The organism is Mycobacterium sp. D16R24, assembly GCF_002013385.1.
GTDB lineage: Bacteria > Actinomycetota > Actinomycetes > Mycobacteriales > Mycobacteriaceae > Mycobacterium.
Window position 1 is genome coordinate 57,672 of the sequence record NZ_MAEV01000008.1, and the last position, 88,966, is coordinate 146,637.

The 88,966-nt window shown below is 62.6% G+C and carries 70 protein-coding genes and 6 pseudogenes (1 of these 76 running past the window's edge); 24 read left to right on the forward strand and 52 right to left on the reverse strand.

Annotation, left to right across the window (positions count from 1 at the left end; translation table 11 throughout):
• The 6 genes from B4383_RS06865 to B4383_RS06890 all read right to left on the reverse strand — a co-directional run.
• Positions 1-372 carry the 5' portion of a transglycosylase family protein gene (locus tag B4383_RS06865; protein ID WP_078290331.1) on the reverse strand. It extends 90 nt beyond the left edge of the window, so the window shows 372 of its 462 coding nt (coding positions 1-372); its start codon is at positions 370-372; its stop codon lies beyond the left edge, outside the window.
• 356 nt (positions 373-728) lie between these two features.
• On the reverse strand, positions 729-1,082 hold the full coding sequence (locus B4383_RS06870) for a DUF2599 domain-containing protein (RefSeq protein ID WP_078290385.1): 354 nt from the start codon (positions 1,080-1,082) through the stop codon (positions 729-731).
• Between the two features lie 26 nt (positions 1,083-1,108).
• Entirely contained in the window at positions 1,109-1,387 is a 279-nt protein-coding gene (locus B4383_RS06875) for a DUF2516 family protein (RefSeq protein WP_078290330.1), read from the reverse strand.
• Between the two features lie 48 nt (positions 1,388-1,435).
• The gene (locus tag B4383_RS06880) at positions 1,436-2,083 is read right to left on the reverse strand and encodes a heparin-binding hemagglutinin (protein WP_078290329.1); all 648 of its coding nucleotides are present in this window, start codon (positions 2,081-2,083) and stop codon (positions 1,436-1,438) included.
• Between the two features lie 32 nt (positions 2,084-2,115).
• Entirely contained in the window at positions 2,116-2,532 is a 417-nt protein-coding gene (locus tag B4383_RS06885; RefSeq protein ID WP_078290328.1) for a helix-turn-helix transcriptional regulator, read from the reverse strand.
• Between the two features lie 100 nt (positions 2,533-2,632).
• The gene (locus tag B4383_RS06890) at positions 2,633-3,967 is read right to left on the reverse strand and encodes a DUF445 domain-containing protein (RefSeq protein WP_078290384.1); all 1,335 of its coding nucleotides are present in this window, start codon (positions 3,965-3,967) and stop codon (positions 2,633-2,635) included.
• Between the two features lie 76 nt (positions 3,968-4,043).
• On the opposite strand from B4383_RS06890, the gene B4383_RS06895 reads away from it, so the two are divergent.
• Together B4383_RS06895 and B4383_RS06900 are read left to right on the forward strand one after the other, a co-directional pair.
• A complete protein-coding gene (locus B4383_RS06895) occupies positions 4,044-4,763 on the forward strand; it encodes a TetR/AcrR family transcriptional regulator (RefSeq protein WP_078290327.1) in 720 nt (239 codons plus the stop codon).
• A 25-nt stretch (positions 4,764-4,788) separates the two neighbouring features.
• A complete protein-coding gene (locus B4383_RS06900) occupies positions 4,789-5,628 on the forward strand; it encodes a polyphosphate kinase 2 family protein (protein ID WP_078290326.1) in 840 nt (279 codons plus the stop codon).
• A gap of 25 nt (positions 5,629-5,653) precedes the next feature.
• On the opposite strand, the gene B4383_RS06905 is transcribed toward B4383_RS06900, so the two are convergent.
• Both B4383_RS06905 and B4383_RS06910 read right to left on the reverse strand, forming a co-directional pair.
• Positions 5,654-6,523, reverse strand: a complete 870-nt coding sequence (locus tag B4383_RS06905; protein ID WP_078290325.1) for a cyclopropane mycolic acid synthase family methyltransferase — start codon at positions 6,521-6,523, stop codon at positions 5,654-5,656.
• 74 nt (positions 6,524-6,597) lie between these two features.
• Positions 6,598-7,257 carry a TetR/AcrR family transcriptional regulator gene (locus B4383_RS06910; protein ID WP_078290324.1) on the reverse strand — a complete coding sequence of 220 codons (660 nt, stop codon included), beginning with the start codon at positions 7,255-7,257 and terminating at the stop codon, positions 6,598-6,600.
• A gap of 261 nt (positions 7,258-7,518) precedes the next feature.
• On the opposite strand from B4383_RS06910, the gene B4383_RS06920 reads away from it, so the two are divergent.
• The 4 genes from B4383_RS06920 to B4383_RS06935 are packed head-to-tail and all read left to right on the forward strand — an operon-like array spanning position 7,519 to position 12,495.
• Entirely contained in the window at positions 7,519-9,069 is a 1,551-nt protein-coding gene (locus B4383_RS06920; protein WP_078290322.1) for an amino acid permease, read from the forward strand.
• Positions 9,069-9,902 (forward strand): urea amidolyase associated protein UAAP1, encoded by an 834-nt coding sequence (locus tag B4383_RS06925; protein WP_078290321.1) that lies wholly within the window; start codon positions 9,069-9,071, stop codon positions 9,900-9,902. The genes B4383_RS06920 and B4383_RS06925 overlap by 1 nt, the downstream gene beginning before the upstream one ends.
• Positions 9,899-10,507: an urea amidolyase associated protein UAAP2 gene (locus B4383_RS06930; protein ID WP_078290320.1), complete on the forward strand. Its 609-nt coding sequence runs from the start codon at positions 9,899-9,901 to the stop codon at positions 10,505-10,507. Before B4383_RS06925 ends, B4383_RS06930 begins: the two co-directional genes overlap by 4 nt.
• A complete protein-coding gene (locus tag B4383_RS06935) occupies positions 10,504-12,495 on the forward strand; it encodes a 5-oxoprolinase/urea amidolyase family protein (RefSeq protein WP_078290319.1) in 1,992 nt (663 codons plus the stop codon). The genes B4383_RS06930 and B4383_RS06935 overlap by 4 nt, the downstream gene beginning before the upstream one ends.
• A 181-nt stretch (positions 12,496-12,676) precedes the next feature.
• Here B4383_RS06935 and B4383_RS06940 read toward each other — a convergent pair whose 3' ends face one another.
• Positions 12,677-13,735, reverse strand: a complete 1,059-nt coding sequence (locus B4383_RS06940; RefSeq protein ID WP_286143789.1) for an alpha/beta hydrolase — start codon at positions 13,733-13,735, stop codon at positions 12,677-12,679.
• Positions 13,692-13,862, reverse strand: a complete 171-nt coding sequence (locus B4383_RS27060) for a hypothetical protein (RefSeq protein ID WP_286143788.1) — start codon at positions 13,860-13,862, stop codon at positions 13,692-13,694. Before B4383_RS27060 ends, B4383_RS06940 begins: the two co-directional genes overlap by 44 nt.
• Positions 13,863-14,000: 138 nt before the next feature.
• On the opposite strand from B4383_RS27060, the gene B4383_RS06945 reads away from it, so the two are divergent.
• Entirely contained in the window at positions 14,001-14,603 is a 603-nt protein-coding gene (locus B4383_RS06945) for a TetR/AcrR family transcriptional regulator C-terminal ligand-binding domain-containing protein (RefSeq protein WP_078290318.1), read from the forward strand.
• Positions 14,604-14,683: 80 nt separating this feature from the next.
• Here B4383_RS06945 and B4383_RS06950 read toward each other — a convergent pair whose 3' ends face one another.
• The 7 genes from B4383_RS06950 to B4383_RS06980 form a co-directional block, all read right to left on the reverse strand.
• Positions 14,684-14,917, reverse strand: coding sequence for a hypothetical protein (locus tag B4383_RS06950; RefSeq protein ID WP_078290317.1), 234 nt, complete (start codon positions 14,915-14,917; stop codon positions 14,684-14,686).
• A 174-nt stretch (positions 14,918-15,091) separates the two neighbouring features.
• Positions 15,092-17,011, reverse strand: a complete 1,920-nt coding sequence (locus B4383_RS06955; RefSeq protein WP_078290316.1) for a glycosyltransferase family 39 protein — start codon at positions 17,009-17,011, stop codon at positions 15,092-15,094.
• 337 nt (positions 17,012-17,348) lie between these two features.
• A complete protein-coding gene (locus tag B4383_RS06960) occupies positions 17,349-18,827 on the reverse strand; it encodes an ATP-binding protein (RefSeq protein WP_078290315.1) in 1,479 nt (492 codons plus the stop codon).
• A gap of 1 nt (position 18,828) precedes the next feature.
• Entirely contained in the window at positions 18,829-19,533 is a 705-nt protein-coding gene (locus B4383_RS06965) for a response regulator transcription factor (protein WP_078290314.1), read from the reverse strand.
• A 222-nt stretch (positions 19,534-19,755) separates the two neighbouring features.
• On the reverse strand, positions 19,756-20,625 hold the full coding sequence (locus B4383_RS06970) for a 3-hydroxybutyryl-CoA dehydrogenase (protein WP_078290313.1): 870 nt from the start codon (positions 20,623-20,625) through the stop codon (positions 19,756-19,758).
• Positions 20,626-20,780: 155 nt separating this feature from the next.
• Positions 20,781-22,073, reverse strand: coding sequence for an isocitrate lyase (gene aceA / locus B4383_RS06975; RefSeq protein WP_078290312.1), 1,293 nt, complete (start codon positions 22,071-22,073; stop codon positions 20,781-20,783).
• Between the two features lie 283 nt (positions 22,074-22,356).
• Entirely contained in the window at positions 22,357-23,139 is a 783-nt protein-coding gene (locus B4383_RS06980) for an acyl-[acyl-carrier-protein] thioesterase (protein ID WP_078290383.1), read from the reverse strand.
• A 223-nt stretch (positions 23,140-23,362) separates the two neighbouring features.
• Between B4383_RS06980 and B4383_RS06985 the strand changes: the two genes are divergently transcribed.
• Positions 23,363-24,265: a type II CAAX endopeptidase family protein gene (locus tag B4383_RS06985; protein ID WP_176126559.1), complete on the forward strand. Its 903-nt coding sequence runs from the start codon at positions 23,363-23,365 to the stop codon at positions 24,263-24,265.
• On the opposite strand, the pseudogene B4383_RS06990 reads toward B4383_RS06985, so the two are convergent.
• Positions 24,179-25,058 (reverse strand): annotated as a pseudogene (locus B4383_RS06990) (MFS transporter); the annotation flags it as partial. The gene B4383_RS06985 and the pseudogene B4383_RS06990 sit on opposite strands and share 87 nt — an antisense overlap.
• Before the next feature lie 22 nt (positions 25,059-25,080).
• On the opposite strand from B4383_RS06990, the pseudogene B4383_RS06995 reads away from it, so the two are divergent.
• Positions 25,081-25,912: pseudogene (locus B4383_RS06995) on the forward strand (helix-turn-helix domain-containing protein); the annotation flags it as partial.
• A 4-nt stretch (positions 25,913-25,916) separates the two neighbouring features.
• On the opposite strand, the gene B4383_RS07000 reads toward B4383_RS06995, so the two are convergent.
• From B4383_RS07000 to mtf2, 6 genes are all read right to left on the reverse strand, one after another.
• Positions 25,917-26,720, reverse strand: a complete 804-nt coding sequence (locus B4383_RS07000) for a GAP family protein (protein ID WP_078290310.1) — start codon at positions 26,718-26,720, stop codon at positions 25,917-25,919.
• A 166-nt stretch (positions 26,721-26,886) separates the two neighbouring features.
• Positions 26,887-34,617 carry a non-ribosomal peptide synthetase gene (locus B4383_RS07005; protein ID WP_078290309.1) on the reverse strand — a complete coding sequence of 2,577 codons (7,731 nt, stop codon included), beginning with the start codon at positions 34,615-34,617 and terminating at the stop codon, positions 26,887-26,889.
• Positions 34,614-45,002 (reverse strand): non-ribosomal peptide synthetase, encoded by a 10,389-nt coding sequence (locus B4383_RS07010; protein ID WP_078290308.1) that lies wholly within the window; start codon positions 45,000-45,002, stop codon positions 34,614-34,616. Before B4383_RS07010 ends, B4383_RS07005 begins: the two co-directional genes overlap by 4 nt.
• A gap of 23 nt (positions 45,003-45,025) precedes the next feature.
• Positions 45,026-45,256, reverse strand: a complete 231-nt coding sequence (locus B4383_RS07015; RefSeq protein WP_005062145.1) for an MbtH family protein — start codon at positions 45,254-45,256, stop codon at positions 45,026-45,028.
• Positions 45,257-46,194: 938 nt separating this feature from the next.
• Positions 46,195-46,440 (reverse strand): hypothetical protein, encoded by a 246-nt coding sequence (locus tag B4383_RS07025; protein WP_078290307.1) that lies wholly within the window; start codon positions 46,438-46,440, stop codon positions 46,195-46,197.
• 74 nt (positions 46,441-46,514) lie between these two features.
• Positions 46,515-47,294 carry a fatty-acid O-methyltransferase Mtf2 gene (gene mtf2 / locus B4383_RS07030; protein WP_078290382.1) on the reverse strand — a complete coding sequence of 260 codons (780 nt, stop codon included), beginning with the start codon at positions 47,292-47,294 and terminating at the stop codon, positions 46,515-46,517.
• A gap of 180 nt (positions 47,295-47,474) precedes the next feature.
• Between mtf2 and B4383_RS07035 the strand changes: the two genes are divergently transcribed.
• Positions 47,475-48,728, forward strand: coding sequence for a glycosyltransferase (locus tag B4383_RS07035; protein WP_078290306.1), 1,254 nt, complete (start codon positions 47,475-47,477; stop codon positions 48,726-48,728).
• Between the two features lie 11 nt (positions 48,729-48,739).
• Here B4383_RS07035 and B4383_RS07040 read toward each other — a convergent pair whose 3' ends face one another.
• From B4383_RS07040 to B4383_RS07075, 8 genes are all read right to left on the reverse strand, one after another.
• Complete coding sequence (locus B4383_RS07040; RefSeq protein WP_078290305.1) at positions 48,740-49,528, reverse strand: TylF/MycF/NovP-related O-methyltransferase; 789 nt, start codon at positions 49,526-49,528, stop codon at positions 48,740-48,742.
• A 114-nt stretch (positions 49,529-49,642) separates the two neighbouring features.
• A complete protein-coding gene (locus tag B4383_RS07045) occupies positions 49,643-50,767 on the reverse strand; it encodes an acyltransferase (protein ID WP_078290381.1) in 1,125 nt (374 codons plus the stop codon).
• Complete coding sequence (locus B4383_RS07050; RefSeq protein WP_078290304.1) at positions 50,764-52,032, reverse strand: glycosyltransferase; 1,269 nt, start codon at positions 52,030-52,032, stop codon at positions 50,764-50,766. The genes B4383_RS07045 and B4383_RS07050 overlap by 4 nt, the downstream gene beginning before the upstream one ends.
• Positions 52,033-52,081: 49 nt before the next feature.
• Positions 52,082-52,882 (reverse strand): TylF/MycF/NovP-related O-methyltransferase, encoded by an 801-nt coding sequence (locus B4383_RS07055; RefSeq protein ID WP_078290303.1) that lies wholly within the window; start codon positions 52,880-52,882, stop codon positions 52,082-52,084.
• Between the two features lie 218 nt (positions 52,883-53,100).
• Complete coding sequence (locus B4383_RS07060; RefSeq protein ID WP_078290380.1) at positions 53,101-53,835, reverse strand: class I SAM-dependent methyltransferase; 735 nt, start codon at positions 53,833-53,835, stop codon at positions 53,101-53,103.
• A gap of 190 nt (positions 53,836-54,025) precedes the next feature.
• Entirely contained in the window at positions 54,026-55,153 is a 1,128-nt protein-coding gene (locus B4383_RS07065) for an acyltransferase (protein ID WP_078290302.1), read from the reverse strand.
• Positions 55,154-55,317: 164 nt separating this feature from the next.
• On the reverse strand, positions 55,318-56,391 hold the full coding sequence (locus B4383_RS07070; protein WP_078290379.1) for an NAD-dependent epimerase/dehydratase family protein: 1,074 nt from the start codon (positions 56,389-56,391) through the stop codon (positions 55,318-55,320).
• 140 nt (positions 56,392-56,531) lie between these two features.
• On the reverse strand, positions 56,532-57,791 hold the full coding sequence (locus B4383_RS07075; protein WP_078290301.1) for a glycosyltransferase: 1,260 nt from the start codon (positions 57,789-57,791) through the stop codon (positions 56,532-56,534).
• 465 nt (positions 57,792-58,256) lie between these two features.
• On the opposite strand from B4383_RS07075, the gene rfbA reads away from it, so the two are divergent.
• Both rfbA and B4383_RS07085 read left to right on the forward strand, forming a co-directional pair.
• On the forward strand, positions 58,257-59,123 hold the full coding sequence (gene rfbA, locus B4383_RS07080) for a glucose-1-phosphate thymidylyltransferase RfbA (RefSeq protein ID WP_078290300.1): 867 nt from the start codon (positions 58,257-58,259) through the stop codon (positions 59,121-59,123).
• 136 nt (positions 59,124-59,259) lie between these two features.
• On the forward strand, positions 59,260-59,598 hold the full coding sequence (locus B4383_RS07085; protein WP_078290299.1) for a hemophore-related protein: 339 nt from the start codon (positions 59,260-59,262) through the stop codon (positions 59,596-59,598).
• 98 nt (positions 59,599-59,696) lie between these two features.
• Here the strand turns inward: B4383_RS07085 and B4383_RS07090 are convergent, their stop codons facing one another.
• Genes B4383_RS07090 through B4383_RS07100 form a run of 3 tightly spaced genes read right to left on the reverse strand, consistent with a single transcriptional unit; the run spans position 59,697 to position 65,946 of the window.
• Positions 59,697-62,642: an RND family transporter gene (locus tag B4383_RS07090; RefSeq protein WP_286143786.1), complete on the reverse strand. Its 2,946-nt coding sequence runs from the start codon at positions 62,640-62,642 to the stop codon at positions 59,697-59,699.
• Positions 62,643-62,653: 11 nt separating this feature from the next.
• Positions 62,654-65,533, reverse strand: a complete 2,880-nt coding sequence (locus B4383_RS07095; RefSeq protein ID WP_078290297.1) for an RND family transporter — start codon at positions 65,531-65,533, stop codon at positions 62,654-62,656.
• On the reverse strand, positions 65,530-65,946 hold the full coding sequence (locus tag B4383_RS07100) for an MmpS family protein (RefSeq protein WP_139360596.1): 417 nt from the start codon (positions 65,944-65,946) through the stop codon (positions 65,530-65,532). Before B4383_RS07100 ends, B4383_RS07095 begins: the two co-directional genes overlap by 4 nt.
• Before the next feature lie 537 nt (positions 65,947-66,483).
• On the opposite strand from B4383_RS07100, the gene ramB reads away from it, so the two are divergent.
• Together ramB and B4383_RS07110 are read left to right on the forward strand one after the other, a co-directional pair.
• Positions 66,484-67,914 carry an acetate metabolism transcriptional regulator RamB gene (gene ramB, locus B4383_RS07105; RefSeq protein WP_078290378.1) on the forward strand — a complete coding sequence of 477 codons (1,431 nt, stop codon included), beginning with the start codon at positions 66,484-66,486 and terminating at the stop codon, positions 67,912-67,914.
• Positions 67,911-68,444 carry a carboxymuconolactone decarboxylase family protein gene (locus tag B4383_RS07110; RefSeq protein ID WP_078290295.1) on the forward strand — a complete coding sequence of 178 codons (534 nt, stop codon included), beginning with the start codon at positions 67,911-67,913 and terminating at the stop codon, positions 68,442-68,444. Before ramB ends, B4383_RS07110 begins: the two co-directional genes overlap by 4 nt.
• A gap of 17 nt (positions 68,445-68,461) precedes the next feature.
• Here the strand turns inward: B4383_RS07110 and B4383_RS07115 are convergent, their stop codons facing one another.
• Positions 68,462-69,451, reverse strand: a complete 990-nt coding sequence (locus tag B4383_RS07115) for an aldo/keto reductase (RefSeq protein ID WP_078290294.1) — start codon at positions 69,449-69,451, stop codon at positions 68,462-68,464.
• 1 nt (position 69,452) lies between these two features.
• Positions 69,453-69,872: a MerR family transcriptional regulator gene (locus B4383_RS07120; RefSeq protein WP_078290293.1), complete on the reverse strand. Its 420-nt coding sequence runs from the start codon at positions 69,870-69,872 to the stop codon at positions 69,453-69,455.
• A gap of 179 nt (positions 69,873-70,051) precedes the next feature.
• Here B4383_RS07120 and B4383_RS26200 point away from each other — a divergent pair.
• Together B4383_RS26200 and B4383_RS07130 are read left to right on the forward strand one after the other, a co-directional pair.
• A pseudogene (locus B4383_RS26200) lies at positions 70,052-70,204 on the forward strand (APC family permease); the annotation flags it as partial.
• Positions 70,201-70,975, forward strand: a pseudogene (locus B4383_RS07130) (LLM class flavin-dependent oxidoreductase); the annotation flags it as partial. The pseudogenes B4383_RS26200 and B4383_RS07130, both read left to right, overlap by 4 nt.
• Here the strand turns inward: B4383_RS07130 and B4383_RS07135 are convergent.
• The 6 genes from B4383_RS07135 to B4383_RS07155 are packed head-to-tail and all read right to left on the reverse strand — an operon-like array spanning position 70,972 to position 74,655.
• Positions 70,972-71,472: a carbonic anhydrase gene (locus B4383_RS07135; RefSeq protein WP_078290291.1), complete on the reverse strand. Its 501-nt coding sequence runs from the start codon at positions 71,470-71,472 to the stop codon at positions 70,972-70,974. The pseudogene B4383_RS07130 and the gene B4383_RS07135 sit on opposite strands and share 4 nt — an antisense overlap.
• Positions 71,473-71,503: 31 nt before the next feature.
• On the reverse strand, positions 71,504-71,965 hold the full coding sequence (locus B4383_RS07140) for a hypothetical protein (RefSeq protein WP_078290290.1): 462 nt from the start codon (positions 71,963-71,965) through the stop codon (positions 71,504-71,506).
• Complete coding sequence (locus B4383_RS26205; protein WP_139360597.1) at positions 71,941-72,132, reverse strand: hypothetical protein; 192 nt, start codon at positions 72,130-72,132, stop codon at positions 71,941-71,943. The genes B4383_RS07140 and B4383_RS26205 overlap by 25 nt, the downstream gene beginning before the upstream one ends.
• Before the next feature lie 54 nt (positions 72,133-72,186).
• Positions 72,187-73,584 carry a dihydrolipoyl dehydrogenase gene (gene lpdA / locus B4383_RS07145; protein ID WP_078290289.1) on the reverse strand — a complete coding sequence of 466 codons (1,398 nt, stop codon included), beginning with the start codon at positions 73,582-73,584 and terminating at the stop codon, positions 72,187-72,189.
• A gap of 38 nt (positions 73,585-73,622) precedes the next feature.
• Positions 73,623-74,384 carry a hypothetical protein gene (locus tag B4383_RS07150; RefSeq protein WP_078290288.1) on the reverse strand — a complete coding sequence of 254 codons (762 nt, stop codon included), beginning with the start codon at positions 74,382-74,384 and terminating at the stop codon, positions 73,623-73,625.
• A complete protein-coding gene (locus B4383_RS07155; protein WP_139360598.1) occupies positions 74,377-74,655 on the reverse strand; it encodes a putative holin in 279 nt (92 codons plus the stop codon). Before B4383_RS07155 ends, B4383_RS07150 begins: the two co-directional genes overlap by 8 nt.
• Before the next feature lie 78 nt (positions 74,656-74,733).
• Between B4383_RS07155 and B4383_RS07160 the strand changes: the two genes are divergently transcribed.
• The 3 genes from B4383_RS07160 (at position 74,734) to B4383_RS07170 (ending at position 77,907) form a co-directional block, all read left to right on the forward strand.
• Positions 74,734-76,770 carry a prolyl oligopeptidase family serine peptidase gene (locus B4383_RS07160; protein WP_078290286.1) on the forward strand — a complete coding sequence of 679 codons (2,037 nt, stop codon included), beginning with the start codon at positions 74,734-74,736 and terminating at the stop codon, positions 76,768-76,770.
• Positions 76,771-76,829: 59 nt separating this feature from the next.
• A complete protein-coding gene (locus tag B4383_RS07165) occupies positions 76,830-77,267 on the forward strand; it encodes a hypothetical protein (protein ID WP_078290285.1) in 438 nt (145 codons plus the stop codon).
• Positions 77,268-77,715: 448 nt separating this feature from the next.
• Positions 77,716-77,907, forward strand: coding sequence for a hypothetical protein (locus tag B4383_RS07170; protein WP_046256038.1), 192 nt, complete (start codon positions 77,716-77,718; stop codon positions 77,905-77,907).
• A gap of 8 nt (positions 77,908-77,915) precedes the next feature.
• Here B4383_RS07170 and B4383_RS07175 read toward each other — a convergent pair whose 3' ends face one another.
• Genes B4383_RS07175 through B4383_RS07195 form a run of 5 tightly spaced genes read right to left on the reverse strand, consistent with a single transcriptional unit; the run spans position 77,916 to position 82,976 of the window.
• Positions 77,916-78,752: a hypothetical protein gene (locus B4383_RS07175; RefSeq protein WP_078290284.1), complete on the reverse strand. Its 837-nt coding sequence runs from the start codon at positions 78,750-78,752 to the stop codon at positions 77,916-77,918.
• Between the two features lie 10 nt (positions 78,753-78,762).
• A complete protein-coding gene (gene ppk2 / locus B4383_RS07180; protein WP_078290283.1) occupies positions 78,763-79,629 on the reverse strand; it encodes a polyphosphate kinase 2 in 867 nt (288 codons plus the stop codon).
• Positions 79,630-79,687: 58 nt separating this feature from the next.
• Entirely contained in the window at positions 79,688-81,217 is a 1,530-nt protein-coding gene (locus B4383_RS07185; protein ID WP_078290282.1) for an aldehyde dehydrogenase family protein, read from the reverse strand.
• A gap of 38 nt (positions 81,218-81,255) precedes the next feature.
• Entirely contained in the window at positions 81,256-81,786 is a 531-nt protein-coding gene (locus B4383_RS07190) for a mycothiol transferase (RefSeq protein WP_078290281.1), read from the reverse strand.
• Positions 81,783-82,976, reverse strand: a complete 1,194-nt coding sequence (locus tag B4383_RS07195; RefSeq protein ID WP_078290280.1) for an MFS transporter — start codon at positions 82,974-82,976, stop codon at positions 81,783-81,785. Before B4383_RS07195 ends, B4383_RS07190 begins: the two co-directional genes overlap by 4 nt.
• A gap of 198 nt (positions 82,977-83,174) precedes the next feature.
• Here B4383_RS07195 and B4383_RS07200 point away from each other — a divergent pair, with 198 nt between their 5' ends.
• The 3 genes and pseudogenes from B4383_RS07200 to B4383_RS07210 form a co-directional block, all read left to right on the forward strand.
• Entirely contained in the window at positions 83,175-83,513 is a 339-nt protein-coding gene (locus B4383_RS07200; protein WP_078290279.1) for a metalloregulator ArsR/SmtB family transcription factor, read from the forward strand.
• 29 nt (positions 83,514-83,542) lie between these two features.
• Complete coding sequence (locus B4383_RS07205; RefSeq protein WP_078290278.1) at positions 83,543-84,016, forward strand: SRPBCC domain-containing protein; 474 nt, start codon at positions 83,543-83,545, stop codon at positions 84,014-84,016.
• A gap of 229 nt (positions 84,017-84,245) precedes the next feature.
• Positions 84,246-84,576: pseudogene (locus B4383_RS07210) on the forward strand (PE-PPE domain-containing protein); the annotation flags it as partial.
• 79 nt (positions 84,577-84,655) lie between these two features.
• On the opposite strand, the gene B4383_RS07215 reads toward B4383_RS07210, so the two are convergent.
• Together B4383_RS07215 and B4383_RS07220 are read right to left on the reverse strand one after the other, a co-directional pair.
• On the reverse strand, positions 84,656-85,555 hold the full coding sequence (locus tag B4383_RS07215; RefSeq protein ID WP_078290277.1) for a YHYH protein: 900 nt from the start codon (positions 85,553-85,555) through the stop codon (positions 84,656-84,658).
• A 66-nt stretch (positions 85,556-85,621) separates the two neighbouring features.
• Positions 85,622-85,858: pseudogene (locus B4383_RS07220) on the reverse strand (anti-sigma factor); the annotation flags it as partial.
• A gap of 76 nt (positions 85,859-85,934) precedes the next feature.
• Between B4383_RS07220 and B4383_RS26210 the strand changes: the two are divergent.
• Positions 85,935-86,099: a hypothetical protein gene (locus tag B4383_RS26210; RefSeq protein ID WP_109555886.1), complete on the forward strand. Its 165-nt coding sequence runs from the start codon at positions 85,935-85,937 to the stop codon at positions 86,097-86,099.
• Between the two features lie 29 nt (positions 86,100-86,128).
• Positions 86,129-87,640, forward strand: coding sequence for a trehalose-6-phosphate synthase (locus B4383_RS07225; protein ID WP_078290276.1), 1,512 nt, complete (start codon positions 86,129-86,131; stop codon positions 87,638-87,640).
• Here B4383_RS07225 and B4383_RS07230 read toward each other — a convergent pair.
• Both B4383_RS07230 and B4383_RS07235 read right to left on the reverse strand, forming a co-directional pair.
• The gene (locus tag B4383_RS07230) at positions 87,637-88,140 is read right to left on the reverse strand and encodes a mammalian cell entry protein (RefSeq protein WP_078290275.1); all 504 of its coding nucleotides are present in this window, start codon (positions 88,138-88,140) and stop codon (positions 87,637-87,639) included. The genes B4383_RS07225 and B4383_RS07230 overlap by 4 nt on opposite strands.
• On the reverse strand, positions 88,119-88,835 hold the full coding sequence (locus B4383_RS07235) for a mammalian cell entry protein (RefSeq protein ID WP_078290274.1): 717 nt from the start codon (positions 88,833-88,835) through the stop codon (positions 88,119-88,121). Before B4383_RS07235 ends, B4383_RS07230 begins: the two co-directional genes overlap by 22 nt.
• Positions 88,836-88,966: the final 131 nt, after the last annotated feature.

An 88,966-nucleotide genomic window follows, 5' to 3' on the forward strand; every position in this document is an offset into this window, starting at 1 on the left:
GCACCCCGAGCGCCCGGCCATCGGGCCGGTGCCACCGCCGCCGCATTCCGGCCACGCACCAAGGCCTTGCGTCTGCATAACACTCTCGGCGACGGCGATCTGCTGCTCACGGGAAGCATCGGCGGGATTCCCGACACCACCGTGGGATGCCCAGGTGGACGGCTTGAATTGCAGTCCGCCATAGAATCCGTTTCCGGTATTTGCGGACCAGTTCCCGCCGGATTCACATTCGGCGATCGCGTCCCAATTCACAGAATCGGCGGAGGCGACGCTTGCGGTCATGGACAACGACATCACGAACAGCACGTTGACGATCAGACACACCGCGCGCCTGTCGCGCACCCATCGTGCCCGGTCCATGACGACCTTCATGTCACTGCACCCCGATCCTCTGTCACCGGAGAGATCACGTGATGCGTGAGGTACCACCTGCCACTCCGGTCGTGATCAGATTGTGATCACTGTTGCAATCGTTACTCACGAGGTGTGCGTTACGCAAGCGGAGAATGGTAAGAAAAGTTGCCACTGAGCTGCCTGAGGCTTTAGTGATTTCTTACTTCCACCAATAACGTCGAGATAAACCGGTGGTCTCGGAGGAATTACATGTTTGTCATTTAATCGCGCAATTGATTCATGTCACAGTGCAATTTGCCCACCGATACGGCGCCGATCTCGGACCCACCACTCGGGCCCGAGATTTTGTCGCTGAGAGCCGGGCCGGTCGGGGTCTAGATCTCAGGTCCACCCGGGTTGCACTGGGACACCGTCATCAACGCCTCGTCCACCGGCGGCCGCCACGGTTCCAGGTTCCAGCTCGGCTTGTTCGGGATGAACACCCGCCCGTACCAATGGCAGTCGAACTGCATCCGCATACCGGGCGACTGCGCGTCGGGGGCCAGTGCGAGAACCTCGGTCCAGGCGACGTCTGCGCCGTCGGGTGCCTCATACGCACGTCCCAGCGGCGTCGGGTAGATACGCAGCGTGCGCCCCAAAGATGTTGCACCCCAAGACACGTGATCAATGAGTGCGGGCTCTACGGCGGCTGCGGGCACTGCATTCGCAACCAGCAGAACGGCCGTCAACGCAACCAGCGCCGCAACCGCGCGCACTACCGCGACTTGCCCTGCACCTCAAGCACGCGGGGACGCACATCGACGAAATACACCCCGGCCGCCACGGCGGCGATTCCGGCGGTCAACAGCTCCAACCCCGGAATCAGGGTGAGCACGGCCGCTCCGGCAAGAATGACTATCCAGGTGGTCTTGGTCTGCTTTTCTGCCGCCACAAACGCGTCCGCGGGCTGAAGCGCGGCATGGACCAACCCGACGATCGCCGCGATAAGGGCGACGAGCGAGATCAGCGCGAAGACATGAAAAGTGAAAGCCACCCGATCAGCCTACGTGGCTGATCGGGTGGCTGTCAGAGCTGGAACTGCCTACTTCTGGGTGACGGTGCGGGTCGCCGCCTTCTTGGCCGGAGCCTTCTTGGCGGGCGCGGCCTTCTTGGCAGCAGCCTTGGCCGGGGCGGCCTTCTTGGCGGGTGCAGCCTTCTTGGCAGGAGCCTTCTTGGCGGGGGCCTTGGTGGCCGGAGCGCCGTTGCCCGACAGGTCGATGCCGACCAGCTTGGCGGCGCGCTCGCCGACGGCGCGAGTCTGGCTGGCCACAGTGCCCAGCGCCTGCTCGGTCAGCTCGGCGTAGTTGCCGACCAGACCCTCGGCGCGGGTCACGTTCTCCTCGATACCGGGGGTGCTGCGGATGCGCTCAATGGCCTCTTCACCACGCTCAGCGAGGTTGTTGTAAATGTCGGTGGCCACCTGCAAGTAGGCCTCGGCAACCTTGCGCAGCTCCTCGGGGGTGAACCGGTCGCGCAGCTCGTTGACGTCGGTGGGCAGCTCGGCCGACAGCTCGCGCAGCCGGTCGCGGGTCTCGTCCACGCGGGCACCGGCCTCAGAGGCGGCCTCTTCGGCGCGCTCGCGCAGCTTTACGACGACATCGGCGACCGCGGCCAGCGCCAGGTCACCGGCGCCGACGGCTACGTAGAACGGGGTCTTCAGGTCTTCGAACGAGGTGTTCTTCTTGGTCATGCCAGATTCCTTTCGGGGATGGGGAAAGTTATTCAGTTATCGCCAGTAGATTCGGGGTCGGATTGAGCCAGATCCGAATTGGCTTCGGCGTTTTGCTGAACGAATGAGCCGTAGACGTCCAACAACACCTGCTTCTGCCGCTCGGTGATGACGGTATCGGCAATGATGGCGTCCCGCACCGGGCTGGCATCACTACGATCCAAAATACCCGCACGCACGTACAACACCTCCGCCGAAACCCTTAGCGCCTTTGCGATTTGATTGAGCACCTCCGCCGACGGACGACGCAGTCCGCGTTCGATCTGACTGAGGTACGGGTTGCTTACGCCGGCCTTCTCGGCCAGCTGACGCACGGAGACCTGGGCGGCCTCACGCTGTGCCCGGATGAAGCCTCCGATATCGGAAGCGGCGTTGCTCACAGCGGCGGCGAGGTCTGATTCCTGCGACATAAGAACCACCGTAAGCTAGCAGTGCTAGCTATTGCAAGCACTTCTGTTAGCAATGTGCTCCACGTCACTTTAGTGCGGGAATAGCCGGGTCAGGGCCTTTTTAGAAGAGCACCTGCGCCACGATATAGATGACCAAACCTGCCAGCGAACCCACCACGGTGCCGTTGATACGAATGAACTGCAGGTCACGGCCGACATGCAATTCGATCCGGCGACTGGCCTCCTCGGCGTCCCAACGCTCGATCGTTTCGGTGATGACGGCCGTTATCTCCGCGCCGTACTGATCCACCAGATGCCGGGCCGCACGTTCCACCCAACCGTCGACCTTGTCGCGTACAGAGTCGTCGTCGCGCAGCGTCTCCCCGATCCGCACCACGGTGTCCGCAATCCGTGTGCGTAGCTCGCTCGACGGATCGTCCACGGACTCGGTGATCATCTTCTTGGCGGCGGACCACGCGGTCGCCGCGGCGTTCTGGACTTCCGCGCGCGCCATCAACCGCGACTTGATCGCCTCAGCCTTGGCGATAGTCAGGTCGTCGTGCTGAAGATCGTCGGCGAACTCGTACAACAGCCTGTTCACGGATTGACGCAGGTCATGATCAGGATTGCGGCGCACCTTGTCCGTGAAGTCCACCAACTCGCGATAGATGCGGTCGCCCACGAAATGGTCGACGAATTTGGGTGTCCAGCTGGGCGAGTCACGCACCACCACTCGATCGATGGTGTCGCTGGCACCCAGCGCCCATTCAAAGGCGCGGTCGCACAGCAGCTGGATCACCGGCGCATGCCGGTCCTCCTTGAGCACCGTCGAGAGCACGCGCCCCACCGGCGGACCCCATGTGGGTTCGGCGATCCTACGCACGATCACGCTGTCTATGGCCTGCTGCACGTCCTCGTCGCGCAGCATCTGCGCGCCGACGCGGAGCACCGTGGAGGCCTCGGCCGCGACCCGCTCGGCATGCGACCTGTCACTCATCCACTTGCCCAGCCGGCCCGCGATCTGCGCATCCCGCACCTTGGCAGTGATGACGGCCGGCGACATGAAGTTCTCCCGGACGAAGTTCCCGAGTCCCTCCCCCAGCTGATCCTTCTTGCGCTTGATGATCGCTGTATGCGGGATCTTTAGCCCAAGCGGATGCCGAAACAAGGCGGTTACAGCAAACCAGTCTGCAAGCGCACCGACCATACCCGCCTCTGCGGCCGCTCCGACATAACCTACCCAGCCCGGCGCACCGACCGACTGCCACCAACGGCAAGCCAGAAACAACACGGTGGCCGCGACCAGGAACCCCGTAGCCACGGCTTTCATTCGGCGAAGCTGCTTCTGGCGCTCCTCGTCGACGGCCGAATTGCCCACCGCGAAGACGCCGCCGGATGCATTCCGCGTGCGCGGCTGATCGCTATGCTTGCCTGCCACTCCTCCATCATCCGGTATCGAGCGCGTCACGCATCCCCGAGGGTCCCGTGAAGTAGTATCGGTTACAGATAACTAAGGGAATGTGGCGATAACCGTGGCAAGTAAAACGCAGCCTGCGGCTATCAAGACTGATGGTCGCAAGCGCCGCTGGCATAAGCACAAGGTCGAACGACGAACCGAACTCGTGGACGGCACCCTCGATGCCATCAGGCACCGGGGGCGTGATATCAGCATGGATGAGATCGCCTCCGATATCGGCGTCTCCAAGACGGTGCTCTACCGGTACTTCGTCGACAAGAATGATCTGACGACGGCCGTCATGACACGGTTCGCGCAGACCACCCTCATTCCCAAGATGGCCATGGCCCTGTCTGCCCGGCTGGATGGCTACGACCTCACCCGCACCGCGATCAAGGTGTACGTCGAGACCGTCGCCGCCGAGCCCGAGATTTATCCGTTCGTCATGGCCAACAGCTCCACCAGCCGCAGCAAGGCCATCGCGGATTCCGAACGCATCATCGCCCGCATGCTTGCCCTCTCTTTGCGCCGCCAGATGTCCGAAGCGTCCATGGATACCCGCGGAGTGGAGCCGTGGGCGTACATGATCGTCGGCGGCGTGCAGCTGGCCACCCACTCGTGGATGTCGCACCCGCGGATGAGCTCCGATGAACTGATCGACTACCTGACGATGATCTCCTGGAACGCGGTGCTGGGCATCGTGGGTGTGGGTGGATCCCGGGAGAAGTTCATCGACATGCCACACCCGTCACCGGTTCCTCCTCCACCACAAGCGCGTCAAACCCACTCCGGGTAAGCCGACCTCGCTAGGGTCACTGGGCATGACCCCCAGGATCGACACGTCCGCGCTGCGCTATCGACCCGACCTGCTATTCGCCGATGTCGATACCCGTTCCACACCCGGGTTCGACGGGTCGCGCGAGGACGGCGAAGCCCTGCAGGCCGAACTGTCTGAGCGCCTCGGGTTGCTGCAAGAGATGTTGTACGCCAATGGGCGCAGCGGCGACCACCGCTCGGTGTTGTTGGTCCTGCAGGGCATGGACACCTCCGGCAAGGGAGGCATCGTCAAACATGTTGTGGGACAAGTTGATCCGCAAGGAATTGAACATGCGAGCTTCCGGGTTCCCACGGAGGAAGAACGTAAGCACCACTACCTATGGCGCATTCGCAACGCACTGCCTTCAGGCGGGCAGCTCGGCGTCTTCGACCGTTCGCACTATGAGGACGTCCTGGTGGTGCGGGTGCACGAGCAGGTGCCGCCGGAGGTCTGGGGCGCCCGCTACGATGAGATCAATGCCTTCGAAAAGGAGCTGACCGAGGCCGGGATGACAATCCTCAAGGTGGCCCTGGTGGTATCGCTCGACGAGCAGAAGGAGCGCCTCGCCGAGCGGCTGGACCGTCCGGACAAATACTGGAAGTTCAATCCCAACGACATCGACGAGCGTGCGTTCTGGTCCGCCTACCAGGATGCATATCAAGCGGTGCTGGAGAAGACGAGCACCGAGTACGCCCCCTGGCACGTCATCCCGTGCGACCGCAAGTGGTACAGCAGACTCGCGGTTACCGCACTTCTCGACGAAACACTGGACAGCCTAAATCTCTCGTGGCCACCCGCCGATTTCAATATCGAGGAACAGAAACGCCGCCTCACGCAAGCGTGAGACGGCGTTGACCTGTTAAGTCTCGCTATTTGACGAGGGTGAACTGACCCACGTTGGTGATACCGCGACGGAAGAAGTCCGCGCAACCGGTCAGGTACCGCATGAAGCGGTCGTAAACCTCTTCGGACTGAATCCTGATGGCTTCCTCGCGGCGCTGTTCAAGATTCTGGGCCCAGATGTCCAGGGTCTTCGCGTAGTGCGGCTGCAGCAAATGCGTGCGCTCCAGCATGAACCCGGAACCAGCAGCTAGTTTCTCGATGTCTTCGACCGCCGGCAACTGGCCACCGGGGAAGATCTCCTCACCGATGAACTTCATGAATTTCAGATCACTAATGGTGAGTGGAATTCCGTTTTCTCGGAAGAATTTCTGGGTGTGGGCCAAAATGGTGTGCAAAAGCATTCGACCATCATTGGGAAGAACGTCATATGCGCGTTCAAAAAAGATCGGGTAACGCTCTTGCTTGAATGCCTCGAATGCACCGATCGTGACAATTCGATCGACTTTGTCGTTGAATTCTTCCCAGCCCTGCATGCGAATATCGGCGGTACGGCCAGTTTCCTCGGCAACCTTCGCCAGGCGCGTGCGGCTGTACTCGCTCTGATTCTTACTCAAGGTAATACCGACGACGTTGACGTCGAACTTACGCATGGCGCGCTCCAGGCAGGCACCCCAACCACAGCCGATGTCCAGCAGGGTCATCCCCGGCTCGAGGTTGAGCTTGCCGAGCGCCAGGTCAAACTTCGCCAGCTGCGCCTCGGCAAGGGTCAGGTCGTCACGCTCGAAGTAGGCGCAGGTGTAGCCCATGGTTTCTTCGTCAAGGAAAAGGCCATAAAATTCGTCCGAAATGTCGTATATGGACTGAGATTCCTCGTAGTACGGCTTCAGATCGGACATTTACTGCAGCACCTAATTCCCATCACATTTTGGCTACTTTGTACTGGCCCGCAGACTAGCACGGTCAACTGTGCCTACCTCTTAGGAACAGCCACCGGCCAGTCCAACTGCACCAACAGCGCTCGAGCCGCCCCCTCAACCTGTTCAGCATCTCCCGTAACCCCCAGAACGCGTAAGGTCGCATCGGCCAATGCCTCCGGAGCTATGGAATCACCATCGGCGCGGAGCATGATCACCGACTCGACGAGCCGGAAGGGCAGGCGCTCCACCCCATTGCGGATCATCTCCGCAGGGCACGCCGAGGCGGCCAGATCCTGATAGTGCGCGCGGAGCTGGTCGCGCTTGCGCCGGAACGCCACGAATCGATCGGCACGCAGATCCGGTAGTAGATAGAGAGCACCCAGGTTCCACCGGCTGGCCGCCAGCTGGGCGGCGTCGGCGAGCGCGAGGGCATAGAGACGCACAACCGGGGGCTCCGGGCGATCGGCGATCAGCGCCGCATAATGCAGCGGCTGGTCGATCGTCATCGCCAGCAGTGCATCGAGGATGTCGTCCTTGGTCTTGAAGTGATAGTAGAGCGAGGCCTGCTGCACGCCCACCGACTCGGCGATGCGGCGGGTGGTGGTTGCCGCGAACCCGTCGGTGGTGAACAACTCGGCCGAGGCATCGAGGATTTCGTCGCGAGTGGTGTTCCCCTCGCGAATGGGACTGATACGCCGCGGTCGCCCTGACATTGTGCCGACCCTTCCATGCACCCCTCGGCAACGCCCCGATTCCATCGTCCGGTGAGCGTTTCGTCATCGCTCCGACATCTGCGCAACGGCAATGTTACACCGCGCCCCCGTTCCGAAACGGCACTGTCACCCATGCGTACCGGCCGGCCGTCAGACTTACTTACCTATCGCATGACAGATATTTCTTCCCACATAGACGTGGGTTTTTCCGACCACACAGGGCATAAAACATGTTGCCCGAGGACCGACCAGGGAGTGCCCATGAACGCCTCGACGGCCACCCAATCCGCGGCCCGGTCCGCGGCGAGCATCGCCGGTTCAGACTCCGATGACCTTGCCGCGTTCGGCTATAAACCGCAGCTGCACCGAAGCCTTGGCAAATTCGCGTCCTTCGCGGCAGGATTCTCATTCGTCTCGATCCTGACGACGATCTTCCAGCTGTTCGCCTTCGGGTTCAGCTTCGGCGGCCCGGCCTTCTTCTGGACCTGGCCGATCGTCTTCGCCGGGCAGTACATGGTGGCGCTGAACTTCGCCGAGCTCGCCGCGCGTTATCCGATCTCCGGCGCCATCTATCAATGGTCCCGCCGACTCGGTGGAGCTGTCGTGGGCTGGTTCGCCGGCTGGTTCATGATCATCGCCCAGATCGTTACCGCGTCCGCGGCCGCGATCGCGCTGCAGGTGGTGCTGCCCACGGTCTGGAGCGGATTTCAGCTGGTCGGCACCGACTCCTCGCTGACCAGTGTCAGCGGCGCGTCGAACGCCGTGCTGTTGGGATCGCTGCTGCTGGTCGTGACCACCGCCATCAACGCCGTCGGCGTCAACTGGATGTCCCGGATCAACTCCATCGGTGTCACCTGCGAAATCGTCGGCGTGATCGCCGTGGTCGGCATGCTCTTCGCCAGCGCCGAGCGCGGCCCAAGCGTGGTGCTGCACACCGGTGACGCCGGCAGCGGATATCCGTGGGCGTTCCTGGCAGCAGGGCTTATGGCCGCCTACGTACTCGTCGGATTCGGGTCGGCCAGCGAGCTCGCCGAAGAGACCCGTAATCCGCGCCGGGTTGCCCCGCGCACCATCTTGTCCGCGATCGTGGTGTCGGCGATCGGCGGGGCGCTGATGATCCTGGGAGCGCTGATGGCCGCCCCCAGCCTCACCGACGGTCAGCTCGCCACCGGCGGCCTTCCTTATGTATTGGACAGCAAGCTGGCCTCCCCGTTCGGCACCCTGCTGCTCGTCGACGTCGCGATCGCTGTGTTCGTCTGCACCCTCGCCATCCAGACGGCGGCCTCTCGGCTGATGTTCTCGATGGCTCGCGACGGCAAGCTGCCGTTCTCCAGGGTGCTCTCGCATGTGAACCCGCGCACCGGCACACCGATCGCACCTGCCGTAGTCGTCGGGGTCTGCTGTGTCTTGATCCTGGTGGTCAACTTCGGCAACGCCGCACTGTTTACCAGCCTGTGCAGCGTGTGCATCGCCCTGATCTACCTCGCCTACCTGATGGTCACCACACCGTTGTTGTTGCGCCGCTTAGGGATCGGCGGAAGCAAGTGGGACGCCAACGTGGGGCAGACAGATGCCGACGGGCGCAAGCTCTTCTCGCTCGGGCGATTCGGCCTCCCGATCAACATCCTCGCCGTCGGCTATGGAGCCTTCATGGTCCTCAATCTGTCCTGGCCCCGGTCGGCAGTCTTCGACCCCACCGGAGCACACCCCTATCTGGTGTGGATAGCCCCCATCTGCATCGCCGCGGCGCTCATCGCCGGGATCTTCGCCTATCCCCGGCACACCGACTCCACCACCAAGGAGATCTCCTGATGACGACCGCGACCACCAAGGGAGCGCGAGATCACGCCCGCTCGCAAGCCAGCCAGATCACCGACACCATGCCGGTGCTCCCCGCTTCCAACTGGCCCTGGGCCCCCGATGACGTCGATCCACTGACGCTCACCTGGGCCGAGACCATCCCCGGAGGCCGGTATGCCAGCAAGGTGCTTAGTCGCGGCACCCGGCTGCGACTCACCGACGTCACCGGCTCCGCGTGCGTGAGTGTGGTGCTGCTGCGTGCCGACGCCCCATGGGAACGACTGAACGTCGCCGACACCGTCAAGGTTCCGTGGCAGGCGTATCTCGGCACCGGACATCCGCTGCTTTCGGATCAGGGCCGGGTGCTGGCAACCATCGTCGCCGACAGTTCCGGACATCACGACACCTTCTGCGGAACCACCACGTTGACCGCAAACACCGCCAAATACGGTGCGGGCGAACTCTATTCCGCGAGCCCGGCCGGACGCGAGCTGTTCACGCTGGCCGCGGCCAAGCATGGCCTCGCCTCGCGCGATATCGGTCCGTCGGTGTCGCTCTTCCACGGCATACGCGCCGAGGCGGACGGTACGTTGCACAGCGCCGGCACCGCGGGCCCGGGGGCCGCGGTGGATCTACTGATCCACCTGCCGGTGATCGCCCTGCTGGTGAACACCGCGCATCCCCTCGATCCCTCGGACACCTTTGACACCGGACCCGTCCAGGTGCTGGCCTGGTCCGCGCTCGACGAGCTGGTCGACCTGCCCAACAAAGACCCGGAATATCAGCGCGCCGTACTCAATACAGAAGACGCCTGGGCCGCGGCACAGAATGGAGATTCCCTGTGACAAGCACGGTTCTCGACGAGGTAGTACCCGCACGCGCACCCTGGAGCGCCGTGGTCGCGGCGGGAGATGTGTTGACCATCATCGACCTGAAGGGCAACCAGGCAGTCGACACCCTGCTGTATTCGGCGGCCGATACCTCGGTGCGCTACTCGGCGCAGGCCACCATCGCGGCGCAGGGCAATCTGTTCCTGCGCAACGGAACCGTACTGCGCGCCGAGGACGGCAGCGCGCTGATGACGATCGTCGAGGACGAGGTGGGCAGCCACGACACCATCGGCGGCGCCTGTTCCCAGGAATCGAACACCCTGCGCTACGGACACCACACCAAGCACCAACACGCATGTGTCGAGAACTTCCTGATCGAAGGCGCCAAATGGGGCCTCGGCAAGCGAGACCTGGTGTCTAACATCAACTTCTATATGAATGTCCCGGTAGACGCGGACGGGACCCTCGGTATCGTCGACGGTCTCTCCGCGCCGGGTAAGAAGATCAGGCTCCGGGCCGAGATCGACACCCTGGTGCTGGTGTCGAACTGCCCGCAGATCAACAATCCGTGCAACGGATTCGATCCCACTCCGGTGCGGATGATGGTGGAAAGCGCATGAGCACCGTCTCAGTCACGGCGCCCGGCATGCTGACCACGGTGCAAGACTGGCCGGGGCGCACCGGGTACTGGCAGGTGGGCGTGCCCCCATCCGGACCGATGGACGACCTGTCGTTCCGGCTGGGCAATCGGGCCGTCGGCAACCCCGAGGGCGCCCCGGGGCTGGAGGCGACACTCGCCGGTCCCACACTGCATTTCACCGAAGCGACCCTCGTCTGTGTGACCGGTGCACCCGCACTGGTCACCGTCAACGGGCGGCCGGTCCCGCAGTGGCGGGCCGTCACCGTTCCCGCTGATGGCACGCTCGCCGTGGGCGCCGCCGCAGACACCGGGATGCGGATCTACGTGCTGATCGCCGGCGGCATCGAAGTTCCCCAATTCCTGGGCAGCGCAGCCACCTTCACTCTCGGCGGGTTTGGCGGTCCGGAGGGACGTGCGTTGGCCGCCGGAGACACCCTCATGCTGAGTGATTCCGATGGCACCGAGCCACAATGCATTCCCGGCGCGGCACAACCGGCGATCGGTCACCATTGGGAGCTCGCAGTCACCGAGGGACCGCATGGCGCGCCCGAGTTCTTCACCCGCAGTGATATCGACGAACTGTTATCGACGGACTACGAGGTCCACTTCAATTCCGATCGCACCGGAGTGCGCCTCATCGGACCCAAACCGCAGTGGGCACGCACCGACGGGGGCGAGGCGGGGCTACATCCGTCGAACATCCACGACAACGCGTATTCGATTGGAGCTCTGGATTTTACCGGCGACACTCCGATCTTGCTGGGCCCCGACGGGCCCAGCCTGGGCGGGTTCGTCTGCCCGGTTACGGTGGTCTCGGCCGACCGGTGGAAGCTGGGCCAGCTGCGCGCGGGCGACACTCTGCGATTCATCCGAATCGAAGCCTCTCGCAGCGCCTCGCTGCGCTCGATCGGTATCGATCGCCGCGGGCACTGGCCCTCGGTGTTCTCCACCCACGGCGACGGCGACGACGGCGTGCTCGCATATCGGCAGGCCCGCGACGACGCGCCCGCTATGACTTACCGCCGCAGCGGCGACGACAACATTCTGGTTGAATACGGCGACCTCACATTGGATTTGGCGCTCCGTGCGCGCGTCCACGCGTTACACCAACGACTAGAGGACACCCATACCTCCGGCATCGTCGATCTGACGCCGGGCATCCGGTCGCTACAGGTGCACTTCGATCCCGACAGGCTGCCCATGGGCAAGGTGCTGGGACTACTGGACGATATCGACGAGCACCTTCCCGCTTCCAGCGAGCTCGTCGTGCCCAGCCGCCGGGTGGCCATGCCCCTTTCCTGGGACGATCCCTCTGCCCGCGAGGCCATGGAACGGTATCGCCTGGGTGTGCGCGCCGATGCCCCATGGATGCCCTGGAACATCGAATTCATCAGGCGTATCAATGGCTTGGACACTGTTGACGAGGTGTACCGCACGGTCTACGACGCCTCGTATCTGGTACTCGGTCTGGGTGACGTGTACCTGGGAGCGCCCGTGGCGACCCCGGTCGATCCCCGGCATCGGCTCGTCACCACCAAGTACAACCCCGCACGCACCTGGACGCCGGAGAACGCGGTCGGCATCGGCGGGGCGTACCTGTGCATCTACGGCATGGAGGGTCCCGGGGGATACCAACTGGTCGGACGGACCGTGCAGGTCTGGAACCATCGGCATCCGGAAAACGCCGGCACTTTCGAACCCGGAACACCCTGGCTGCTGCGATTCTTTGACCAAATCAGCTGGTACCCGGTGGGCGCCGAAGAGCTTCTTGAGCTGCGTGATGAGCTTGCCACCGGACGCGGCACCGGCGGTGTCAGGATCACCGAGGGTGAGTTCTCCATGGCGGAGTACTCGGCATTCCTCGCCCACAATGCGACGTCAATAGGTGAGTTCCGTGGCCTCCAACACGCGGCATACGCTGCCGAGCGCGAAGCGTGGAGTACTGCGGGCGAATTCGCCCGGGTCTAGCAAGTGAGCGCCCCGAACCCCTCGCTCGCGAATACCGGGGCGTGTCACTTTGCTGTCTGAATTAACCACCCCTGGCGATCTTGGTCAAGAGAAATGGGCATACTGACATTTCCAGGGGCTAAAAGTAGTGGCTTTCGCTAACAACCCTGGTGTGGGGCGGCGCCCGCGAGCACCATCTCCGCTATGGCGACACCGGCGTGGCCAGCTGCTCCCGGAGGAACCGGACTGCTAGACCGAACCACGCGTCGGCGTTCTTCATGGCGCAGTGGTCATCGTCCGCATAAAGCACCAGTTGCACATTCGGCGCGTAGGTCGCGATGTCAACGGAATCTTCCACCCTCACCAGCGTGTCCTTGGCGCCGTTGATGACCAAAAGGGGAATTGTGATGCGCGGCAGATGATCCCGTAGCGTCAGCTGCTTCAGCTTCCCCATCATGCCCACCAGGCCGTCGGCCCCGATCGTCCGTTGAATGGTGGACACGATGACTTCGGGGACGCCAAGAGAACCCGTGGGCGCAAGGCTTCTGTCGGCTGGAGCGCCATTTGCGATGGCGGCACGCAGCCGCGGCTCGACCGCTGCCATACGCGTTGCCCAGTAGGCACCAAAGCTGACGCCCAGCATCCCAATTCGCTCCCCGTCCACCCGATTGTGGGCAGCGAGATAATCAATCACCGCGGAATAGACCTGCTCGGACTGCGCCGTCAAGGGTTGGCGGTAGTGATACGTGCCCGGCATCTCCATGATGAAGTAGGCCATTCCCTCGTCGCGGTACTTCAGCAGAGGCAAAGTGATTTCGGCCAGTGAGCCTTCCAGTCCATTGGTGATCAGGACGGTCGGCAGGTGGTCCGCGCCCTCCGGCGCAACCAGATAACCACGCACTTCATCGTCGTCACCGCATGGGATTCGCACCGTCTCGATAGCCAGCCCCATCGCCGGAGCGAGCGCGGTAAGGACGATCTCGCATAGGCGGTGGGAGGTTTCGTAGGCCCGGAGTCTGCCTGGGGTCCACCCAGGCCAGGCTGCCGCGAATTCATACACCATGGCCTTGACAAGCGCATCCAAAACAACTGCAGCAGAGTGCGATTCGGGGAACCGAAGAGAGAATTCGGATACGGCGCCCGGCGGCGCGATCGCCCCTCGATCGGCAAGGATTTCTACCGCCGGCGCGAGGAGTTCACTGAGCCTGCCGGTCTGCTCAGCGCTCGTCGTCGAACGACCGGCAGGCAGCCAGTTGCGCACTGAACACCGCAGGTTCGATTCCGCCGAGGTGGGTGAATCTGTCGACGAACAACGCCGGCAGGAACGGCGCGGTTCCGAATCGACGTGCCGCGTACTCTGTGGTGCCGGTGAGCGCCATCGTACTCACGAGTACACGCTTGACCTGGGACTTTAGTGAGTCCATGATCTTTCCCGTCCAGTCGACAGTAATGCAATTAATCTGCGTTAGTTGCACGGTAGGCGCATCATTTCATTAACGCAATAGATCTGCATTACGCTGGCGGGGGTGACTCCCCCCGAAAATGAGATTCCGCACGAGGTGCAGCGCCGCCCTGGCGGCCGTTCCGCGCGCGTTCGCGCCGCGGTTCTGAACGCAGCGCTAGAGGCGATAGCCGAGCTAGGGGCCGGCGGCGTCACGATCAGCGAAATCGCCCGGAGAGCAGATGTTCATGCCACGTCTGTTCAACGACGTTGGGGCACTGCCGAAAACGTCATGCTCGATGCATTGTTGGACCGCAGTCAGCAGAAACTGCCCATTCCCGACACGGGCACACTGCGTGAAGACCTCATCGAATTCGCCCGCTTGCTTGCCGCTTACCTAGCCACTCCCCTCGGTGCCACGCTAGCCCGAACAATGGCCGTGGCCGGAGATGACCCCGAATTATCCGAAGGGCGCCAAAGGTTTTGGCAGATCCGGAACGAAGCGGCGCAAGTCCTGATCGACAGAGCGATCCAGCGCCGCGAGCTGGCTGCGGCTGTCAACCCGTCACTGGTGGTCGAAATATTGGTGGCACCTCTACATTTTCGGGCGTTGCTGACCCGACAACCGGTAGACGAGAACCTCATCGTGCAGATTGTCGAGACAATACTGCGAGGACTAGCCCCTTAAGGTTCCCATCTGGCCGCAACAGACCATTGAAGACGAGCATGTGGCCGACGCAAGTGCCGGCCACATGCTCGCGGGTGTGCCTACGGGATGAACGGGCCACCAGGCGGCGGCGGAACAGCCGGGCCAAGACCGTTGGGCACAGGCAGGCCCGGTCCCCGGTTGCTTGGTGGAGGAGGCACTCCCGGGCCGGGAACACCAGGGCCCGGGATCGGCGGAGGAGGCTCCGCGGAGGCAACGACGACACCAACACCCAAGGCACCCATGCCTATTCCACTCACCACGACGGCGCCGCTGAGCACTTTCTTAAGGTTCACTTTGACTCCTTCTCAATCTGGTGAATCCTCTAGACCCACCGATGACGCACGCTAACGACGAAGTTCATGAACAGCCTTGGTGATAACTATGTGCACGCTGTGCGATCGAAACTAGGAGTTGAGTTCGCGAGAATGACTATTCTCCAGGCGATTTCGCCAGGTGATGCCAGAGGCTCACGTGGTGGCGGTCAAATCATAGAGAGTGACGCCGTCGATGCTGATCTCCTTGAATCTCCCGGTGATCCAGTCGGTGATCTTGTCAGCCTCGGTCGGTTCACCACGCTTGTCCGCTCCCGGCGGGAAGCCCGGGGATCCGTCATGTGTGGGGACAATGAAATAGTGCACCTGACGCTTCGCCACGTACTGCTGGAACTGTTCGAGCGTGGGCGAAGGATCACCGGATCCGAATCCGCCAAGCGGTATCACCGGACGATCACTGGCCAGTTGATAGGGAGCCGCATCCATCGAGCCCTTCGCGGCAGCCGCCCAGGTATAGCTGCCCGCGTTGTCTAACAGCTGCGCAACAATTTTGGCAGTAACAGGTTGCTGCTGAGGCGGACCAGCAGGCATCCCGCTCGGCCCCGGGATCGGCGGGCCTTGCCTACCTCCGCTGGAGGGCCCTGCGGTGACAATGCCGCCAGTATGCGCAGTGACCAACGTCTGCAGCGAGTAGGCGAACGGTCCGGCGCCTCCGGCAATGACGGCACCGATCACCGCGGCATACGTGATGCCCCTCTGAAGTTCGGCTGTCAGAGGCCGCGCCACATGCAGGACCATCGCCAGCGCTGCGAAGATCCCGGCCGCCAGGACAATCCACCGCAATGCCGGAACGAAATCTGGTGTGCGACTCAACAGCACCCACGACCACAATCCGGTGCCTGCAACAGTGGCGGCAAGGACATAGGTAATCCATCGCCTATCCCGGTATTGCCAGAGATGTGCCACTCCGATACCGGTCAGTGCGGCGATCGCCGGGGCAAGTGCCACGGTGTAGTAGTCGTGATAGATCCCGCTCATGAAGCTGAATACGACACCCGTTGTGAGCAACCAGCCGCCCCACAACAAGTAGTGACTCCGCATGGTGTCGGCGCGACCGGCCCCTCGGCGCAGCACCAGTCCCACCACCAGGAAGACCAGCGCAGCGGGAATGAGCCATGAGCTCTGGCCTCCTGAAACGGCATTGAACAACCGTGCCCACCCAACTTCTCCACCAAATGGTGGCGCACCCGCCATCCCAGAGGGCGGTGTCGGCAGATTCCCGAAGTCACCACCGCGCAGGCGATCCAGCCCGTTGTACCCGAAGGTCAAATTCAGGAAGCTGTTGTCCCTAGAACCACCTACATACGGGCGCCCGGCCGCGGGGGTGAGTTCCACCAGCAACACCCACCAGCCGGCAGCACCGACCATCGCCGCCAACCCAGCCACCAGCTGCATGGCACGAGTGCCCCATCGAGCCGGCCCGCAGATCAAATAGGTCAGTCCCAGCGTTGGCACGATCAGCATGACCTGCAACTGTTTGGTGAGGAAGCCAAATCCAATAAAGATGCCGCACAACACAATCCAGCGTGTCCGCCCGTCCTCCAACGCCTGCGCCAGAGCCCATACCGCTGCGATGAGCAGGAACACCAGCAACGCGTCGGGGTTGTTGAAACGGAACATCAGTGTGGCCACCGGGGTTAGCGCGAGCGCCGTACCCGCAATCAGGCCGGCGGAGGGCCCGAAGTGTTTCCGCACGGCCACATACAGCAGCGCTACCGAGGCGACGCCGATTAGAACCTGGGGAATCTGAATGGACCAGGTGTTGACGCCGAAGATCCGTGCGGATATCTCCATGGGCCACAATGACGCCGGGGGCTTGTCGACCGTGATCGCATTACCGCCGTCGGCGGACCCGAACAGGAATGCCTTCCAGCTCTGAGTACCGGCCTGCACTGCTGCCGAGTAATAAGCATTCGCCCACCCATTCCTGCTCAGGCCGTACATCCAGGCGGCCGCCGTGGCAACAAGCAGCAGTGCAAATCGCCCGCGGCCGTGCCTCGTAATCGGCATATCGGCTGGCGATTTCAGGTCCGGGGCGCGGACGGTATCAACCATGCCCAGATTGTCTGAGGAGCCGATGGGCGAACACTATGGGCAGCCTGTGCGCGCGCTATGAACGCGGATCCCCCCCAATGCCCAGGAACTCATAGCCGCCTCATGTCTCGGAACTAGCCGCCGACCACAGTCCCGTCAAAAGATTGTTATCGAAGAACATATTTCACAACAGAGCGAGGTCTCCGCCCACGCGAAGAAGACACATCGTCCATCGCGTCGTCCTAGTGGGCACGATGGCCTGTGTATCGGCCGCGATCGCCGCCGTGGCCGCCGCCGCACCTACCCTTGCCGGGACTCGTTCCACTACTGGGGCACTCACCGTTCTGAGGCCCGGATGCTAGGCCATGGCGGCGGGCAGCGTCACTACGAACGCAGTGTCACCCGGTGCACTACGCACGCTGATCGAGCCGTGGTGCGCCTTGACGACGGCCGCCGCGATCGCCAACCCCAGGCCTGTACTGCCGCCCCGGCGTGACCGGGAGGTGTCGCCGCGGGCGAATCGCTCGAAGATCTCCGATTGCTGTCCAGCAGGTATGCCCGGACCGTCGTCGCGCACCGTGAGCCTGAGCTGATCTTCCTCAATCACCAGGCCTACGGTGATCGCTGTTCCCGGCGGAGTGTGAATTCGAGAATTGGACAGCAGATTAGCTATGACCTGATGCAACCGAGCCTGATCGCCGACAAGAACCACGGGCTCATCGGGCAGGTCGATCAACCAATTGTGTTCCGGTGCGGCGATATGCGCGTCACTAACGGCATCGACCGTCAACTGTGAAAGATCCACCGGTGCTTGTTCGAGTGGACGGCCAGAGTCCAGCCTAGCCAACAACAACAGATCGCCGACAAGCTCGGTCATGCGGGCGGCCTCTGACGCCACCCGACCCATCGCATGGGCCACGTCGGCCGGCACCTGATCACTGTTGCGTTGCGCCAGTTCGGTGTAACCGCTGATCGCTGCCAACGGAGTGCGCAGCTCGTGGCTTGCGTCGGCGACGAACTGGCGCACGCGGGTCTCACTTGCGTGCCGCGCTGACAGCGCGTCCGCGATCCGTTCGAGCATGCGGTTCAAGGCCGTGCCAAGTTTGCCTATCTCCGTATGCACTTGGGCAGGAGACACCGAAACGATGGGCGAGGGCAGATTGACCTCACCTCGCTCCAAGGGCATGTCCGCCACCATGAGTGCCGCGCCGGCCACATCCGACAGGGGCGCCAGTTGGCGACGCACGACAACAATACCGGCGACGACGGCGGCGGTCAGCGCCACTGCACCCACCACACAGAAGATCGCGAAGAGTGACAGCAGGGTGCTGTCCACCCCGGAGGCCGGTAATCCGGTGACGATTGCCGTTCCGTCCTCTGCGATCGCACGAGTGAGTCGATACCTGCCCAGGCCATCCAGCTCCACGGTGGTGCATCCGTCCTCGCCGACCGTGGACAACTGCCGGGATGCGGTTTCCGTAAGCCTTTGTCGAGCACCAGTTATGGTGATCACAGCAGCCTCGGCCGCTCGTCCGTCTCTGAGGACGGCGCCCACCGTTCCCGTGGATTGGCCAGGCGCGTCCAGGAAGATCGGGCCCGGTCCAGCCAGCCGCGGGACGCCCGGCATCGGCGGCGGCGGGCCGAGGTCGAACAAGGTCACCGACCTGAAGCTGGCATCACGTACTTGCTCATCAAGCTGTTCAATCAGGAACCGGCTGGTCGCGAGCATGCTCCCCGCGCCGATACCGATACACACGAGGGCCAGTAGCGTGACCTGCACCGCCAGCAGCCGAGCGCGCAACGACCATGCCGATGGCCCGCGAAATTGTAAGACCATGTCAGTGAATAGGTTTCAGGACATACCCGGCACCCCGAAGGGTGTGGATCATCGGCTCACGGCCGGTATCGATCTTCTTACGCAGGTACGACACATACAGCTCGACGATGTTGGACCGACCGCCGAAGTCGTAGCTCCACACGTGATCCAGGATCTGGCCCTTGCTCAGCACCCGTTTGGCATTGCTCATCATGAACCGCAGCAACTCAAACTCTTTAGCCGTCAAGGCAATTGATTCGCCCGCACGACTAACTTCGTGGCTGTCTTCGTCGAGGACAAGGTCGCCGACAATGATCCGCGCGTCGGCCGAATCAGAAGTGATCCCCGTGCGCCTCAACAGCGCTCGCAGGCGCAGTACCACCTCTTCCAAACTGAACGGCTTGGTCACGTAGTCGTCACCGCCCGCCGAAAGTCCGGCGATCCGGTCTTCCACGGCGTCCTTGGCTGTTAGTAGGAGCACGGGCATACCCGGGTACATGGCACGCAACCTGCCCAGCACCTCCAGACCGCTCATGTCCGGCAACATGACGTCCAGCACCACCACATCTGGGGTGAATTCACGGGCGGCGGTGATCGCTGTCATTCCGTCGGCAGCAGTGGCAATGTCCCAACCTTCGTACCGCAATGCCATCGAGATCAGCTCCGCCAGAGATTCTTCGTCATCGACGACAAGCACCCTGATCGCACTTCCGTCGAAGCGGGACATCGGAGGTCCTACACCCGCACGTGAACCCGTTCCACCTGACATGACCACTCACCAATTCTCTCGAACGGGCTATGCATCCCCTATGTGGAAGCTGTGCGCAGACTGTGCGCCCGTCCCTAACCATCAAGCGACGCTATCGCCAAACACTGCGAGGGCACGCCGTGCGCACACAATCGGGCTGAGATTTGTGCGTCCGGCGTGCCCTCGTGCGGTTGGGTGGCTTTACTTGGCCTTGTACTCGTAGAACCCGACACCGCTCTTCTTGCCGAGGCGCCCGGCCTCGACCATCCGGAGCAACAGCGGCGGGGCCGCGTACAGCGGCTCCTTGTATTCGTCGTACATCGAGTCGGCGATGAGCTTCAGGGTGTCGAGACCGACGAGGTCCGACAGCCGCAGCGGGCCCATCGGGTGCGAAAGTCCGGCCACGACAGCCTTGTCGATGTCTTCGACTGTGGCAAAACCGGATTCGGCCATCCGGATGGCCGCCAGCAAGTACGGAACCAGCAGGAAGTTGACCACGAAGCCGGAGCGGTCGGCGGCACGCACGACCTGCTTGCCCAGCACCTCACTCGCGAAGGCCTCCGTGCGCGCGGCCGCGTCGGGCGTAGTCACCAGCGTCGAGATCAGCTCGACGAGCGGCAGCACGGGCACCGGGTTGAAGAAGTGCAGTCCCAGCACGCGCCCCGGGTTTTTGGTTGCGGCAGCGATTTTCATGATCGGGATGCTGGAAGTGTTGGACGCGAGAACCGCGTCGGGATCGGTGATCACCTCGTCGAGCTTGGCGAAGATCGAGGCCTTGATGGACTCGTCCTCGATGACGGCCTCGATGACGAGCTGGCGATCGGAGAAGTCGGCCAGGTCGGTGGTGAACTTCAGGTTGGCGACGGCGGCATCGCGCTCACGCTCGGTGATCTTCCCGGCAGAGACGCCGCGGTCCAGCGACTTGACGATGCGGGCGGACCCCGCCTTCGCAAGCTCCTCGGTGGTCTCGAAGACCAGCACGTCGACACCGGCACGTGCCGATACCTCGGCGATACCCGCACCCATCTGTCCAGCGCCGATAACTCCTACGCGCGTGATTGCATCCGTCATCTTCGTACTACTCCCTGAACATCGTTGTTAGTTTTGGCTTTCCAGCACACAGGCCCCGCCCAACGGGATACGTGGGCGGGGCCTGTGCTGTCAACTCAGTGGGTCACACCGAGAGTCTTGACGTGGGCGCATTGCCCGGCTAAAGCGGGCGTGACTTAGTGGAACTGACCCTCTTCGGTCGAGCCCTTCAGCGCCGCGGTCGAGGTGTTCGGGTCCACCGTGGTGGCGATCCGATCGAAGTAACCGGCGCCGACCTCACGCTGGTGCTTGGTGGCGGTGTAACCACGGGCCTCGGCCGCGAACTCGCGCTCCTGCAGGTCGACGTAGGCCGTCATGCCCTCGCGGGCGTAGCCGTAGGCCAGGTCGAACATCGAGTAGTTGAGCGCGTGGAAGCCCGCCAGGGTGATGAACTGGAACGTGAAGCCCATGGCACCCAGCTCCTTTTGGAACTTGGCGATGGTGGAGTCGTCCAGGGCTTGCTTCCAGTTGAAGGACGGGCTGCAGTTGTAGGACAGCAGCTGGTCCGGGAACTCGGCCTTGACGGCTTCCGCGAACTTGCGGGCGACCGCGAGGTCCGGCACGCCGGTCTCCATCCAGATGAGGTCGGCGTACGGGGCGTAAGCCTTGGCACGCGCGATACAGGGCTCGATGCCCTTCTGCACGTTGTAGAAGCCCTCGGCGGTGCGCTCACCGGTGACGAAGGGCTGGTCACGCTCGTCCACATCGGAGGTGATGAGGGTGGCGGCCTCGGCATCGGTACGCGCGATGACGACGGTCGGGGTGTTCGCGACGTCGGCGGCCAGGCGCGCCGAGGTCAGGGTGCGGACGTGCTGCTGGGTGGGGATCAGCACCTTGCCACCGAGGTGGCCGCACTTCTTCTCGGAGGCCAGCTGGTCTTCCCAGTGGGTACCGGCGGCACCCGCGGCGATCATGGCCTTCTGCAGCTCGTAGACGTTCAGCGCGCCACCGAAGCCGGCCTCGCCGTCGGCGACGATAGGCACCAGCCAGTTGTCGACGCTGGTGTCACCCTCGACACGGGCGATCTCGTCGGCGCGCAGCAGCGCGTTGTTGATGCGGCGAACAACGGCCGGCACCGAGTTGGCCGGGTACAGGCTCTGGTCCGGGTAGGTGTGACCGGAGAGGTTGGCGTCACCGGCGACCTGCCAGCCGGACAGGTAGATGGCCTTGAGGCCGGCACGGACCTGCTGCACGGCCATGTTGCCGGTCAGCGCGCCCAGCGCGTTGATGTAGGAGCCGTCACCCTTGGTGACGCCTTCCCACAGGATTTCCGCGCCACGGCGGGCCAGGGTGTTCTCCTCGACGACGCTGCCCTGCAGCTCCTCGACCTGGGCGGCGGTGTAGTCGCGGGTGATGCCCTTCCAGCGGGGGTTGGTGTCCCAGTCCTGCTGGATTTCGGCCGCGGTGCGCGGCTTTCCGACGTTCGACATTGGTACTCCTTGCTATGACCCTGAGTTACTTGCCCTGACGTTTGGCTGTCGCAGACAGATTGTTAACGCCCAGGCACGTTCACTGCGTTGACTGTTACGACGATGGCACAGACCATATGCGCAGGTCCACCCGTTCCCAATGCCAATTTTCGCTAGGGATTAACGAGCTATTGCTAACCTTGCGAAGCGGCTAATCGTACGCCCGTACTGTTGCTACCGACCGGTAACCAACAATCCCCTGTTCAGAACGCTCGTACTGTTAAACAACCGACGCTGTGTCTAGTTATCGAGCGAATATCGAGGCGAGAGCCTTCACCTCGTCGCCAACGACATATGTGAGCGTTGTAACACTGCGACCGGGGACGCCGAGCTCGGTTCCGTCCTCGTAGACGTTGGTGATGATCTCAAGCTTGTCCCCCAGCGAAACCGCGGAGTCATGTTCGAGGCTCACTCGATAGGGGCCCGACAGCAGGTCGGGATTCCGCGAGAGGTGATCCTCCACGATGCTCCAGTAAACGGAGTTGTTCATGTGGTCGAACAGATCCATATCGGTAAACCGCACCGGGAAGTCCCGGATATCGGTCGCGGTCTCCCGGCTTCCGGGCTTGTTGTAGGGCTTCCACCGCAACCGGTCCACATCCGTGGTGGACGCGACGGTGGCCAGGAAGTCGTCTTCGATACGGGCCGGCCCCTGGGTCTCACGGCTGACGTGAATCCAGAATGCCTCGGACTCCACCAGTCCCCCGTCGCGACCGTCGAGCCGCACCCGCATCTGGCACCACCGATTGGACGTCGCCGAGCACCAACGGCGCAGCCACAGGGCCTCCCGGAACTCAATGGGCTTGATCACGTCGATCATGGTGCGGCGGACGACCCAGTGCGGGTGGGTCTCCTCGGCCTCCACGCCGCGCAGGTGGTCCTGCCCAATGTCCTGGATATGCCGGGCGGCCCCGTCCAGCCGCAAACGCCCGCCGGAGTCGACGTCGGCGATCCGAACGGGCCAACGGCCCTCGTAGACGTGGGGATGCGCATGGGGCACGGGCATCATGTCTTTGTCGAGGCCAATGCTGGCTTCCACACTCACGGGGCGGTCCTTTCGCGAGGCCGCGCCGGCTTCCGGCACGACAGAGAGCGCGTCAGCCGCGCATTCCCGAAAGCCATGGTCCCATAACCGAAACGGGCCAAGCATCGACGGCGTGTCATGGCGCATTCGATTGGCACCCAATCGATCTCACAACGCTCGAGGAATGGCCGCCCACAATCCTCTTGTCGGACCATACGATCGCCTGGTGGTAACCACCCGGCAGGGCCCCGACAGCAGGGTCGCCCGCGCTCTGCTCGCGACCGCCGTTCTGTTGTTCACGATCGCCATCGGCGGGCTCGTGATCACTGGGCACACCGTGGTCAGGTTCTCCTCGGACGAGGCCGCCGAGCCCTATCCGCTGTGGAAGCCGTTGACCTCGTCACTGATCGTGCTGCTGCTCACCCGCCTGGTGCCCGTGCGCCTGCCGGCGATCGACCCGCTCGCCGACATCGGTCCAGAGCGCCTCACCCGCGAAGTGTGGGTGCTGGTGGGTGCCGCCCTCGCGTTCCCCGCCCTCGTCGTCGCGGCAGCGGCGACCGGGATACCGCGGGATGCCGTGTACAGCCCGATCAAGGTGCTGATGTTCCTCGTAGTTCCGCTGCTGGCCTTCCGTATCTTCCGTGGCGGTGTGCCGCAGGAGCCGAAGGCGCGGTGGGCTGCCCGGCTGGACCGCACCCGCCTGCTGGCGCCAATCATCCCGGTTGTCGCATGGATCGTGTTGGCTCGACTCGGCCCCCTCGCACCGCCCGCCATCCCCCTGGCAAGTCTGCCTGATCCCCTCACCATCGCCGTAGCCTCGCTAATCACACTGCTGACGGCGAGCGTGCTCGAGGAAGTGTTCTACCACGGGTACCTGCAGACCCGGCTGGAATCACTGGTTGGCCGTTGGCCGGCCATCGCTACGTCGTCGGTGCTCTTCGCCGCGATGCATATCGCTTCACACGTGCAGGTCAACACAGTGGCAGTCGACCTCGCGACGATCGTGGCCGTCCAAGGAACGTTCGGCGTGATGCAGGGCTATCTATGGAGCCGGTATCGAAACATCTGGGCTCCGATCGCCATTCACATTGCCGTCAACTTGATCTACCTCGACATGCTCATCAGCTGACGATCGCTCGCGCACCGAGAGGCACATCACCGCCGCGATGACGCAGAGCCCGGCGGCGAGCCGGAATGCGTTGTCCTAGTTGCCCTGCTGGTCACGTAGCCATCCAGCACCCGCTGCCGCGATGGCCGCCCCGATCTGATGCGAGGCGAAGACCCCTCCGAACACCACGGGTGTGCGTTCACCAAAATAGTTACGGCACAGCGCAATGGTCGGCGGCACGGTGGCCACCCAATCCAATCCGTAGAAGATGATGAACACCCATGTAGAGGGCTCAGCGCGAGGAGAAAGCAAGGTGGGCAGCATCAGCGAAAGACCGCGCCCAAAGTAGTAGATACCCAACAGAACGCGCGCATCGATCCGGTCGGTGAGCCATCCGGAAAACACCGTCCCCGCGACGTCGAAGACGCCGATCAGTGCCAGCAGGCTTGCGGCCATGGTGGTCGGCATCCCGTGGTCGTGCGCCGCGGGGATGAAGTGGGTGCCGATCAATCCGTTGGTGGTCATTCCGCAGATCGCGAAACTGCCTGCCAGTAACCAGAAGACGGGTTGCCGCGCTCCGATGAGCAGCCCCTTCGAACGCCGCACCGAAACCCCCGGATGCAGCGCCCGATTCGTCGGTCTCTGCACCAAACGGGCCAACTCCCTTATCGGCAGGTCGGTTTCGCATGAACAACACGACCAGCGGAACCACGGATACCGCCGACGCAGCCACCATCACCGAGGCCCACCGCCAGCCATGGGCATCACTCACCACCGCCACCAACGGCAGGCAGATGAGCTGGCCAGTGATGTTCGGCCAGGCCGGTGCCGACCGCTACCACGTCATAACCTGCGGGTTGTCCTGTTCGCCCGTCATGACTACCTCGGGGTATGCGATCACACCACAGGAGGGGACTGCCGCGCTGCACCGTGCCGACACCGTCATCGTCCCCGGTACCCAGTACCCGCCGGCGCGGCTTCGCGGCGAGCTGGCCGAGGACCTCCGCGCCGCGCTCGACACCATCAGGCCGGGTACCCGCATCGTCTACATCTGCATCGGAGCCTTTGTGCTCGGTGCCGCGGGACTGCCCGACGACCGTCGCGCCACCACCCATTGGCACAAGGCGGACGATTTTCGTGGGCTGTACCCACGCGTGGTGCTCGATGAGACGGTCTTGTTCGTCGACGACGGCGACGTTCTGACATCGGCGGGACTGGCCTCGGGAATCGACTTGTGCTTGCACATTATTCGACAAGACCACGACACGGCGGCGGCCAACGATGTGGCCCGGTATTGCGTGGTGCCGCCATGGCGGGAGGGCGCAATTCATCGACCGGCCACTCCCCGAATACACCGGGGATTCAACGGCATCCGCCCGCAGCTGGGCCCTGGAGAACCTCACCGAACCGTTGACGGTGCGGCAATTGGCCGACCATTCCCGGATGAGCGTGCGGACCTTCAATCGACGTTTCCGCGACGAGACCGGCGATTGGATGCGGCAGCAGCGTGTCGAATGCGCCCGGACACTCCTGGAATCACACGATCTTGCCGTGGACGGGGCGGCCCGGCGGTCGGGCCTCGGCTCGGCGGCGAATCTGCGGCACCACCTACGCCGTGGGTTCGGCATGAGTCCCACCCACTACCGAAAAACGTTCCGGGGCAGTTGACCGGCTAGACGATGCCTACACCGGTCAGCACTTGCCAGATCCCGACCACCGCGAAAAGGACGAGCAGCACTACTTGCCGGTGGGCGAGTGCCCAGTTGTGAATCGGTTCGAGTATCGCCTGGGTTCTCGCCGGAGCGATCACGTAGCTGACGAGCGCTACCTCGAAAACGGCAAGCATCGCGAAGACGAAAACAACGGCAGCGAGAACCTGCGTGCCCAGCGCGGTTCCCGACCCGACAACGATGGTGTCGACCAGGAGAACCAGCGGAGGCGGAGGCATGTATCCGATGCCGAGCACCAGCGCGACCCACAGCGCACCGTTCTCCCAGGCACCCTTGCCATGATGGAAAAGGCGTCGAAACTTCGCCACCACCACGGCGACCGCACCCCTGATGCGGCCAACCGACGGGGGTTCGGCCGTCGGAGTCTCCGGATCTAGTACCAAAACCGACGAATCCCCACCCGCGCCGGCGGCCACAGGCTGATTCTCTCGCTTACGCGACCGAAGACGCACCGCGATGACAACGGCCAGCGCGATGCACAGCACGCCGGTTCCCAGTTGGAGCGGCTTGACGGACGAGCCCGGGTCCGCGGTCGCAAGGTTCTTCGCGAAAGACGCGAAACTCGGCACCATATGCAAGGCGAAAAGCGCGATCACAAAGGACGGCACATTCACCATCAGCGCGCCAACCCAGAAGGCCAAGAGGTTTTGCACCGGCCGAGGCCGCGAGATGACCACCAAAATCAGGCCGAGCAGCACCGGATTGAGTGACATCAAAAATGCCAACCCCAATAGTTCGCGCCACATATCGATAACCCTACTCTGTTTGCTCACGAATGGCAGCGCCAGCCGAAATACTTCGAATTGCGCTGGCTACATTGACGAGAAGGCTGATCATTCCGACAGAAGGCAGCTCAAAAAACTTAGCCATCATGAAACAGCTTGCGTTGCGACCCCGACCATTCCTCGCCCGCTAAAGCAATCCTTGCAATCGCAAGTCACTCGCATATTTAGCGATGATCGGCGCCGAGACTTGTGGAATATCGTGACCGGAACCAATCTTGGCCTCTCGCACCGCGGCCTGGAATCGGTCGGCCGGAGCCATCGACCCCCGCGAGGGTTCCGGCGGCTTCCCGTCCCAACCGTGATCCTGCAAGATCTTCAGCATCTGCAACACGGAGCCTTGGCGCTGATGATCTGGCAATTCGTGCAGACCGGACTCGAAGCGCGTCACCCACTCACTGAAATCGCTGATGCGTTCAATCGGGTGGCCGGCCTCTATCAGCCAATCGACGTACTCGTCGATTCCAATGCCGTCGTCATGCGGATTCATCACGTGATAGGTCTCGAATCCCGTGAACGATCCGGTGGATGTGCCGGCCGCCTGGCCTCCGAGCCTGGTAATCGCCTCGGCAACGAATTCCACGGGTAGCCCGTCGAAGTGCGCGCGCTGACGATTCCCGTCGTCGGTGAGTCGGTACACGGAATGGGGCGCGACTCCGGTGGCGACAATGCTCAGCACCATTCGGGCGACCGTGTCGGAGGCATTCACTTGGCCCGCGTAACTGGTGCCGACCATGATCATGCCCGAACGGAACACCGTGACCGGCAAACCAACCTGCTCGTGGGCCTCGCGGAGTAGCACCTCGCCGGCCCACTTGCTGTTGCCATAGCCGTTCGCATAACTCCCATCGGAAGGCCGAATGGCACTAATGTGCCGGATATCGGCATCCTCGACGAAGGTCGACTTCTCGATCTCTCGCCCGACGTCGGCCGTCGAGACGAACGTGTACGGCTTGAGTTTCGTGGTCAACGCGAACCGGATCAGTTCCGCCGTGCCGACCACGTTGGGTCCAAACAGCTCGCTGTAGGGCAGAACGCTATTGACAAGCGCTGCGGAATCGACGATCAGGTCGACGGTGTCGGCCAGCCGCTGCCAGGTCACTTTATCCAGACCGAGGCCGGGTTCAGCCTTGTCACCAGCGATTACCTGCAACCGGTCAGCGGCGAGCGCTTCGTAGACCCGGATCAATTCCGCATCGCCGCTGTCGAAGGTCCTGTCGAGACGGCGTCGGGCCTCTTCGTCGGACTTGGCACGCACCAGGCAGATCAGCGTGCCGTCGACCTGTTCCAGCTCCTTGAGCCATTGCAGCACGAGGTAGCGCCCCAGGAAACCGGTCGCTCCGGTCAGCAGCACCGTCCGCGGACGCGCATTGGCGGGCGGCAGCGCCGGAGCCGCCTGCAGCGTCGCCTCATCGATGAACTTGTCCAGCTTAAGGTCACTGGCCCTTACCTCGGAGGCACCGGGTCCATGCACGGATGCATAGGTCGGTCCGTTGGTCCAGGAGCCTGCCGCACCGTCCAGGTACGCGCTCAGGCTTCGCACCGACGGCGCCTCAAAGAGGGTTCTCACCGCCAGCTGAGCATCGAGCGAGGTGTTGATCGCGGCAACCACCCGCATCGCGGAGATCGAGTCTCCACCCAGATCAAAGAACGAATCGTCGGTCCCGACCCGCTCTACGCCCAGTACCTGCGCGTAGATGCCGGCGAGTGTCTCCTCCACCGCATTGGCCGGAGCGCGGTAGCGGGCTGCGTCGTCGTACTCGGGCACGGGGAGGGCACGCTTATCGAGCTTGCCGTTGACCGTCAGCGGCAACGCCTCCAGCTTGACCAGCGCAGCCGGCACCATGTACGGCGGCAGTCGCTTGGCCAAGGAACTGCGCAGTTCGGCGGGCTCACCGGTGCCGATGAAATACCCGACCAGGCGCTTGTCGCCGGGGCGGTCCTCGCGGGCGATCACCGCCGCCTGCGCCACCCCGTCCAGGTCGGCGAGGGCTGCCTGAATCTCACCGAGCTCGATGCGGAAGCCGCGAATCTTGACCTGCTCATCGGCGCGGCCGAGGTATTCGAGCTGACCGTTGACGACCCAGCGCACCAAGTCCCCGGTGCGATACATACGCGCTCCCGGCTCCCCGAACGGGCACGCAGTGAACCGTGAGGCGGTCAGCGCTGAGCGGCCCACATAACCGAGGCCGACACCAAGTCCAGCCACATACAACTCGCCGACCACACCCGGTGGGACCGGTCGCAGCCACCGGTCCAACACGAACAACGCGGCGTCGGGAACCGGAACACCGATCGGCACCACACCCGATCCGGCGATCAACTCACCAAACGTGGCATAGATCGTCGTCTCCGTCGGACCGTAACCGTTGATCATCACCCGTCCGGGCGCCCACTTATCCACCACGTCGGTGGGGCAGGCTTCACCGGCGACGACCAACGTCATACCGTCCAGTCCCTCCGGCGACAGCATTCCCACCGCCGACGGGGTCTGGAACAAAACGGTGACCTTTTCACGGATCAGCAGAGCGCGGAAATCATCCGGCGACCGAACGACCGAATCGGGAACGATGACCAGTCGGCCACCGTGCAGCAGCGCCCCAAAGATCTCCCATACGGTGATGTCGAAGACCAGCGACCCCGCCTGCGTCCACACCTCGCCCGGCCCCGTGGGCATATGGGTGAGCGGGAACTTCAGTGCTTGAGTCACGTTGCCGTGCGCGATGGCCACGCCCTTGGGGACACCCGTCGTTCCCGAGGTGTAAATCGTGTACGCAACGTCGTCGGGTGCCGGAGTGAGCAACGGCACGTGGCCGTAGATGGCACCCGTGGGGTCGTCTTCGGCATCGTCGAACTGGACGACCGAGACTCCGGACCCGTCGAACCGCGCGCGCAGCTCGGCGGTCGTGACGGCCGCGATGGGCACCGCATCGGACAGCATGAACTCCAGCCGCGTGTCCGGCACCGACGGATCGATCGGCAGGTACGACGCCCCGGTCTTGAGAATCGCGAGGATCGCCACAATCGCATCGTCGGAGCGGGGCATCAACAGCGCCACCGACTCACCCGGACCGGCGCCGTAGATCGCCAGTAGATTCGCCAGCCGCGTGGCGGCCTCATCCAGCTCGCCGTAGGTCGTGGAGCGGCCCTCGAAGGTCAGCGCCACCGCCTCGGGGGCACGGTTGACCTGCTCGGCGAACGATTCCGGAATGGACAACACCGGCTCCGGTCCCCGCGCCAGTACCTTGCGATTGCCCCAGCCATCGAGCTGCTTGTGCTCACTGGTCTTCAGCACATCGAGCGACGAGAGTCGTTGCGAGGCATCGGCAACCATCGACGTCAGCACCCGTTCGAACCGCTCGAACACGGCGTCGATACCGGCCGTATCGAACTTGTCGGTATCGAACTCGACGCGAATACCCAGCTCATGACCCGGTAGCGCCATCACCGACAGCGGGTAGTGGTTGTACTCGCGGGTGACGAACTCGGTGATAGCCAGCTCCTGCACACCGGTGAAGGCGCTGGTGTCAATGGGGTAGCTCTCGTACAGGAAGAGCGTGTCGAACAGCTGCTCGTGGCCCACGATGTGGTGGATCTCGTTCAGTGCCAGATGCTCGTGCTCGATGGTGTCGTTATGGGCACTCTGCAGCTGCCCCAACAACTCGGCGACCGTGGTGGCCGCAGTGGCGCGTGCCCGCACCGGCACCGTGTTGATGAGCAGACCCACAATGGAATCGGACCCGGCGAGCTCTGCGGGCCGCCCCGAAACCGCCGTACCGAATGCGACGTCATCTTGTCCGGTCACCACCATGAGCAGCTGTGCCCACGCCGCCTGCAACACCGTGCTGATCGTGGTGTGCTGCGATCGCGCGAGATCGGCAAGGGCCTGCGTAGTCTTGGCCGACACCCGATAGGACTCGACGCCCCTGGCGCCCGGGGGTGCCGGCGGAGCGACGAGAGTCGGAGTGTCGAAACCGGCCAGCACCTCACGCCAGGCCGCCCGTGCGGCGTCTTGATCCTGTTCCGCCAACCAGCCGACGAAGTTGCGGTACGCCGATGGCGCGGGAAGCCGCTGACCGAAGTAACTCGCGAAGATCTCCTGCAACAGGATCGGCAACGACCAGCCGTCAATCACGACGTGGTGGAACGTCAGCACGAACCGGTGTTTGTTCCCCTCGGTGCGAATCAGCGCCGCGCGCAACGTCGGTCGATCGGCCAGGTCACAGACCGCGGCACGCTCGGCAGCGCAGAGCTGCTGAATCTCCTCGTCGGGAGTCAGATCGTCCCCACGAAGGTCGAGGTATCGCCATGCGATCACCGGTTCGGCAAGAATCACCTGTACCGGATCGCCGAACTGCGTGCAGAACCGGGCAGCCAGATTGGGATGCCGGCGCACGACAGCGTGAACCGCGTCGCGGAGCCTGAGCTGGTCGACGAGACCGGTCACCGTGATATCGAGCTGCACCGCGTAGAAGTCGACTCCCGCGGCGTCGTCGTCCAGTACCCCGGCCGCGCGTGCGAACGTGGTGTGGAAGAGCAGACCCTGCTGAATGGGTGTCAGCGGGAGCACGTCAACGATGCTGTGCTGCTCGTGCAACTGATCGATCTGATCTTGACTCAACTGTGCGGGAGCGATATCGGACGGGGTCAACCCGCCGCCACCACTGCGGACATACGCGCAGATCCCGGCGAGGGCCTCGAACCACAGCTGACTCAGCCGCTGCACCTGCGGCTCGGTGACCGACGAGGGTGCCCAGGTCCAGCCGGCCCGCAGATGAGCGCCAGACTCTTCGCCGAGTCCACCCTCCACGATTCCGGCATTGAGATCCACCGTGTACATCAGCGGCATCGACACCGAAGAAGCCACGCTGATTGAGGTCAGGCTGTCCTCGTTGATCCGCCAGAGCTCGTCGGTGAGATCCGCCGCGCCGGCGCCGAGACGACCGAGGTAGTTGAATCCGATAACCGGTTCCGCCACCGCCAGGTCTACGTCGCGGTTCAGGTAGCGCAGCAGTCCGTAGGTCAACGGATCGGGAAGCGCGCGCAATTGTTCCTTGGCGCCCTTGATAATTGGCCCCAATTCGGCGGCCCCACCGGACACTTCCTGCCAGGACAGCCCACCGACACTCAACGCCACCGGGTACTTGGTGGTGAACCAGCCGACGGTGCGCGACAAGTCGATATCGTCCGCCAGCTCTTCGTGGCGCCCATGACCCTCGACACCAATGCCGACCGACGCCACGTTGGAATCCAGGAACTCGTTCCAGGCCAATCCGAACGCGATCAGCAGAATGTCTTGTACCCCAGCGTGAAACGCCGCGGGGACCTCACTCAGGAGCTCCCGGGTGGTCTCGGCATCGAGAGACACCGAGAGCGTATTGGCCGTCGCATAGGTGTCCAGCCCGGGGAGCACTGCGGGCAGTGCCGCAGGAACCGCTGTCACCTCTCGCCAGGCATCGGCCGTTGCGACCACCTCGGCGGAACGCGCGTGTTCGTCGAGCAGCGAGGCCCAACGAGCGAACGAGGTCCCTCCCGTCGGCAACTCCACCGGCTGCCCGCTATGGTGCTGCGCCCAGGCAATATTCAAATCTTCCAAGAGAATTCGCCATGACACGCCATCGACCGCCAGGTGATGGATCATCAGGGCCAACTGCCGGGTGTCGGGGACCCACACCGCGCTCAGCTCGGATCCCGCGGCCGGATTAAGCTGAGCACGGGCCGCCACCAGCTCCGCGTCCGACAAGGTCTCCGCGACACGCAGGCAATCACGAGCGTTCACCGCACCCTTCTCCGGGACGGTCAGGGACCATACCCCGGTGTCGGAGGCGCCGTCGTCCTCGGCGCGCAACCGCAGGGTGGCGTGCCGGTCGAGCAGCGCCTGCAGCACGACGACGACATCGTCCTCCGCCACCCCGGCAGGGGCCTGCAGAACGATGGTCTGATTGAACTGGTCGGTGGGACCTTGCACGCCGTGCAGCCAGTGCATGATCGGGGTGGCCGACAGGGGGCCGATGCCCTCGTCGACGACACCGGCCTGGCCGTCCGAGAGGGAGGCCACCGCCGCTACCCCGCTGACGGTCTGCTCGACGAAGATGTCACGTGGCCGGCACAACACCCCAGCCGCCCGCGCACGCGACACCACCTGCATCGACAGAATGCTGTCGCCGCCGAGATCGAAGAACGACTCGTCGACACCTACGCGATCCACGCCGAGAACCTGGGCGTAGATATCGGCCAGGATCTTCTCCACCGGTCCGGACGGTGCGCGGTAGTCCGTACCGACACTGCGGTATTCAGGTGCGGGCAGGGCGCGCTTGTCCAGCTTCCCGTTCACCGTCAACGGCAGTGTCTCCAGCACCACCACCGCCGCCGGAACCATGTACGCCGGAAGCCTTTCCGCGAGCGCGGTGCGGGCTTCAACCGGATCGGCGCTTCCCATGATGTAGCCGACGAGGCGCTTGTCGCCGGGGCGGTCCTCGCGGGCGATGACCACCGCCTGCTCCACGCCGTCCAGGCGCGCCAGTGCGGCCTGAATCTCACCCAGTTCGATGCGATACCCGCGAATCTTCACCTGCTCGTCCGCGCGGCCCAGGTACTGCAGCTGGCCGTCCTCACCCCACTGCACCAGATCGCCGGTGCGGTACATCCGCGAGCCTGGCCCACCGAACGGGCAAGCGAGGAACCGCGATGCGGTCAACCCGGATCGGTGCGCATAGCCGGGGGCGACCCCGTTACCGGCGACATAAAGCTCGCCCACAACGCCTTCAGGTGCTGGCCGCAGCCACTTGTCCAAAACGAACAGCGCGGCTCCGGGTACCGGTGAACCGATCGGTGCCACATCCGAACCTGGCCTCAGCGGTCCACTCATCGCCGCGTAGATCGTGGCCTCGGTCGGACCGTAGGCGTTGATCATCGTTCGCCCACTGGTGGCCCACCGATCCACCAATTCTGTCGGGCAGGCCTCACCGGCGACGATGAGCGTCGTCGACTCCAGCCGTTCGGGCGATAACATGCCTGCCGCCGAAGGGGTTTGACACAGGACGCTGACCTTCTCGCTGATCAACAGGTCGTGAAGTTCGTCCGGTGAAGACGCGATCGACTCGGGCACCACCACCAGGCGGCCACCGTGCAGCAGCGCGCCCCAGATCTCCCACACCGAAACGTCAAAGACCAACGAATGCCATTGCGACCACACATGGCCGGGGCCGGCCGGCAGATCGGCGCGCACCGCGTCCACCAACTGCGTGACGTTGTGGTGGGTGACCGCAACTGCCTTGGGGACACCGGTCGTGCCCGAGGTATAGGTCATGTACGCGAGGTCATCGGGTTCCGGTGCGGAGAGCGCGGAACTGGGCTGGCCATCGATGAGGGGATCGTCGATTTCGGTCACCCGCACATTGAGTCCGTCGAATCGCGAGCTCAAGTCGGCCATGGTGAGAATCGCTACTGGTCCCGCATCCGACACCATGAACTTGATGCGCTCGTCGGGATGGGCGGCGTCGATCGGCAGATAGGCGGCCCCGGTCTTGAGCACTGCCAAAAGCCCGATGATCGCCTCGCCCGAGCGCGGAACCAGCAGCCCCACAACCTCTCCCGGGCCAGCTCCATTACCCGTCAGCAGGTGGGCAATACGGTTGGTGACCAGATCCAGTTCGCGATAGGTCCACGACCTGTCCCTGCACACCAGCGCGACGGTCTCCGGCGCGCGCTCCACCTGGACTGCGAACAGCACCGGGATCGAGACGGGTTCGGCGGTCGGCTCGGTGAGCACCGCCCGGTTACCCCACTCGTCGAGTCGGTCGTGATCGTCGTCGTCGAGAAGATCCATCGACAACAAAGTCCGGGTGGGATCGGCGCTCATGAGGGCTCCTTCTTCTTCCCTTTGACATCGGATGTCATCGCCTCCAGCACACGCTGGAACCTCTTGACCAACTTTCCAATTCGGACAGCGTTGAAGACGTCGGTGTCAAATTCCACGCGAAGCCCCAGCTCGTGGCCCGGTGTGGCTTGCACCGCGAGCGGGTAATGGTTGTACTCACGATTACTGAACCCGGTGATAGACAACTCGTGCACACGCGATAGCGCAGCCGTGTCGATCGGGTAGTTCTCGTAGACGAACATGGTGTCGAACAGCTGATCATGCCCGACGGCACGATGAATCTCGTTGAGCGCCAGGTGCTGATGCTCCAGTGTGTCGCCGTAGGCACCCTGCAGCTGGTCCAGCAGGTCGGCGATGGTGGTGGCCGAGGTGATGGTCGCGCGCACCGGCACCGTGTTGATCAACAGACCCACCATCGATTCCGCCCCGACGAGGTCGGTGGGCCTGCCCGACACCGCGGTGCCGAAGGCGACATCGGTCTGGCCGGTCAGCCACATCAGCAGCTGAGCCCACGCGGCTTGCAGCACCGTGCTGACCGTGGTGCGGCAGGAACGAGCGAGCTCGCCGAGTGCCTGCGTGGTCTCGGCGGACACCTCGAAGGACTCAACCCCTCTCCGGCCCAGCATCATTCGACCCGGCGGTGCGACCAGGGTCGGGGTCTCGAAACCTTCGAAGACCTTGCCCCAGGCCGAGCCCGCGGCGCTGTTGTCCTGTCCGGAAAGCCAGGTGACAAACCTGCGATAGGCCACCGGCGCCGGCAGGCGTTCGCCGAAGTAGCTCGCGAAGATCTCCTGCAGCAGGATCGGCTTTGACCACCCGTCGAGCACGATGTGGTGATTGGTGACCAGGAACCGGTACTGGTCCTCCCCGGTCCTGGCCAGCGCCGCCCGGAACGCGGGTTGCCCGGCCAAATCGCAGACCGCGGCCCGCTCCGCGGCGGAAAGCCGCTCGATATCAGCGCCACCGTCCGCGTCAAGCTCGATGTACTGCCATGCCAGTTCGGGATCGGCCGGAATGAGCTGTACCGGCTGGCCGAACTCCTCATAGAACGTGGCAACGACATTCGGGCGACGTTTGATCGCGGTGTGCACCGCCTCCTCGAGCCGCTTCGGATCCAGCGGACCGCTCAAGGCCACATCGAGCTGCACCGCATACAGGTCGTCGCCGCCCTCCATGGCATCAGGTGCCAGATTGGAGTGGAAAAGCAGCCCCTGCTGCAGCGGAGTCAGCGGCAGGACATCGGCGATCTGATATTTCTCATGCAACTGGTCGATCTGTCGCTGGCTCAGACGCGCCGGAACGATATCGGACGGAGTGAGCCCGCCACCACCGGTGCGCACATGGGAGCAGATCCCGGCGAGCGCGTCGAACCAGAGCCGGCTGATCCTGTCGACCTGATCGTGGCTCAACGCCGATAGCGCCCATGTCCACGTCGCATGCAACCGACCGGAGTCGGACCCGGCGCCTTCCATCACACCGGCATTGAGCTCGACGGTGTGACCCAACGGTGTTGGCACCGATGTGGCCGCGGCGGTGATCGACACCCCATCCTGGTCGATCCGCCACAGATCCTCGGAGAGATCGGCACCACCGGCACCAAGTCGTCCCAGGTAGTTGAATCCGATCGCCGGATCCGGTCCCGCGACGTCGATATCGGGGTTCAGGTACCGCAGCAGCCCGTACGTGAGTCCGTCGGGCAGGGCGCGCAGTTGTTCCTTGGCGCCCTTGATGATGGGAGCCAGCGCGGAATCACCGGCAACCACCTGTCCCCACGCCAGTTCACCCACCGCCAAAGATACTGGGTACTTGCTGGTGAACCAGCCGACGGTGCGAGAAAGGTCAATGTCTCGCTCGAGAGTCCCGCCCAATTCTTCGTTGCGGCCGTGGCCCTCCACGTCGATTCCGATCGGCGCACCGCTGGAACCGAGAAACTCGTTCCACGCCAAGGCGAAAGCGATCAGCAAGATGTCCTGGACCCCAGCGTGATATGCGGCGGGCACCTCACCCAGCAACTCCCGGGTGAGGTCGGCGTCCAGCGATACCGACAGCTGTCCCGCACTGACATAGGTATCCATCGTGGGGTGTGCCGGCGGCAACGCGGCCGGGATCGCCTCTACCTCGCGCCACGTGTCTGCCAACGCCACCACGTCGGCAGAGCGCGCGTGCTGGTCGAGCAGCGTCGCCCATCGGGCAAATGATGTTCCGCCCGACGGCAGTTCCACCGGTTGTCCGCCGTGGTGCTGCGCCCACGCAATATTGCAGTCTTCTAACAGAATTCGCCACGACACCGCATCCACCGACAGGTGGTGAATGATGAGCACCAGACGACTGTTGCCGCGCTCCCACAGCGCGCTCAGCATCGAACCGGTAGCGGGGTTCAGTCTCGAACGCACCTGATACAGCGCCTCGTCCGTCAACGCATCCACGGCAAGCAGGCAATCGCGCGCGTCTACCGCCCCCGTCTCCGGGACCAGAAGCGACCAATCATCACCGGTGTCTTCGGCGCGAAGCCTCAGGGTGGCATGCCGATCCAACAAAGCCTGCAACACGATGACCACATCGTCATCGGTGACTCCCGCGGGAGCTTGCAGCACCACGGTCTGATTGAACTCATCGACCTTGCCGCCAAGCCCATGCAGCCATTGGATGATCGGCGTGGCCACCACCGGACCTGTGCCCTCGTCCACGACTGCCGTCGCTCCGTCGGCGAACACCGCCACCTGCGCCAGCCGCGATACGGTCTGCTCGACGAAGATGTCGCGTGGCCGCAGCAACAGGCCGGCAGCGCGCGCACGGGCCACCACCTGCATCGACGAAATGCTATCCCCGCCAAGGTCGAAGAAAGAATCGTCGATACCGATCTGTTCTACGCCAAGCACCTGCGCGTAGATACCGGCCAAGATTTCCTCGACCGCATCCTCGGGCGCCCGGTAATGATCGGCGTCCTGGTACTCGGGTGAGGGCAGCGCGCGTGTGTCGAGCTTGCCGTTGACCGTCAACGGCAAGGCCGCCAACACCACAACGGCCGCGGGGACCATATACGCGGGTAGCCGCTCGGCCAGCACGGAGCGCACCGCCGCGGGATCCAAAGTCCCTGCGATCGATTCGGTGACGTAGCCCACCAACCGCTTATCGCCGGGCCGGTCCTCACGTGCGATCACCGCCGCTTGATCCACGCCGTCCAGACGGGCCAGTGCCGCGTGTACCTCTCCGAGTTCGATGCGGTAGCCGCGGATCTTCACCTGTTTGTCGGCACGTCCCACATACCGCAGCTGGCCGTCCTCGCCCCACTGCACCAGGTCTCCGGTGCGGTACATCCGCGATCCGGGCGCCCCGAATGGGCATGCGACGAAACGTGTTGTCGTCAGGTCCGAACGTCCCAGGTACCCGCTCGCCTGGCCGGACCCCGCCACATACAACTCGCCGACGACGCCTACCGGCACCTGGCGCAGCCAACCGTCCAACACGAAGAAGGCGAGATGCTCCAACGGCACGCCAATCGGGCTGCTATTGCTGACAACGTCACCGCTGCCGATCTCCCGGAAGGAGGCGTGCACTGTCGTCTCGGTGATGCCGTACATGTTGATCATCCGCGGCAGCCCCGGGTGACTGTCGAACCATGGCGAGAGACGCTGCGGTTCCAGTGCCTCTCCGCCGAAGACCACCGTCTGCAGCTTGAGCTGCTGCCCCACTTCGGGTTGCAGCGCATCCGCGGTTTGCAACGCGTAGAAGGCCGAAGGAGTCTGACTCAGGACGCTAACTTCTTCACTGACCAGCATGGCGTGCAGTTCTTCCGGAGAGCGCACCACCGCATCGGGCACGATGAGTAGCCGCCCGCCGTACAGCAGAGCACCCCAGATTTCCCACACGGAGTAGTCGAAGGCCAGGGAGTGGCATTGTGTCCAGACCTGACCCAAATCCAGCTCTGCATCAAGCGATTTCAACAACTGGGCGACGTTGCGGTGGGTAACCGCCACACCCTTTGGAGCGCCGGTGGTTCCCGAGGTGTAGATGATGTAGGCGATGTCGTCCACCGCGGGGACGGGTAATGCGGTGTCGGGCTGCTGATCTACGGCCGGATCGTTGATGTCAATCGCGGATACCCCGGATGCGCCGAGCCGCGGCAGTAGCTCGGCCGTGGTGACAGCGGCAACCGGTGCCGCGTCCCGCAGCACGAACTCCACCCGAGAGTCGGGGTGTGCGGGGTCGATCGGCAGGTACGCCGCGCCGGTCTTGAGCACGGCCAGAATTGCCGCGATCGCCTCGCCGGTGCGAGGAAGCAGCAGTGCCACCCGCTCACCCGGGCGTGCACCACGGGTGAGCAAATGGTTCGCCAATCTGTTGGCGGTCGCATCCAATTCCCCATAGGTCCAGGAACGTTCACCACAGGTGATCGCGACTGCCTCCGGTGCGCGCGCAACCTGTGCGGCGAAGAGCGCCGGGATGGAGCTCAACGTCAGCTCGGGCCGGGTCAGCACCGCGCGGTTACCCCACGTGTCCAACCGATCGTGTTCGCCGGCATCGAGTAGATCGATAGAAGACAACCGTGTGGCAGGGTCGGCAATCATGGCCGTCAACACCTGTCGCAACCTGTCGACGATAATCTCGATCGCCGCCAATTCGAAGACATCGGTATCGAATTCGACACGCAGGCCCAGTTCGTGTCCAGGCATGGCCACGACCGAGAGCGGGTAATGGTTGTATTCGCGGCTACTGAAGTCGGTGATGACCAGCTCTTGCACACCCAGCTGCGCGCCGACGTCGATCGGATAGTTCTCGTACACGAATAGCGTGTCGAAAAGTCTGTCGAGACCGACCGCGTGGTGAATCTCGTTGAGCGCCAAGTGCTCATGCTCGACGGTGTCGTTGTGAGTGCGCTGCAACTGGTCGAGCAGATCCGCGACGGTGGTGGCCGCGGTGATGTTTGCGCGCACCGGCACCGTGTTGATCAACAGGCCAACCATCGAGTCGGCCCCGGCCAGGTCGACGGGGCGCCCCGACACCGCGGTGCCGAATGCCACATCATGGTGGCCGGTCAGCCAGGTCAGCACTTGCGCCCACGCGGCCTGGAGCACCGTGTTGACTGTGGTGCGCTGCGCACGGGCCAGCTCAGAGAGCGAGCGGGTGATGTGCTCCGATACCCGATAGGACTCGACGCCCCGGCGACCTGCCGTGGCCAGCGAGCCGACCAGCGTGGGGGTCTCGAATCCCTCGAGAGCAGCACCCCATGCCGATTGCGCCGCAACGCGATCCTGCCCGGCCAACCAGGTGACGAAGTTCCGGTACGGAGTGGCTGAAGGTAGACGCTGCCCGTAGTAGGCAGCGAAGATCTCTTGCAGCAAGATGGGTAGCGACCAACCATCGATCACGATGTGGTGAGCCGTCAGGACGAGCCGGTGCCGGTTCTCCGCAGGACCACCGAGTCCGGAGATGAGCGTCGCACGGAAGACCGGCTCGGTGAAAATCCGGCAGGCCGCCGCGCGCTCTGCCGCACACAGCTGCTCAACCTGCTCATCGATATCGCCGACCAATTCAACATGCTGCCAAGCGATGACAGGATCTGCGGCAATGATCTGTACGGGCTCCCCGTACTCCTCGCTGAAGAGGGCGGCCAGATTCGGATGGCGTCGTACCACCGTGTACACCGCGGTACGCAAGCGAGCCGCGTCGAGGGGCCCTGTCACGGTGAGCCCCAATTGAACCGCGTACACGTCGTCGCCCACCGAATCCCCGGCGGCCTCGGCAAATCCGGCCTGGAACAGCAGCCCCTGCTGTAGCGGCGTAAGCGGGAGCACATCGGTGATCTTGTACTGCTGCACCAGCGCATCGATCTGCGGCTGGGTCAGGAGTGCGGGCGCCAGATCGGATGGCGTCAAACCGCCTCCCCCCGAACGCACGTGAGCGCATATCCCGTCCAGAGCTTCGAACCACAACTGACTCAACCGATCAACCTGGGTATCATCCAAAGCTGAAGGCGCCCAAGCCCAGTTGGCCCGAAGCTCGGGACCCAACCCGGTGTCCGAACTTGTCTCGAGAATCCCGGCATTGAGCTCCACCGAGTGGGCCAGCGGCATCGAAATCGCCGCAGCCACATCGGTCATCGACAAACTTTCTTGGCTTATCCGCCAGAAATCCTCGGAGAGGTCGGCCGCTCCCGCACCCAGGCGCCCAAGATAGTTGAAGCCGATCGTCGGCTCCGGACTCGCCAGGTCGACATCGGAGTTCAGGTAACGCAGCAAACCATAGCTCAGTCCGTCGGGCAAGGCACGCAGCTGTTCCTTGGCCGCCTTGACCACCTGACCGAGGGCAGCCTCACCCGCTGTCACCTGCCGCCACGACAGTTCGCCCACCGCCAATGACGCCGGGTACTTGGTGGTGAACCACCCGACGGTGCGCGACAGGTCGATACGGCGATGCACAGCTTCGCCGATTTCCTCCTGCCGCCCGTGGCCCTCGATATCGAATGCGATCGGCGCTCCCCCGGTGCCCAGGAACTCGTTCCAGGCAAGGCCGAAGGCGATCAGCAGAATGTCTTGCACCCCAGCGTGAAACGCCGCAGGCACCTCGCCGAGAAGTTGCCTCGTGGTCTCGATATCCAATGACAGGGATAGCCGTCCGGCATTGGCGTACGTGTCGGTGGCAGGCTGGACCGCGGACACCCGTGCAGGTGTCGTCAGCACTTGCTTCCAAGCGTCGGCCTGCTCCACCACATCCGCGGACCGCGCGTGTTCGGCCAGCAGCGAAGACCAGCGGGCGAAGGATGTCCCACCGATCGGCAGCGCCACCTCCGCTCCACTGTGATGCTGTGCCCACGCGATATTCAAGTCTTCCAACAGAATTCGCCAGGACACCCCGTCGACAGCCAGGTGGTGAATCACCAGCGCCAACTGTTCTGTACCGCGAATCCACAGCGCGCTCACCATCGATCCGGTCGCCACATTCAGCCGAGAACGGGCCGCCACCAACGCGTCATCCGACAAGGCATCGACAACATGTAGGCAATCCCGGGCAGTTACCGCCCCCGTTTCCGGGACGCGCAGCGACCACTCGCCGTCATTGTCCGTGGCGCGCAGCCGCAGCGCGGCATGCCGATCCAGCAAAGCCTGCAACACGACAACCACGTCGTCCTCGGATACGCCCGAGGGTGCCTGAACCACGAGTGTCTGATTGAACTCGTCGACCGCGCCCGCCGAACCCTGCACGCTGTGCAGCCAGCGCATGATGGGCGTTGCGTCCACGGGTCCGAGGCCTTCGTCCACCACATCGGCTTCACCGCCGGAGATTTCGACGACCGCGGCCAGCCGCGACACGGTCTGCTCAATGAAGACATCACGTGGGCGGCACAACACACCCGCCGCCCGGGCACGGGCGACCACCTGCATCGACAGGATGCTGTCGCCGCCCAGATCAAAGAAGGAGTCGTCGACTCCGACACGATCAAGACCGAGCACCTGGGCATAGACACCGACCAGGATTTCCTCGACGGCAGTGCTAGGCGCCCGGTAGTCGGCACCCAGGCCGCCGTATTCGGGAGTCGGCAACGCGCGAGTGTCCAGTTTGTTGTTGGAGGTCAGCGGTAACGCCTCAAGCACCACCACCGCCGCCGGAACCATGTAGGGCGGAAGACGTTTCGCCAAGGTGCTACGCACTTCGGCGGGATCAACGGTCCCCGTGACATAGCTCACGAGGCGTTTGTCTCCGGGCCGGTCCTCGCGGACAATCACTGCCGCCTGGTCCACCCCATCGAGCGCACCCAGCGCGGCTTGGACTTCACCAAGTTCAATGCGGTACCCGCGGATCTTGACCTGCTCATCGGCTCGGCCCAGATACTGCAACTGTCCGTCTGCACCCCACGACACCAGGTCTCCGGTGCGGTACATACGGGTACCGGGCTGTCCGAACGGGCACGCCACGAAGCGCGAGGCCGTCAGGTCGGAGCGACCGATGTATCCACAGGCGACGCCCTCGCCGGCCACATACAGTTCCCCGACGACCCCGGCCGGCACCGGTTGCATCCAGGTGTCCAACACGAAAAGCGCCGCGCCGGGTACCGGCGTGCCAATGGGAACCACAGAATCCGGCGACCCCGCTGCCAGCGGGGCACTGATCGCCACGCACATCGTGGTCTCGGTCGGTCCGTAAGCGTTGATCATCACCCGGCCGGGAGCCCACCGCTCGACGACCGCGGGAGGGCACGCCTCACCCACCACGGCAAGCGCCGTGGACTCCAGACCTTCGGGAGACAACATCGCCACAGCCGACGGAGTCTGTGTCAGCACGGTGACCTGTTCGGCGACCAGCACATCGTGGAAGTCCGCAGGTGAGCCTGTGATCGATTCGGGTACCACCACCAGTCGGCCACCGCGGAGCAATGCGCCCCAGATCTCCCATACCGAAACATCGAACGCCAGAGAATGGCATAGCGGCCATACCCCTGGGCTTGGCAGGCCGGCATCGAGCGTCGACATCAACTGAGTGACATTGTGGTGTGTGACGGCAACACCTTTGGGGGCTCCAGTGGTGCCCGAGGTGTAGATGATGTACGCGATGTCATCTGGGGTGGGGCCGGGCGATGGAGCCGCCGACACCGTATCGAGTTGAGTATCGGCAGCGGGGGGATCGAGGTCGATGATGGCGAGATCGAAACCGTCTAGCCGCGCCCGGAGCCCCGCGGTCGTGATCGCGGCGACAGGCGCCGCATCACCCAGGATGAACTCCAGCCGCGAAGCCGGTACCGCCGGGTCGATCGGCAGGTATGCCGCCCCGACCTTCAATGTCGCCAGTATTCCGATAACAGCCTGAGCAGAGCGATCCGAAAGCAGGACGACACGGTCGCCCGGGCCCACTCCGTGCGATACAAGCCGACGCGCCAGACCGTCGGCGGCCGCGTCGAGCTCGCGGTACGTCAGGGTGCGCTCACCGAAGGTCAGCGCCGCAGCATCATGATCGGCGGCTACCTGGGAGGCAAACAGTTCGGGAATGGATACGCGCTTAACGACCGGCCCAGCGAGAATCGCCGTGTTGCCGACGCCAACCAAGCGCGCGAGCTCATCGTCGACCAAGGAATTCAGTGAAGAAAGGCGTCGATCCGGGTCGGCCGCCATCTCCGATAGGAGCCGCTGCAACCGCTCCGCCAGATTCGGCACTCCAAATTTCGAGAACGGCAGTCCGTCGCCCGAGGTGCTCAGAAGTAGTTGGTCACTGGCTCCGATAAAGAAGAGTCCGAAGTGCCCCATGGGGCCGTGATTGGTGTAGCTCGCAGTGGCGGGCACACCGGCGAGGTCCAAGGTGAGTCTCATGGGTATGAAGTTGATGGCGACGCGATTTCCCGCCTGCCGAGGGCCCCGAAGACCGAATTCACCGCCGTCGAGAACATGCGCCGGGAACCGTTGATGCTTCAGCAGCTCGCGAATGCGTACATCAACGTGCTGGCAGAATTCGGCGACCGTGGATTCCGGCGGAGCGCTGAGCACCAGCGGCACCACGCCGGCCAGCATGCCCGGGAGCATCTTTGACTCGGGGCGCACACGTCGGCTAACCGGAAAGTCAAGCGCCACCTCCGACCCGCTCGTGGACCACCCGCGCACCAACAACGCGCAGGCCGCGGTGATAACCGAGTACCGGCGCACACGCAAAGCCTTTGTCAAGTCTTTGATTTCGCCGACTACCGCGTCATCGATCTGAACTGACGCGGACGGTGTGTAGCCCTCATGGCCCTCATGGGCATGCGGCGGACGAGGATCGAGGCCACTGTCCGGCGGAAGGTTGCGACTCCAGTAGTTTCGATCCTCTATGTAGTCGGCGGACGCTTCATACTCTGTCTCCAGATCGACCAGGTCCTGCAGGGTGCCGAAGTAGGCGTCGGGAATCGGATCCCCCGCGACCAGTGCGGAGTAGATCGACGCGATCCGGCGGCTCACGATCGCCATACCCAAGCCGTCCAGGTTGATGTGGTGGCACAGCCCGAACATGTAGTACTCATCGTCCGCAGTCCGGATCAACGCGAATTTCAGCAGTTGACCGGTCAACGGCATCAGTGTGCGTTGGATCGACGAGGCGATCTGGCGAGCGTGCCCGACAGGATCTTCTGAATCGCGCACGTCGTGGAAGGCCAAGACGAGCGCCGAATGGTCAATTGCCCTCTGAACGACCTGACCATTGACCTCAAGGAAGGCAGCCCGCGCAGGTTCAGCTTCACAGATTGCCTGACGGACGGCCTGCTCAAGTAGAACTCGTTCTACTTTTCCTTCGATTCGAACCAACAGGCCAAGCTGCCACTCCGCACCGACAAGACCGCTTTCCTGTGAAAGCCAGATATCCAATTGTCCGCGCGAAAGCGATAATGCCCCGTCCTCAGACTCCAACATTCGCCTACCCCCTCTCCGAAGGTTCAGCGCCCAAGACCCCCACCCTGCGCCAATCTCTCACGCAGGCTCTTCGGCCGGATATCGGTCCAGTTTTGTTCGATGTACTCCAGGCAGGCCGCACGGTCCGCTTCACCGAATACAACCCGCCAGCCATCAGGCACATCGGCGAAAGCCGGCCATAGGCTGTGCTGCTCCTCGTCGTTGACCAAGACGAAAAAGCTTCCCTTGTCATCATCGAACGGATTAATGCTCACGCTTTCTCCAGGTTGCTTCGGTGGACATCGCAAACATACGGCTGAATTTATAGCGGCGTAGCGGGTTTCACAAAGTTCTAATCTTCGCAACTTTGACACATCACGGTTCGCCGCCGCAACTAATTAGCCAAAATATCAGTATGGACGTATTAATCCAGGTCAAATACGGTTATAGAAATATCTATCTGTTGCGAAGATCGCGCACATGAGTATACCAAGTCTGAGCACGCCACGTAAGCCGAGCGTAACGCCACGCGCGAGAGCAATCAGGTTTCCGCGCCAACCCGCGCTCTACAGCAAACTATGTCACCAATACTGGATACGCCCGTTACCTAATATCGAAGTCGACCGCAGATCTTAATCAAGTAGATTGAAGAAGTAGCCGAAACTTCAACGTCGAGAGGTTTATCGAGTTCAGATAACAAATCGATCCATTCCGTTGCATTGCGCGCCACAGCACGTGTGTTACACCCAAGTGCGCTCAGAATGAACTCACGACAACCTGAATTAGGATTCATCCCGAAATCGATGACACCGAAGCCTCGCTAGCAACACAGAGCGGGGGAACAGTCAAGGCCCGGAAGTAAATGTGGTAACAAACCACTACGAATTAAGTTCTCATCTATAAGAAATACCGTAGATATCCGAAGTCGTTTGACCACCTCAGCGGCATCTGTCGGCGTCACAACGAATTCCACGAAAAACAATGTTATGAGCGCGCCGCCCATAACGTAACGGTCGCTGCGAAGATCGTCCATACCTGCATCCATTGGACGGAGCACAGCACCTTCACAGCATCGCTCGGCGCACATCGACAGAAGCGTGCGGAACATCCCGAAAGCCCTGCGGACATGAAGGCCACGACCTCCGAGAAGGCGAGACTCAAAGGAACGTATCTGACGAATGATTGATACGTGCCGCAGCGTTACGAAACTAGATTAGTCATCCTGCTGTTCGGGGCGAGCATGAGTTCCCTCGATGGGAGACGATCCAGCCGGCATCAGCATGACAAACACCGGGAGCCGCACCACGGCGCCATTGAGGATCGGCAGCCTAATCGCGACGGACACGACCTCAAGCTCCAGACGCCTGCCCCGTCGAGTCTCCATCTCCAGACGCCCGGGTAACTGCCTGGGCGTCGCGAGCCAGTCCAGCCCGCGCTCTATCGACTCGACGACGTTCATAATTCGACTATACCCACACCACGGAACTCACAAACGATGAAATTCCTTGTCGGAAGAGGAATCTGCCGCACCGATTACGCCTTGGTGAAGCTGTACATCCGGTACTCCACCGCCCCTCCGCTCCGCAGGTCCTCGTAGGCACGCTGGGCCGGCGCAAATCTACGGATCACGCCGCGCAGGATTGTGGGCGTGGCGCGATCGATCACGTACCGCCACCGCTCCAGGTTCTTCTCCATTCCCCGTCGGACCTCGACATTGATCCCTCGCTCGGACACCATTCGCAACGGCGCGTTCGCGAGCGCCACCTTCCAACCGGCGACATCCTGAGCACTTCGCGCGTCTGCGTAGAGAAAATGCCCCCCGGGGCGGAGCACACGTGCCACCTCCGTGAGGAACACCGAAAATTGGGGGTATAGGTGGGACGACTCGATGTTGATCACCGCATCGAAGGACTGATCGGTGAATGGCAGGTTCTGCGCGTCTCCATGCGTGAACTCCAGGCCCGGCAGATTGTGCCGCCTGCGGCAGTACTCGATCCCGGCCGGGTTGAGGTCTAGCCCCGTATAGGAGGTCGGATGCAAGGTACGTACGAGGTACGAGGCGCCACCGCCATGGCCACAACCAACCTCCAGCACCCGCCTACCGTCTAGCTCCGCCTGAGTGGCGGTGCTGTGGTAGAGCTGAATGGAATACCGGTCGGGCTCATCGGAAGCCGACAACGGGACATCCATTGCCGGATCCTCTTCGTAGCCGTAATTGAGGAATACGACGTTCTCTGTTTCGAGCTTACGGGTGGCATGCCGGTAGATGAACTTCTGCACCCCCTGAGTGAACTGCGCGTTCAGCTTGAAGATAACCCAATCTCGCGACTTCCGAACCGGATGACTGCGCACCATAGGCGAATTATGGCAGAGTTCTGAGTTTCAGACTGGCTTATCTAACTCCGAACTGCCTTGCGACAGTTGGAGAACCAGAGATAATGACTCGGTGTTCAGGTCCACCAACGCAACAACAACTGAAGGGCCAGGAACGGAATGAAGTTTGCGCTGGCGTGCTACGGAACTCGCGGCGATGTCGAACCGTCGGTCAGCGTCGGATGCGAGCTGACCCGAAGAGGGCACGATGTTTGCCTAGCCGTCCCCCCGGATCTCATTACCTTCGCGGAATCGGCTGGGCTGACTGTGGTTCCTTATGGCCCGGAATTGCAGGATTTTCTGCAAGACGAGTTCCTCCGAAACTTCTGGAGTCAGTTGGTACGCAATCCTGTCGGTACGCTACGTGAACTGTGGGCACCGATCGCCCGGTACTGGAGTGCCACCAGCGCGACGCTCGCCTCCGTGGCGCAAGGAGCCGATCTGCTGTCGACGGGTCTCAACTTCGAACAATCGGCCGCCAACGTCGCCGAGTACTTCGACATCCCGCTGGTGATGCTGCACCACTTCCCGATGCGACCCAATGGACAACTGCTTCCCATGCTGCCGGCACCGCTCGTACGATCGGGCGGCATGCTGTCCGAATGGCTGCTCTGGCGCGCTACGAAAGACGCAGAGGATGCACAGCGGCGCGAGCTCGGCCTGCCCAAAGCAACCGGACCCTCACCACATCGAATCGCACGCGGAGGAGCCGTCGAAATCCAGGCCTACGACGCAGTTTCGGTCCCCGGACTGGCCGATGAATGGTCGAAATGGAATGGCAAGCGGCCCTTCGTCGGAGCGCTCACGATGGGGCTCTCCACCGAGGCCGACGACGACGTCGCGTCCTGGATCGCCGCGGGAACGCCGCCGATCTGCTTTGCGACCGGCAGCATTCCGCTCGAATCTCCCGCCGAGACGATCGAGATGATTGGTTCCGCATGCGCGGAACTGAACGAGCGGGCGCTGGTCTGCGCCGGAGGCACCAATTTCGGCGATATCAGCCACCCCGACCACGTGAAGGTTGCCGGCGCCGTCAACTATTCTGCGGTCTTCGCGGCCAGTCGAGCCGTCGTTCATCACGGCGGCTCAGGCACCACGGCCGCGAGCCTGCGGGCCGGCGTCCCCACCCTGATCCTGTGGAGCACGGCCGATCAGCCGTACTGGGGAAACCAACTCGGCAGATTGAAAGTCGGTGCCGCCCGCCGTTTCTCGGCAACTAATCGGAAAACACTGGTCGCTGACTTGCGCCGGATCCTAGCCCCGGAGTACGCAGTGGCGGCCCGCGAGCTTGCCACCGCAATGACCAGCCCCGAAGAAAGCGTGTCCCAGGCCGCCGACATCTTCGAACGCGCCGCCCGCCGGAAGACCCAGTGAGGAATTGGCCGCTACTGCGGTGGCTTGATGATCAGACCCTGCCCTGTGGGCAGAGCGACGACACTTACACCCAATTCGCCTGCCACCTCATCCATGGCGATGCGCTGCTCATCGCGGCCACGGTTTGCGTAGTCGTCCAGTAGCACGAACGCCCCTGGCGACAATCGCGGCCAAAAGTACCGCAGCGTCTCCACTTCTGGTGGAGCACAGTTCATATCGATATGGAGAAACGCCACAGCATCGGTGTCGACTTCAGCCAGCGTCTCGGGTACGGCCCCGGCGATGACGCGCTGATTCTTCCATTGCGCGAAGTTCGCCTTGACACTGTCCACCGAGCTCACGTACATGCCATTTTTCACAAGCTTGTCGCTCTTTTCGAGTGCGCCGGCGCTGCGTTCACCCGCGCTGACGAAGCGCGGATCGAGACCGGCGAAAGTGTCGAGTAGGTAGAACGTCTTACCCAGCTGATCCCAATCGAGGTACTCCATGATCGCGCTGCTCAAGAATCCGTAGCTGACTCCGCACTCGACGAAGTCGCCCTTCACCTTGTTGGCACTGGCCGCCGCCCAGAGCCCGACATGCACCCGCCAGTGCCACTGGTACCAGTCCGTTCCACCCAGGGCACGAACACCGCGTTGATATGCACGCTGAAAGTCCGGATCATCAAGGAACGCATGACTGTTGAAACAGATCAGCGCATCGTTCGAATAGACTTTGGGTAGGAGCGTGCGCGCAAGCCAATACTCCTTGCGAACCGCCCACAGCTGGATACGGGTACGGAGCGATAGCTCATCTGCCACAGCGGAAACGATAGCATCCGCCGTCGGTACCGAGACGAGAAAGGCGCGTAGCGAATCGATTCAATCTGATCGAATAGTTATGGCTCACAAGCTGATCGATGCCAGTTCTTGTCGTCACACCGCATCACGATCGACAGGTATCGGTGGCGACTCGTCTACCGCTGCAGTCTTCTTGCGAGTCAGCCGAGACTTCAGTGAGATCGCATGCTTTTCCACCACGAACCAACTGAAGGCCGCCAGCGGCACGGTGGCCGCAGTCGCAATAGCGAAGAACAGCAATATATTCAGGCTACCTAGGCCCAAGATGACCAGCAGCTGCTGTATGGGGTAGGCATAAATATACGTGCCGTACGACAGGTCGTTTCGTAGATTCAATCGTGGATTGTGAATGAGCGAGCCCGACACGATGACCGCATAGGCCAAGGGCAGCGCCGCGATATCCCGATAGTTCTCAAGCAGTCCAGAGGCCAGCACGAGGACGACGCTGAGCGCAACAAGCGACCACCGCGCAAGGATGACGTCCTTGTACTGATTCAGCAGGGCCCCCGCCGCGAACATCACGGCGAATCGGGCCACCATCTGCGGGATGGATGTCGCGGCGAAGACCGGATACGAGAGATATGCCGTCGCACAGAGAAAAAACACAAACGCCGCCGGAACGACCCATCGCCGCTTGAGTAACCCCGCGACACCCAGCACTGCCACCGCGATGTAGCAGATCATCTCGAAGACAAGCGTCCAGATCGATCCGTTCCACACTCCCGGCCACGGGACACCTCGCGGTGTGCCGTCGACGCCGGCGTAGTACACGTTCAGCAGACCATTGTTGAGGACGTACTCGATCGGCTTGTGCGAGGCGAACAAATCCGCGACCGAACCGCCCTGGATGAGAACGCTGACGGGGGCGATGACGAACGCAATGATCAGTAGGCACACCCACAGCCCCGGGAAAATGCGAAGGCCGCGGGCAACGGCGAAGTCTCGAAGCTTGGGCTTGCGCAACCAGCTCGCGGTGATGAGGAATCCCGATACCGCAAAAAAGCCGTCAACGCCCACCTGCTCGATGAGTTGCTCAAAGGGCCGGTAGGTGATCGTGCGACCGGTGAGCGGCCAGGAATGCCAGAATATGACGCTCACCGCCAGGATCAATCGCCATGCGTTCAACGCATTGTTTCGCGGGTCGAACACCTGGCCGAGTGTCGAACCTCTCGCCGGCCGCGTGTCGCCGCTCCCGCTCACGCGGAACACCGCGCGCGTGCGAACTGCTCCATGGCATCGGCTGCAGCTACGGCACTTTCACCGGGTTTGGTCATTCCTTCCGCGAGCTCTCGAGCCCGGTCGACGTAGTCCGGAGCAAGAATCCGCCGCAGGTCCGCGACCAGAGATCCGCGAGTAGTGGTCGAAAAACGCCGCGTGGTACCCACTTTCAGCTTCTTGATCTGGCCACCCCAGAGCGTTTGATTGGCATCCATCGACAAGATCAACGTGGGGACCCCCGCACGCAGACTTGCCGCGGTGGTGCCCGAGCCACCGTGATGCACGACCGCCCGGCAGGCCGGAAAAACCGTCGCATAGTTGACCGCTCCCACCACCTTCACGTGATCGGGAAGCTGCGCATCGCTGAAATCGGTCCATCCGGCGCCCACCAAGGCCCGCTCACCCAGCTCCGCACACGCGGAGCCAATCATTTCGAGTGCGGCAGTGGGAGATTCCACCGGCATGCTGCCGAAGCCGAAGAAGATCGGCGGCGTTCCCGACGCGATCCACGACGCGACATCCTCATCAGCCTCGGCGGTCAACGCCATGGTCAGCGAACCAACAAACGGCCGCAAACCGTTCCATTTCTTCCACTCTGCCGCCAGCCCGGGAAAACACACCGCGTCATAGCCCTGGATTTCCAGCGATCCGCGCTGCGCGATCCGCTGTGGCGACGGTGCGGACGCCTTCGGCAGGCGGAGTTCGCGCCGCTGCGCGTCTTCCACCTTCTTGTTCAGGCGCCAGGCCAGCCAATCGAAGGCCGTCATCGCCGTGCGCCCCAATCGGGACGGCAGGATGGTGACGAGCTGACCATTGGGCCGCATCGGGATGTGGTGCAGCGTGACCAATGGAATGTCATGATATTCAGCGACATTCGCGGCCGGCTCCTGATAGCTCTGCCCTGCGAACAACACATCGGCACCCTCGGCCGCGGACATCAGCGTGGTGTTCATCTGCGCCCAGCACTCATCGCTGAGCTCCCACATCTGACGCCACATCCTCCGAATCTCCCGCACCTTCCAGAAGGTGTGGAAGAAGAACGTCCAGAAATTGCGATACACGTCGAGCCAGGTCTTGGTATCCAACCCGTAGGAAACCGTCTCCAGCCCCGCCGACTCCGTAAAGCTCATCAGGTCGGGCGGCACGGCCATGACCACGTCGTGTCCCCTGCGCTGCAACTCACGAGCCACGACGACGGAGGGCTCGATATCGCCCCGGGTTCCGTAGCTCGCCAGCACAAACTTCATCGCCTCTAACGCCTTCCGGGTATCGCGGTTCAGTGGAGTCAGGCCGCCCTCATTCCTTGCGCCAAAACACGCCAGTACCGTCAATTTCCACGATCTCCGCGGCTATCCCATGCTTCACGCGGTAATCCGTGACGGCCTGTTTGCACGAGTCAAGCGCGTGGTAATCGTCGATGATGCAAAAACCTCCGGGCGACAAACGTGCGTAAAGCCCGTCGAGCGCCTGGATTGTTGATTCATAGAGGTCGCCATCAAGCCGCAATACGGCGATTCGTTCTATCGGCGCATCATGCAGCGTGTCTTTGAACCAGCCGGGAACAAAACGGACCTGGTTGTCCAACAAACCATAGCGCTGGAAATTGGCCCTGACATTCTTTTCGGTCACCGCCAGGATGGGCGCTGCGAGGTGCAGCCTATCTCCCTTGTCCGCCTTGTAATTCGCGGTATCCGGAGGAGGCACCCCCTCGAACGAATCGCAGAGCCAGACATTACGCTCCGTATCCCCATACGCGGCGAGAACTCCACGCATGAGGATGGACGCACCACCGCGCCATACTCCACATTCGACCAGGTCGCCCGGCACGTGATCAGCGAGCGCCGTCTCAACGCACTGCTGCAGACTGGTGAGTCGCTGCATCCCAATCATCGTCAACGCATCCGCCGGCCAGTCCAGACCCAAGTCACGTTTGTGCGCATCGAACGGCCGCTTGCGCACGAGCACGTAGTCGCCAAATTTGAAAAAGGGGCGGTGCAGCCAGTTCCAACCCACTGGCACAAGTTCGTCAACTCCGTATCTGGTGAGGTCCTTCCGAAGAAGGTCCAGATAAGCGGATCGAGTGTCGTAATCGGTCACGGTCAAGAACTGCCCCTATCTCGAAATGCTGGTGTCCCGTCCCAGCGCTAACAATAGCCGTCAGAACGACTCCGTCGACACGTTTCGGACCGGGCCACTCCCCTTGTAGGGGCGGCATTTTCGGTGGAATCTGTCAAGAATTCTTATGCACGAATGTCACCAAATATCTGGTACTCGCTCCCGACGGATCTCCCATGGCCCTTCATTAGTATTCGGCATCATCGGAACACGGCACGGGGCAGCTGCTTGGGCTCTTCTGCCCGATGAATCACGACCACGGAGTCGAACACCTCGATCCGGTCGATGATGGTGGCCGCGAACGGCACCTGGACTTCCTCAAGCTGCTTGGGATGGTCCTCCATGATCTGGTAGACCGACCTCATCTCCATATAATGAGCATGCATTGCATCCATCAGCCATTTGGTGAAGTCGATGAAAGATTCACGCTGATCGCGGTAAATCGTCCAGTAGTTGGCACAGACATCCTCGACGATGTAGACCCCACCGGGCCGCAGACGCGGAAACAGATACCTGAACGACCCGATCATCTGTTGAGGAGTGTGGCCGCCGTCATCGAGAACGGTGTCGAACGGCCCGAACTCCTCGACCACGGTCCCCAGAAAATGCGAATCGGTCTGATCACCGATCCGCACATGGATATTGCGTCCGGGGTCGTCGTGCTGCGCAGCCCCGGGGTTGATGTCGAGACCCACGATCGTGGCTTGCGGCAGGTGCGCGCGCCACATGTGCAGAGATCCGCCCCGATCCACCCCGATCTCGAGCATTCGCTCGGTCCGCGTGAGAGCGTGCTGATAGATGGGCAGGTAATGACGCAGCTTGTGCACATTGTCGGTGTTCTCGAATATCCCCCCGATAGGGGTATCGGCGGGTGCTGAGTGGTCAGCCCGCATCGAGACCGTCCTGGCGAGGTCTGGGCCCAGCGCATCGAGCATTCGGCGACGGCCCGCGTACGGATAACGCCGCGCGATGAACGGCGGTGTGCGCTGCAGTGCCAGACGGAAGAGCGGCATGATCACGAGATCCTTTGCTGTCCTTTGATGTTCGAGGAACATCGCCCACTCTCAGAATCCCGAAACGCCATGTAAATCAGCCTACCGACATCTTCATGGTGACCCCTCTGCGCTAACTGTCCTCGCGCGGCGACAGAGCCCGTTCTCGCAGTTCCGGACTATCCGAATCCGCTGGCCCGGCCGGGGTCGCCGTCGGGTCGATTTTCTTGCGTCTGAGGCGCGATTTGAGCGCCAGTGCGCGCTTCTCGACCAGGAACCAACTGAATGCGGCGGGCACCAGCGTCGCCCCCGCCGAGACAACAAAGAAAACGAAGGGGTTCAGGCTGGCTAAACCTGCGACAGCCAGAAACTGCTGTGTCGGCGACGCGTAGATGTAGACGCCGTACGACAGGTCCGTCTGTATGTTCATGCGCTTGTTCTTGATCAGCACACCCGACACCACGACGGCATAGGCGAGAGGAAGAGCGCCGATCACACGGTAGTCGGGCAGCATGCCCGAGGCCAGCACAATCCCGACGCTCGCCACCACAAGCGACCATCGGGCTGGTATCACGTCTCGCCACTGATACAGCAGCGCGCCAGCAGAGAACATGATGGCGCTGCGCACCGCGAGCTGCGGGATTGTCCATAGCCCGGGGAAGGTCAGCGGCGGCAGGAGAATTGCCGCAATCGTTGCCAGTATCAATATCACCGGCGCTGTCCATCGGCGGCTCGCAAGCCCGAGTAGCCCGAGCCCCGCGACGGCGATGTAGCACATCACCTCAAAGACGAGTGACCACAGGGACGCGTTCCATATTCCCGGGTACGGGATATCGCGCGGCGTCCCACCCACATCGAACTGAAGCTGCACCAGTGCGCTGTTCTTCAGCATGTATTCGATCGGTGCGCTGGAGAACAGCAGCCTAGCGGCCGAGCCACCCTGGATCGCAACACTGAGCGGAGCGATGACAAAGGCCGTCACCGCCAGCACGACGTAGTAGCCCGGCAATATGCGAAGAGCCCGAGCGATGAAGTAGTCGCGCGTGCTGGGGTTACGGAGCCAACTCGCAGTGATCAGAAACCCGGAAAGGGCAAAGAATCCGTCAACTCCCACCGAGAACAGCAGTTGGAGTACTGCCTTCGATTCCACGACGTGCCCGGTAAGTGGGAACGAGTGGAAAAGAATGACCTCGGTCGCCAAAGCGAGCCGACAGGCGTTCAGCGCGTTGTTTCGCGAATCGAATACAGAACCGAGCTTCATGCGCCTCCACCACTCTTCGCTGGAAGCGCCATCGTATCCTCATATCAGTTCGAGATCAGGCTTTCCGGTGTTTCCACATGTAGTTGGAAAACATTGTCACAACTGATGATTCACAATCATGACCCGTCTTCTCGCCACCAAATCTCCGTCGCGCCGCGATGTGCTCAAAAACGATTCGGGCAGCCCTTGTCGATCCATTCGAGAAGGGCATGCAGGCCGTCCTCAAGCGCCCACTTCGGACTCCACGCGAGCTGTTCGATTGCCGGCTCGATATCGCAACTCGCGGCGCGCACATCGCCGTCCCGGAACTTCCCGACAACAGCGGGCTCGGGTGCGGCACAGATGTCGGCGACCTTACGGGCCAACTCGTCAATGGTTGTCGCGGTGCCAGAACCGATATCAAGGGTGCGTCGCTCGACTGCGGGCGCGTGCACCGCGGCGAAGAGTGCGTCGACAACATCGTCGATGAAAACAAAGTCTCGGACTATCCGGCCGTCCTCATAAATCTCCAGCGACTGCTTCTCGCGTGCCAGACGCGCGAATAGGGTGACGATTCCGGTGTAGGAATTGGTGAGTGACTGGCCGGGCCCGTACACATTCTGTAGTCGCAGGACGCTGAGGTTAGTGTCGCGCGCGGCCGCCCAGGATGCCAACAGATGTTCCTGGGCAAGTTTGGTGCTCGCATAGATGTTCGTCGGGCGGGGCTCTGTCCGACCGGCACAGCTGGGAAGCGGCTCCGACGCCTCCCCCGCAGGTCCTTTCGGATCCCACTCGCCGGCGAGTAGTTGTGCATGACTGCGCGGGCGCGGATAGAAGACGTCCGCACCGGACTGCCACGCACCTTCGCCATACACCGCGCGCGACGACGCAAGCACCAGCTGATCCGGCACAAGTGCCGCACGACTCAGGGCGTCAAGGAGTTGGGTGGTGCCCACCACATTGACCGCACCGTGGCGCGTCGCTTCCGAAAGCGACTGCGCCGTACCCGTCTCCGCAGCCAAATGAACAACCTGCGCGGGTTCGAACAAGCGAAGTACGGCGTCCCAGTCAGGGGCATGGGTGACGTCTCCGGTGAAGAGCCGCACCGACGGTGGGAGGTCGATCTCTCGACCTCTGGCGTGTACCTGCGGGTGTAGGACGTCCATCACCGCGACGTCGTATCCCGCTTGAACCAGACGGTTAGACAACGCGGATCCGATAAATCCCGCTCCACCAGAAATGAGTACAGATTTCGACAAAGCCGACGCCTCCCGTTCTTTACAGAGCAGCTCGCTGACCCGCACACACCGGTAATGTGTTCCGGGTCAATGATATCGATGGTCCACGTGTGATCACACGGGGTTCTTCCGGCATGGGCCGCCGCAGGGCAACGCCTGACCTAAGCACGGGCGGCCCTCTCCTCCAACAGGTCGGCCGCCTTGTTGACGCTCTCGTACGGCTTGGACATGTGGGGAGCGATCGCCCGAGCCCGGACCGCACATTCCGGGCTGAGGATCTCCCGCAGGTCCGCGACCAGCGTCTCGCGAGTCGTAGTCGAAAAGCGCCGGGAGGTACCCACTTTCATGCGCTTGAGCTGACTTCCCCAAAATGGCTGATCACCAACAGTCCAGAGGATCAAGGTAGGCACTCCGGCGCGCAGACTCGCCGCCGTGGTGCCCGAACCGCCGTGGTGAACGATCGCTCGGCTCACCGGAAATACCGCCGCATAATTCACCACTCCGACCACCTTGACGTGCGGGGTGGTGTGAACATCGCTGAAGTCAGTCGCGCCGGCACACACCAATGCGCGCTCCCCCAATTCCGCGCATGCTGAACTGATCATCTCCACTGTCTCCGCCGGAGATTCAACCGGGATGCTGCCCGAGGCGAAACAGATAGGCGGTGGCCCCGCGGCGATCCATGACATGACCTCGTCATCGGCCGCCGTCATCAACTCCATGGTGAGCGCACCCACGAACGGCCTTCGTCCGCCATACTTTGCCCATTCCTCCGCCAGCCCGCGAAAGCAAATACTGTCGTAAGCCTGGATTTCCAGCGACCCGCGCTGGCCGATCCGGCGCGGCGAAGGGCTCCCCGCCTTGGGCAAGCCGAGCTCACGCCGTTGCGCATCCTCCGCCTTCTTGGTCACGCGCCAGGTCAGCCAGTCATAGGCGGTCATCGTCGTGCGCGTCAACGGCGGAGGCAGGAGCGGAAAGAGCTGACCGTTGGGGCGCCACGGCATGGTGTGCAGGGCAACCAACGGGATCCCGTAGAACTCGGCAACATTGGCGGCCGGTTCCTCATAGCCCACGCTGGTCGACAGAAGATCCGATCCATCTGCCACCGACACAAGAGCCTTACTCATTTCCGACCACTGTTCGGTGACCAGTTTCAGGGCCTGCTGACACAACGCGACCAGATCCTGAACCCTCCAAAAATGGCGAGTCCACGACATCCACAAGTCGCGGTATTCATCGAGCTGCGGCCCCACATGAACGCCGTAGGGCACCGCCGAGAGTCCGACCGACTCTGCGAAGCCGATCAAGTCAGGCGGAACCGCCATGCGCACTTCGTGTCCCCTGCGCTGCAGTTCCCGTCCGACAGCAACGGCAGGTTCGATATCGCCGCGCGTGCCATAGCTTGCCATGGCAAATTTCATGACGGTATCGACCTCCCCGATATGTTTACGTACTCGCAGAATGGCCGTCAGTGCTGCCGGTCATTATTACCGATCTTGTGCGTCACGGATAGCCTCAAGATGATGGGCACACATGTGTCTCCAAATCCCAAAACACCAATACAGCTACAGCCGAAAGAATTCCGTTCCATGGATTTCCACACGTAAAATCGCTATCTCGGATGACGCGGCAATGCAATACGGGCCGATCCGTATTCAGCAGGTCTCACGATATCTGTATGCGGCTGCGGGCGTGCCGGATCGATCTTGACAGACTTTGTCGTGACTCAGAGGTCACCGACGCCACTCGCACGCCCCCTCCCCGCGATTGATTCCGTCGGCATTCCGTCTTCATACGCGATAGGGTGGCCTATGGGTTGCGCCGCGACAGCGTAGAAAATGTCGCCGCCGCAACCGAACTCGGATTGTCGTCGAGTAGGAGCACACATGCGCGGCATCATTCTCGCGGGCGGGTCGGGCACTCGCCTGCATCCGATAACGACGGGTGTCAGCAAGCAGTTGCTGCCGGTGTACGACAAACCGCTGATCTATTACCCGTTATCTACCCTGATCATGGCCGGAGTCCGCGACATTCTGGTGATCACCACGCCTTTTGACGCCCCGGCATTCGAGCGACTTCTCGGGGACGGCTCGACATTCGGCATTAGCTTGACCTATGCGGTCCAGCCCAAACCCGAGGGGCTAGCGCAGGCGTTCGTCATCGGTGCCGAGCACATCGGAACCGACACAGCGATGCTGGCACTGGGCGACAACGTCTTCTACGGGCCCGGCCTGGGTACCAGTCTGCGCAGGTTCGAGAACATCAGCGGTGGAGCGATTTTCGCGTACTGGGTGGCTAACCCCTCGGCGTATGGCGTCGTGGAGTTCGATGCCGCGGGCGTCCCGTTGTCCCTGGAAGAAAAGCCGGCAAATCCGAAATCCCACTATGCGGTGCCCGGCCTGTACTTCTACGATAACGATGTCATCGAGATCGCGCGCTCGCTGCAGAAGTCTGCTCGGGGCGAGTACGAGATCACCGAGGTCAATCAGACCTATCTGGATCAGGGACGTCTGTCCGTCGAGGTGCTGCCGCGTGGAACCGCGTGGCTGGACACGGGCACGTTCGACTCACTGCTGGACGCGAGCGATTACGTACGCACGATCGAACGCCGCCAGGGCCTAAAGATTGGCGTGCCGGAAGAAATTGCGTGGCGTGCGGGTTTCATCAATGACGACCAGCTCGCTGCACGTGCCCAACAGCTACTCAAATCTGGCTACGGAAGTTACCTACTTGAGCTCTTGCAGCGGAAATAGACCGATGTTCTGGTCGGCGGTAACACAATGGATTGTCGGACGTATAAATAGTCATGGGTCTGAGTGCACCCTGGGCCTTGGGTTTCGTTGAATACGTAAAGTTGATGTGGTCGGTACGAGGGAGGCTATTGAGAACATGAACAAACTGTCACTGACGAAGATTCTGGCGGCCGTTGGCGGTGCCACGCTGGCGTTGAGCGCGGGCGCTGGACTCGCATCCGCAGACCCTGTTACGGACGAGATGGTGAACAGCACCTGTACGTACGATCAGGCGAACGCGGCGCTGCACGCGGAGAACCCGATGGCCGCGGAGTATTTCGACCAATCACCCCCGAATCAGCAGTTCATGCAAGAGTTCCTCAGTTCACCGAAGGCCAAGCGCGTGACCATGATCAACCAGGTCAGGGGCAATCAGGGCATCGAGTTCGTCATACCCGTCTTCCAGCAGATGGTGCGAAGCTGCCACAAGTACTGAGTCTTTACCCACAAAGGCCGGGCAGAGGTGAACCCTCGCCCGGCCTTTTGCGTTGGCAACATCGCATCGAACACCAAAGCGATTGAACCAAAGCGTGATTAGTTGGTGAACTTCGGCAGCTCGGTGGTCGGATCGTCATCGTCCTGTCGGGCCGAGACGGACGGTGCCGGGCGGGCGCCCACGGGCTCGAGCAGAGCACTCGGCGGTCGCGGCCGTACTCGCTGCGGCCACCAGAACCACCGGCCAAGGAGCGCCGCGATCGACGGCGTCATGAACGAGCGCACGATCAGCGTATCGAACAACAGGCCCAGCCCGATGGTGGTGCCGATCTGACCGATGATCTGCAGATCGCTGACGACCATCGAAGCCATGGTGGCCGCAAACACCAATCCGGCTGATGTGACAACCTTTCCGGTGCCGCCCATCGCGCGGATGATGCCCGTGTTCAGCCCCGCACTCAGCTCCTCTTTCATCCGGGAGACGAGAAGCAAGTTGTAGTCGGACCCCACTGCCAGCAGGATGATCACGGACATCGCCAACACCATCCAGTGCAGATTGATGCCAAGGATGTACTGCCACAGCAGCACCGACATGCCAAAGGACGCGCCCAGCGACAGCGCCACCGTACCGACGATCACCAGAGCCGCGATGAAACTCCGGGTGGTGATGAGCATGATGATGAACACCAGGCAGATCGCCGCGATGCCCGCGATCAGCAGGTCGTAAGTCGAGCCGTCCTTCCAGTCCTTCGCGGTTGACGCGGCACCGGCGAGGTAGATCTTGCCGCCCACCAGAGGCGTTCCCTTAAGCGCCTCCTCTGCCGCGCTACGGATCTGCTCAATCCGGGTAATGCCCTCCGGCGACATCGGATCACCATTATGAGAAATGATGAACCGCACCGTCTTTCCGTCCGGCGATAGGAACGAGCTCATCGCACGCTGGAAGTCGGGGTTTTTGAACACTTCTGGGGGCAGGAAGAACGAATCGTCGTTCTTGGAGGCGTCGAATGCCTGTCCCATGGCCATCACGTCATTGGTGGATTCGTCCATCGAAGCGAACTGCCCGGACATCGTGGCGTACATGGTGAGCACCGAGGTCCGCATGCTCTGCATGACCTCGATCATCTGAGGGAACTGGACAAGCAGCTGCGGCATGATGGCGTCCAGCTGATCCATGTCCCTGACGAGAACCAACAACCCGTCATCGAGCGCGTCGACTGCGTCCATCGCATCGAAGATCGATCTGATCGAGAAGCAGATGGGGATGTCGAAACAGTGCTTTTCCCAATAGAAATAGTTGCGGATCGGCCGAAGGAAGTCATCGAACAGCGCAATGCTGCCCCGCAAGTCGTCGGTGAGTTGCTGCACCTCATGTGTATGGGCCGTCATCCGGTGCGTGGTCTCGGACATCTTCTTCATCACGAGGTACGTGCGCTGCATCGTCGCGATCATCTTCGACATATCCTCAGCCTGCTTTTGCATGTCGGCGATGCGCTTCTTCTGGAATCGAGTCGCCTGTACCTGGCCGGCGCTTTGCAAGCTGAGCAAGAAGGGCACCGATGTGTTGGCGATCGGGGTTCCCTCGGGGCGGGTAATCCCCTGGACCCTCGACACCCCACGCACCTTGAAAATGGCCTTGGCGACCTTGTTCAGCACCAGGAAGTCGGCAGGGTTACGAAGATCCCGATCGGTTTCGATCAACAACACGTCGGGCGTAAGACGCGACTCGGAGAAATGTCGTTGTGCAGCAGCGAATCCCTGGTTGGCGGGGATATCGCCGGAGATGTACAGCCGATCGTTGTAGCTCGTCTTGTACCCCGGCAACGTGGATAGCCCCACCAATGCCACGGCCAACGAGGCGACCAGGATCGGTGCGGGCCAGCGGACAACAGCCGTACCCAGCCCGCGCCACCGCTGAACCCGCAGCTTGCGTGTGGGTTCGAGCAACCCGAATCGGCTGGCCACCGCAATCCCCGCGGGAACCAGCGTGACCGCGACCGCGACGGCCGCCAGCATGCCGATGGCACACGGGATGCCCATGGTTTGGAAGTAGGGCAGCCGCGTGAAATGCAGACACAGAATGGCTCCGGCGATGGTCAGCCCGGAGGCCAAGACAACGGGGGCCACGCTGCGATATGTGGTGTAGTAGGCCGTTTCCCGGTCCTCACCGGCCTGGCGCGCCTCTTGATATCGACCGAAGAAGAAGATCCCGTAATCGGTGCCGGCGGCGATGCTCAAGAAGACCAGCATGTTGACGGCAAACGTCGACAACACGAAAACATCGTGGTAGCCGAGAAACGCCACAATGCCACGGGCAGCGGCCAATTCGACACCGACCATGATCAGCAGCAGGATCACCGTGACAACGGAGCGATAGAGGATCAACAGCAACGTGAAGATGATGACCACGGTGACCGCGGTGATCTTCAGAATCGACTTATTGCCCGCATGCTGCATATCCGAGGCGAGCGGTGCCGCACCGGCCACATAGACCTTGACGTCGGCCGGAGTGGCGGGCAACGTCCGATTGACGATCTCGCGGATCGCGGCAACCGATTCGTCCCCCACGGCGGTGCCTTGATTACCAACGAGATTCAACTGCACGTATGCAGCCTTTTCGTCGGGACTCTGCACACTCGACGACGTCAGCCGATCGCCCCAAAGATCCTGCACGTGCTCAACGTGTTTGGGATCGTTACGCAGCTCGCGGATCAGTCCGGCGTAGTACGCATGCGCGTCCTCGCCGAGCGGCTCCTTCCCCTCGAGCACGATCATCGCGGAGCTGTCCGAGTTCGATTCGTTGAAGTCCTTGCCCATGCGCATGATGGCCTTGACGGCCGGCGCATCCTGTGGCATCAGCGAGACCGAACGCGCTTCCGCGACGTTTTCCAACGCGGGGATCGCCTTGGTCCAGTCCCAATTGACCGACGCCAGCGTCGTATACAGAATCAGCGCCAGCCAGCCCAGGATGATCAGGGGCGACAGGTTTCGTATGGTTCGCGCGATAAACGGCCGCGAATGTGCTGAGTTTGACTCAGCATTCACACCCGACCTCATCAGTTCCTCTGCAGCACGGAGCGGACGAGGCGCGGTCCCTTCCACCCGTGCACCGCGCCGACTGGCCGGGGAGACACCTGCAGTGGCCACCAGAACCACCGGCCCAGGAGCGCGGCGATGGCCGGCGTCATGAACGCTCGCACAATCAGGGTGTCGAACAACAGGCCCAATCCGATTGTCGTTCCCACCTGCCCAAGGGTGAGCAGGTCGCTAACGATCATGGAGCCCATCGTGGCCGCGAACACCAGACCGGCGGCGGTCACCACCTTGCCGGTACCACCCATCGCTCGGATGATGCCCGTATTGAGGCCGGCGCCCAACTCCTCTTTCATGCGCGAGACGAGTAGCAGGTTGTAGTCGGACCCCACCGCGAGCAGCACGATGACCGACATGGCCAACACCACCCAGTTGATCTGGATACCGCAAATGTGTTGCCAGACAAGAACGGACAGACCGAACGACGCGCCCAGCGACAACGCCACGGTTCCGACGATCACCAGGGCGGCGACCAGGCTCCGCGTCATCAACAACATGATGATGAAAATGAGGCACAGCGCCGCGACACCCGCGATCAAGAGATCGTATTTTGATCCGTCGACCAGCTCGCTGACACCTGCCGCCGTACCGGCCAGAGAGAGCTTGGCGTGCTCCAGCGGAGTTCCCTTGAGCGCTTCCTCCGCGGCGGTCTTGATCGGCTCCACCCGCGAAATGCCTTCGGGCGTCGCGGGATCTCCGCGCTGAGATATGAGCATGCGCGTGGACTTGCCGTCGGGCGACATGAAGATCTTCATGATCCGCTTGAAGTCCTTGTTGTTCAGAACATCCGGCGGCAGATAGAAGGAGTCATCGTTCTTCGACGCGTCGAACGCCTTACCCATGGCGGTCGAGTTCTCGGTGGATTCATCCATCTGGGCGAAGATGCCGGACATCGTGCTGTGCATCGTCAGCATCGATTCGCGGGTGCTCTTCATCGTGTCGATCATCACCGGGAACTGCTCGAGTAGCTGCGGCATCAGCCTGTCCAGCTCGTCAAGATCGCCTACCAGAGTCTGCATCTTGTCCGTCACCTGGTCGACGCCGTCGAGCGCATCGAAGATCGACCTGATCGACCAGCAGATGGGAATGTCGAAGCAGTGCTTCTCCCAGTAGAAGTAGTTACGGATCGGCCGCCAGAAGTCTTCGAAATTTTCGATGTGGTCCCGCAGCGTGGACATATCTTTCTGAAGATCGTGCGTGGTGCTGACCATCCGGTGAGTGGTCGCCACCATCTGTTTCATCAGATCGAACATGCGCTGCATAAGCGCGATCGTCGTTCCCATGTCATCGGCCTGCTTGAGCATGTCGTCCATACGCGCGCGCTGGAACGGCAGACTCAACCGCTGGCTCGCATTCGACATGCTGAGCATGAAGGGCACCGACGAGTGCTCGATCTGCGTTCCCTCGGGACGCGTGATGGACTGCACGTTGGCGATGCCGGGTACCGCGAACACCGCCTTGGCAAGCCTGTTCAACACCAGGAGATCGGCCGAGTTACGCATATCGTGATTGGCCTCGACCAGCAGGATGTCGGGTGTAGACATCTTCGATTCGGGGAAATGCCGTGAAGCGGCGACGAGTCCCTGGACCGCGGGGATGTCCTGCGGTATGTACTTCGCGTCGGTGTAGCTGGGGTTGTATCCCGGCAGCGTCAAGAGCCCGATAAGTGAGATCGCCACCGTCCCGGCGAGAATCGGTCCGGGCCAGCGCACAATCGCGGTGCCCAGCCGCCGCCAACGGCGCGTCGTCACCTGCCGCTTGGGATCGAACAGCCCGAAGCGACTACCCGCGGCGATGCATGCCGGTACCAGGGTGAGCGCCACCGCCACCGCGACCAGGATGCCGACCGCACCCGGGATACCCAACGGCTTGAAGTAAGGCAGTCGGGTGAAGTGCAGACATGCGATCGCACCCGCGATAGTCAGGCCGGATGCCAAGACGACCTTGGCCACCCCGCGATAGGCGGTGTAGTACGCGCTCTGGCGATCCTCGCCTGCCTGACGCGCCTCCTGATACCGCCCGGTGAAGAAGATTCCATAGTCCGTACCTGCGGCAATACCCACAGACACCAGCAGGTTGACGACGAAGGTGGTCAGACCCACGATCCCGTGCATGCCCAGGAATGCGACGAGTCCCCGCGCGACCTGCAGCTCGATACCGACGGTGAACAGCAAGATGATGACCGTGATGAAGGACCGGTAGAGCAGGAGCAGCATCAGGAAAATCACGCCGACACTCACCAGGGTGATGAGAACGACCGTCCGGTTTCCGCTCTCCGACATATCGGAGACGACAGCCGCGGGACCCGTGACATAGGTCTTCACCCCTGGCGGCAGCCCCGGGGTGTTCTTGACGATCTTCTGGACGGCCTCCACGGATTCGTTCGCATCGGCCTGACCAAAGCGTCCGGTGAGATTCAACTGCACATACGCGGCTTTTCCGTCCGCACTCTGGGCGGCCCCTGCGGTTAGCGGGTCACCCCAAAAGTCCTGGATGTGCTGCACATGTTTCGGGTCGTCCTTCAATTGACGGACGACGGCGTCGTAATACTTGTGCGCGTCGTCGCCGAGGGGGTTCTCGCCCTCGATCACGATCACCGCGACACTCTCGGAATTGGATTCCTGGAAGACCTTCCCCATCTGCGTCATCGCTTTGACGGAGGGCGCATCCGGCGGGCTGAGGGAGACCGAATGTTCTCTTTCGACGATCTCCAGCGGTGGCACCTTGACGGTCAACACGACAGTGATCGCAAGCCAGCCCAAGATAATAAATACCGCGCCCTTGCGGATAATGGTCGCCATTACCGGCCGGTGTGATTGGCCTTTACCGCCGTCCTCGCTCATGCGGCCTTCAGCAAGCATGAGGTAAAGGCATTGGTCTGAGTACTCACCTTCTCGGACTTAACCTCATCATCCACGATAATGCGGCAGCCAATACTGCCACCATCTCCCTGCGCCATGATGCTTCCCACGGCGGTCGTCTTGCCGATCTCGAATTTCACCGACCACGGCAGCGGGATTTTTTGAATGTACAGCGGATCGCCATTGACATCGAAATAGCTGATATCGGCGACATTCCCCGGCGAGCCAAAAACCTCATACGACATCTTCTTGGGATCAAACGATTTGGAGTCGCCGACATTCGTGTCGGCATACGACGGACGGTTCTCGGAACCGAATACACCGTGGAGCCGCGACACCGTAAATCCGCCGACGCCAATTACCGCGAGCACCAGCAGCGGAATCCACAGACGCATCAAAAGCCGAAGAATCGTAACCCTCCTCGTCTATCGCCGCATCCGGCACCATGCTCGGACATGCACATCCCAAATTGCAAAACGCGGAACACCGCAGCGGTGCTCCCCAGCCGTTAAAGATTAGACCATGCATGAGAGTCGCGTATGTGCCCGTTGCACACCCGATATGGAATGAGTAGCACGCTATGTGGGATACATGCGTGTACAGATTTACTGCACGGCATCTTGGGCAACTCCTGTGACTGTATTTACCATTCCGCACGAATGAGTGAACAGATAGCTAATCAGCAGCTGGAGCCCCTGTTTGTGACCTCGGTATCCAACGGCCAGGCACAGTGGCGCCGGTCATAGCGAGAAGCAGCTCAGCTGACCGTGTTCGCCGGTGACCTTGACTGCGGTACATCCAGAAAGCAAACCAGCTTGATTGCTCGGTGACCTCAGGGCCCCACTTGCCTCGCCGCGGACCGGATCCTGGACGGATCCGAACCTTGCCAAGACTGCGAAGTTGGAGTTGGCAAGGCGCGTAGGCTGGTGAACGTGTCCAAAACGTATGTTGGAGGGCGCCTTCGTCAACTTCGGAGCGAACGCGGGTTCAGTCAAGCCGCGCTGGCCCAGATGCTGGAGATCTCCCCGAGCTATCTCAATCAGATCGAGCATGACGTCCGCCCACTCACTGTGGCGGTGCTGCTGCGTATCACCGAGGTGTTCGGTGTCGACGCGACGTTCTTCTCCTCCCAGGACGACAGCCGCCTTATCGCCGAACTGCGCGAAGTGGTGCAGGACAAAGACCTGGACATCGACGTCGATCCCGCAGAGATCGCCGATGTGGTCGCCGGGCATCCCGCGCTGGCCCGCGCCATGGTCAACCTGCATCGGCGCTACCGGATCACCACCACGCAGTTGGCGGCGGCCACTGAGGACCGCTACACCGACGGCAGCGGCAGCGGATCGATCACCATGCCGCACGAAGAAGTACGCGACTACTTCTATCAGCGGCACAACTATCTCCATGAGCTCGACACCGCGGCCGAAGACCTGACGGTTCGGATGCGCATGCACCGGGCGGACCTGGCCAGAGAGATCGCCGACCGTCTCACCGAGGTACACGGCGTCCACATCGCCCGGCGCATCGATCTCGGTGACAGCGTCCTGCACAAGTACGATCCAGGATCCAAGACGCTCGAGATCAGCAATCACCTCTCTGGTGGGCAACAGGTTTTCAAGCTGGCGACTGAGCTGGCCTATCTGGAGTACGGCGATCTCATCGACACCATGGTCGACGACGGCAAATTCACCTCGGAGGAATCACGGAAACTGGCACGCTTGGGCCTGGCCAACTACTTCGCCGCCGCCACGGTCCTTCCCTACCGCCAGTTCCATGGGGTGGCCGAGGATTTCCAGTACGACATAGAACGGCTTTCCGCCTTCTACTCGGTGAGCTACGAGACCATCTGTCACCGGCTGTCCACCCTGCAGCGCCCCTCGATGCGTGGGGTCCCGTTCTCGTTCGTCCGGGTTGATCGTGCCGGAAACATGTCCAAACGTCAGTCAGCGACCGGTTTCCATTTCTCCTCCAGCGGTGGCACCTGTCCGCTGTGGAACGTCTACGAGACCTTCGGCAACCCGGGCAAGATCTTGGTCCAGGTGGCGCAGATGCCCGACGGGCGCAACTACCTGTGGGTGGCGCGCACCGTCGAACGGCGTGCGTCGCGGTACGGCCAACCAGGTAAGACGTTCGCGATCGGGTTGGGTTGCGAGCTACGGCACGCGCACCGGCTCGTCTATTCGGAGGGTCTGGATCTGTCCTCCGAAGGTGCGACCACGCCGATTGGTGTGGGCTGTCGCGTGTGCGAGCGCGACAACTGCCCCCAGCGCGCCTTCCCGGCACTCGGGCGGGCACTCGACCTTGACGAGCACCGAAGTACGGTGTCGCCATACCTTGTTCAGCAAGAAGGAGCCCGACAGTGAGCGATGGCCGTATCCCATCAGGTGGTCTGCGTGAGCTCGGACCGGTCAACTGGGTGATTGCCAAGGGCATGGCACGCGCAATCAGCGTGCCGGAGATGCACCTGGCGACCACCCTCGGACAGACGGGCGTCCGGTTCTGGCCGTGGCTGGCGTACTCCGGTGCGATTCTGCGCGGCACCAAACTCTCTGCCCGCGATACCGAAGTAGTCATCCTGCGCGTGGCCCACGTACGTGAGTGCGAGTACGAACTGCAGCACCACACCCGCATCGCCAAGGGTGCCGGTATCGATCCCGCGTATCAAGAGCGGATCTTCACCGGGGCCAGCGCCGAGGGACTCTCCGACAAGGAGCGCGCACTCATCACCGGTGTTGATGAGATCCTCACCACCAGAACACTTTCCGATGACGCGTGGGAGGGACTCGCCAAGTTCCTGGACCGCCGCCAGCTCATCGGCTTTTGCCTGCTCGTCACGCAATACGACGGCCTGGCTGCGACCATGTCCTCCTTGCGCATCCCGCTGGATCACTGACGTACCAGAGGCATGGGCTACTGGTCGAGCAGCGCCGTGTGCTGCGCCGAGTAGCGCTCCCCGGACGCCGGTGCCAAACCATCCAGCCGGGCAAGCCGTTCCGCTGACAGCGCCGCGTCCACCGCACCCGCGTTCTCTTCCACGCGCGCAGCCTTGGTGGTCCCGGGGATCGGCACGATGTCTTCACCGCGAGCCAGTAGCCAGGCCAGTGCAACCTGCGCCGGAGTCAGGCCGGCCTCAGTGGCGACCGTCTGCACCTGCTCCACCAGGGTCAGGTTGGCGTCGAGGTTGTCCGCGTTGAACCGCGGCAGGTTCTTGCGGAAGTCATCGTCCGAGAGCTGATTCGCCGACCGGATAGCACCCGTCAGGAAGCCTCGGCCCAGCGGTGAATAGGGCACGAGCCCGATACCCAACTCCCTCAGGGTCGGCAGCAGCTCCGACTCGACGTCGCGGGTCCACAGCGAGTACTCCGACTGCACCGCGGTGACCGGATGTACCGCGTGTGCCCGGCGCACCGTGGCCGCAGAGGCCTCCGACAGTCCAATCCGGCGGACCTTGCCCTGGCGCACCAAATCCCCCAATACCCCGATCACCTCTTCAATGGGCACACTGGGGTCGACGCGATGCTGGTAGTACAGGTCGATGTAATCGGTACCAAGCCGGCGCAACGAACCCTCGACCGCGACAACGATATTCGCTGGCGAGCTGTCAGGGGTGAAGAGTGCGCCAGTGCTGTGCGAGACCAGCCCGAACTTGGTGGCCAGCACCACCTCATCCCTGCGACCCGCGATGGCCTTGCCCACAAGCTCCTCGTTGGCATAGGGGCCGTATATCTCGGCGGTGTCGATGAGGGTTACCCCGAGATCCAACGCCCGTCGCAGCGCCTCGATCGAAGCCTGCTCGTCGGGGCCCGCATCCGAACCAAGCGGCTGGTAACCGGAGGACATCGACATGGCGCCCAAGCCAATTCGCGATACCGGCAGGCCACCGATCTGTGTGTACTTCATGTCAACCCTTCTTCTGTCCCACTGCGGCAGCCGGGGCGCCGTTGACCGACTCGGTGTAATACGCAACCTTGAAATCGACGACCTTGAGGTCTTCGGTGAGCCGCTCCATCGCGGCCATAATCCGCACACGCTGCGCGAAGAGCAGCTCCAGTCGCTCGGCGTGGGTCTCCTCGCCGCCCTCCAACAGCTGGATAAAGCGCCGCATATCGCGCACCGGCATGCCAGTGCGGCGCAACCGCAGCATCAGCTGGATACGCTCGATGTCGTCGTCACTGAATCGGCGGCGGCCACCGCCGTCTCGCGGCACCCGGGGGAACAAGCCTTCGCGCTCGAACCAGCGCAGCGCGTCGATCGACAGCCCGGTCCGTTGGGCAACGTGCGAGATGGGAAACCCGCCATTCTGCGGCTCACTTGTGCTCACAAAGCCACGGTAGAACCTGGAGTCGACTCCAGGTCAAGTGGGACATACGCGCAGGGCGAGCCTTAAGTCATCGCAGGTGCCGACCGCGGCGTCGCGGGTGCCGTTGACACGTTCTTGATGCCACCTCACCATCGGAATATGCGCTTGGCCCCGGACTGTAGGTAGGCGTGCAATTTCGTGTGCTGTACTTCGAGTCCTTCCTGGACGCGATCGGAATCCACTCGGAGGCAACCGCGTTCAAACTCGCACTGGTGGCGGTGGTCGTCGCCGTCGCGGTCTATCTTCCCCACCGCAGCGTGTCCATCTCCGCCAAGTATGAGCTCGTCTTCGAATTCACGTCGCCAACCACGATGGCGAGTTTCACAAGGTCAAGGGGCCACTCGGCGTCACACCCTCCTGCCAGGGCCACCCCGTGATCTTTCAGGCCGGATCTTCCACCACCGGAAGGGCCTTCGCCGCCAAACATGCCGAGGTGGTCTTTACCGGGCAGACCGACATCGACCGCGCCAAGAGTTTCTATCGACAGCTCCACGACGAAGCCCATGCCTCCGGACGAACCCCCGCGCCCCTGATCACACCTTCCCTCGGTGTCGTTGTCGGCTCCACCGAGGCCGAGGCACGTGCCGCGGAAAGCACCGTCTACGAACACTTCATTCCCGCAGATCCTGCGGGGTGGCTCCTCGAGGTGGATGTCAACGTCATCGGCGCCGACCTGGACGGCCCGGTGCCGGCGTCGGCATTTCCGGAGAGCACCGACCCGCCAAACCGCGCTCGCCGGATACAAACACCTTGCCACCATGGGCAATCCGACGGTTCGGGAGTTCCTCTACCGTACCTTGAAGGCGTTCGGTACGAGGTTTGTCGGCTCCGCCGAGCAGGTCGCCGATCAGATCGAGCTGTGGTTCACCGAGGGGGCGGCCGACGGCTTCATCCTGAGTACGGCGGGGCTACCCGGCCAATTCGAACTATTCACCGAACTGGTGGCGCCAATCCTAGTGCGTCGCGGCATTTTCCGCGCCGAACACGCCGGGTCCATACTGCGCGATCACTTGGCGTTGCCCTGGCCGGCGCCGCAGCGCGCGCCTGCCCTTCTTACCCGCTAGGCCTCGGCGGCGACCTCACGCAACGTGCCGTCCTTGACGTCGTAGACGAATCCGCGCACGCTGCCCTTCCGCGGAACAAATGGGTTGGCCTTGATCCGCGCCACCGACTGGCGAACGTCCTCGTCCGGATCGGTGAACGCCTCGGCCGACCACGGCGGTTTGATCCCCGTCTCGTCCTGAATCGAACGCTTGAAGGCATCGTCGGTGAAGGTCAGCATGCCGCAGTCGGTGTGATGGATGAGAATGATCTCCTCGGTGCCCAGCAGCCGCTGCGAGATGGCCAACGACCGGATCTCATCCTCAGTGATCACTCCGCCTGCATTGCGAATGACGTGCGCGTCACCTTCGTGAAGGCCGAGCAGACCATACGGATTCAGGCGTGCATCCATGCACGCGACAATCGCGACCTTGCGGCCCGGGGGCAACGGCAGAGCACCCTTGTCGAAGCTGGCCGCGTAAGCCTGTGCGTTGTTCAGCAGTTCGTCAGTGGTCGACATGGCGCGAAGCTACGCGCGAGCGCATACCTGGTCAACGGTTACGAGCGATCTGATCCCAGATGTGATCGCACACCTTCAACAAATACTCGCGGACGCAGCCGTGCGGCGGATACCAGCCACCGCTCGACTCGGACTGTGCATCGCGCACCAACCCACGGACCTCGCCGTCCGAGTCAACGGCAAGGAGCTCGCCGGGCGCGACAGCGAAGGGCACGGCACAACTCGAACCCACGATCTGGATCACCGACAGCGGCTCACGCGTTCGGGGTCCAAACATGGCCACACTCTTACCTTCGAGTTTGTCATGGAACTCCTGTGCGCTGAGAATTCCTTCCCGCCAACGAGTCCCGTCGAGGATCTGTTCTATGGACAGCACCTCACCGATGTAGCTACTGGTCAATCCGTTGGTGTCCGCCAGGAGTTCCCGATGTTCGGAATGCGATGCCGCACCGAGATGCGCAAGCGATATCAGCTCAGCGACGATCTCGGCCATCGTCGGTGGTGACGGGCGGATATCGCGCCCCCGGGTTCGGGCGCGGGGTCCATCTCCTGCTCGGCCAGATACATGCCCTGCTCAAGATTCTCGTGATGTAGATAGGAATACAGGTCCGGCCACATCGTCCGCGAATCGATGTCGAGCAGAAACACACTTCCCGCCACGTTCCCCCCTTTACCGCCCAGCAGATTACGGCGGGCCCCCCGGCCCGCGAGAGATCAGAAGTTGATCATGTGCCCCGCGAGTCCGTGGAACGCCTCCTGTAGCGCCTCGGACAACGTCGGGTGCGTGTGCACGTTGCGTGTCAGTTCGTTGACCGTGAGGTCCCACTTCTGCGCGAGTGTCAGCTCGGGCAGAAGCTCGGAAACATCGGGGCCGATCAGGTGTCCGCCGATCAACTCGCCGTACTTGGCGTCGGCGATCAGCTTGACAAAACCGGTCGGATCCGCGAGCCCGTGCGCCTTGCCGTTCGCGGTGAATGGGAACTTGGCCACCTTGACGTCGTATCCCTCGGCACGAGCCTGCTCCTCGGTGAGCCCGAAGCTGGCGACCTGCGGCTGGCAAAACGTCGCCCGGGGCATCATCCGATAATCGCCCAGCTCCAAAGTCTCGGCACCGGCGATGGTTTCGGCGGCGACAACACCCTGCGCCTCCGCGACATGGGCCAGCTGCAGCTTGGAAGTGACATCACCGACGGCGTAGATATGCGGCACGTTAGTACGCATCCGCTCGTCAATGGCGATCGCGCCGCGGTCGGTGAGCGCGACACCCGTGTTGTCCAAGCCGAACCCCTCGACGTTCGGAGCAAAGCCGATGGCCTGCAACACCTTGTCGGCGACGAGCTCGCTCTCCTGCCCGTCCTTGCTGATCTTGACCGTGACCTGCGATCCGCTATCGGTGATCGATTCGACCTTGGTACCGGTAAGGATCTTGACGCCCAGCTTCTTGTACTGCTTCTCGATCTCCTTGGACACCTCGGCGTCCTCGTTGGGCAGCGCCCGCGGCAGGAACTCAACGATCGTGACATCCACGCCGTAGTTCTTGAGGACGTAGGCGAACTCCATACCGATGGCGCCGGCGCCGGCGATGATGATCGATCCGGGCAGCTCGCGGGTCATGATCTGCTTCTCATAGGTGACCACGTTCTCCGACAGCGCGGTCCCGGGTACCAGCCGCACGCTGCTACCGGTGGCGATGATCACATTGGCGAAGGTCAGCGTCTCTGTCGAGCCGTCGGCCTTCTTCACGGCCAGCGTGTTGGCATCGCTAAAGGTACCCACGCCCTCGTGCTCGGTGATCTTGTTCTTCTTCATCAAGAAATGCACACCGGCCACGCGCCCCTCGGCGACCTTGCGGCTGCGGTCGAACGCGGCACCGAAATCGAAGGTCGCCTCGCCACTGATGCCGAATGTCTTGGCTTCCTTGGTAAAGATATGGGCCAGCTCCGCGTTACGCAGCAGCGCCTTAGACGGGATACACCCGACATTGAGGCAAACCCCGCCCCAATACTTCTCCTCGACGATGGCTGTAGTCAGGCCCAACTGGGCTGCGCGAATGGCCGCGACATAGCCACCGGGACCTGCTCCGAGAACGACGACGTCATAGTGTGCAGTCACGCACTCCACCCTAGTAGGACGACGTCAAGCGGGGAGCGTCAAGCCCGGTCTCGGTACTGAATACCCCAACTGCGCAGCGGTTCCGGGCACAGTGACTGAACCCCGGGCACCGAGGGTGCGGTGCACGCCACATAGCCATATTTGACTCCGGCGGCCGCCACCGAGATCGCTGGCGCCGTCAACACGGCAAAAGCGAGGGCGACAACTATCGGGCGCGGCTCCACCATGGCCAGCAGTAGCGCGACCACCACACAGATAAACACCCAGATCAGCACGTAGGTGACCGCGATCGTCCGGTCGTTCGGCAGCAGGGTCTCGAACCAGTGCTGATAAAGCAGCAGCCCAACCGCACCGGCCGGAATCCACACCGCCAACAACAGCAACAACAGCACCCAGCGCTTCAGGAAGGCCGGTTCCCGCTCCGCGGGTACCCGTACCGGCTTCGCTGGCTCGTCGGCCACCACCGGAACCGCGCCGGTATAGGGGTCGGGCGTCATCGATTCGGCCGACGTGACCGGCATCGCGCCCGTGTAATCGCTGCCAACGTCAAACGCCGCGGTGAGCGGCAACGCATCGGTGTCGATGCGGCCGGTGGTTACCAGGTCTTCGTCATCCTTGAACGCCGAGAACGCGGTGAAGGTGGCGGTATCCAGACCGTCTCTACTCCTGCCGCCATCTATCGGCACGGCCAGCGGATCGGCGAGGTCGCCCTCGACGATGCTCGGCCTCTCCGTGCCGTCTACGAGCTCGGTCTCGGCGCTCGTCTTCTCGACTGTGTTTTCCGCATTTTTGTCAGACACTGTGAATCACCTGTATCGCCGCAAGAATCCCGAACCACCCGGGAGAAATCGCCAGCACGAATGCCGCCAGAACCGTCATCCATTTACGCGTGGACGCGATCAAGATAAAGAACCCGATCAGGCTGGGTACCGCGACAACAACGCCAATGAATAGGTCGGGCCGCACCGGTTCGTGCACGATCAACACGCTAGACATTCCAGCGACAAGTCCAACTGCTATCCCCAGCAGCATCGCGCTAGCTACAACCTGCGCGCGTGGCAGTGGTATCACGAGAAAACTCCTGCTCGGTGTTCTGTCCGCCCCCGGGCCACCTTCGACCATACTGCGATCACTGGCACACTGGCTCAAATGACGTCGGCGCGCCGCTCCCCGGACCCACATCTCTGGCTCGAAGACATTGGCGGTGACGAACCGCTGAACTGGGTGCGCGAACACAACTCGATAACAACCGGCAAGTTTTCCGGTGAGCGTTTTGACGATATGCGGGCCGAGGCGCTGGCCATTCTCAATACGGATGCACAGATCCCCTATGTGCGCCGGCGGGGCGAATACCTCTACAACTTCTGGCGCGATGCCAACAACGCCCGCGGCCTTTGGCGCCGAACCACTTTGGATCAGTACCGTCTGGAAGATCCCCAATGGGACGTCATCATCGACGTTGACGCGCTGGCGGACACCGAGGAAGAAAACTGGGTCTGGGCGGGCGCGACCGCGCTACGGCCCGAGTTCCGCCGGGCGCTGGTCAGTCTGTCGCGCGGCGGGTCGGACGCCGTAGTGGTGCGCGAATTCGATCTGGAAACAAGACAGTTCGTGACGGACGGTTTCGTGCTGCCCGAGGCCAAGACGCAGATCGGGTGGATCGACGCCGACACTGTTTTCGTGGGGACAGATTTTGGGCCCGACAGTCTCACGGACTCGGGGTATCCCCGTCTAGTGAAACGCTGGAAACGCGGGCAATCCCCAGACGAAGCGGAGCTGGTGTTTAGCGGCGAATCCTCAGACGTGATGGTGAGTGCGAGCTATGACGACACTCCGGGCTTCGAACGCACCCTAGTCAGCCGGGCCACCGACTTCTTCAACTCCGAAGTACACGAGCTAAGCGTCGACGGAGAGCTGCTGCGCATCGACGTCCCCACCGATGCCTCGGTATCGGTGCACCGTGAATGGCTCCTCGTCGAGCTCAAGTCGCCGTGGCAGGTGGATGGCACCGAGCATTCGGCCGGGACGCTGTTGGCCGCTCGCTATGCGGACTTCCTCGCCGGCGATCGCGCCGTCACCCCGGTGTTCGTTCCCGATGAGCACGCGAGTCTGCACCACTACGCGTGGACGCGGGAACGGCTCACCGTCGCGATCCTGCGCGATGTGATCAGCGAGATCCTGGTCTTCACCCCGGGCACCTGGGACTCGGAACCACTGGCGGGTGTGCCGGTCAACACGACCACACAGATCGTCGCGGTCGATGACCTGGGCGACGAGATTTTCCTCGACACATCAGGATTCACCCAGCCGTCGACACTGCTGCGCGGTGAAGTAGGTGAGGTGAGCGCCGCTCAGGCCTGGGTATCCCCCATCAAGTCGGCGCCATCGTTCTTCGACGGCGCAGCCTTTGAGGTGGCCCAACACTTCGCACGGTCCGACGACGGGACGTCGATTCCGTATTTCGTGGTTCGCCCCAAGGGATCCGATGGTGCGGGGCCGACTCTGCTCGGCGGTTACGGGGGCTTTGAGGTCGCCCGGACTCCCGGGTACGACGGTGTGCTGGGCAAGCTGTGGCTGTCCCGTGGCGGCACGTACGTGCTGGCCAATATCCGCGGGGGTGGCGAGTACGGCCCGGTGTGGCACACCCAGGCGATGCGTGAGGGGCGCCATCTGGTGTACGAGGACTTCGCCGCTGTCGCGCGCGATCTGGTGGCTCGGGGCATCACCACCGCGGCACAGCTGGGCGCACAGGGCGGGAGCAACGGCGGCCTGCTGATGGGGGTGATGCTCACGGCATACCCGGAGCTGTTCGGCGCGTTGGTGTGCCAGGTGCCGCTGCTGGATATGCGCCGCTACCACTTGCTGCTGGCCGGCGCCTCCTGGGTTGCCGAGTATGGCGACCCCGACAATCCCGATGATTGGGAGTTCATCTCCAAATACTCTCCTTACCAAAATATTTCGCCCGAGAAGCGTTATCCACCGGTTCTGGTGACCACCTCGACCCGCGATGACCGCGTTCACCCGGGGCACGCGCGCAAGATGACCGCCGCATTGCAAGAGGCCGGGCAACCGGTCTGGTACTACGAAAACATCGAGGGCGGCCACGGCGGCGCGGCTAACAACGAACAGTCGGCATTCAAGGCGGCGCTGGCCATCGAGTTCCTCTGGCGCCAGCTCGCACCCTGACCCGAAATATCAGGGCAATCCCCGATGCCGTGACACCACCCGCGACGCACAATGGCCGTATGAGCGAATCCAACACCGTTCCGCCGTGGGTTAACAAGATGGTCAAGGGCCTGCTCCGCAGCCCGCTGCACCCCGTACTCAGCGGCAACATCGCGTTGTTCACCTTCACCGGCCGCAAGAGCGGCAAGGAATACAACGTCGCCGCCACCTACGTTCGCAAGGGCGACGTGTTGACCGTATTCACCGACAGGGCGTGGGCCAAGAATCTGCGCGATGGCCGGCCCGTCACCGCGTTGGTGCGCGGCAAGCGGCTCGATGGCACCGCCGAGCTTTCCACGGGACCGCAGATCGCCGGGCCGCTGGCCGAGCTGCTGCACAAGGTGCCGCGAGATGCCAAGTATCACAACGTGCGCCGTAATCCAGACGGCAGCTTCAACAGATCCGATATTGACCGGGCGGCGGCCAGTGAGAGCATGGTGACAGTGCATCTTTCATGACGTACATCACTCCGAATGGGAACAGTCTCGCGAATCACGTTCCCGGGTCACCCCATCACACGGTGACGACATAGTCACACACATGCAGTTTGCTCGACATGTTGCCGGTCCCGCAAATCGCCATTAACTAACCCCCACAAAACCGCAGCTCACAGGTGCTAACTGCTGCAAGCAGTGTCTGATCAAAATCTTAATATCCCAGCTCAGGGGCATGGCGATATCGCGGGGTGGCCGCACCGGCAACGGGCTCCGTTACCGAAATCGAGACCGATCCGTAACCGTCATGGATTGTTGCCATCGGTGCGCTCGGGTACCTTGGTAGTTAGCTGAATTATTGGCCTTGGCAAAGTCGCCCGGCGGGCCGCAGTTATTGACCGACCGTGACGTGAGCGCATTGATGAGCTTCCGGATAGTCGGTAGTTGGAGCCAGATTGCCGTGAGGTGCACGATGAGAAACGACCTGTTCATCGGGTTGAGCGAAAACGGGTGGGACCGTGCTCCGTGGGATACCGAACCGGAGTTTTCACCCACCGAGCTGGACATCCTGTTGGATCGTCGGCTGTCCGTCAGTGACGCCGCTGAACGCGTCGGATGTGTCGAGCACGACGTGCAGCGCATCCGCGACGCACACGCGGCCTAGCGTTCACGTCAGCGCCGCAGCATGCCGCCCACCAACCCCGCGGCCACTCCGATCACGATCACCAGTCCTCCGGCGGCCATAGTGAGGCTCAGCCAGTGGTGGGCATTGCTCACCGCCTGCGTGACCAGTCCGTCGGCCACATCGCGGAGATTGTCGGTGACGCGGTTCAACGGCCGGTCCAGATAGCGCCGACCGATCTCCAGCCCAGCCCACCCGGCCGCGCCTACGAGTAGTGCCGAAATACCCAGCCCGGCAAGACCCTTGGCGCGGCTGCGCACCGCCAACTGAGTCAAGCCCGCGAGAACAAGGGTCAGGCCGAACGATATCCAGACCGCAAGCTGGCCGAAGCGTGCCACCGGCACCAATCGTCCCGGCGTCAATCCGGCCAGATTGTCCTCGGTAACCGAGACCTTCAGCGTCTCCGGCGCCTTGATGGAAAGACCTTGCGGCACCAGGCTCTTGATCATGGGGGCCATGTCGATCTGCCAGCTTCCCTGCGAATCACGCTGCGCCGAGCTCGAGTTCGTGAATAACCACTGGTGTGCCATCCGATTCACCGATGCGAAGTCGGCACGGAACTGCGGCCCACTGGTGTACGCAGCGGTCAATTCCGCGACCTGAGTCTCGTTGACGCGCGAACCCTGCTTCTTACCCAGCGACACGATCTGTGTGGTGAGTTCCGCGGCGATCGCGCGCTGAACATTCGGATCGGCCGCCGCCGGCCCCGTCAACGCCACGTAGCCGTTCTCGTCGACAATCCTGGACTGTGTCCAGGCCGCCGTCACCGTGACGGCCAGTGCGGCGGTGGTGAGCAGCCACAGCAGGACCGCGAACAGGAATCGCATCCCGCCCAGGTTAGTCCGTAAGCGCGCGCCCCAGGATTAGCGGATCGGCCTGGCCGACGACGTCGGTGTCCTTGTCGTCGTAGTCGAATTTGCCCAGGACATGCCGCATCGCGTTGACACGGGCCCGCTTCTTGTCGTTGCTCTTTACCACGATCCACGGCGCGTGATCGGTATCGGTCAGCGAGAACATCTCTTCCTTGGCCTTAGTGTAGGCGTCCCACTTGTCTAGGGAAGCCAAGTCCATCGGCGAGAGCTTCCACTGCCGCACCGGGTCAACCTGCCGGATCGCGAAGCGCGTGCGCTGCTCGGCGGACGATACCGAGAACCACAACTTGGTGAGGCTGATGCCATCATTGACCAGCATCTGCTCGAAAAGTGGTGCCTGGTGGATGAATTCGGAATGCTGGTCGTCAGAGCAGAATCCCATGACCCGTTCGACGCCGGCGCGGTTGTACCAGGACCTGTCGAAGCACACCATCTCTCCGGCCGCCGGCAGATGCGGAACATACCGCTGGAAATACCACTGGGTGCGTTCCCGTTCAGTCGGCTTCTCCAGCGCGACAACCCGGGCACCACGCGGGTTGAGGTGCTCCATGAACCGCTTGATGGTGCCGCCCTTGCCCGCGGCGTCGCGCCCCTCGAAGAGGATGACGTGCCGGGCGCCGGTGCGCTTGCTCCAGTTCTGGAGCTTGAGGAGCTCGATCTGCAGCAACCGCTTCTCAAGCTCGTACTGCTGACGGCTCATCCGCTCGTCGTACGGATAGTTTTCCCGCCAGGTATCCACCGCGACGCCGTCAGGCGCAATGAGTATCGGATCATCGTCATCATCATCGTCGACGGTGTAGCCCTGCGCGGCGGCGGTAATGGTCTCGGTCACCAGCGGAAAATATCCCCGGTAATCGTCGCCACGATGGACAGCGAATGAACGGCTGGTGTCAGCGACGGAAGGGGCGCAAGGCCTTGTTCGAGAGCTTGGTGAGGCTCTTGAGCGCGACAGGAGCCAACCAGCTCGGTCCGCTGTACCAGAGCGGCTCACTGGGCAGTGTCACCCGGGTGTCGACGATGGCCTCGGTGCGGCAGTACTTGAGCAGACCGCTGGCGCCCCCAAAGCGCGAGCCCATCCCGGAACCCTTCCATCCTCCATGCGGCGCGGTGAGACAGGACAGGTTCATGATCACGTCGTTGATGTTGACCGTGCCGCAATCAAGTTGCAGCGCAATACGTTCGGCACGCTTTCGATCCTTGGACCACACGCTGGCGGAGAGTCCGTACACACTGTCATTCGCCAAGGCGATCGCCTTGGATTCCTCGGAGAACCGCATGATCGGTAGCGTCGGGCCAAAGGTCTCCTCCCGCATGCAGTCCATCGAATGGTCCACGTCGACCAGCACGGTCGGAGCGTAGAAGGTGCCGCCCCCCGGGACCCGTGCCCCGCCGGTGAGCGCCCGAGCACCCGCCGAGACCGCTTGGCGCACATGCTGGTCCACGATTTCGAGCTGGTTTTCATCGATCATGGCGCCGACGCTATGGTCCATCCCGGCGCCGATCTCCAAGGTCCGCACCTCGTCGATCACCAGATCGACGAACTGCTCGTAGATCGAGTCGTGCACATATACCCGCTCAACGGATACGCAGGTCTGCCCGGCGTTGAACATGGCGCCCCACACCGCCGCGTGCGCGGCGCGTTTGACGTCGGCGTCCGACAGCACCAGCATCGGATCTTTGCCGCCGAGTTCCAGGCTGACGGGGGTGAGCCGGCGTGCGGCACGCTCCATGATCTTCTTGCCGGTGGCCGTCGATCCGGTGAACTGGATGAAGTCGACGTTGTCGATCAGCGCCTCGCCTACCTCACGCGCGCCCTGGACGATCTCGAACACCGGCGGCGCCCCGATTTCCTCCCAGCCACGTGCGATGAGTTCATCGGAGAGGGGCGTCCGCTCCGAGGGCTTGAGCAGCACAGAACAGCCCGCCAACAGTGCCGGAATTACATCCCAATATCCAAGTGCCACAGGGTAATTCCAGGGCGAAATGACACCTACGACCTTACGGGGCCGCTGATGCAGCGTGATCTTCTTAGTATTCATGGCCATCGACGACGCCGGCCGCGACTCGGGTGCCAAAAACTCCGCCGCACGCGGTGCGTAGTACGCGATGATCGCCAGAATCGACGGAATTTCGATGCCCGCGTCGATCTTGGACTTGCCGGTCTCGGCGATCAGTTGGGCCTCGATACGGGGTGTGTTATCGGTCAGCCACTGCGCGAAACGCGCCAGTACCTTGCCACGCCCCTCGGGGCCGAGACGTTCCCATGACGGCTGCGCCCTCGCCAGTTGCGCGGTGATTACGGGGATATCCGAGGGATCGGTCCAGTTCACCTGCCCAACAACCTGCCCATTCGCGGGATTGCGCACGTCGCGAGCGGCGTGATGGGCGGCAGTGGCGAGATTTTCAGACGTCGTTGTCATTAGAGGAGTCTAGGCACGAGGTGACCCACGTCGCATCCCTACCGGTTGGTTGGGATGATCCCGCGCAGGTAGGCAGCTTGGCCCAGATGCTGGGCGCAGTCATCGACGATGCTGACCAACCGGGCACTCGCCGTGACCGGCGGGTCCCAGTGTCTGTCGACGACGCGTGCGAGTTCGGAATCGGTAAGACTCTCGACATAGCGCAGCGTCATCTCGTGCACCTCCTCGTAATAGCCGCTGAGTAGATCGACCGTCGCGACGACCTTGGCCACGTCCGCCGGTGTGTGCCCGTAACCGTTGGAATCGGCGGGCAGGTCGAGGCCGAATCGCGGCTCCCAGCCCCGGGCCGTCCACAGCGGCTCGTCCCCCGTGATGGCACAGATCTGCACATCCTGGCATCGGGCCGAATGCCAAATCAGCCAGGCGATGCTGTTCGCATCCGGCTTGGGGCGATACGCCAATGCGGAATCGGGAAGACCGTCGGTCACCTCGCCGACGTGTTCGATGATCCGAGTAAAGCTGTCACGCAACAGTTCCCGCGCCGACGCAGCCACCAGAAAGTCCGTCATGGTTTGACGGTACGCCCGGGCTTGGGCACCGCCTTGGTGGCAGGTGCGGTCATCGTCAACGCGCCCGCCGCACAGCCACAGACAAGCACCGCGAAGATCGGCAGTACCAAAGCGGTATTGAGCGAGAGGGCATCGGCCACCCAGCCGATGAGTGCGGGTCCGCCCAGTACCGCGACGTAACCGGTGCCGACAACCCGCGACAGCACGCGGCCCTCGTGTTGTTCGTCGATATTGCCCGCGACGGTGAACACCTGCGGGACGCCACCGGCGAGCCCGAGGCCCACCGCCGCCCAACCCACCAACGTCAACGGCAGCACCGGAGAGGCGATGACGATCAGCATCCCGACAGCCGCCAGGGCGCAACCCCACCGCAGCACCGGAACCCTCCCCACCCGCTCCACGAGCTTGTCGACGGTAAACCGGCCCAGCGTCATCGCGAGCATGAATACCCCAAAGGCGAACGCGCCTTGGGAATGGGAGGCGCCCAAATGCTCCTGCGCGTGCAGACTGCTCCAGTCCGTGGCCGACCCCTCCGACAGCATGAGCAAGAACGCCAGCAAGCCGAGCGTCAGCACCTGGCCCCGGCGACACGTCATGGGTGGCGGCAGGGTGTACGGCACCGTGTCCGGCGCTTCTACTTCGCCCGCCCGCAGCGTGTCGCGGAGCAGCACAGTGGCTGAGCACGCCAGCAGCGCCAGGCACAGCACGGTGACACCGAGCACCGTCTCCCAGACCTTGATGTGCAGGGCGAACGCGGCCGACCCGATTCCCGCACCCACCACGTTGCCCACGGAGAACACCCCGTGAAATGAGGCCATGATCGGGCGGCCGTGGAAACGCTCGACGTCGACCGCCGCGGCGTTCATCGCGACATCGGTGACACCCACGGCGACGCCGCAGAGGACCGCACCGAGACCGGCGACCCACACGGCGTGGGCTGCCAGCGGAATGTTGACGCCGAGGGCCATCGCCGCACCGCCCGCGACCGCGATCGGACCGCTTCCGAATCGGTCGACGAGCACACCACTGAGCTGCATGCCCAGCAGTGCGCCGACCCCGAGCCCCAACACCACGAAGCCCAGCACCGTCGAGGACATCCCCGTGGCCTGCTTCATGGTCGGCAGGTGCACGGCCCAGGTGGCCACCACGAGCCCGAACGATGCGAATACACCGATTACGGCAATCCGCATCCGCAGCGGCTTCGTCAAGAAAAGATCCTCACCTAGGGCATTGAGCCAACGACCGCGCGCCCACCACGACCTCGGCGAGCAGCACTCACCGGTACCTCTTGACCACAGTACTGATCAGCGCTACGCAAGGCCGAGTCGCCACATGACCGGCCATATATATTCCTTGATATTCATATGATTCGATGGTGATATGGCGTCATGGATGCCTTCATGGTGATCGCCGATCCGACCCGACGCCGGATCATCGACACCTTGCGCGAGGGGGCGGCCGATGTCACGACCCTGATAGAACGGCTCGATCTTTCGCAGTCGCTGGTGTCCAAGCACCTGAGTGTCCTGCGCGACGCGGGCACAGTTCGGGTGGAGGTCGCCGGGAAACGCCGCGTGTACCACCTGGCGGACGATCCCCTCCCTGCCGTGCTGGCCTGGGTGACGCCCTATCACCGCACGTGGGCCAACGCGTTCGATCACCTGACATTTCTCATCGACAACGACTGCGGCACCCATGACGACAAGGAAGAGGACAACCGTGACTAATCCCCTGGCCGCCACCCTCACACCGTGCGATGACCACGAAGGCAGATGGGTCCTCACCATGTCCCGCGGACCTACGCCATCCGCCGGAGGCGGTCTGGCAGTGGCTTATCGACCCCGACAGGTTGCGTCAGTGGTCGCCCGCCATACCCGATCGCCCCTTGGATTCGGTGGGAGCCGCCCGGGTTCAGGAGACCGCCGCCGATCCGGTGCTCGACGGCGAGGTGCTCACCGTCGACCCGCCTCGCGAGCTCATCCATCGCTGGGGTCCCGATGACACCCTGCGCTGGCGAATCGAACCCACGGAGGATGGGTGCCGGCTGACCCTCGAGCATTCGATGTCCGATCGCGGTAACGCCTCCAGCAATGCCGGCGGTTGGCACATCTGCCTGGACACTCTCACTCTCGCCATCGACGGGACGCCGCGAGGCCGGGTCGTCGGCCTTGATGCCATGACACATGACTGGCAAAGCCTCAATGATAGGTACGCGGCGATACTCGGATAAGCCCTCGCAGAATTTGCGGTAATCCCTCGCGCACACTCCAGGATCGGCCAGTTAATTTGGGTATAAATCTGCACCAAAAAATAGCGGTTGAACAGGCACTACCCACGTAGTGGCAACTATGCCGCGATCACCTGATTTGACGGGTCTGAGCACTGCGAAATTGCTTTGCTCAAATTACTCTCAGGCCACCGCATTCGGCATCGGCGCCGAATGCACGGGAGGGGTCCTGATGGCTGCGCAGCATTCGGTTTTGGGGAAACGTCACTCACACTCAAGCGCTCGATAGCCACTGCGGCAGCGGTGGCGGCGACCTGCACGGTTCTGGCACCGGTCGCGATGGAGTCGCGACCATCGCCTCAACGCTCGTGTCCTATGTCATCGGAGTCGGCGGCAACAACGACGGCGCCAGCGCCAACATCCCCGCCAAGATCGGCCATAAGTTCGTCACCGAGTCTGACATCTACACACCAGTGTCGTATCCGGGCGCCGTCTGGCCGGTCAGCGGCATCACCGCACCCACCTTCAAGACATCAGTAACCGAAGGCAACGCCAACCTCAATGCGGCGATCGATCAAGCCCCACTCGAACTCCGACGGGGGCCACTCAGGGAGTAACGCGGCGTGACGCCGCCTGCAGGCATTATCGCCCCGGCGGCTGTGCCCTGCCCTGCACCGTGGTGGGACGTCCCCTAAAACAGCTCACCGAGTACGGGTAGTCCTGAGTCATCACGTAGTGATAGGTGTCAACGTCCCTGCCGTCCAGACTCACAGTGCTCGTGATGCCATGACACTCGTCGAGATCGTTGGTGGTGAGGGTGTTTCCGTCTCCCACGCGTGCCCCGGTGATGGGAAAACCATCCAGCGCGTAGCCGACCACCTCAGCGACATGTGCCTTCGCCAGACACGGGCTGGGTGTGTGGTAGTGGTAGCTGCCCGTCACCTCCGGATGCCCTGAGCAGTCGTCCTGCACCTCCCACGCCCCCGCATCGCGCCCCACCGCGTCAAGGGCACTGAACAACACCACACCCGACAGCATCACGCCCACCTCATGGCCGATGCACTGCGGCGTGCCATAGGTGGGCTCAGCGGCCAGCACATACGTCAGCTCTTGCGCGGCGATGGCGTTCGGGTTGCGGTCGTACTGGTACGCGGTGTCATCGGTCGCGATCGGGAACCGCCCGGTGGTGTGGTTTCGGGGCAAGTCGTTGGTCTTGATCACCCGGGCAGCCCCGGATTTCGTTTCGGCGAACGCGCCGTCGTGTTGTACATGCCCCTGGACATGCGCCTTCCTGGCCGGGTAGTACCACGTGCCGTCCTCGGAGAACCACGGCCCACGGACATGTGCACCGATGGCCAGCCCAAAACTCTGCGCGTACCGCGGGCACGCGAACACGTACCCGGGACGCGGGCCAGCTGTCACGATCTTCCCGTCCCCCACGGGAAGCCTGCCATCAGCGAAAACGTCACCATAGTTGTGGGCGATATCGAGCGTCAGGGGCTCAGGCTGCACCTCCGGCGGCGCGGAGCAGGCTCCGACCATCGCCAGACAAATCAGCCAGATCAAAACCCCCGGATTCCGCACGGCACCAAGTCAAACATCAGCCCTCACCCCGGAAACGACGTATACCTCCTCGGGCCCGGGCCGATGATGATCTTCCCCAGCCCACACCACTCCCGGCGCAATGGTCGTGATCAGGGCTTTCGCGCCACTGTCATCCTCCCAGAGCGGTTGAATGGTCACCCCGGGGAAGAGCTCGATCGGCTCGACGTCGGCAGCCGATTTCCGCGCGCACCCGGGAGCATTGGGACCGAACTGACCCGGATCTCCCTGGGTGCTCGTCATGCGTGGAGCAACCCCATCCGGGGATGTGGGCATTCCTCATGTGAGCACTCGGCACCGCGTCGCCTAGAATGGATGAATGCCAGCCAAGACCGAACCAGCCGCGATCGACGACATCGAGCCGCTGGCCGACGAGACTGCCCACCAGGCGCAGCGCGTCGTCGCCGCCTACGCAAACGATGCCGACGAGTGCCGCATGCTGCTCGCGATGCTGGGTATCGGGCCAACCAAGGTCGACGCGTAACTCGATACGTTTCCCTCTGAGAAACAAACATGGTGCCTCCATCGGATGATCGATCGCCGGTAGAGGCTGTCGCGGGCACGTCCGACTTCGTCGTCGTTGCCAACCGCCTCCCGATCGACCTGGTGAAGCTGCCCGACGGCTCTACGACGTGGAAACGCAGCCCTGGCGGGCTCGTCACCGCGATGGAACCGCTGCTGCGCAAGCGTCGCGGCGCCTGGGTGGGCTGGCCCGGAGTTCCCGACGTCGACGTCGCCCCGGTCTCCGAGGACGACATGGTGCTGTACTCGGTCCGCCTCTCTACTGAGGAGGTTGCCGAGTATTACGAGGGCTTCTCCAATGCCACCCTGTGGCCGCTGTATCACGATGTGATCGTCAAGCCGGAATATCACCGTGAGTGGTGGCAGGCATATGTCGACGTGAATCGTAAGTTCGCGGAGGCAACGGCAGCAGTCGCCGCCGAGGGCGCGACGGTATGGGTCCAGGACTACCAGCTGCAGTTGGTACCCAAGATGCTGCGCATGCTGCGGCCGGATCTGACGATCGGCTTCTTCCTGCACATTCCGTTCCCGCCTGTGGAGCTGTTCATGCAGATGCCGTGGCGTACCGAGATCGTGGACGGCCTGCTGGGCGCCGACCTCATCGGATTCCACCTGGCCGGCGGTGCCCAGAACTTCATGTACCTGGCGCGAAGGTTGGTGGGTGCCAGCACATCTCGTGCATCGATCGGCGTGCGCTCGCGGTTCGGTGAGATCCGGGTGGGCTTCCGCACCGTGAAGGTGGGCGCCTTCCCCATCTCCATCGATTCGACACAGCTCGACAGTGTGTCCCGCAGCAAACAGATCCGCCAGCGCGCCAAGGAGATTCGCGCCGAGCTCGGCGGACCACGCAAGATCCTGCTGGGCGTCGATAGGCTCGACTACACCAAGGGCATCGACATCCGGCTGCGCGCCTACGAGGAACTACTCGCCGAGGGCCGCGCCAGCAGCAGCGACACCGTCTTCATCCAGCTCGCCACGCCCAGTCGCGAACGCGTCGACAGCTACAAGAAGATGCGTGGCGACGTGGAACAGCAGGTGGGCCACATCAACGGCGAGTTCGGCGAGGTCGGACACGCGGTGGTGCATTACCTACACCGCCCGGTGCCCCGCGAGGACCTCATCGCCTTCTTCGTCGCCGCCGATGTCATGTTGGTGACACCGCTGCGCGACGGCATGAATCTGGTGGCCAAGGAGTACGTCGCATGCCGCAGCGATCTGGGCGGCTCACTGGTGCTCTCCGAATTCACCGGAGCAGCAGCAGAATTACGTCAGTCTTATCTGGTCAATCCGCACGATATCGATGGCGTGAAGGACGGTATCGAGTCGGCGCTCAACCAGGCTCCCGAGGAAGGGCGGCGCCGGATGCGGGCGCTGCGCCGTCAGGTGCTCGTTCACGACGTGGATCGGTGGGCGCGCGCGTTCCTGGAAGCGCTAGCGACACCAGCCACCGGTGATTCGATCGCACCGGAGCAGCCCGCGGTATTGGGCGGCGAGCCCCTCTAAAGCGGCGTGATGTAGGAGATCAACCATTTGTCTCCGGAGCGCGTGTAGTCCACCTGAATCGATGACGAGTCGTACACGGGGGTGCGCGACTGGTCGGTGATGGTGCGATTCATGTACACCACCACTTGCGCCGAATCTCTATGCGCGGCAATGATCCCGGTGCCCACGACACTGGTCTGGCTGACGATCTTGCGCTGCTTGGCCTGCGGGATGATCTCCCTGTTCGCCTTGTCTTCGAACTCACGCCGGTACTCGGGGGTCAACCCCGCGTACTGTTCGTCAAGGCTGCGCTCGACGGTCTGGTAGTCGTATCCGAAGATGCTTCCCACCTGCTTACCGGCCTGTTTGATCAGCGTCTCACCCGCGTCCCGACTGGCAACCGTGTCAACCCTGTGCCAGTACATGCCGCCGGCCACGGCAGACAAACCGATCACTGCCAGCACCACAATCGCGACGAAAGTTCTTGTCAGCCAACGCATCAGCTCTGCCCATCCGGCCAACGCAAGTCATATGCGGTCATGTTTCCTTGCTGGTCCTCGGCGACGATCATCCGCATGCGGTACGACTTGGAGGGCTCGTTGACCCCCGAGTCGGCGTTGGTGAGCGTCACACGCGCGGAGATGAGGATCGACGCCTTCTTGCTTATCTCGTCGACGCTCTCCAGGCTCGCCTTCTTGATCACCACCTCGGAGCTGGTCCCGGTTTGGTGATACAGCGCTTTGAGATTGGCAGTGTTGTCGGGGTTGAACGTGCCCCGCAGCGGTCCGCTGGTGCTATTGACGAACTGGTCGACGTTCTTGTCGATGCTGTCCTGGCTATAGGTCATCATGTTCGTCACCGTCTGCACGGCGGTGTCGACGAAGCGCTGATCGCGCGCGGCCCGGAGGTCGTCCTGGTGTTGCGCACGCCCCATGAGCGCCAGCGCCAACCCCAGCGCGCCGATGAGCACTACCGCCAGTACGGCCGCCGCCCACGTCACAGCGCGCGTGTTTCCTAGCCGGCGGGAGTCGGCAACCGAAGGCTCGGTCTTCGACCGGACCTCGGTGCGGCCCAAGGACACACTGATGGTCTCGGCACCGATCTCACTGGTCGGGCCGGCCGGCCGAGCCGCCCGCCGCCGGGTTGTCTGTGCCGAGCCGCCCGCGCGAACAGTCTCGGGCTGCGATGACGGGGTCGTCGTGTCTTCTTCGATCATACCGGCTTCGGTCCCAACATCAGATCCGCCCACGTCTCCGCCTCGCTACCACGATCCAACGCGGGCGCATAGACGCTCGGCTGATTGTTGGCATCAAGAAACACACCATTCTTCGGATCGTAGGCACGTGC

Bases quoted from the DNA above. Each gene is read 5' to 3' on its own strand.
- B4383_RS07195 (WP_078290280.1), bottom strand. From the start codon at position 82,976: ATGCGGATTGCCGTAATCGGTGTATTCGCATCGTTCGGGCTCGTGGTG.
- B4383_RS07235 (WP_078290274.1), bottom strand. From the start codon at position 88,835: ATGATCGAAGAAGACACGACGACCCCGTCATCGCAGCCCGAGACTGTT.
- B4383_RS06885 (WP_078290328.1), bottom strand. From the start codon at position 2,532: ATGTCGCAGGAATCAGACCTCGCCGCCGCTGTGAGCAACGCCGCTTCC.
- B4383_RS06900 (WP_078290326.1), top strand. From the start codon at position 4,789: ATGACCCCCAGGATCGACACGTCCGCGCTGCGCTATCGACCCGACCTG.
- B4383_RS07190 (WP_078290281.1), bottom strand. From the start codon at position 81,786: ATGACGGACTTTCTGGTGGCTGCGTCGGCGCGGGAACTGTTGCGTGAC.
- B4383_RS07170 (WP_046256038.1), top strand. From the start codon at position 77,716: ATGAGAAACGACCTGTTCATCGGGTTGAGCGAAAACGGGTGGGACCGT.
- B4383_RS07010 (WP_078290308.1), bottom strand. From the start codon at position 45,002: ATGTTGGAGTCTGAGGACGGGGCATTATCGCTTTCGCGCGGACAATTG.
- B4383_RS07050 (WP_078290304.1), bottom strand. From the start codon at position 52,032: ATGAAGTTTGTGCTGGCGAGCTACGGAACCCGGGGCGATATCGAGCCC.
- B4383_RS07200 (WP_078290279.1), top strand. From the start codon at position 83,175: ATGGATGCCTTCATGGTGATCGCCGATCCGACCCGACGCCGGATCATC.
- B4383_RS06910 (WP_078290324.1), bottom strand. From the start codon at position 7,257: ATGTCAGGGCGACCGCGGCGTATCAGTCCCATTCGCGAGGGGAACACC.
- B4383_RS06925 (WP_078290321.1), top strand. From the start codon at position 9,069: ATGACGACCGCGACCACCAAGGGAGCGCGAGATCACGCCCGCTCGCAA.
- B4383_RS06905 (WP_078290325.1), bottom strand. From the start codon at position 6,523: ATGTCCGATCTGAAGCCGTACTACGAGGAATCTCAGTCCATATACGAC.
- B4383_RS06880 (WP_078290329.1), bottom strand. From the start codon at position 2,083: ATGACCAAGAAGAACACCTCGTTCGAAGACCTGAAGACCCCGTTCTAC.
- B4383_RS07205 (WP_078290278.1), top strand. From the start codon at position 83,543: ATGACCACGAAGGCAGATGGGTCCTCACCATGTCCCGCGGACCTACGC.
- B4383_RS07075 (WP_078290301.1), bottom strand. From the start codon at position 57,791: ATGAAATTTGCCATGGCAAGCTATGGCACGCGCGGCGATATCGAACCT.
- B4383_RS07140 (WP_078290290.1), bottom strand. From the start codon at position 71,965: ATGGCCGAGATCGTCGCTGAGCTGATATCGCTTGCGCATCTCGGTGCG.
- B4383_RS07060 (WP_078290380.1), bottom strand. From the start codon at position 53,835: ATGCTCGATGCGCTGGGCCCAGACCTCGCCAGGACGGTCTCGATGCGG.
- B4383_RS07215 (WP_078290277.1), bottom strand. From the start codon at position 85,555: ATGGTCGGAGCCTGCTCCGCGCCGCCGGAGGTGCAGCCTGAGCCCCTG.
- B4383_RS07100 (WP_139360596.1), bottom strand. From the start codon at position 65,946: ATGCGTCTGTGGATTCCGCTGCTGGTGCTCGCGGTAATTGGCGTCGGC.
- aceA (WP_078290312.1), bottom strand. From the start codon at position 22,073: ATGTCGAACGTCGGAAAGCCGCGCACCGCGGCCGAAATCCAGCAGGAC.
- B4383_RS07065 (WP_078290302.1), bottom strand. From the start codon at position 55,153: ATGAAGCTCGGTTCTGTATTCGATTCGCGAAACAACGCGCTGAACGCC.
- B4383_RS07160 (WP_078290286.1), top strand. From the start codon at position 74,734: ATGACGTCGGCGCGCCGCTCCCCGGACCCACATCTCTGGCTCGAAGAC.
- B4383_RS07000 (WP_078290310.1), bottom strand. From the start codon at position 26,720: ATGTGGCGCGAACTATTGGGGTTGGCATTTTTGATGTCACTCAATCCG.
- B4383_RS26210 (WP_109555886.1), top strand. From the start codon at position 85,935: ATGCCAGCCAAGACCGAACCAGCCGCGATCGACGACATCGAGCCGCTG.
- B4383_RS07085 (WP_078290299.1), top strand. From the start codon at position 59,260: ATGAACAAACTGTCACTGACGAAGATTCTGGCGGCCGTTGGCGGTGCC.
- B4383_RS06970 (WP_078290313.1), bottom strand. From the start codon at position 20,625: ATGACGGATGCAATCACGCGCGTAGGAGTTATCGGCGCTGGACAGATG.
- B4383_RS07225 (WP_078290276.1), top strand. From the start codon at position 86,129: ATGGTGCCTCCATCGGATGATCGATCGCCGGTAGAGGCTGTCGCGGGC.
- B4383_RS07185 (WP_078290282.1), bottom strand. From the start codon at position 81,217: ATGACAACGACGTCTGAAAATCTCGCCACTGCCGCCCATCACGCCGCT.
- B4383_RS06960 (WP_078290315.1), bottom strand. From the start codon at position 18,827: ATGGTCTTACAATTTCGCGGGCCATCGGCATGGTCGTTGCGCGCTCGG.
- B4383_RS06920 (WP_078290322.1), top strand. From the start codon at position 7,519: ATGAACGCCTCGACGGCCACCCAATCCGCGGCCCGGTCCGCGGCGAGC.
- B4383_RS07165 (WP_078290285.1), top strand. From the start codon at position 76,830: ATGAGCGAATCCAACACCGTTCCGCCGTGGGTTAACAAGATGGTCAAG.
- B4383_RS06955 (WP_078290316.1), bottom strand. From the start codon at position 17,011: ATGGTTGATACCGTCCGCGCCCCGGACCTGAAATCGCCAGCCGATATG.
- B4383_RS07175 (WP_078290284.1), bottom strand. From the start codon at position 78,752: ATGCGATTCCTGTTCGCGGTCCTGCTGTGGCTGCTCACCACCGCCGCA.
- rfbA (WP_078290300.1), top strand. From the start codon at position 58,257: ATGCGCGGCATCATTCTCGCGGGCGGGTCGGGCACTCGCCTGCATCCG.
- B4383_RS07035 (WP_078290306.1), top strand. From the start codon at position 47,475: ATGAAGTTTGCGCTGGCGTGCTACGGAACTCGCGGCGATGTCGAACCG.
- B4383_RS07025 (WP_078290307.1), bottom strand. From the start codon at position 46,440: ATGAACGTCGTCGAGTCGATAGAGCGCGGGCTGGACTGGCTCGCGACG.
- B4383_RS07115 (WP_078290294.1), bottom strand. From the start codon at position 69,451: ATGAAGTACACACAGATCGGTGGCCTGCCGGTATCGCGAATTGGCTTG.
- B4383_RS06935 (WP_078290319.1), top strand. From the start codon at position 10,504: ATGAGCACCGTCTCAGTCACGGCGCCCGGCATGCTGACCACGGTGCAA.
- B4383_RS07135 (WP_078290291.1), bottom strand. From the start codon at position 71,472: ATGTCGACCACTGACGAACTGCTGAACAACGCACAGGCTTACGCGGCC.
- B4383_RS07095 (WP_078290297.1), bottom strand. From the start codon at position 65,533: ATGAGCGAGGACGGCGGTAAAGGCCAATCACACCGGCCGGTAATGGCG.
- B4383_RS07005 (WP_078290309.1), bottom strand. From the start codon at position 34,617: ATGAGCGCCGATCCCACCCGGACTTTGTTGTCGATGGATCTTCTCGAC.
- B4383_RS06965 (WP_078290314.1), bottom strand. From the start codon at position 19,533: ATGTCCCGCTTCGACGGAAGTGCGATCAGGGTGCTTGTCGTCGATGAC.